We start from the raw sequence: 115343 nt of genomic DNA, 5'->3' as shown, positions 1-115343 counted from the left end.
AAAAAAACCTCGCTAGTTATCCCGTACAAAGAGATCGAACGCTACGGTATCGAGCGGAAAAACTCGCCGCTCTGACCGGAGGAACAACGCATGCTGAAACTGATTAAGAAAATCATCAAAACCGGGGGCGCAACGCTGGAATATCCGGCGAAACCGCTCGATCTGTCCGCCGACTTTCGCGGTAAGCCAGAGTATAACCCGCAGCAATGTATTGCCTGCGGCGCCTGCGCCAATGCCTGCCCGTCGAATGCACTAACCATGACCACGGCTGACGACGGCAATAGCCTGCGCTGGTCGCTGTTTTTGGGCCGCTGTATTTTCTGCGCCCGCTGCGAGGAAGTCTGCCCCACCGCCGCCATCAAACTGTCACAGCAGTTTGAACTGGCGGTATGGCGCAAAGAAGATCTGTTTGAAACCGCCGACTTTGCGGTCTGCCACTGCCAGCAATGTGGTCAGCCCTATGCGCCGCAGAAAGAGATCGACTTTGCGCTGGCCCTGCTGCAGGAGAACCAGGGACTCAGCGCGCAGGAAATGGAAAACCATCGCCGCCAGTATGAAACCTGCCCGGCCTGCAAACAGCAACAGCATTTGACGCCGGCATCACGGATTAATATTGGCCGCCACCTGACCAGCGGGAGCCGGTTATGACTCAGACACTGATTGGCCCGCGCGATGCGAATGGTCTGCCAATACCGATCACGCTCGACCAGAGCATCGCCAAACTGAAAACCACGCTGTTGCAGGATATTCGCCGGTCCGCCTACGTCTATCGCGTTGACTGTGGCGGCTGTAATGGTTGCGAAATTGAAATTTTCGCCGCGATTTCCCCGCTGTTTGATGCCGAACGTTTCGGTATCAAAGTGGTGCCGTCGCCGCGTCATGCCGATATTTTGCTGTTTACCGGCGCCGTTACCCGTGCAATGCGCGTTCCTGCCCTGCGCGCCTGGAACTCCGCCCCGGATCCTAAAATCTGTATCTCTTATGGCGCCTGCGGCAACAGCGGCGGCATCTTCCATGACCTGTACTGCGTCTGGGGCGGTACCGACAAAATTGTCCCGGTTGATGTCTATATTCCCGGCTGTCCGCCAACCCCTGCCGCCACCATTTATGGCTTCGCCATGGCGCTGGGGCTGTTGGATCAAAAAATTAAAGGCCAGCAGCACGATGAGACCGCGGGCGTGGCGGCGGCGCTGTTACATCCACAGATCCCGCAGCCGTTGCGCGTGTTACTCGATCGCGAAGCCCGGCGGATGGCCGGTTACCGCTATGGCCGTCAGATCGCCGATCAGTTTATGCAGTTGCTGGTCGAAGACGACGCGCGGCAAGTCGATAAGCGTGTGGATGATTTCCTCGCCGACCGCGGCGATCTGCGCCTGAATGAAATCGTCGGCAGTTTAATGCACATCTATCAACAGGTGCGCAATGGCGAGGTGCGGTTATGAATGACCAGCGCTACGCCCGCCACCAGCCGCACGCCGGAGACCGCTACTTCGGTAGCGGAAAAGTGGTGTTCTACGCGCTGCACAGCAAATTTGTTGATGAAAAGAGCGTGCAGGCGCAAACATCGCCAAAAGCCCGGGAGGTGGTCTATTACAGCCTGGCGATTGGTCATCATCTTGGGGTGATTGACTGTCTGAAAGCGCAACTGGTCTGCCCGCAGGCAGACTATCAACAGTGGCTGGAAACCTTACCGCTAAACAGCGAGGCGCGCCGTAAGCTGGCTGGCGTACAGCAGTTTGGTGAAATCAACATCGATAACAGCCACACCCACCTGCTGGCCTGCGCCCTCAGCAAAGCGATGCCAGTGATGAATGAACAGCAACAGGGCTGGAGCCAGCAACTGATCGCGCTATTGCAGCAAATCGAAAATGAGCCGGCAGTCTATCTGCTGGTAAGGAAATACGATGCCTGAAAACAAGGTTCTGTTGTGTGTCGGTAACAGCCTGATGGGCGATGACGGCGCCGGTCCACACCTGGCCGGGTTGTGCAGCGCCAGTGCGCTTCCCGGCTGGACGGTCATTGACGGCGGCGTCGCGCCAGAGAACGACGTGCACGTTATTCGTGAGCTGAACCCGGCACAGCTGGTGATTGTCGACGCCACCGAAATGGCGCTGCAACCCGGCGAGATGCGCATCATAGATGAACATGACATCCCCGAAATGTTCATTATGACCACGCATAACATGCCGCTGACTTTTTTGATCGAGCAGCTTCGTCAGAGTATCGACTGTATTACCTTTGTCGGCATTCAGCCGGATGTGGTGGCGTTTTACTATCCGCTCAGCGAAGCGGTGGAGCAGGCGGTGTCACGACTGCATCACCTGCTGCTGCAGGGAGATATTACGGCACAGATCGCCCGTTTCCAGGCGGTGACCGTTGTCTGACTTCGCCTCGTCAGATCTGTCGACAGGGTGTCGATGTCAGCTGTCAGTGACACTTTCTTTTCGTCACTATGGCAGCATCGAAAATAACTCGTTGTTTTTAAATGAGATAAAAAACCAAACGGCCTGGCATGTTTTATGCGTAGCACCCGTCAGAAAGTTATTGCAACGCTGGTCACCGCTGGCGTCAGTCATAGTCAATATCAACAGAACCAGGAGTAGAGGATGAACCGGTTCATTATCGCCGATCCGAAAAAGTGCATCGGCTGCCGTACCTGTGAAATTGCTTGCGTTATGGCGCATAGCGATTCGCAAGATATCTCGCTGCTGAACGCCGCCACATTCGCCCCACGGCTGCATGTGATCAAAGGAGTGAACATCAGCACCCCGGTGTTATGTCGCCAGTGTGAAGACGCACCTTGCGCCAATGTCTGCCCTAATGGCGCCATCAGCCGGAGCAACGATCATGTACAGGTGATGCAGGAACGCTGCATCGGCTGCAAAACCTGTGTCGTCGCCTGCCCTTACGGCGCGATGGAAGTGATCACCAAACCGGTGTTTCGCCAGAACGGCGCCGCCCTGACGACCAGTTCGGACAAGGCGGAGGCGCATAAGTGCGATCTCTGTCAGGGCCGTGAACAGGGTCCGGCCTGCATGGAAATTTGCCCGACCAAGGCGTTGTACGCCATCGACCGTAATCTGTTGCAGGAGATGAACAGCGAGAAGCGCCGCCGCGCCGCGCTGGATAGTACCTCCCCGCTGCTGTTTTAACCTCGGAAAGAGGAAGGAAGATAATGAAAAAAATTACCACTGTCTGCCCATACTGTGGAGCGGGCTGTAAAATGAATCTGGTGGTGGATAACGGCAAGATTATTCGTGCCGAAGCGGAAAATGGCGCAACCAATCAGGGTGAGCTGTGCCTGAAGGGGTATTACGGCTGGGATTTCCTTAACGATACCAAATTGCTTACGCCGCGCCTGACACAACCCCTGATCCGTCGTGAAAAAGGCGGCAAATTTTCCGCCGTCAGCTGGGACGAAGCGATCCGCTATACCGCGCAGCGGCTGAAAGAGATCAAACAAAAATATGGTCCGCGCGCCATTATGCACACCGGCTCTTCACGCGGTACCGGTAATGAAACTAACTATGTCATGCAGAAATTTGCCCGGGCAGTGATCGGCAATAATAATGTCGACTGCTGCGCACGCGTCTGCCATGGTCCATCCGTAGCCGGTTTACAGGCCACGCTGGGTAACGGCGCCATGAGCAACTCTATCGGCGATATCGAAAATTCAAAATGCCTGCTGGTGATCGGCTATAACTGCGCCGATTCACACCCGATTGTCGCCCGTCGGGTGATCAAAGCGAAAGAAAACGGCGCCCGGGTCATCGTCTGCGATCCCCGCCGTATTGAAACCGCACGCATTGCTGACCAGCACCTGCAAATCAAAAACGGCTGCAATATGGCGCTGGTGAATGCATTCGCCTACACGCTAATCGAAGAAAATCTGTATGACCACGATTACGTCGCCAAATACACCGAAGGGTTTGAGGCATACCGTGAGCATCTGGCGAACTACTCACCGGAAGCCGTTGAAGCGCAGACCGGTGTCACCGCCCAGCAAATCCGTCAGGCAATGCGCACCTACGCCAGCGCCCCTTCGGCCACCATTATGTGGGGCATGGGCGTCACCCAGTTTGGTCAGGCGGTAGACGTGGTAAAAGGTCTTGCCAGCCTGGCGCTGCTGACCGGTAACCTTGGCCGGGCTAATGTCGGCGTCGGTCCGGTACGTGGTCAGAACAATGTGCAGGGCGCCTGTGATATGGGCGTACTGCCGAATGAATTCCCGGGCTATCAGTCAGTCACCGATCCGGCGGTGCGCGCCAAATTCGCCAAAGCCTGGGGGATTGATGCGGAGAAAATGGATGCGGAAGTGGGCTACCGCATTACCGAAATCCCGCATCTGGTGCACGAAGGCAAAGTGAAAGCCTACTATATTATGGGTGAAGACCCGTTACAGACGGAGGCCGATCTCGGACTGGTGCGCGGGGCATTTGAAGAGCTGGAGTTTGTGGTGGTGCAGGACATCTTTATGACCAAAACCGCCGAACAAGCCGATGTCATTTTACCGTCCACCTCCTGGGGTGAACATGGCGGGGTATTCTCCTGCGCCGACCGCGGTTTCCAGCGCTTTGAAAAAGCCATTGAGGCGAAATATAATGTGAAACGCGACTGGGAGATCATCAGTCTGCTGGCCACCGAACTGGGTTATCCGATGCACTATAACGATAACCAGCAGATCTGGGACGAGATGCGTGAACTCTGCCCGCTATTTTATGGCGCGACCTATGAAAAAATGGGGCGTCTGGGCCATATCCAGTGGCCATGTCCGACCCTTGATCACCCGGGCACACCGTTCCTGTATCAGGATAACCACTTCACCACGCCGAGCGGCAAAGGTCAGCTGTTTGCGGCTGAATGGCGCGCGCCGGCCGAAGTCCCTGATGAGAGTTACCCGCTGGTGCTGTGTACCGTGCGCGAAGTCGGCCACTACTCCTGTCGTTCCATGACCGGCAACTGCGCCGCATTGCAAACGCTGGCCGATGAGCCAGGCTTTGTGCAGATCAATCCACAAGATGCTGCGGTGCTGGGTATCCATGACCAGCAACTGGTCTGGGTCGCTTCGCGCCGCGGTAAAGTCATTACCCGCATTAACTTTAATGAACGTATTAATGTGGGCGCCGTCTATATGACCTATCAATGGTGGATCGGTGCCTGTAATGAGCTGACCCAGGAGAATCTGGATCCGATCTCCAAAACGCCGGAGACCAAATACTGCGCGGTGAAACTGGAACCTATCGCTGACCAGCGCTGGGCCGAGAACTATGCTCAACAGGCTTACAGCGAGATGAAAGCCCGTCTGCGCAGCGCGGTAGAAGATGTCGGTGTGGCCGGTCTCTGAACGACAACAACCACGGGCGCAGGCTACTGCGCCCCTGCCGGGTCGCTCGCGGCGACAGGCTAAACCATGTGCCATTGGCAGGTGATGAAATTGTCTGGTATGTCAGATTCCGGCTTGCTGGTTCGTGTCAGAGGTAAAGTACAGGGCGTTGGTTTCCGCCCTTTTATCTGGCAACTTGCCCGTCGTTTACAGCTCCAGGGTGAGGTGCACAACGATAATGACGGTGTTGAGATCCGGCTGCTACAGCCGCTAAACGTCGATAATTTTCTGCGTGAGATGCAGCAACAGTGTCCGCCACTGGCGCAGATTGACAGCATCAGCCTGTCCCCTTTTTCCTGGCTCAGCCGTCCGGCTGAGTTTCATATTCTTCACAGCCAGTACGGCACCATGAATACCCAGGTGATACCCGATGCGGCCACCTGCCCGGACTGCTTACGCGAAATGAACGACGCGACTGACAGGCGTTATCACTATGCGTTTCTTAACTGTACCCACTGCGGTCCGCGCTTTACGCTGATCCACCAGATGCCCTACGATCGTGCCGCCACGTCGATGGCCCCCTTTCCCCTGTGCGCAGCCTGCGCCGAAGAGTATCGCGACCCTGCCGACCGGCGATTTCACGCCCAGCCGGTGGCCTGCCCGGATTGCGGGCCGCAACTGTATGCCGCCACGGCCGACGATCGGCTGCTGGCCACGGCCGACGCGGCTCTATTGCTGGCGGTAACAACCTTACGCTCAGGCGGGATTGTGGCCATCAAAGGGGTGGGCGGCTTTCATCTCGCCTGTGATGCCACTTCAGCAGCGGCGGTAGCCCGGTTACGCGCGCGCAAAAGACGCCCCGGCAAACCGCTGGCGGTGATGCTGCCTGACTGTCACTGGCTGGCAGCCTGTACCGATGTCAGCGCGCTTGATCCGCTACGGGCGCTGTTACAGTCCGCGGCCGCACCGATTGTACTGGTTCCTCAGGCGCAGAGTTCCCCCCTGTGTGCCGCGATTGCCCCTGGCCTGCATGAGGTGGGGTTGATGTTGCCCTCCTCTCCACTGCAGCATTTACTGATGCAGCAAATAAACCTGCCGCTGGTGATGACTTCCGGTAATGCGGCAGGTCACGCACCGGCGCTGACTAACGCGCAGGCGCTAAGCCAGTTGCACGATATTGCCGACTTATGGCTACTGCACGATCGGGAAATTGTGCAACGGGCGGATGACTCGGTGGTGAGATTCAGCGTCAGCGGTACGGAAATGTTGCGCCGCGCGCGCGGCTTCGTACCGGATGCTATTGAACTGCCGCCGGGCCTGGTCGCCGCTTCGCCGTTACTGGCGGTGGGCGGCGATCTGAAAAATACCTTTTGTCTGATCGAAGGTCGCCAGGCGCTGCTCAGTCAGCATCTTGGCACCCTGGAGAACAGTGATATTTTCCGGCAGTGGCGGCAGACAGTGGATCACTTTTCCCGTCTGTTTCACTGCGTTCCACAACATCTGGCCTGCGATGCCCATCCGGCCTATCTCAGCCATCAGTGGGCACAGCAGCAGCCGCTGGCCATAACGCAGGTTCTGCACCACCATGCGCATATGGCCGCCTGTCTGGCGGAGCATCACTGGCCGCTGGATGGCGGAGCGGTAATTGGGCTGGCGCTGGATGGCATCGGTTACGGCGCCGACGGCGAGTTGTGGGGGGGAGAATGTTTGCAGCTTGATTACCGGCAATGTGAACGTCTCGGCGGGCTACCGGCGGTGGCGCTGCCGGGCGGCGAACGCGCGGCGCAGCAACCCTGGCGTAATCAGCTGGCGCAGTGGCTGCGCTTTGTCCCCGACTGGCAGCAACGACCTGAAGCCACTACGCTATTAAACCAGCCGTGGCAAACGCTGGCAAAAGCTATCTCGGGCGGCATTAACGCGCCGCTTGCTTCCTCTTGCGGTCGTCTGTTTGATGCGGTTGCCGCCGCATCAGGCTGTGCGCCTGAGACGCTAAGCTGGGAAGGTGAAGCCGCCTGCCATCTGCAGGCGCTGGCGCAACAGGCGCAGGGGCAGCCTCACCCCATCCGGTTTGAACTGCTGTTCAGCGCGCAGGGAATGACGCTCGATCTGGCTGGTTTCTGGCGACAATGGCTCGACTGGCCGGCAACGCGCGCTGCCCGCGCATGGGCATTTCATGACGCGCTGGCGCAAGGACTGGCCGCGATGGCGCATCATGCCGCCCGTCAGCGCGGCCTGAATACCGTAGTACTTGGCGGCGGGGTGATCCATAACGCCTTGCTACTTGACTGCCTGCGCCGCCATTTAGCTCCATTGCAGATCCTGGTACCACGGGCCATTCCGGCCGGTGATGGCGGACTGGCGTTTGGTCAGGCCGTAGTGGCCTGCGCCCGCCTGCAGGCATCAATCTCTTCGCACTCAAATAAGGACTCTCATGCTTAACTCCGCATTTTTCCGCAGCCAGCGGCGCGCCTGCTGGCTGCTGCTCGGACTGGTTACGCTTAATGTTGTCGCGTGGATCTGGGCTTTCGCCCTGTTCAGCCAGCATGCCGGGCTGATCGCCGCCGCCGTGCTGGCTTATGGCTATGGTTTGCGTCATGCCGTGGATGCCGACCATATCGCCGCCATTGACAACGTCACCCGTAAGCTGATGCAGCAGGGGCAGCGCCCGATCGCTATCGGCGCTTATTTCTCTCTCGGCCACTCCAGTATTGTGGTACTGGCCTGTGTGGCTATCGCCGCCACTTCACTGCTGTTCGGCGATAAAATCGACTGGCTGCATCAGTATGGCAGCACCATCGGCACCCTGGTCTCTTCCCTGTTTTTATTGCTAATGGCAATGGTGAATGCGGTGATCCTGCGTGATGTCTGGCGGCGTTTTCAGCAGGTCAAAAGTGGCGCGCCATTCGCTCAGTATGATGATCTGACCATGCATCAGGGTGGCATAATGACCCGGCTGTTCCACTTTGCCTTTAAGCTGGTCAACCGCAGCTGGCAAATGTATCTGGTTGGTTTTCTGTTCGGACTGGGATTTGATACGGCGACCGAGATTGGTCTGCTGGGCATTTCAGCGGCCGGTGCGTCGTCCGGTATGTCGGTGTGGAGTATTATGGTGTTTCCGGTGCTGTTCGCCAGCGGCATGGCGTTAATCGACTCACTCGACAACTTTGTTATGGTCGGCGCCTACGGCTGGGCGTTTGATAAACCGGTGCGTAAGCTCTATTACAATATGACCATCACCGCCACCAGCGTAGCGGTCGCCCTGTTTATCGGCGGGCTGGAGGCGCTGGGTTTGCTGGCGGACAAATTTGACTGGCATCAGGGCCCATGGCTGATTATCGATAGTCTGAACAGCAATATGGCCAGCGTCGGCTATGGCGCCATCGCCGTTTTCATCATTTTCTGGCTAATTTCGCTGCTTAATTACCGGCAAAAAGGCTATGACCAGTTAGGAGGCTGACCGCCATCCGGCATATCGCTGCCAGCGTTACAGTGACTGCGATATGCCGCCCGGCGCGGTTAACCGGCGCAGCGATTAAAAGGGGATTCCCCTTTTAATAGCTTATCGATAATATCCAGCACCGCTTCGTCATTGTTATGCCCCGCCTGATAACGCGCGACCCGTTTGATCTCCTCGCTGGCATTGGCCATGCTGAAACTGTAACCCGCCTGCGCCAGCATCTCGCGATCGTTACCGCTGTCACCGATCGCCACTACCTGCTGGCTGGAAATCCCCCACCTCTGCTGTAGCACTTGCAGTCCGTGCGCTTTATGAGTACCGGGAATAATCAGGTCAACAAAACCAAACCCGCTGGTTACCGGGGTCAACGTGCCATTCAGCGCGCGACTGAGATGTGCTTTGACCTGCGGAATATGATGATCTTCCAGCGTCAGCGCGATTTTAAAAATATCATCGCCAATCTCCTCCATCTGTTGATAACGCTGCAGACGGTGGTAATGCCGCGACATCAACGCCACCACGCTGTCAGGTGCGCTCTGGTGTAACCATGCGGTTTGTTTTCCGCAGACTACAGTATAGAGATCGCGGAACTGCTCAAGTTCCCGCAGGATATTCACCACCTGGCTACGCGGAATATGGCCGCAAAAAACCTGCTGACCTTCGCTGATCACCCAGGCGCCATTTTCCGCCACAAACGAAATTTCCCCGGCAATATCAGGAAAAAAACTCAGTAGTTGGTAATACTGATTGCCACTGGCGACCACAAAGCGTATCCCCTGCTGGCGCATTGACTGGTACTGCTGCTGAAAACGTTGTTTGTTATAGGTTTTATCCTCACTGAGGAAGGTCCCGTCCATATCGACTGCGACTAATTTTACTGACACGCCCGCACCTGTTAGCTGAGTGGAATTAATAGTGATAAAAGTTTACCAGGCAGAAAAAGCTTTAGGATAATTCTATGCAAAAAAGGGGAGCATAACACTATGCAAAAAAGGGGAGCATAACAGGGATGTATCTTACGGAATCGATCCCCTTTTCTCCCCCCTCTGCCCTGCGGCGTGGTAATGGTCAGGCAGTGATGCCCGCCGTCGTAAAGGAACACGCGGGAAGGATAAAACCTGAGAGCAACAGAAAAAGTTAAAGACAGGTCACCGGCGAAAGTGACCCGTCTTTATTACTGCGCTACATTTTACACTACAACTTGCATAACAACGATATTGTGAGTGGCTTGCTCAGAACCATTTCACCGCACTAATTTAGCAGGTTAAAATTATTTATGTCGTCAATGTATTGCTACCGTACTGTAATTCTACTGTAAAAGATTAGCCTGTAAATAGAACGCATAAAAAAACCACCTGATAACAGGTGGTTGAATATTTTTCGCCAGACGATTTCCCCGCGATTTAATAGCCCGGGCTCAGTCTGGGCTATTACCAGGTTTTGCCAATATTAAACTGGAACTGTTCCGCTTTATCATCCTGATATTTTTTAATCGGTAATGCATAGGAGAAAACAAGCGGCCCTAATGGCGACTGCCACTGCAAAGCAAAACCGGCCGAAACGCGGATTGTCATCGGATCACTGTAGTCCGGAATACCCGCGGCGGTGGTTTGCGCGGTGTTTTCCCAGCCGGTATCCCAGACATTACCTGCGTCAATAAACAGAGAAGTACGCAACGCGCTTTCATAACGTTCGCTGATAAACGGCGTTGGAACAATTAATTCAGCACTGGCAATCGCCATGGCGTTACCGCCAACCGCATCGTCAGAGCTTTCCACCGGGCAGGCGCTATAGCTGCTTTCACTGCCATTGCAGCGATAGTAAGCGGCCTTTGGACCCACGGTATTGGTCGAGAAGCCCCGGATCGAACTGGAGCCGCCGGCATTAAAATTATCGTAGAACGGTACTTCATTGCCGCCGAAAGCACCGGCATAGCCGGCCTTAGTCCTGCCCATTAACACCCAACGGTGATCGTCGCTCAGCGGCAGATAGCCGTTAGCCGTAAAGGTACTTTTATAATAACTGTTGGTTGATCCCGGGATGGTTATTTTGGTATTAAAGTTGGCAGTAATACCGGAGGTGGGAAAGAAACCACGATCAAGAGAATTATAACTCCAGCCAAGATTAGTGAACAGATCGTTCGCGGTAAATGTCACATCACTGGAACCATCATCATCGACAGTACGGGTGGTTACCGCTGGATTAACGCCATTAGCCTTAAGGTATTTCCACATTGAAACTTGCGGCGACATATTGCTTAATTTATTATAGACATAATCAAGCCCCAGATTTAAATGGTTGTTCTCATTCACCGGAAAGCTTAAGGTACTGCCAAGACCAAAACTCTTCAGGTTATATTCTGATAAGTCATTATCTTCCGCACTATAATCATTATAAAATATTTTTCCCCCAAGGCTGACGCCATCGACGGTAAAATAGGGTTGAGTGGCGGAGATTTCCACATAACTCTGATAATCATTTTTCGTCCCGGTGAAACTGACAGTATCGCCGGTTCCCAGCCAGTTATCCTGACTGACGCCAACCTGGAAACTGACCCCGCTGTCGGTGCCAAAACCAATACCAAAATTAAACGTACCGGTATTGCGTTCTTTGACTTTATATAGCACGTCAACCTGATCGTCAGAGCCCGCGACGCGCTGAGTATCGATGTCGACCGTTTCAAAGTAGCCCGTCCGGTTTAAGCGCTCTTTACCCTTCTCGACCAAATCGCTTCCCAGCCAGGCCCCTTCCATCTGCCGCATCTCACGGCGCAACACCGAATCTTTGGTGGTATCATTACCGGAGAATCGGATATGGCGCACATAGAAGCGCTTTCCGGCATTGACGTGGAAATTGACCCTGACGGTTTTATCTGCCTCATTGATTTCCGGTTGCGTGTTCACCTGAGGATAAGCATAACCATAGCGGCCCAGTATTTCCTTTATTTGATTCTCTTTTTTAGTTATCACTGCCGCACTGTACAACTCTCCCGGAGCGATGGCGCAGGCGACTTCAATTTCTGCTGCATAACCGGCCATATTGCCGTCGACTTTAACCCCGGAAATCTTATATTTCCCACCCTCAGCAATGCTGATGGTGATATACAGGGATTTTTTATCCGCTGTCATGCTCACCTGTGCCGATTCAACTGTGAAATGGGCATAGCCGCGATTTAAATAAAAGCTTTTAATCGCTTCAATATCTGCCGCCAGCTTCTGTTTCTGATATTTTTGATCGCTGGTTAAATTCCACCACGGAACATCATCACGCAACTGCATTTGCGACAATATTTCCTCTGTAGAGAAATCATTATTGCCAATCAGGTTAATTTGCCTGATCTTTGCGGATACCCCTTCGACAAAGATCAGCTTTAAATCGACACGATTGCGTGGTAAAGGGGTAGTTGTCGCCTGAACTTTAGCCTGGTACTTACCCACACTGTAATAATAGTCCTCCAGACCATTTTCGATCGTCGCCAGCGTTGCGCGGTCTAATGATGCGCCGACAGTGACGCCGGAAGCCTGCAGGTTTTGCCTGAGCTGATCTTCCTTTACGGCTTTATTACCATAAAATGTAATATTAGCGATAGTTGGTCGCTCTTTTACCACCACGGTTAACGTATTCTTATCAGTTAATAACTGAATATCGTCAAAATTCCCGGTCGCATACAGAGAACGAATAATATTGCGCATATCCTCCTCGCTTAGAGTATCGCCCACCCGCACAGGCATACTCAGCAACATTGCCCCCGGAGTCACTTTCTGCAGCCCTTCAAAATGAATGTCTTTTAGCAAAAAATCATCGGCGCCGTAGGTGGCTGTCGCTACGAATAGCAGAAAGGCCAACAAATTTTTCTTCATGGATTAAAACTAGCCCTATAATAAATGGTATTTAGCATGGCTTTATTTTGATAAAACCTGTATCTGGCAGGTTAACTGCCGATGACTTGTGTTTATATTTAAAAATAATCATCTTAAATGACAGTAATAACTTACAAGAATTCATTGGAAAGCATGCTTTTTCCAAATTATTACATTAGCAAGACATAATATTTTCAATTAATTTTCGGCATTAAAACCCGCAACGCCAGGTTAATAGAAACAGATAAACAGTATTTCTTTCACCGCGGACGGCGTTTCTCCGCGGCAAAATCCTGCCCCCTTCCTTACTGGCTTTCCCGCCGCTGCAACCTCAACCACTGCGTTCACTTCAGCTTCATTCCCTGCCACAATCAATCGAAATAAAAGATTTTATCTTTCATTTAACCTTTTATTTGAAAGGTAAATGCTTCATTTTGTGATCCATACGATTTTTTTAGATCCAACTTACGATCTAAATTGTATGCGCAATGAATAACAATCTGTAGCTGCTACCCACGCGAAGGAGTTTCACAATGATTGAAATCATCACACATGGAGCCGAATGGTTTATCGGACTGTTCCAGAAAGGGGGGGAAGTGTTTGTCAGTATGGTCACCGGCATCCTTCCGTTACTTATCAGCCTGCTGGTGATCATGAATGCGTTAATCGTGTTTGTTGGCCAGAAACGCATTGAAGCACTGGCCCAGCGCTGCGCCGGTAACCCCGTCTCACGCTACCTGTTACTGCCAGTCATCGGCACCTTTGTCTTTTGTAACCCGATGACCTTAAGCCTTGGGCGATTTATGCCGGAGAAATACAAGCCCAGCTATTACGCATCGGCGTCATACAGCTGCCACTCCATGAACGGATTGTTCCCGCATATCAACCCCGGAGAACTGTTCGTTTATCTCGGAATTGCCAACGGCCTTACCACCCTGCATCTGCCGCTGGGTCCACTGGCTGTCAGTTATCTGCTGGTCGGGATGGTGACGAACTTTTTCCGCGGCTGGGTAACCGATCTCACTACCTCGATTTTCGAAAGAAAAATGCGTATCCAACTTGACCGTCAGGTTCGTTTATAAGAGCGGAGAACAAAATGACTAACACAGTGGAAGTTCATAAGGGCGAAAGCGGCTGGGGTGGCCCCCTGTTTCTGAACCCGGTGCCAGGCAAAAAAATTATTTATGTCACCGCGGGCACCCGCCCGGCAATTGTTGACCGGCTAAAAGAGCTAACCGGCTGGGAAACCGTTGATGCTTTTAAAGAGGGTGAACCTCCGGCAGAAGAGATCGGCGTCGCCGTTATTGACTGCGGTGGCACACTGCGTTGCGGTTTGTACCCAAAACGCCGCATCCCCACTATCAACATCCATGCCACCGGTAAATCCGGTCCGTTAGCCCAATTTATCACCGAAGATATCTATGTCTCCGGCGTCAGAACCGGCGATATCCGGGCAACCACGGGCGGAACCACCCCGGTAGCGGCAGCACCGCAGGCAGAGAAATCGGCCGCGGCGCCCGCAGCCGTAGAGAGCAAAGGGCGCGATTATGACGCCAGCAAAAAAATTACCGAACAGAGCGACGGACTGCTGGCTAAAGTCGGGATGGGAATGGGCTCGGTGGTCGCAGTATTTTTTCAGGCCGGACGCGAAACCATCGATACGGTACTGAAAACCATTCTGCCGTTTATGGCGTTTGTCTCCGCACTGATCGGCATCATTATCGCGTCCGGTCTGGGTGATTTTATCGCCCATGGCCTGACGCCGCTGGCAAATAGCCCGTTTGGACTGGTGACGCTGGCGCTGATCTGCTCCTTCCCGCTGTTGTCACCTTTTCTCGGCCCGGGTGCGGTCATCGCGCAGGTTATCGGCGTGCTGGTCGGCGTACAGATTGGCCAGGGCACTATCCCGCCACATCTGGCGCTGCCGGCGCTGTTTGCCATCAACTCACAGGCAGCATGCGATTTCATCCCGGTTGGTCTGTCGCTGGCGGAAGCCCGTCAGGAAACCGTACGCGTGGGTGTGCCATCGGTGCTGGTAGGACGTTTTCTGACCGGCGCACCTGCCGTTCTGCTCGCATGGGCCGTATCGGGCCTTATTTATCAGTAAGTGACGGAAAGATTTATGAAAACTGTATATGAATCCACCTTCGTTTCTGTCGGCGATTGTGCCGGTGAAGCGCTTGATGACAACTTCTTCATTACCTTCGCGGAGGGAGCGCCAGCGGATGTCGCCGATTACTGCTTTATCCATCGTCCGCAAAGCCGTGGGGAAGCGCCTTTTCTTGCCGGATCGGTGATCACCATTGGCGACCATAGCTGGCCGGTTACCGCGGTCGGTGAAGTGGCGGCAGTCAATCTACGTGAACTTGGCCATATCACCGTGAAGTTTGACGGGGCCGCAGTTGCAGAGTTTCCAGGCACAGTGCATGTGGCAGGTAGCATCCCTGCCGCCATTGAACCCGGTCAGAAGTTTAGTGTTTTAAGTGAATAACAGGAGAAAGGAATGAGTCAGGTTGCTGTAGTTATCGGTGGTGGTCAGACGCTGGGCGCTTACCTGTGTAAAGGACTCGCCGAAGCGGGTTATCAAGTTGCGGTGGCTGACCTGAATGTTGGCAATGCCAGCGCAGTGGCGGCGGAAATTAACCAGGCTTATGGCCAGAACCAGGCATCAGGCTTCCAGGTTGATGCCACCAGTGAAGAGAGCGTCACGGCGCTGGCACGTGCGGTTGATGAAACCTTTGGCCGCGCCGATCTGCTGGTGTATAGCGCAGGTATTGCGAAAGCGGCCCCCATCACCCAGTTCATGCTTAACGATTTTGACAAGTCACTGCAGGTCAATCTCGTCGGCTATTTTCTCTGTGCGCGGGAATTCTCAAAACTGATGATTCGTGACGGTGCCGGCGGCAGAATCATCCAGATTAATTCAAAATCCGGCAAAGTTGGCAGCAAACATAATTCGGGTTATAGCGCGGCTAAATTTGGTGGCGTGGGGCTGACCCAGTCACTGGCGCTCGATCTGGCAGAGTATGGCATTACCGTTCACTCCCTGATGCTGGGTAACTTGCTTAAGTCACCGATGTTTCAGTCGTTGCTGCCGCAATATGCGGAAAAACTGGGCATTGAACCCGATCAGGTTGAACAGTACTACATCGATAAGGTGCCACTAAAACGCGGTTGCGATTATCAGGACGTGCTGAATATTCTGCTGTTTTATGCAAGTGATAAAGCCGCTTACTGTACCGGTCAGTCAATTAATGTTACCGGCGGGCAGGTGATGTTCTGACATAAGCCCGGCAGCCTACGCTGCCGGGCGCTTAGCGGAGATTTGAAGATGAATTCAGTCAATATGTTGATCTGTCTGGCGGCGGTGGCATGGAGCGGACAAATCGCCCTTGGCTGGCTGCAAATGAAGCGTTTCAACCGTGCGCTGGCGCAGCTCCCCGCCCAGGGACGGATCGGCATCGGCCGCTCAGCCGGACGCTTTATGCCGCGTGTACTGCTGGTGGTGAGTGTCGACAGCCATAACATCATCACCGACACTTTTGTTATGAAGGGCATCACGGTTTTTTCACGCCCGGCCCCCGAAGATAAGCTGCACGGGATGCGTGTTGAGAATATCGTGCCGGCGCAACTTTATCCTGACAATAAACCGATGCGCACCGCGCTGACATTAGCCATTACAAACAAAAGGTGATATCTTTCATTCTGAAAGATTTCTCTTCCCATGTCGATCGTGTTTGTACGAATGTGAAAGGAATCTGTCCGACCTCAGACAGGGAAAACAGGATGAAACCACTACAGCGACAGGCACTGATACTCGAATACCTTCAGGGTAAGGGGCGTACCACGGTTGAAGAGTTGATAGCTCACTTTGGTACTACCGGCACCACCATCCGCAAGGATCTTTCTCACCTGCAACAACAGGGTGCCGTCGTTCGCACTTACGGCGGGGTGATGCTCAACCGCGATGAAGGCGATCAGCCCATCGACCGCAAAACCTTTATCAATACTGAAAAGAAAAAGCAGATTGCACTGCTCGCCGCACAGCTGATCTCCGAAGGCGACTCACTGATATTCGATGCCGGCAGCACCGTTCAGCAGATGGTGCCCCACCTCGCCAAATTTAACAATATCACGGTGATGACGAACAGTCTGACGATCGTCAATGAACTGGTTGAGTTAAATAACGACCAGGTGATTCTGATGCCCGGCGGCACCTATCGCAGTACTTCCGCCTCCTTTCATGGCAGCCTGGCGGAATCGGCTTTCAGCCACTTCAGTTTTGACAAACTATTTATTGGCGCGGATGGTGTTGACCTGAATGCCGGGGTCACCACCTTTAATGAAGTATTCGCCGTTAGTCAGGCAATGTGCCGCGCCACCCAGAAAATAATCCTTCTTGTTGACTCCTCTAAATTCGGCCGCCGAAGTCCGAATGTGGTCTGCAGTCTCGACTCGGTGGATGTGCTGATCACCGACAGCGACATTCCTGACGATATTGCCGCACAACTGCGCGCCCGGGGAATTGACGTTATTATTGCCGGAGTCGAGTCAAACCATGCGTGAATTATTGATTAGCGCCGCCAGAGAGACGCTGCAAACTGAGATTAATGAAATTATCTCTCTGCCGGAAAGGATTGACGATCCTTTCGTTGACGCCTGTAAGCTGATACTGGCATGTCAGGGAAAAGTGATCGTCAGTGGGATCGGCAAATCCGGCCATATTGGCAAGAAAATCGCCGCCACCCTTGCCAGCACCGGAACTCCGGCGTTTTATGTTCATCCGGCCGAAGCCCTGCATGGCGATCTGGGGATGATTGCCGCTGGCGACGTGGTGCTACTGATCTCCTATTCCGGACATGCGGCTGAGTTTCGCCGCATGATGCCGCTATTACGCGCGCTACCGGTAGGCATTATCGCCTTTACCGGCAACCCGGAGTCGCCGCTGGCCTGCTCTGCCGACCACGTGATTAATATTCACGTTACGCGTGAGGCCTGCCCGCTTGGCCTCGCCCCCACCTGTTCCGCCGTCTGCACCCTGATGATGGGCGATGCGCTGGCGATTGCGCTGATGAAAGCGCGGAATTTTAGCGAGCATGATTATGCGCGTACCCATCCGGCAGGCAGCCTCGGCGCCCGCCTGCTCTGTCGCGTCGGCGATATTATGCGTAGTGGCGAGAAGATCCCGCAGGTTAGCCACGATGCCAGTATCACTGATGCCCTGTTTGAGCTGACCCGTACCGGGCTGGGGCTGGTGGCAGTAACCGATAGCCATCAGGCGCTGTGCGGCGTGTTTACCGACGGCGACCTGCGCCGCTGGTTGCTAACCGGCGGCAGCGTTAGCGGTGCGGTAACCGAGGCGATGACGGAGCAATGCCACACGCTGGTGCCGTCACAACTGGCGTCGGAAGCGCTGGCCATTTTTCACGAAAAGAAAATATCCGCAGCGCCGGTGTTGTCACCCGATCGGCGGGTTATTGGCGCCATCGGCACCCATGATATTCATGAAGCAGGGCTTTAATCGCGCGGTCTGAATCGCGGGCCGGTCAGTTCCGGCCCGCTTCGCGACACGCTATCGCAGCGGCGCTGTCAAGCTTTACGCGTCGAAAGCAGAATACTGGTTTCGGTAGTATTAATCCCTTCAATACGCCTGATGCGCCCGAGGATCTGATCAAAGCTTTCGAGGTTATCTGCCCGCAGCTCCACCAGCAGGTCCCACTTGCCATTGGTGGTATGCAGTGTATGCACCGCCGGCTCGCCGCGCAGTTGCTGCACTATCGCCGGGGCCTTCGCCCCCTCCACCGCCACGCTCATCCATGCCCGGATGCGGTTCTTTTCCACACCGGGGCGGATGCGGATGGTATAGCCGGTAATAATCCCGTCAACTTCCAGCGCCTCAATACGTTTCTGTACCGTAGCCCGGGAAATGCGCACTTTTTTCGCGATGTCCGTTATCGACATGCGCGCGTTTTCTCTTAGTAGAGCAAGGATCTGACGGTCGGTATCATTCATAGAAGCAATTTGATCGGCGTAAATAAGCAAAGTGTCAATTATCAGGACATTTTGCCCATATTTGCAACTATCTGAGGTCATTTCGTTTTTTCATACTGTGCATTCTGATGACCATAGTGAGAATTTTATGACAGCTTTTATTGATATGAGTGGTATGCGACGAGGGGTCATCCTCTCTGCGCTGGCTGCCGGGTTAAATCAACTGAGGGATCGCCTTCATCAGCATCGCCATCGCTGCCCGCACAATGGCGACCATTTGCGCAGCAAGCCGGAGTCACTGTAGCGATGCAAACCACCAATACCGTGCTGATGGTCAGGCCAACGGCTTTTACCGCTAATCCTGAAACCATGCGTAGTAACTCTTTTCAAAAACATCTGACCGGGATAACCGATATCGCCGCTAAAGCGCGGCAGGGGTTTGACGGCTACGCCAGCGCCCTCACCGCCGCCGGGATCACCGTCCATGTGGTCGACGATATCCGCGAACAGGCAACGCCTGATTCGCTGTTCCCCAATAACTGGCTTGCCATGACCGGCGACGGCACCATTTATACCTTTCCCATGGAAGCCATTAATCGCCGTCGGGAACGCCGTCAGGACATTATCGCCGATATCGCCAGCGATTTTATCGTGACCCGCCGTATCGATCTCTCGCAGCATGAATCACAGGGCTATTACCTCGAGGGAACCGGTTCGCTGATCCTCGACCATGAAAACAAGCTGGCGTATGCCTGTCGCTCTTCGCGCAGTTCATACGAGGTCGGGCGCGAGTTTGAACGCCTGTCCGGCTACCGCATCCACTGGTTTAACGCCCGTGACCGACAGCGGCAGCCGATTTATCACACCAATGTGATGTTAAGCGTCGGCCGGCGCTTTGCGATGGTCTGCCTGGAGGCGGTGCATGCTCCCGACGAGCGCGAACAACTGCTCGCCAGCCTGGGCGCCAGCGGTAAAACGGTGATAGCGGTGACATATGAACAGATGGCATCCTTCACCTGTAACGTACTGGAACTGTGCGATAGCCAGGGCTCACCGGTATATGCCATGTCCACCCGCGCCTGGCAGGCTTTTACCCCGCCACAGCAGCAGACGATCGCCGATTATGCCCGTCTGGCGCTGGCTCCGATTGATATTATTGAGGATCTTGGCGGCGGCGGCGCACGCTGCATGTTATGTGAAATATTCCTCAGGAAGCGTATGGCCGGCAGCGACGGCAGTGCAACACCACCGGCGGCGCTGAGTCATCGCTAAGCAGCGGAAAGCAGCGGTTGCATAACGTTGCAGCCGCTGCCGGCATAACCGCTATCAGGTGATTAAAATTGCGCGGATATCATTGACATTGGTTAAGGTCGGTCCGGTTTTGATCAGGTCATCCAGCGCGGCAAAAAAACTGTAGCTGTCGTGTTCTGCCAGCATCTGGTTAACGCTAAGGCCTTTTTCCTGTGCTCGTTGCAGGCTATCGGGGCGGACAAATGCGCCTGCGGCATCCTCGGTTCCGTCAATGCCGTCACTGTCTCCGGCCATCGCCCAGATATGCGTCTCCCCGGCCAGTGCAGTTGCCAGGCTGAGCAGAAACTCGGTGTTGCGGCCACCCCGTTTCGCTACGCCCGCGCCAATGGTCACCGTGGTTTCGCCGCCAGATAACAATACTGCCGGCGTGCTAACCGGCAGCCCGTGGTACTTAACCGAACGTGCAATACCTGCCATCATAATGCCGAGCTGGGCACTTTCTCCTTCCAGCGCATCGCCAAGGATCAGTGGCGTAATGCCAAGCCGATGGGCAATAGCGGCAGCAGCCAGCAGCGCTTTCGCCGGGGTCGCCACCATACGGACATCAGGCTGAATGCGCGGGTCAGTCACCGGCTCTCGCCTGCTGGCCAGCACCTGCGCCACTGATTCCGGCACCCCGATGCTATAACGCTTAAGTATCTCCGTTACCTGTTCCGGCGTGCTGTTATCCGGCACCGTCGGCCCGGAAGCAATATCTGCCGGGTTATCGCCCGGTACATCGCTGATCACCAGGGTCACCACCGGCGCCGGAAGCGCAGCGAGCGCCAGCCTTCCCCCTTTGATATCCGACAGATGCTTACGGACGGTATTCATTTCCCTGATGGTAGCCCCGCTGCGTAGCAGAGCCTGGTTGACAGCCTGCTTCTCCGCCAGCGTAATACCAGTGCGCGGCAACGCCATTAAAGAAGATCCGCCCCCGGAAATCAGCGCAATAACCAAATCGTCAGACGTCAGATGGTTAATGGCGTCCAGGATCAACATCGACGCCACTTCACTCATCGCGTCCGAAACCGGATGCGCCGCCTCAATGATGCGGATTTGCCTGGTCGTCACCGCATGACCATAGCGGGTCACCACCACGCCGGATAGCGGTACGTCCGGCCAGGCCGCCTCCAGCGCCGCAGCCATCGCAGCGGACGCCTTACCGGCGCCCACCACCACACAGCGACCGAGCGGTTTTTCCGGCAACGTATCGATTAACGCCGCATGAGGATCGGCGCTTTTAATCGCCGCCTGAAACATTTCGGCCAATGCACTGCGCGCGATGTCATCACTCCACGTCGCCATCTCCGCCCCCTGCGCTTAATGTTTCATGATTGCGGCGATCACCGCGTCAGTCACTTCCCGGGTAGTCGCCTTGCCACCGACATCAGGGGTCTTAATCCCGGCGGCACACACCCCGGCCACCGCCTGCATCAGGCGCTCAGCGGCCTGCTGCTCACCCAAGTGTTCCAGCATCTGGGCAGCGGTCCAGAAACTGGCGACCGGATTCGCAATGCCTTTACCGGTAATATCAAATGCCGAGCCGTGGATAGGTTCAAACATCGACGGGAAGCGGCGCTCAGGATCGATATTGGCGGTCGGCGCCACACCGAGACTACCCGCCAGCGCGCCGGCCAGATCGGAAAGTATGTCAGCGTGCAGGTTAGTGGCAACAATGGTGTCCAGCGATTGCGGATGAAGCGTCATGCGCACGGTCATGGCATCCACTAACATTTTATCCCAGCTGACATCCGGAAACTCTTGCGCCACCTGCGCCGCAATTTCATCCCACATCACCATGCCATGACGTTGTGCATTAGATTTAGTCACTACCGTCAGCAGCTTACGCGGACGTGACTGCGCCAGCTTAAAGGCGTAACGCATAATGCGGCTAACCCCGGCACGGGTAAAAATCGCCACTTCGGTACCCACTTCTTCGGGCAATCCGCGATGGGCGCGTCCACCATGCCCGGAATATTCCCCCTCTGAGTTTTCACGCACAATTACCCAGTCGAGATCGCCGGGACCGGCATTGTGCAGCGGTGACTGAATACCGGCAAGAATTTTCGTTGGGCGTACATTGGCATATTGATCGAAACCCTGGCAAATAGGCAGTCGTAGCCCCCACAGGGTAATATGGTCGGGAACATCCGGCGCGCCAACCGCACCAAAATAAATGGCATCAAATTTTTTCAGGGTTTCCAGACCGTTGGCCGGCATCATAACGCCATGTTTTTTATAATAATCAGAACCCCAGTCAAAATGCTCAATCTGGAATGTTACATCACCGAGACATTTCTGCAGACACTCCAGCACACTGACACCGGCAGCAATCACTTCCGTACCAATACCATCAGCTGGAATAGCAGCGATTTTGTAGTTACGCATGGTAAGACTCCTTATCAGAATATTATTTTCAGAGAAATAAAAATTAAATGCGTGAGCCGGCGACAGCGATAATTAAATAACGCCAGAGTTAATGTACATGTGGTGATAATTTAATATTCGTCACACTTCGTTATATTTCCATTCATATTCCACGCCGGATAACTATCATTATCCACAAAAAGGCATTAGTATCATCCGCATCAGTTTATGCAAAAAAATGATATAATCATTAAGGGGGAAACGTGGAACTGAATCAGCTTCGCTGCTTCATTGCCGTCGCGGACGAACTACACTTTGGTCATGCGGCGCAACGGCTGGATATGCTGCCGTCGGCGCTGGGACGCTATATCAAATTGCTGGAAGCCAGCCTTGGCACCCGGCTTTTATCACGCTCGACCCGCAATGTTTCCCTGACCCTGCATGGCGCATTATTTCTTGAGGAAGCGAGAGAAATTGTTACGCGCGCCGACCAGCTGCAACAACGCTTTCAGAAACTTGCCCGACAAAATGCCGGCCGTCTGCGCATCGGCGCGATTGACAGCGCTGCCGTCAGTTTAATCCCGCATATTCTGCATCTCTTTCGTGAACGCTGGCCGGAGGTGGAAATCCAGGTTATGGAAGACAAGACAACAAAACTGTTACCTAAACTTAAATCAGGCCGGTTGGATCTGATCTTTATTCGCCCGATGGAACAGATGGATAGCGCACTGGAGAACCAGTTTTTGTTTTACGAGGATGTGGTACTGGCAATAGCGGAAAAACATCCGCTGGCGCAATACAGCGAAATACATGTCAACGATCTGGCCGGGATACCGCTGATTGTGCCGGAAAGGAAAGTACGGCCTCATAGCTATGATCTGACGATGAATTTATTTGATCATGCCGGGTTTAAACCGCAGCTGGTGAAAATAGCGGATGAAAAGCAAACCATAATTAATATGGTGGCCGCTGAGTTAGGTGCCGCCATTATGCCGCGCTGGGTAACCAGAATGTCTGCGCTCAAGGTGAAATTTATCCCGCTGGCGGCGGAATACCTGAATATCCGCCGGAAATTGCCGATTTCCGCCGTGTGGGTAAAAGATTCCCGTGATGAGACCCGCGATAAGATGATGGCGATTGTGATGCAGGAACGGGAACTCATCGCCAGACAGTATTAAAGAGCGCCATTGACATGGCGCTCGGTGGATCAGTGTTGACCGCTAACAGAAAGCGCTGAAACACGATTTACCAGACGACCAATCTTACCAATCTCAACTTCGATGGTGTCCCCCTCTTGCATAAACAGCGGCGGCGTGCGTTTTTTTCCTACCCCACCCGGAGAACCGGTGATAATCACATCACCAGCGGCTAACGGACTAAAGCGCGAAATATACTCAATCAATACGGCAACCGAATTAACCATACTGTGAGTAGAATCATGCTGTACACGATGGCCGTTTAACCAGGTTTCAATGGCTAAATCCTGCGGGTCGGTAATTTCATCGCTGGTCACCAGCCAGGGACCAAAGGCGCCGGTCTTGCGCCAGTTTTTGCCGGAGGTAAACCAGGTATACTGCATATCACGTACTGATCCGTCCATAAAACAGCTGTAGCCCGCAACATGCTGCAGTGCGTCTTCCCGTTTTACATTGTCCGTCGTCTTGCCGATCACTACCGCCAGTTCCCCTTCGTAATCAAACTCGTTGCTGCTGTCGGGTTTACACACCGCTTCGCCATGGGCGCAGAGCGAATCAGGAAAACGTACAAACAGGGTGGGCGCATCAATGGTTTGTTCGAACTCGACCCTTTTTTCCATGTAGTTCATACCGACACAGAATATCTTATTAGGCTTTTCAATCACCGGCAAAAAATGGATATCCTGCAGCTGGAAATCCGGCGCGCCGGTTTTCAGCGCAGCCAGCTCAGCCAGCGCATTACCGGCAATCGCCGACTTAAGATCGGGAAAATAAGCCGACAGATGTTTTCCCAAATCATAAACCTGATTGCCCTCAACATGGCCCCACGTTTTGTTACCGGTGCGTGGATTGACGAAACTTAGTAGCTTCATAATTTTTCCTCTGGTGATACCTGAGAAATAGCGATTATTTGATAAACTTAATCTGCTGGTTTATTTCTTCGATAATCGGTAGCTTGCGCGCGTTAAAAGTTTTTTTATTCTCTTCGAACAGGTTATTGCCTTCCGTATCAATAGAGATAATTAACGGTCCAAATTCTTTTACCCGGTTTACCCATAAAGTTTCCGGCATCCCGAGATCGCGCCATTGCGCATCTTCAATTTTTTCGACGCAGGTGGCCGCTAACACGGCGCAACCACCGGGGAAGACCGCATGTACCGCTTTATAGCGGCGGCATCCCTCTTCGGTATTCGGCCCCATTCCGCCCTTGCCGACAATCAGCTTCACACCGGTTTGTTCGATAAACTCTTTTTCAAATTTCTCCATTCGCATACTGGTCGTCGGGCCAATGGAGATCATTTCAAATTGGTTTTCTGCTGTTTCCACCACAATCGGCCCGGCATGAAAAATCGCCAGCCCGTTAAGGTCAACCGGCAGTTCGCGTCCCAATTCAATTAAGCGCCGGTGCGCAACATCACGACAGGTAACCAGCGTACCGGTCAGATAGACAACATCACCGGTTTTCAGTGACAGCAAATCTTCATCTTTAATCGGGGTAGTCAGTATTTTTTTCACAGTGCAGCCCCTTTATGAGACAGAATTTCATAGGAGAGATCGGCGGCAAACCGAATAGCGCCGCGGCGGTGCGCCCAGCATCCGGTCGATACCGCCACCCCAATGGTCGAAGGATGGCGGGCCGAAGACTCAATATTGACCCCCATCACCGAGGCGTTGCCTCCCAGCCCCTGCGGGCCTAACCCCACTTTATTCAGCCCTTCTTCCAGTAACCGTTCCATTTTTGCCGCATCGGCATTCGGGTGTTGTGAGTCAACCGGGCGCAGAATGGCTTTTTTCGACAGACGCGCCGCCGTTTCTACCGAGGTTGAAATACCCACCCCGACCAGCAATGGTGGACAGGCATTAATGCCGTAAGAGGTGATCACATCAAAGACAAACTGATTAACGCCTTCATAGCCCTGACCCGGCATTAATACCTTTGCCGCACCGGGCAATGAACAGCCGCCACCGGCCATATAGACCTCAATGGTGCAGTGATCGTCATCCGGAATAATTTCCCAGTCCAGCCACGGCACCCGGGAACCGGTGTTGGTTCCGGTATTCTTTTCAATAAAGGTTTCTACCGCGTTGTGACGCAGAGGTGCTTTGCTGGTTGCCTCCAGCGTGGCGTTTTTTAATATCTCCTCCAGATTTCCCAGATAAGGGAAACTGGCGCCAGCCGTAATAAAATACTGAATAACACCGGTATCCTGGCAGCAGGGGCGATCCAGCTCATCCGCCTTTTTTTGGTTTTCCGCCATTGAGTCATAAACCACTTTCGCCAGCGGCGCGCTCTCCGCAGCGCGCAGCTGCTCCAGTTTTTTAATCACATCCGCTGGCAACCGTTTACCGATATAACCAGTAAAACGGGTCATTACTTCAGTGAGTAATGCAATCTGCTGTGACTTGCTCACAATAATCTCCATCTTTTCTTATAATTTCAGGCAAGAGAATTTTTCATCTCTTTACGTTTACGATTTATTTCAATTGATAACGTTAATACCGCTGACACCACTAACATTCCGGCGACGCAATACAGCGCCAGCGAAAAGTCGCCGGTGGTTTCTTTTAACCAGCCGATAATTGCCGGACCGGCAAAGCCCCCGAGGTTACCAATTGAGTTAATGGCCGCCAGCCCTGCCGCCGCCGCCGGGCCGCGCAAAAACAGCGACGGAATACTCCACAATGGCGGTTTACAGGACGAGATACCGATATTGGCGATAATCAGCGCCAGAATCGCCAGCGGCAACGAGTGGACGGAACCGGCAAGGATAAAACCAGCGCAGGCAAACAGACAGGCGCTAATCACATGCCAGGTGCGCTCTTTGGTTTTGTCGGAGTGCTTCGCCCACAGGATCATCGCCACCACCGAAAGCGCCGCCGGAATGGCATTAATAAAGCCGATTTGGAACGTGGTTAAACCAAATGACTTAATAAATTGTGGAGACCAGATATTCAGGGAGTACAATCCGGCGGAAGTACCGAAATAGACGACCGCAAGGGTCAGAACGCGAATATCGGTCAGTCCTTTCCAGATGCTGGTTTTTCCCTGACTTCCTTTGTCCTTATTCTCTTCGGCCAGCGTAGTGATTAGCCAGTCGGTCTCTTTTTGGCTTAACCAGCGGTTTTTCTCCGGGCGATCGTTCAGGTAAAAGAAAGTGAAAATGCCCAGCAGAATGGCGGCCAGCGCATCAATCAGGAACATCAGCTGCCAGCCTTTCAAATCAAAGGCACCGTGCAAACTGAGGATCGTGCCGGCAAGGGGCGATCCCAGCATCGATGATATCGGCGCTGCCGCCATAAAAAAGGCGATAACCTGAGCGCGGCGTTTTACCGGAAACCAGGTGCTGAGGTAAAGGATAATCCCGGAAAAGAACCCGGCTTCCGCCACACCGAGGAAAAAGCGCAGAACATAGAATCCGGTGGCGGTTTCCACAAACATCATGCAGGCGGCAATCGCCCCCCAGCTGACCATAATACGTGCCAGCCAGATACGGGGACCTACTTTTTGCAGGATAATATTGGAAGGAACATCCGTCAGGAAATATCCGATAAAAAACATACCCGCACCGATGCCGAATACCGTGGAAGAAAAACCCAGGTCCTGGTTCATCGTGAGTGCGGCAAAGCCGATATTAATCCGGTCAAAAAAAGCAATGAAGTAGGCAAACATCACAAACGGGACGATTCGCCACGTTATTTTTTTCAGGGTAATCTGTTCTGTTGAATGAGTCATGGCATATTTTCCATTATTTTAATTAATAATCATTCGCCTTCTGTCACCGATATAAACAGCATCAGGCCAGCGAACTAAAATATGCGCTACTCAGTTACAGCAATCATCCCGCAGTGATTATATAAAAAAACGCAATACTGATGACTGACCCGGGTAAAGGGCAATAAAACCCTGACCGGATCAAATAAAGGGTTAATATTCCACGCCTGGTAACATTTTTTTAACGAAAATAACCAATCTGCCATACGGATAAAATTATCAGACGGTGGTTATATCTGTGATCATCTTCAAATATCGAACATTTCTTCCCGCCGCAAAAAACCAGCCAACGCTGATAATTTCCCCTTAATGAACCTTGCCGTGGAAAACCCAGAACACCCAGCTGTTATAAGCCAGAGTTAGCGGAATAATAACCGCCAGCCCCCACAGCACAAAATACTGCGTCTCCGGCGAGGCGGCGGCATCGTGCAAGGTCATTACCTGCGGGATGAGCCACGGGTAACTGCCCAGCATCAGCATCGCCAGCCAGCAGGTAATCAGCAGCAGGGTCGCCAGCAAAGGCGCCATCAGCCGTTCACCACGCAGCAAAAACGGCAGCGAGAGGCAGAGCAGCACAGCCGCCAGAACCAGACATTTGCCCGCAGAAAAACGCCAGGCCGCAAGAAAACGCTCGGGCATTAGCAGACAGAAACCGATCATCATGATAATCATGACCACCAGAAACAGGCTGGCGAGCAGGCTGGCCAGTTCGCCCACCTCCCCGCGCAATCTCCAGCGTGCCCAGCAACAGCCCAGCAGCAGATAGCCAGCCATCACCCCGCAGCCAGATAACACCGGCAGCAGGGCAAACCAGGAAAATGCGCCGGCGGGAGTCATCGCGTTCATTACCGTTGCCGGCAGCACTCCCTGAAAAAATGCCGCCAGCGCCGATGCGTAAATCAGCACCTTATCCAGCCACTTTTGAACGCGTAAGGAAGCATGACGACGATATTCAAGGGCGACGGCACGGGCAAATAGCGCCAGCAACATCACAAATAGCGGCAGATAGAGCGCACTGAGCAGCTGACTGTAAGCCAGCGGGAACAGCGCCAGCATCCCGCCCGCCAGCAGAACCAGCCAGGTTTCATTGGCATCCCATACTGGCAGTATCGAATCGGCAAGCCGGCGGCGGTCCTCCCCGGCGGGAAACCAGGCAAACAGCATGCCGACGCCGAGATCGGTGCCATCAAGCAACACATACATCAGCAGGGAAAACGCCAGCGCGGCGGCGGAGAGGTCGACAGGATTAACGCTCACGCCGCACCTCCTGATGATGAAGTGCGGCAACATAATGCAGGAAGTAACGCACCCCCAGCGCAAATGCAGCGAGATAGATAATCAGGATCCCACAGCCAGACGCCATTACCCATGCGGCAGGCTGCGGCGAGAAACTCTGTTCCGTGCGTAACAGTCCCCAGACCGTCCAGGGTTGTCGTCCCATTTCCGTCACCACCCAACCGGCGAGCATGGCGACAATCCCGGCCGGTGACATCAGCACCAGCAATTTAAGCAGTGCGGTTGAGCTATACAGTCGGTTTCGCCACCGGAGGATCAGCGCCGCCACGCAGTGGCCGCAGCTGACACAACTGGATCCGGCGATTTTCTCGCCGCCATCCCAGAGAACGCACGGGTGATCGCTGGTATAATCAATGGTCAGGGTCTCATTGACCTCAAGATTCTGGCATGCTTCCACGCAGCGTCCGCACAGGATGCACTGATCCGGATCACAGGTATAAAAAGGATTACTCAGGTCTTTTTCTGCCGGTTTCGGCTGATAGGGATAGTACTGAATCGGGATATGCATCTCCGCTACGGTATTGTGCAGCGTGCAGTCGCCGCTGTTATGCTCGCAAACCGTACAGTAAAGTTCATGGCGATTCAGTACGCGATCCATCCCCTCCTGCTGTGCTGCCTGCGCTTCGGGGGTTTGACTGGTAATCACCATTCCCTCTTCACTGTATAAACTGCAGCCACGTACTAACTGCCCCTGCTGGATCACCCAGCAGACGTCACAGGTTTGTAGCGGCGGAAGTGACGGGTGATAACAGATATGCGGCAGCTTTTGACCTGCCGCCGTAAGGAAATCAATTAACGGCTGACCGGCCTGACCCGACAGCCGTTCTCCGTTATAGAGAATGGTACAGGTTGTGCTCATTAACTTTCAGCTCCGACATTGCTGACCAGGCATCCCGGCGTTTATCTCATCCCTGTTATGGTATGAATGGGTATTTTCAGCGTAGACCCTGTTGCCTGAGTTGCCACCCCGGACAGTAACAGGAAGCGATCGCCCCCCGGCGTGCGCAAAGAAAAAGGGCGCCCGAAGGCGCCCTTACGCTGACAACAGTGACGCTGTCGCATTAGCTCTGGTGTTCAATTTCCGCAGTACTGTGCTCAATGGCGATTTTGCGTGGTTTTTCACTTTCAGGAATTTCCTGATACAGCTCCACGGACAGAATGCCTTCGGCCAGTTTCGCACTGGTGACTTTCACATGTTCCGGAACAACATAGCTCAGGCGGAAATCTGCGCGGCTGATGCCACGATGTATCCATGCGCCTGCTTCATCACCGGTTTCGCTTTTTTCTTCTTTCTTGCCGGAAATGACTAACTGACCGCCGGTAGTCTCTATCTCCAGTTCATGCTCTTTCCAGCCGGGAACGCTGACGGTCAGCGCGTAGCGGTTATTATCCAGACGGCGGATATCATAAGAAGGCGCTACAGATACCGGCGCATCGCCGGTCAGCTGACTGAACAGCCGGTCGATGCGGTTAAAACGATCAGAAAAAACGCTATCTGCCAGCGCCGGGAAAACGGAAAAGTTACGGATTGACATGGTTATAACCTCCTGAATATCTGTTTATCTATTCAAAAGCTCATAGGGGCAGACTGTCTCCTCATGCCCGTTAATATATTTATGGGCACCAGTGCCTTTTTCAAGGCGTAAATACAATTTTTTTTATCTTCGCGCTACAGTTTGTGGCAAAACAATAATCATCTGACACCGCACAAACGCTAATATATTAATTTTATTAGCACAAAATACCCTGCCAGACAGAATTAACAGAAAATTAACCTAACCACTACCCCGCACGTCCTGCCCGCTTTATCCGCTTAACCCGGTCAACAGCAGCCGACGGCAATTTCAATTTCCAAAATTAACACAAAGTGAATAATCCTCAACGGTTATTATAATCATTTACGTAGTCAGGTCCGGTAATTTTTCATCATCAAAGACAGCACATATAGCCGCTAATAATCTGCTTACAGGAGAGCGAAAATGGCAGATGAAAATAGTAAACTCACCTTCGGCATTGGCGATAGCGACTCTGAAAAGAGCCATGTCGCTTTTAATTATCCGGAAGAGGAGCTCCGCATACAGAAATTCAGTATTAACCTGACGGTCGATAACCTTTCCGACGAAGCCAGGGAGTCCGGCCTTAACTTTTTTGCTTTACAGGTTGATTTCCCCAATGGTACCTGGGCCCATGGCGGACCGCAGAGCCATCAGGTTAACTGGGGAGGGCTGGCTTACCATGGCAATATGACCAGTGATAATTACACTAAACCCGAACCGGAAAAAGATATTCTGTTAATTCAAAATGCGGAGAATGCCATTCGCAACCAGCCTTTTGAGGTACAGGTTAATAAACAGTATACCCTGTCAGTTTTTCGCGGACACCAGAAACATTTCCCGCCCGGCATCTATTCCGTGTCGGAAGATTCAGAAAAAGTCACGGTAGATCATGAAAGAGTACTCTGGCAGTGGTATTTCACTATTGAGCCGGTCGATAATAAAGGCCCCTATGTGCAGTCATACCTGTATAATTCAGCGGAGTATATTCTCTATGGGGTGGTATGGAATGAATGCGGATATGGTTCATGTGGTAAAGGACAGCATACGCTATGGTCTGAACCGGCATATACCAATCTTGCGGGTAAACATTTTCTGCTGACTGACTGGTACCGATTGTAAAAAAGAATCACTTATCTTTAAATCCGCGCCGGAACGGCGTTACCGACCCTGGTTTCATCACAGGGTCTTTTTTTGCTTTTATCCCGTTAGCAGCCTGGCGATAGCTGTTAGCGGAGAATGCCCTGACGGGCTTGCGGCACTCAGCGGGTTCAGCTAATCACAGACCCTTATTACGATCCCTGACCAATCGCATTGAGCCTGTCCAGCATCTCTGCCGGCAGCGTCAGTCGGACGCTGGCAAGATTCTCCTGTAAATGTTGTGGTGATGAGGTGCCCGGGATCAGCATAATATTAGGCGCCCGCTGCAGCAGCCAGGCGAGCGCCACCTGCATCGGCGTCGCTCCGAGCAGTTGTGCAATCTGGTTTAATGCGTCTGACTGTAGCGGAGTGAAGCCACCGAGCGGGAAAAATGGCACCCAGGCGATACCCTGGGCAGCCAGTTGATCGACCAGGGCATCGTCGCGGCGATTCACCAGGTTATAGAGATTCTGCACGCAGGCAATCGGGGTAATTTTTTGCGCATCGCTAATCTGCTTTGCCGTGACATTGCTCAGGCCAATATGGCGAATCAGGCCGCGTGCCTGTAGCTTTAGCAGGGTTTCCAGCGGCGCATCCAGCGATCCTTCTGCCGGCTGATGGGTATCAAACATACTGCGCAAATTCACCACCTCCAGTACCTCCAGCCCGAGGTTGCGCAGGTTATCCTCCACCGCGCGCGTCAGCTCGTCGGCACTGAATGCCGGTAACCAGTTACCCTGCCCGTCACGCCTCGCGCCGATTTTGGTTACGATGCATAAATCATCAGGATAAGGATAGAGAGCCTTTTTAATCAGCTGGTTAGTCACATGCGGCCCATAAAAATCACTGGTGTCGATATGACGTACGCCGGCGGCGATGGCATCACGCAACACCTGAATCGCCCGTGCTTCGTCTGCTGGCGGGCCAAAAACGCCGGGACCGGCCAGCTGCATGGCGCCGAAACCGATACGACCCGGCTGATAGTCGCCGAGCCGATATGTAAGGATGGGTTGAGACATGGGGCACCTCCTGAGTGAGTGAACCCTGATTGTATCAGGCTGAGTGCTGTGCAATTATCTGGCTGAATGACGACAAACTGTACGGAGTACCGGACAATGAAACTGGATATTGCACTGCTTCATGCCGTGGTTGCGGTGGCTAAAGCCGGCGGTTTTCGCGAGGCGGCGCGGGTAACCGGCAGCAATCCTTCGCGTCTGAGCGATGCCGTACGACGGGCAGAGCAGCAGTTGGGCGTGCGTTTGTTTCACCGCACAACGCGCACCGTAGTGCTGACTGAAGTGGGCCGGGGGCTGATGGAACGTCTGCTGCCGGCGATGAACGAAGTGGATGCGGCGCTGGATGCCATCAATCGTTATCGTGATACGCCAGCCGGGACGCTGCGGTTGAATGTCCCGGTCAGTGCTGCGCGCCTGGTGCTTCCCGCCATCGTACCGGCCTTTCTGCAACGCTACCCGGATATTCAGCTGGAAGTGGTGGCGGAAAGCAATGTACAGGATGTGTTCCGTGAGGGCTGCGATGCGGGTATCCGCTATGATGAGTGTCTGGAACAGGATGTGATCGCGCTACCGATTGGGCCGCGACAGCAGCGCTTTGCGGTGGCTGCCGCGCCCGCCTATCTCGACCGCTATGGCCGGCCTGAGCATCCGCGTGAACTGATACAACATCGCTGTATTCGCGGACGTTATGCCAGCGGCGTGATGCCGGAGTGGGAGTTTGAGCAGGCAGGCGAAGTGGTGCGCGTACAGACCAGCGGGCCGCTGGTGGTGAGTATTGGCAGCGCGGTGGATCTCGCGGTGGCAACGGCGATTGCCGGTGGCGGCGTCATCTATCTGTTTGAAGAGTGGCTGCGTCCGGCAATCGACAACGGTCAGCTGGAAGCCATTCTGACCCCCTGGTGGCAATACTTTTCCGGGCCATACCTCTACTACCCCGATCGTCGTCTGATCCCGGCGCCGCTGCGGGCATTTATTGATTTTGTTCGCGAACATCATCCGGGTGGACATAGCGCCGGTTAAGCGCGGGGCTGGCGACTGTACTGTCCGGGTGAACAACCGGTGATGCGTTTAAAAGCCTTACCAAACGCACTTTCGGATTCGTAACCCAGCGAATTGGCGATACGCGGCATTGATTCGCGTGAATTTTTCAGCCGGTCGCAGGCCAGCAGCATGCGCCAGCGAGTCAGGTACTCAATCGGTGAACTGCCCACCGTCTCCCGGAAACGCAGGGCAAAACGCGATCGCGACATACCGCTACGCTGCGCCAGTTTCTGTAACGTCCATTTATGCCCCGGGTCATCATGAATGCAGGCGAGTGCGCGGCTCAGCTGTTTATCCGCCAGCGCAAACAGCCAGCCGACGCCACGGTTCGCGCCATTAGTCAGGTGCAGGCGCAGCGCCTGCACCAGCATCATGCTGGCAAGCTGCCGGGCAATCAAAGAGCTACCCGGCTGCGGGTGACGAACCTCTTCCGCCATGCGTTCGAGGGACCAGCGCATTGCTGCCCGGTCCGACTCCTGGCGAATATGCATAATCGCAGGCAGCGACCCCAGCAGCAGATCGGCATGGTGGCCGCTAAGGATAAAGTGACCGCCGACAAGAAAACAGCCCTCGTTATCTCCGGCGGCAGGCGCAGTGGCCACGCCTTTGCCGGCGCGCAGCACCGCGAAGTCGACCGGCGTTGCCGACAGGTCGGTGGTCAGACAGAACGGCGGCCCCGGCGGCAGCAGGTAGCAGTCACCGGCGCTCAGCAGTAGCGGATCCGCGATGCCCTCCACCGATAGCCAGCACTGGCCTGAGACCACTGCATAGCATTTAATCCCTTCATGTTGCGGCCACTGAATCGCCATCTGGCGGCTTAGCGCCACTCCCCCCGATACGTAGCTGCGGGGTTTCAGCAAAGACAATAAATCTGACAGGGGATCCATCATATCTCCGGACGATCGAACCAGAATCAGGGACTATACCGCATTGTTCGTATCGCCGACAGACTCTACAGTAAGTGTCACCGGACTGTGACCGCAGCCCTAAACCGAGAGAAGGGAGATGTAAATATGCGTATTTTTGTTACCGGCGCTACCGGCTTTATTGGTTCGGTGATTGTTCGCGAACTGATCGCCGCTGGCCATCAGGTACTGGGTCTGACCCGTTCGGAAGCCGGGGCGCGGTCGCTTGCCGCCGCTGGCGCAGAAGCGCACTACGGCAATATTGAGAACCCCGATAGTCTGCAACGTGGCGCCGCCCGGGCCGATGGCGTTATCCATACCGCTTTTAATCACGATTTTTCGCAGTTCGAGCAGAACTGCGAAAATGACAGGCTGGCGATTATGGCTCTGGGGAATGCGCTGCAGGGATCCAACCGCCCGTTGATCATTACCTCCGGCACCGGTATGGGAGCGATGGAGTCCGGGCAACTGGCCAGCGAAGATCTGTTTAATCCTCAGCATGCGAATCCGCGCACTGCCTCAGAATTAGCCGGAGCGGCGCTGACAGATCGCGGTATCAACCTGTCAGTCGTGCGTCTGCCGCAGGTCCACAATACCGTTAAACAGGGCCTGATCAGCCCGTTGATCGAACTGGCGCGCGCACAAGGTGTTTCCGCCTATGTCGGGGATGGCGCTAATCGCTGGCCGGCGGTGCATATCAGTGATGCCGCCCGTCTCTATGTGCTGGCCCTTGAGAAGCAGGCGGCGGGAAGCCGGTACCACGCAGTGGCGGAAGAAGGTATCGCGTTTCATACCATCGCGGAAGTGATTGGTCGCGGTCTGCAGGTCCCGGTGCAACCGATTGCGGCGGCGGATGCCCGCGCCCACTTCGGCTGGCTCAGTGCCTTTGCCGGTTATGATATGCCGGCATCCGGCACGCTGACGCAACAGCGACTGGCATGGCGTCCGCAGGGGCCGGGATTAATCGCCGATCTTGAACAGATGCGCTACTGACCAGCGGTTTTTGCGGATTGCTATTCCTCTGCCGATTCTCTGCTATGCTGCAAGTCCGGTAATAACAGGACTGGAATCAATGATTGTAAACAGCATGGTTTATCGCGCTGGCCGACGCGATGGTGTGGTTGATATTGAGGATATCAGCGAAGTAGTCAGCGACCCGCATGCCTTTATCTGGCTCGGTTTATGGCAACCGGAAGCCGAATTTATGCAAAAAATCCAGCAGGAGTTTGGCCTGCACGATCTGGCGATTGAAGATGCGCTGACCGCCCATCAGCGCACCAAGATTGAGCACTACGGCGATTCGGTTTTTATTGTGGCGAAGACGGCGCGTGAAGCCCAGGATGGCGAGATCAACTTTGGTGAAACACATATTTTTGTCGGTAAAAACTTTCTGATTACCATCCGGCACGGCGCCTCTGACAGCTACGCGCCGATTCGGCAACGCGCTGAAGAAAATCCGGAAATGCTGGCCATGGGGCCTGGCTATGCGCTGTATTGTATTCTGGATTTTATTGTCGATAACTATGCCGGGCTCACCCTGTCGCTGGGTAATAAAATCAGCGAAATCGAAGAGGCGATGTTCCGCAGTGAGTTTGATAAAAATGCCCTGCAGATGGTCTATTCCCTGCGCCGCCATCTGCTGGCGCTACGTAACGCTGCCATGCCGGTCAGTGAAATCTGTTCCCAACTGATCCGGTTGCATGAAGAGGTGATTCCGAAGCCCTTAAAAGCCTATATTCGCGATGTCGAGGATCATGCCAGCCATGTGGTGATTGATGCTGATGATATGCGTGAAATGCTGACCAGCGCCATGCATGTCAATCTGGCACTGGTGACGGTCCAGCAGAACGAAGTGGTCAAAAAGTTAGCCGGCTGGGGCGCCATCCTTGTCGTCCCGACGGTGGTGTTCAGTATGTACGGGATGAATTTTGACCATATGCCCGAACTGCATTCGCAATATGGCTACCCGCTGGCGCTGGCCGGAACGCTGGCAGCCTGCGTCTGGCTCTGGGGAAAACTGCGCCGCACCGGCTGGATATAATGCTGCCCGGTCAGGACGCCCTTCGGTGCGCAACCGCCGTCGGCGACGCAGCAGCATCCCCGTCAGGCTGGCGTAAGTAATATTCAGCGCGCCATCTCAGAAATGCCAGGCGACAAACAGTCCATAATCATACTGGGCGGAACGTTGCGTTATCGGGCTGTCTGCGGCATGTTTTTCCAGTTGTCCGGCGCTGGCTTTCACCCCTGCCATCCACGAGGCGTTAAACTGGTAATCCATTCCCAATTCCATGGCAACTTTTTCCAGACCGGCGCCGGCATCATAGCGTTGCAGACCACTGCGCGCGGCCTGCTCTGCCGTTACGCCGTACTGGGTCTGCATATAATCGCCATCGCCCCAGCTTAACGCCGGACCGGCATACAGGCGGATACTGTCCGAAGGATGCCATTGCAGGTGAGCATAGCTGGTCAGTCGGAATCCCTGATCATTACCGCCAACGTCCTGCGACAGCGTTACCCCGCCGCGAAAGCGCTCATTATGATAACTCCCGGACAAAAAGGCGCGCGGCGTGACATCAATATCCCCCAGCCCGTTTAAATGTGGATCGTCGGACTGCTGGCGCGGAAACAGATCGCTGCCGACGCCAACGGCCAGCGTCCAGTTCTGGTTATCAACAGCGTTCCAGCCAGCTGCGGCGAGATTATCGATACCACCAATAAAAAATGCGCCATATTGCAGCTTTAACACCGGCCGGAAAGCAATGTCACTCTCTTTTGCCCCAGCATAGCTGGGCTTACTCCCTACTCCACCACCCACTAATCCGCTCAGCTCGCTGCTATTATCATCAGCCCAGGCAGAGAAAGAAACCGCAGAAACAATCAGAATGCCGGTCAGGGCTTTTGTTGTGGCGAAACGCATTAAAAAATATCCTCATGGTTACAGGCAGATCCCATTCATCCGGGATCCATTGAAACAGCCCGCTGTAACCACGCCTTTTACTTCAGGTAAAGTTTTGTAACTGAAATGAGAATAATGATTACGCTACTGCGCTGCCACCAGCGGTATGCGCACGCAAAAACCCGCGCCACCCGCACGGCGGTTATAGCTCCATGCGCTGCCGCCGTGGTAAACGGCGATCGATTTGACCAGCGCCAGCCCAAGACCGGTGCCACTCTGCCCCGGATTTAGCCGGTAGAAGGGGGTAAAGATACGTTCCAGCTCGGTCTCAGGAATGCCGACGCCGCGATCGCAGACCTGGAAAAGAAAATAGTCCGCGCTCCCGCCACGCAGGCTGACCGTCACCTCACCGCCGCCATGCCGGAGCGCATTGTCGATCAGATTGCGCATTAAACGGCGCAGCAGGCGTGGATTAACCCAGCCCAAAATATGCCTGGCCGTCAGGCTCACCTCCGCACTGGCGCACTCTTCGGCCGCGATGGCAGTGATATCGCTATAACAAAAATCTTTACTGTCAGCGCTGGCCATCTCAAGGCGGCTCATGGTGAGAATCTCCTCAACCAGCTCATTCAGTTCCGCCACGCTACGCTGCATTTCCCGCCGGGCCGGTGAGTCTTCTGCCGCCAGCAGCGTCGACGCCATCTGGATACGCGCCAGCGGCGAACGTAATTCATGCGATGCATTCGCCAGCATATTTTTATGGGCATACACCAGCGCCTCGATCTGCGCGGCGGAACGGTTAAAACTGGCGGCCAGCTGGCCGACTTCATCATTACCGCTTACCGCGACGCGGGAAGCCAGATTGCCTTTCCCCAGCGAGACCACACTGTTCTGCAACGATTCTAAACGAGCGGTAAGACGGCGGATCACCGGAAATGAGACTAACGCCACGGCACAGGCCAGCACCAACAGCAGCAGAATAAAAAACCACGGCCGTTTCGCCCGATCGGTACTGAACTGCAGCACCAGAACCCGTTTATCCTGTAGCAGCCAGACAAAGCGCGTTTCATACCGGTCATCGAAGTTGCCTCCCGGCACAATCCGCTGAGGATAAGGCAGCGGTGGCGTAAGCGGACGGCTCAGCAACTGCCCGTTAGCATTAAACAGCGCAAAACGGGTCTTGGTCCGCTTCATCCAGTCATCAATAGCGGCTGACTGGACGGGTATTGCGGCGCTGGCGGGCGGCAGGTTTTCTTCCATCATGCTACTAAAGGTGGCCATGGCGCTCAGATGACGCTGATTGCCATCCAGCCAGAACCAGATAATGATCGTGAAAAACACCACCATAAATATCGCGCCGGTGACGGCAAAAAATATCTGCAGATACATCGGAAAATCAGTTATTTTTTTCACGCCCGCCCCCTTGCCGGCGCGGGTTTATTCCTGCGGCAGGCGCGAGAAAACATAACCAATGCCCCTTACGGTAATAATTTGTTTGGGGGTGCGCGGATCGTCTTCGATCGCCTGACGAATACGACCGATATGCACATCAATGGCGCGGTCAAAGCTCTCATAGGCTTCACCGCGTATCGACTGCCACAGTTGATCACGATTGAGTACCCGTCCGGCATTGCGTGCCAGAGTCAGGAGTAAATCAAACTGCAGCGCGGTCAGGGGGCAGTTTTTCTGGCGCAGCGTTACCGTGCGTGCGGCAGTGTTAATCTCTAACGGACCGGAGCGGATCAGCATCCCGCTGCTGTCGGCGGTCTGCTGTTTTACCATGCGGCGCAACACCGCGCGGATACGCGCCAGCAGCTCGCGCGGTTCAAACGGTTTCGGCAGATAATCATCAGCACCGATTTCCAGCCCGATAATTCTGTCGGTGGGATCGCCGCGCCCGGTGACCATAATAATCGCCGGGTCATCCTCGCAACTGGTGCGAATGTAACGGCAGACATCAAGCCCGTCAGCATCGCCCAGCATCAGATCGAGCAGAATAAGATCAAATTTGCGCTTATTTAGCGCGTCTTTCGCATGACGGGCATTCTGGCTGTGCACGATATCGAATCCGTAAGGTGCCAGATAAGGCACAATCATCTGAGCCAGCCTGACATCGTCTTCTACCAGTAGTATTGATGACCCTGAATGGGGGGTTTTAAGCATATCCGACATGTTATTGTGCCATGATCCTGATCAGCGCGACAGACTATGCCTTTTGACACAGAATGTGCGGATACGTTCCGGCTGCTGTCGCAGAAAAGGGATTTATCACCCGCCGCTGGCTTAGTTTGTCAGCGATGGCCGAAAGCGCGCTGCAAAGCAGATAATACATGGCGCGCCGGCGTGCAGAGTGGCGATCGTCGGCAACATCCTGCGCTGAGGTTTGCGGCAGATCGATCTCCTCCGGCTTAAATCTGTCGAGGTAGCGCCGGGGAATGGTAAAAGGATCGTGCGGATGGGTTAGCGACAGTAGCAGCAAAAATGGTTGTTCGTCCGGGCTGCGCGCCGCGTCGTACAGGCGCTGACGCGCCAGAAATAGCGCTTCATCATCAAAATCAGCTGGTTGGTCCGTACGCACTCGCCGGCATCCAGTAAAACGGCGATATTTACAGCTGCGACCATTTTGTCTCACCAGAGCACCGACTGGGTAATATTGTTTCCAGCCCGCCGGACCGGCTGGCGGGCAGCCGGCAGCAACGTCAGTTCAGCGCGCGCAAAGTACCGCATGCGCCGCGCTGTCAGCAGTGCGAGTATCGTTTTGTCTGTCAGGGGGGATGTCCAAAACATCGCATCATCCCCGATGGCAAACATCAGCGAAACTACCTGTGCAGCGGTTATCATGCATTTTTCAGCCACGCCGCACCGTATATGGCGTGGATGGCGCAGCAACTGGCGCAACAGCGGCCACCAGCCGGGGTGATGGCGGTGGCGCCATTTATTGCGGCGCAGCAGCGATAAGCTGATACTCCGGCCTGAGGGTGGCGCCGTCAGGTCGGAGTGTCGCAAAGCCCCGCCGTGGGATCAGAACGAGGTGGTGACACCGGCATAATATGCGCGGCCTGGTTCGTTATAGGTTGAAGCCCCGTCGTTTTCACGGTAGATCCGTTTATCAAGCAGGTTACTGACGCCCAGATTGAAACGTAAGTTTTTATTCACCTGATAGTTAGTACTCAGGCCCAGCACCGAGTAGGCCGCCACTTCGGTATCAGACATACTGCTGGCTTCTTTACGGATCTCTGCGGTAGTACGCGGTTTTTGACGTCCATACAGCGTCCAGCTCAGACTGGTCGACAGTTTATCGGTGACCTGCCAGTCCAGCATGGTATTGACAGTGTATTTCGGGATCAGTGAAAGCGGGTTACCGGTCGATTTATACTTTGAGGTGAACATATAAGTCGCATTGGTACGCCAGTTAAGCCGATCGGTAATCAATGGCACCGTCAGGTTACCTTCCAGCCCCTGGGTCAGCGCTTTACCGCCGTTCTCCCAGCGATAGATATTATAGGTGGAGGAATAATAGCTGCTGGTCACATCCAGCGTGCCGAGTGAATCGGTGCCGGCGACGATTTTATTCTGATAGTCATTGCGGAAGTAAGTCAGTCCGGCCGCATAGTCATTTTTTGCCCATTGCAGGCCAATCTCTTTGTTAACGCTGACTTCCGGATTGAGATCGCTGTTGCCAACCAAATAGCAGCCGCCGCTACTGCCCACCGCACAACCGTTACCGCTACTGGCCAGCAGATAACCTTCGCTGGACTGATAGAGGTTTGGCGCTTTAAACACCCTGGCAATACCGGCCTTCAGGGTAAAGTCATCACCCAGCGCCTGAGAAAAGTTCAGACTCGGACTCCAGTTGCTGCCAAATCTGTCGCTATAATCGAACCGCAGACCAGGGATAATCGTGGTGCCATCAAAGGCATCAATGGTGTCTTCCAGATAGAGACCGCTCAGTTCCTGACTGTTTTTACTGCTGCGCTGTGAAGGATCCCCGGAGACACCGGCGATATCGTAGCCGGTCGCATCGGTATCCTGCATTGAAGCCGGATCGTTCAGCTCTTCGCGGTTCCATTCCGCGCCAACGGTTAAGGTATTATCCACCATCAGGGTAAACGGAATGGTGAATTCATTACTGATGTGATAAGCCTTATAGCGACTGGTCGAGTAGCTGTCATCATCGATCATGCCTTCAACTTTACCGGTGGAGCCTTCCGCCATACGCGTATTGTTGGTCTTCTCATAGCTCAGGTTAAGTTTCGACTGGCCCCAGTCCCAGATACCGTTATGGGTTACCCCCCATGACTGACGATACATACGGTTCGTTTCCTGGCCATACAGCGTCGGAACCAGCGTACTGATATTGCTATTACTGTATTGAGTATCACCGGCATAAATATTGCCCTGACGGCTGTAACTGTAATTGAAATCAAGATACTGCTGCGGATTAATTTTCCACTCCACCATGGCATTAATATCCCGATTTCTTACCCCTTCACGCCCTGCTGCATAGGCGCCATTTTCATCGGTATTAATATTATAGGCATCGGCATCGGTTTTATTGATATTGCCGTACAAGCGCATAGTTAACACATCATCAATCAGCGGGCCACTCAGACTGAAGTTCATGCGCTTCGTGGCACCCTCATCTTTATCTTCCGGCTGATTGGTATAAAGTGACAGCGAACCATGCCAGTCATTGGTCGGGCGTTTAGTCACAATATTCACCACCCCACCCATGGCCCCGGAGCCATAGTGCGCAGCAGCGGGACCGCGCAGCACATCAATATGGTCAACCATTTCCGGCGGAACCCAGTTGGTGTCGCCGCGGGTGTCGCGCTCGCCGGTCCGGCTGTAGCGCACCGCATCACGAGAGGTTACCGGATTACCGTCAATCAGGATCAGGGTATTTTCTGGGCCCATACCGCGAATATCAATTTGACGGTTATTACCGCGACTACCGGTGGCGCTGTTTCCGGTTAAATTAACCCCCGGCATTTTACGGATAATATCGGACAGATCATTTACCGGCGGATTGTTTTCAATATCCTGTTTCGTGATCAGCGAAGCGCCCGGTTGCTGCTTAAGAATATTTTCAGCTTTCGCTGTGACCACCATATCCTCTTCATTGGTCGGATTCTGTGTGGCCGGGGCCTTTGATTGTCCGTGTCTTGCCGACTTCATCGGCGCAATCGCGTCGCTTTTTTTTTCGTGAATCTTCAGAACGTCATTATCCGTTACCGTTTCAGCGGCAAGCGTACTGGTGCTGTAGCTACCCGCAATAACCAGGCCAATTATGCTGGCCAGCGTTGTTTTCCGACAGTCAAAATAAGACATACAGTTACACCCTGTTATTAATAAACACACACATAAATGATATTGATAATAATTATCATAATTAATCTCATTTGTGTTTATTTGGTCTTACTTTGACTTATTCTCTTTGCTTCAATTACATGTATTGTGAGTAATATGACATAAAGCGATCGATTACTTAACGTCGCTTCTGCCCCGCCATCGATGGCGATGCTGACGCTTTATGTTGCTGTGGATAGCGGTTGCATCATAAGAGAGCGGTATTTATTCGCGCGGGAATGTCGGAGAAGCTGCCTGCGCAGACGGCAAAAAGTTCTGCGCAGGCAGCAGGTTAAGCAATGGTCACGTCGCCCTCAAGCTGACAGCTGCACGCCAGAACATATCCCCCGGCGATCTCTGCGGCGCTGAGGGTCATGGTGCTGGTGGTTTGATACTTGCCAGAAATAACCCGCGTTTTACAACTGCCGCATACCCCGGCGCGGCAGGCGGCGGTCACCGGTAACTGGTGCTGTTCCATGGCGGCCAATAATGTAGCCCCCACCGGGACACGATAATTCCCCAGCGGCGTCAGGCGAGTCAGGGTGAGTTCAGCATCCGTGGAAATTGACTCAGCCACCGTCTGGAACTGCTCTTTGATAATGTTTTGCGCTGCCGCACCCAGTTCTGCCGCCCAGTTGCCGGCCAGTGTCATATAGGGTGCCGGGCCACAAATCATCACCCGACGCGCAGAGATATCCGGCACCTGACTTTGCAGAATATCCTGACTCAGGCGTCCGGCGATCTGGCCTGGCTGCGCATGCTGCTCGGCCAGTACCGTCAGCTTAAGCTGCGGATAACGCGCCGCCAGCCGTTGCCATTCCGCAGCAAAAATCACCTCCTGCGGGCTGCGTACACTGTAAAAAACCTGCACACTTTGCTGCGGATGGTGTGCCAGCACATCACGAGCAATCGACATGACCGGCGTAACGCCGCAGCCTGCCGCCAGCAGCAGCAAAGGCGGCTCGCCGCCTGAGGTTTCACAGACAAACTCGCCCTGAGCATCGGAGAGCCAGAGATAATCGCCAGCTTTAACCTGCTGCGTCAGCCAGCCAGAGCCGACGCCATCGCTGATATGACGCACTGTCAGGGTAATAAAACGGCTGATGCCGGGGGTGGAAGAGAGTGTATAAGCACGCAGTACCTCCCCACTCTCGCCAATATTCACCAGCGCAAACTGGCCGGGGCGATAACTGTACAGATCATGATTAATCAGCGATAACGTCCAGACATCAGGCGTTTCGCGTACCACAGAATAGACCTGCATACGGTTGTGACAGAGCGCCACCGGCTGGTCGGGGAACCGAGGAGGAATAGTCATCATTCGCTTACCCCAGCAGCATCGTTTTCAGATCTTGCTCAACCGAAGTGATGGCGCGCAGTCCGAATTTTTCATTCAGAATCGCCAGCAGATTATCGGTGAGGAAGGCAGGAGCGGTCGGGCCGGTCGCGATGTTTTTCACCCCCAGCGACAGGAGCGTCAGCAGGATCACTATGGCTTTTTGCTCAAACCACGATAATACCAGACTCAGCGGTAACTCATTGACGCCGCAACCCAGTTTTTCCGCCAGATTCACCGCCAGCATAATCGCGGAATAGGCATCGTTGCACTGACCCACATCCAGCAGACGCGGCAGACCTTCAAGCGTGCCAAAATCCAGTTTGTTAAAGCGATATTTGCCGCAGGCCAGCGTCATAATCAGGCAATCCTGCGGCACACTGAGCGCCAGGTCGGTGAAGTAGCTGCGCTCGCCGCGACTGCCATCACAACCACCTATCAGGAAGATATGGCGCAGTTTTTTACTTGCCACTAAATCAATCACCGTATCTGCCGCACTGAGTAAGGTCTGACGACCAAATCCAACGGTGATTTCATGTTCTATTTCGCTGTAACGGAAGCCCGGCAGTTGCAACGCCTGAGCGATGATCGGGGCAAAATCATCCCCTGCCAGATGTTGCACGCCCGGCCAGCCCACAATACTGCGGGTCCAGATACGGTCGCCATAATTGCCGACATTCGGGTCGATAATACAGTTGGAGGTCATCACGACCGGACCGGGGAATTTGGCAAACTCCACCTGCTGATTTTGCCAGCCACTGCCGTAATTACCGGCCAGATGCGGAAATTTTTTCAGTTCAGGATAACCATGAGCCGGCAGCATTTCGCCGTGGGTATAGATATTTATGCCGGTGCCGACGGTCTGCTCCAGCAGCATCTGCAAATCTTTCAGATCATGGCCTGAAATCAGGATCGCTTTGCCCGCCAGTGGACGGACATTAACGGCAGTGGGTTGCGGATGGCCATAGGCGTCAGTTTCACCTTTATCCAGAATCGCCATTACCGCAAAGTTCATTTTGCCGATCGCCAGCGCGTTTGCCAGCAACTCAGCCATATCGTCCGGCTGGGTGCCCAGCCATGCCATCAGACGATGGTATTCGGCGTAAATCGCGCTATCCGCCTGACCCAGCACATGTGCATGCTCCATATAGGCCGCAGCGCCTTTCAGCCCATACAGACACAGCATGCGCAGGCCATGAATATCGTCGCCGATCTGCGCTTTATCGCCGTTCAGGGCAAATTGCTGCGCTTGCTGTTGCAGTTCGCTAAGGTTATCGCTGACCAGTTGCAGCGCCGCCAGCGGATGGCTGACGCTGGCTTCCGCATCCAGCAGGCGACAACGCACCGCCAGCGCTTCGCGGTGCATAATGGCTTCACGCGCATAGGCGACAATACGGTTAGAATCGAAATTAACGTTGGTCAGGGTGGAGAAAAAGGCGCGTGGGCTAAAGCTGTCGATCTCTGCATCAACAATGCCGTAACCGCGTGCGGTTAGTGCCCAGGCGGATAATCCCTGTAACACCGCAACCAGTAAGTCCTGTAAATCAGAGGTTTCTGCCGTTTTTCCACACATACCCTGCGCATAAGCGCAGCCATTGCCCGCCGGGGTACGGACTGTCTGTTCACATTGCACACAAAACATAGTCTGATCCTTCCTTTTTAAGTTGCATTTAAAATGCATGTTATGGCCACAGACTATGACTGCCCGAAGCAGAAATGAATCAGTTTTTGACTCTAAGTGAAGCTAAGTTGATTTAGCGCAAGTTTTAGCGCCAGGCGACGGTTGGCAGAAAGCGGGGATCAGGAGGAGCGATAACGGAGTGTTTTGCCTGCCGATCCCGGTATGGCCTGTACGCCATACCGGGGCCCGGAGATTACAGTGCCGCGAGATACAACTGGCGCACCTCTTCCCGGGTTGCGCTACAAGGGTTGCATCCGGCGCAAGGATCATTCAGCGCATTATCAATCCAGCCTTCAATATCTTTCTCGCTGATACCCAGCTGACTGAATCCTGAGGGAATCGCCACCCTGGCAGAGAGCGCCCGTATGGCGTTAATCGCTGCGATACTGGCCTGCTCATCCGTCATTCTGAGGGTATCGACCCCCATTGCCGCAGCAATTCTGGCAAATCGGGGCTGGGCCACCGGCCGGTTAAAGTTTTCGACAATCGGCAACAGGATGGCGTTGCAGACGCCGTGGGGTAAATCGTGCGTTGCGCCGGGCTGGTGGGCAAGCGCATGGACCAGACCTAAACCTGCGCTGTTAAATGCCATACCCGCCAGATATTGACCATACGCCATCATTTCACGAGCTTGTAAATTCTGTCCGTTTGCAACCGCTTCCGGCAACCACTGGCTGATCAGCCGAATCGCCTCAAGGGCGTTTGCATCGGTGAGTGGATGGGCGCCAAGCGAAACATAGGCTTCGACGGCATGGGTCAGTGCATCCATACCGGTAGCGGCGGTGACGCTGGCCGGAATATTCAGCATGACACTGGCATCATCAACCGCAATATCAGGGATAATATTTGAGTCGATAATGACTTCTTTAATATTGCGTTCCGAATCAATAATCACCGCATTACTGGTCATCTCCGCCGCAGTACCGGCGGTGGTATTGATGGCCACCAGATGCACGCCAGGATGGGTCACTTTACCAATGCCAGCGTAATCGGTGGATGGGCCTGGATTTGCCGAAAGAATTTTAATTGCTTTAGCGGTATCAATCGGGCTGCCGCCGCCAAACGCAATAATATAATCACAGTCATTTTCCTTAAATGCGCTAAAACCACGCTGCACCAGCGCCTCTGTCGGATTAGGAAAGACGTGATCAAACAGATGATAATTAATACCACTGCCCTCCAGTGCGGAGAATAAACCATCCAGCAGCCCGAGGCGCACCAGTTGGCCATCTGTCACGATCAGGGCCTTACCCCAGTTTTTCCCTTTTACTATTTTGACCATATCGCCAATCGCACCGGCGCCATGGAGACTGATTTTAGGTAATGCTAATAAAAAGCTCATCTTAAACCCCTTAACTTTTCGCTCTGTGACTTAAAGCAATGGAATATCAAGAGTGCCGCCATCTCTCTGCTGGCGGTGGCGCTTTTGGTCGCTGATATTGGGTATTGAGCAGAGAAAAACGTCCGAAATAACGATTATTTCCGCAGACGCCGTTTCCCGTTACAAATATTAAAAATAAATTTAACAGATCAGAAACCTTTACTTGTCGTCAATCATCTATCGCTTTTGTCATCATCGACAATACGCTATGACAATACAGTGACCTGCGACCGTTATTTGATTTTCCAGCAATGGTATGGCGATAAGTTTATTGGGGCGCAGATGAAAACACCTTCTTTTTACTGACAACCTTTACCGCCAGCTGACCATATAACCAATATCGCCCCACTCTATTTCACAGATTAATTATCTGCTGCGCGTAACGCTATATTCAGGACGGGGTAACAAAACGTGACAAGCGCTGGTTTAACCGGCGATTTTCATTCTTCAGCCGCTCAATTTCCTCCAGCAGGGGCAGCGTGACCGCAATGCCGGGCCAGTCCAGCTCCAGCTCACGCCGCAGCTGCTGGCAACGATGGAAGGTGGAAAGCGCCCGATCGTCAAACAGCCACTCCCCGGCCGCCAGACTGCGCGGCTCTATCACCCCCAGCCCGACAATTTCCGTCAGTTCTTCTGCTGAAACGCCGGTATGCAGACAAAATTCCGTAATGGTAAAGGTTACGGTTAATTCAGCCATTATGCTTTCCCCCAATCCTGGCGCGCATCGAAGGCCGTATGAGCATCAGCCAACTGCTGCCACAATTCCGCAGTGTGTTTATCCGGCGCCGGCGGCATGACCACTTTAAGCACCGCATACAGATCGCCATGTTTACTCTTACTGACCAGTCCTTTCCCCTTAATGCGCATCCGCTGACCGGCCTGACTGCCGGCCGGAATGGTCAGCAGGATGCGGTCCTTCAGGGTCGGAACCGGGACTTTAGCGCCAAGAGCGGCTTCCCATGGCGCCACCGGCACAACCACTTCCAGATCGTGGCCGACAATATCAAATAAAGGATGGGGCGCAATATGCACGACCAGCCAGAGATCGCCGCTGGCGCCGCCGCCGCTCCCGGCAGTGCCCTGACCTTTCAGCCGAATACGCTCACCATCACCAACGCCGGCAGGAATTTTCACATTAAGTGTTTTGGTAATTTCCCGCTCCAGCTGGCCGAACGCGTTATATACCGGCTGACGGTACTGAATCGTTCGGGTTTGCTCTGCCAGCGTTTCTTCAAGAAATACCGCCACATCCAGTTCGATATCCTGGCCGCGTACCGCATGCCGCTGAGCAGAATGCCGCGCGCGTTCGGCAAAGATGGAAGAGAAGATATCGGAGAAGTCTTCAGCAGAGTGGGCATTACCGGTCCGGGCCTGACGGCCAGCGGGCGGATCGTTGCGATGCTGCCAAAGCTGGTCATACTCGGCGCGGCGTTCTGTATCTTTCAGCACCTCATAGGCTTCAGCGACTTCTCTGAACTGCGCCTCGGCGTTGGCCTCACTACTGACATCCGGGTGGTATTTTCGCGCCAGGCGTCGGTAGGCGGTCTTGATCGCTTTGAGGTCATCAGATGGCTTAACCCCTAAAATGGTATAATAATCCTTTAGTTCCATAACGTTATCATCTCATTTTTAATCGTTTTTCTGGGATATGACCGATCGCGTGTTTCGTGAACCTCTATCAATATAGAGCAGCTGCGGGGGATAAACTGGATAAAATGTGTCAACCGGTGAGAAAGATGCGCGAGAAATGCGCCGCTGACGGTGCAGCAGCAGCAAGTATCCGGCAAGAAAACCACCGGCCGGCGATAGTTGCATCAATATGCCCACCGGTGGGTGGGCACGCTAATTATTTACTGTTTTCACTGATAAAATTTTTATAATTTTCCGCAGTGATAACCTGGTACGGTACCCACGTATAGGTTTTCACCTGTTTCTTATCCAGTAACGACCGGGTTACCCGGACAGCACCAATTGCCTGGTTACGGGCATCCTGGAAGATAGTCAGGGCCATTTTACCACTCTGAACAAATCTTAGTCCGTCAGGCGTACCATCAATACCTGCGACTAAAATATCACTTTTGGTTTTCTGACTCAGCGCCTGAATCGCGCCTATCGCCATTTCATCATTGTTAGCCGCAATGGCATTTATTGGTGAACCGTCAAGCAGCCAGTTAGATACCACATCAACCGCTTCATTGCGCTGCCACTTTGCGGTTTGCTTTGAAATGACTTTCATATCTTTGTATTTTGCAATCACCGCCTCGACGGCGCGGGTCCGTTCGCGGGCCTCTTCGGTAGAAAGGGCGCCGATAAGAATGGCAACATTACCTTTATAATTCATCTTTTTGGCCAGCGCCTCCATTTGCATTTTACCGCCCAGCGCTGAATCAGAGCCAACATAGGCCATGTTTTTCCCCAGTGTGACCTCGGGTTTCCGGTTGACAAATACCAGCGGGATCCCGGCCTGACTGGCTGCCTTGATCATCGGCGCCACCCCCTGGGTATCCACCGGGTTGAGAATAATCGCATCAACCCCCTGATTAATAAAATCATCAACTTGCTGTACCTGTAGTGCGACATCGCCTTTAGCATCAACGAACTGCCCTTTCAGGTTTTGCTGGCCCAGCTCTTTTTCCATCTGCGCATGTAAAATTGAAATGAAATTAAGATCAAAATTTGCCAGTGCGATACCTACCTTCATCTCTTTGGCCTGCGCGGAGGCGATTAGTATGGCGAAAAATGCGGATACTATTATTGTGTTGATTAATTTCATATTTTTTACCTGTAGGTTGAGGATGGTTTTCTATCTATTTATAATAACGACGATCACTATGCTGCCTTGCATTGACTTTCCTTTATTCACTACTGATTCCATACCCGCAGGTATAATAAAATCAGCCGCGAGAAATAGTTAATATCGTAATAAAGACAACCTGTTCTTTTTCCGTTAAAGTACGAAACGGCAGCAGCATAAGTCATAAGTCATATCGATAGAAAAACAATTCAGCTGTGGCGGTGAAATTCACATTCTATACGCTGCAGATACGTTACATTCTGAGCACCAGACGACAGAGATGCGTTAACAGGACGCTATTTGCAAACATTCATCAAGTAACACAACACAATTCTGATAAAAAATAGCAATCCTCTGTTCCAGCACCGCGAGGCTGCACTTTTTCACCTCTTCAATCATACTTAAAATCTCATATTTACAGTGCAGCTTATAATTTTTATTTTTCTTCTGCTCTTCCAGCCAGTAAATAAGGCTGGCCTTTTTCTCTGCATCAGTAGCGTAACTATCATTAACTTTAACGTTTTTGATGGTGATGATAAATCTTCGATAAAAAGAGGTGATATCCGCCATTTTTACAAAATTATTCATACAGGAACAACCAGATGTTATTTAACGAGACAGCCAGCAATGCGCTGGCTGTTTTTTTGAAATTAAATGGGTTGCGCAGGCGCCGGCGTATTATCATACCCGCCCCAGACCGACTGATCGTAATTGACCACCGAACCGGTCATCAGCCCGGACTGATCGCTGGCGAGAAACGTCACCGCACGCGCCACCTCAGCAGGATCAATCAGTCGCCCAAAGGGCAACTGCGCAGCGGCTTTTTCAAGCCAGTTATCATCGGCGCCGTGATATTGTTTCATAATACGGTCCTCGCCTTCTGACGACATCCAGCCGATATTCAGGGCGTTGACGCGGATATTATTGCGCAAAGTGGCAAAGGCGGTATTGCGCGTTAACGTCGCCAGCGCCCCTTTTGAAGCACAATAAGCAGAAATGAACGGCTGACCGGCGAGTCCCGACATCGAGCAAATATTCACAATGCTTCCCTTAATACCGTCACGCTTCATCAGTTTGATGGACTCCTGCATCAGGAAAAAAGGACCGCGGACATTGGTGGCAAACATTTTATCGAACAGTTCCGGTTCGGTATCGATAATCGTCCCACGATCGGTCATCGCTCCGGCATTAACAAGAATATCGAGTTTGCCAAAATGCTTATCTGCTGCCCGGATGGCGTTGCGGCAATCTTCAACATTGGTCAGATCGGTCTGAATAAACTGAACATTACAGCTGGCATCCGCCAGCTTTTCAGCCATAGCGATACCCTTTTCGGCATTGCGTCCACACAGGATCAACCCGGCAGCGCCGGCCTGTTTAAACTCGCCGGCAATCGCCGCGCCCAGCCCCTGGGTACCACCGGTAATTACGGCCACTTTTCCATCAAGAAAACCAGTCATTCATCTTCTCCTTCAGTGAGAACATAACCCGCTTGTATCAGCGATTTTTTCAGGCTGGCATAGCCAATTTTTGCATATTCAAGTGGCGGGGCAAGCGCGGGATCCTGTTCGGCTTCCACGACAAACCAGCCCTGATAACCGTTATCAGCCAGCTCACGCGTAATGGCAGCGAAATCGATGCAGCCATCGCCTGGCACGGTATAAACACCTTTGAGCACCGCATCCAGAAATGAATCACGATTCCAGTCAAGCGCGGCCAGAACCTCTGCCCGTACATCTTTGGTATGAACGTGATTGATGCGCTGGCCATGTTTTTTCAGGATGTTCAACGGCTCCACGCCGGCAAACATCAGATGGCCGGAATCAAACAGCAAACCGACCGCCGGACCGGTACTGGCCATCAACAGGTCGATATCGCGCTCATCCTCTATCGCCGTACCAATATGATGGTGGAATGCCAGCGGCACGCCAAAATCAGCGCAATAGCCGGCAAACTCCGTTAATTTTTCCCCGTACTGACGAATTTCAGACGCACTGAGCCGACGGCGGCGACTCAGTGCGATATCCTGACGGTTCTGAATGGTACCGGCCGTCTCTCCATACACCAGGCAGGCGGCGCCGCAGTCCCTGAACAGCTGGAGCTGGGGGGTGACCCGTTTAATTTCGCTGGCAAGGTCATTATCGAGCAGGGTACCTGAATACCAGCCGGAGACCAGTTGGAGATGATATTCCGCAAGCTGCGGGCGCAGTTCGGCGCTGGTTAGCGGAAATTTTCCGCCCGTTTCCACGCCGGAGAATCCCGCCAGCTGGCTTTCAGACAGACAGACTGACAACGGCGTATCGCCGCCGAGTTGCGGCAGGTCATCATTGGACCAGGCGATAGGCGCAATACCGAGTTTGGCTTTCAGAATCATGATGCGATTTCCTGATAGAGTTAAATACCAATACGCTGTTTTTTACGGGCCTCTTCCTGTTCCCGTCTGGCCTTCATCACACTCTCACGGGCGCTGACTTCCGGCACTCCCACATCCCACCATGCATCACCCGGCGTCCATTCATACGGATTGGTATCAATGCAAATCACCGTGGTGCGGTCATTGGATTTAGCCCAGCCGATAGCGGCTTCCAGTTCACTCAAATTGCTGACCTTACGCGCCAGCGCCCCCATCGACTGCGCATGCGCCACAAAGTCGACATGAAACGGCTCTTGAACCCGGCAGTCCTGCAGCAGGTTATTAAACGACGCCCCGCCCTTGGCATTTTGCAAACGGTTAATCACGGCATAACCGCCGTTATCGCAGACCAGCAGAATCATTTTGTGCCCGGACAGCACGCTGGAGTAGACGTCAGAATTCATCATCATGTAGGTTCCGTCGCCGATCATGACGAAAACGTCGCGTTTCTGCTCCAGCATCGCAACGCCCCAACCGGCGGAAATTTCGTAACCCATACAGGAGAAGCCGAACTCACAGTCAAAAGTGCCCGGGTTTTTCACTTTCCAGCCCTTCACCAGTTCGCCGGGTATGCCGCCCGCAGCGCTGATAATGTAATCTTCATTTGCGGCACAGGCATTGACCACGCCGACCACCTGCGCATAAGCCGGGACATCATGCGTCGCGGTGGGCCGTTGCTGTTTCCCGGCAATCAGGCGGTTCCACTCGCTGAAGCGCTCTTTGCCCTGCTGCAGCCATGTCGAATCGGCCTTCCACGCACCAAGCCCCTGATCCAGTTCGCGAATCCCCTCCTGCGCATCGCACACCAGCGGAATGGCAAAATGCTTATGAGCGTCGAAACGAGCCGCATTAATGGCGACGAATTTGGCCTCAGCGGAGAACACCGTCCAGGATCCGGTGACAAAATCCATCAGGCGGGTGCCGACGGCGATAATCACATCCGCTTTGGCCGCCAGCGCATTAGCGGAAGTGGATCCGAGAATGCCAACCGGACCGATATGCACCGGATGGTCGTGAGTAAAAGTCCCTTTACCGGCAATGGTCTCAACCACCGGGATACCACGCTCTTTGGCCAGTTTTTCCAGTGCCGCTTCGGCGCGCGAATAACGCACTCCGCCACCGGAAATAATCAGCGGATATTTTGCCTGTTGTAGCAAATCGATAGCCTGCGCCAGCAGCTGCTGATCGGGACGCGGGCGCGGAATAACATGCACGCGGCGGGCGAAGAAAGCTTCCGGGAAATCCCATGCCATCTCCTGAACATCCTGACATAAGCCAATAAACGCGGGCCCGCATTCCGCAGGATCAAGCATAGTCGCCACTGCCTGCGGTAAAGAAGAGATGATTTGCTCCGGCCAGGTAATACGATCCCAGTAACGGGTAACGGCTTTAAACGCATCATTTACCGTCCGGGTAGGATCGTTGAAATGTTCAACCTGCTGCATCACCGGATCCGGATGGCGCCCTGCAAATGCATCACCGCAAAGCATTAAAAACGGTAGCCGGCTGACATGGGCCACCCCGGCGGCGGTCAGCAGGTTAGTCGTACCCGGTCCGATTGACGCGGTGACCACCATAATCTGCTGACGCAGGCGCGCTTTGGCGAAACCGACGGCAGCGAATCCCATGGATTGCTCGTTCTGACCGCGCCAGGTCGGCAACACATCCTGAACACTTTCCAGCGCTTCACCCATGCAAGTCACATTGCCATGCCCGAAAATGGCGAACACCCCCGGAAACAGTGGAACTTGCTGGCCGTCCACGTCAATAAACTGGTTGCTGAGATAACGCACAACAGCCTGCGCAGTGGTACAACGATACGTCGACATATTATCTACCTGTTGTAGGGCCTGCCGATAAGGAACAGGCGGATTTATCGGAATTAATTTTGCACAATAAAAATAAATGCAACTTATGTTGCAAAAAAAAGGAAAACTTTTCCCTGCAGGAAAGCCCCCACACGAAGTGACGCGCAGACCGTTATTTATTGACGGCTTTTTTGTGTTCTTCTGCCCGCAGGGTGCGTTCAGTCAGTGTTTCAATTCGTGGCTGCTCTTCTTCCGGATGCAGTGCGGCGGCGAGAGAAAGCGCCATACACTGCACCAGGCACACCGGCGCCGCCAGTGAACGCGAGAAACTGTACTCTTCTTCCGGTATGGTGAATAACACTGTCGCATTTTTTGCCAGCGGCGACAGTACGCTGTCGGTGATGGCGATTACCGGTACCGATTTCGCCTCCGCAATATCCGCTATATTCATCACTTCCTGCGCATAGTGGCGGAAAGAGACAGCAATCAGCGCATCTTGTTTCGTCATATTCATTGCCATATGAGGCGCAAGTCCACCGGCCATATCAAGCAATACCACTTTGCGGTTCAGCATGGTCAACAGGTAGCGCATCAGAATCGCTACCGGCTCAGAACGTAACTGGCCGGCAATAAAAATGGTGTCAGCCTTTTTCAGATATCCGGCACATTTATCGAGGTCGCTGGCTTTGATGCTCTCCAGCATCCCCTGAAGCGTGGCAATGTCCCTGACCACCAAATTCTGCAGAAACCCAAGGCTTCCCTGTTTCTGATTTTTCTGTAAATCACTTTCCAGCGCGACAATTCTTTCATTGTAGCCCGGGGCTGATGTCGCCAGCCGGGTCTGAAATACCGATTGCATCTGTTTAAAACCGCTGTAACCCAGATTTTGCGCAAAGCGCACCAGCGTGGAAGGATGTAGCCCACACTTCTGGGCGATGGCATTAATCGACTCCAGCGCCACTACATTGGGGTTTTGCATGATAAAACGTGCGACCTGCTGAAAACGCTCGGATAAATCCGGGTAACGCGCAGTGATGTCATTCACCACCTGCTCATAATTTTTGTGCGGTGGCAGCTGAGATTTCTTTTCAGCCTCGCTACGACTAACCATGCTGTTATGCCCTCAAATACAACCAAAAAAGTAATTTTAAACGGAGAGTTAACCAGATGACTCCGTAAAAGCGCGCCCGTATCGGCTATCACAACGACTGATCACAGTCTCAAGTTATAGCAACTAAAATTGCATTTCAATTTAACTTGCAATTAACTTTTCCATAAATGTGATCTCATTCAGAATTTACACAGTTTTTTTCGCCGTTTCGGTCGGTAAAACGGCATGCTGCAGCAAAAATTGCAACCTCCCTGTCAAAAATAAAAGTTTTAAATCAACAAGTTAAATTATTGACATTAATATTCCATCACCTCGCCTCGCTAAAATTTTCGTTTTGCAATTTTTATTGCGATGAACTAAATATTGCAATTAGATTATCCAGATGTAACGGCGAGCGGAGTCTCAACTCCCGATAACTTCATTTCACCGGCGCTGCAAAAAGCGGCCGCAGAAAAGACAGGAAGTGTGTATGTATAAAGACTTTGGGCAGTTCATCAATGGTAGCTGGCGTGCAGGCCGGGGTTCCCGTTCTATTCATGTTACCGATCCCGGGCGTGATGAAAAACTGGGGGAAATAGCGGGTGCCTCAGAGCAGGATACGCTTGATGCCATTACCAGCGCTGAATCTGCGTTGCCGATCTGGAAACAGACACCGGCATGGGAACGGGCAGAAAGCTTACATCGCATTGCACAGGAAATGGAGAAAGCCCGCGAGCAGGCCGCAAAGGTCATCTCTCTCGAGAGTGGTAAGCCACTGGCGCAGGCCAGCCGTGAGTGGACCCTCTCTATCGATCAGTTTACCTGGTATGCCGAAGAGGCGCGGCGCATCTACGGCCGGATTGTCGAAAGCCGGGTTGCCGGCGGACGTTGTGAGGTCAGCCATGAGCCGGTTGGCGTCGTCGCGGCCTTTACCGCCTGGAATTTTCCGGTGGTGTTAATCGCGCGCAAAGTGGCTCCGGCGCTTGCCGCCGGTTGCACGGTAGTGTTACGCCCCTCATCTGAAGTCCCCGGCTCGGCGATGATGATTATGCAATGCATTAAGCAAGCCGGCATTCCATCCGGGGTGGTGAATATGGTGGTTGGTGAGACCGATAATACCTACCGGCCATTGATCAATTCCCCCGTCGTCAGGAAGGTCACCCTGACCGGTTCAACCGCGATTGGCCAGCAAATGATACGCGATGCTGCCGCAACCGTTAAACGCCTGAGCATGGAGCTTGGCGGCAACGCGCCGATGATTGTTTTTGCTGATGCGGATGTGGAAAAAGCGCTGGATCTGGCAGTACCAACCAAGTTTGCCAACTGTGGACAGGTCTGCGTCACGCCGGATCGTTTCTATGTGCATGAATCGATAGCCGCAGAGTTCACCGAAGGATTTGCCCGGCGCGCAGCAAAGATAAAAGTCGGCTATGGCCAGGACGAAGGCACGGAAATGGGGCCGCTGATCAATCAACGTCGGCTGCAGGCGATCGAAAAAATTGTGGCGGATGCGCGTCAGAAAGGCGCACGCATCGTGACTGGCGGACATCGCATTCAGGATAAACCGGGCTTCTATTATGCGCCGACGGTGATTGCTGATACTCCCGATGATGCGCTGGCGATTTGTGAAGAAAACTTTGGCCCGATTGCTGCCATCACCACCTTCCGCGATGAATACGAGGTTATTGAACGCGTTAACCGCTCTGAATTCGCCCTTTCCGCCTATGCCTTTACACGCGATGCGGCGCGTATCCGACGTGTTTCAGCGGCCTTACAGGCCGGTATGGTCGGTATTAACAGCTTTGCGCTGGCGGCTGCCGAAGTTCCGTTTGGCGGTATTAAATCCAGCGGGATGGGTAGCGAAGGCGGCTGCGAGGGGATCCTCGAATATATGAATGTCAAACTGACTCAGGTGGTTCTGTAAGGAAAACGCGATGGTGATTAATAACATAAAGCAGTTGTGGGAAAAGGAACAACCGGTCCTTAATGGATGGCTATCCGTGGCCAGCCCCTTCACCGCCGAGATAATGGCAGCGCAGGGATATGATTCTGTCACCATTGATATCCAGCACGGCTTTGTCGGTTATGAGACTGCGGCAGTGATGCTGCAGGCGATGCGGGCCAGCGGTGTAACACCAATGGTGCGCGTGCCATGGCTTTCGCCTGGTGACATCATGAAGGCTCTTGATGCCGGAGCCTATGGCATTATCTGCCCGATGATTAATAATGCCCGGGAAGCGCAGCAGCTGGTGTCCTGCGTACGTTATCCCCCCGCGGGTTCGCGCAGTTTCGGTCCAACGCGCGTCACCTTTGCCGCTGGCCAGGATTATGGTCAGCATGCGGATCAGGAAATGCTCTGTTTCGCGATGATCGAAACAGCGGAAGCTTTCCGCAACATTGATGAAATCGTCGCGACTCCGGGTCTGGACGGGGTTTATATTGGCCCGGCGGATTTGACTCTCGGGCTAAGCGGCAAAAAATACCGTACCGGTTTTGATCGCGAAGAAGCCGAAATGGTTGGCGCGATTAAATATATTCTTGAGCGCGCGCACGCTGCAGGCATTCGAGCCGGTTTGCATAATGGTACGCCGGAATATGCGGCAAAAGCGGTTGGCTGGGGATTTGACCTTGTCACCGTCGCCAATGATGTCCAGTTACTGCGTGGCGCCGCGGCTGCCAGTGTCAGCCAGTATCGTCTTCTTACTGGTAAAGAAACTTCACCTGATGCTGCAGCCAATAAAGGAGGTTACTAATATGCCTCATGTGCTTATCGCCGGCAAAATTCACGATGCCGGACTGGATATTCTGAAAAATGCCCCGGGTTTTACCTATGATCTGATCCATGAAGTGAGTGTCTCCAGTTATGCGCCTTTTATACACAATGCCGATGCGCTTTTGCTAAGAACGCAACCGCTTACACGCACTGAAATTGAAAAAGCGGGGAAACTGAAAATTGTTTCACGTCATGGCGTAGGTTATGACGCGGTAGAACTATCGCCATTAAATGAGAAAGGTATTCCTCTGACGGTGGTCGGCGATGTAAATTCGCTGTCTGTTGCCGAGCATACTATTTCAATGCTAATGACGATAGCGAAACACTTACATGTTTATGACGGCAAGATACGCTCAGGCAACTGGAACTGTCGAAACAATTATGACGCGATTGAACTGGCAGGCAGGACGCTGTTTATTATTGGCTTTGGTCGTATCGGTCGGGAAGTGGCGCGTATGGCGCGCTGCTTTAATATGAAGGTGGTCGCCTATGATCCCTTTGTTGCCGCCAGGGTTTTTGACGATTTGGCAGTGGAACGCGTTGAAGCGCTTGAAAAGGGGCTGACCAGCGCTGATGCGGTAACCGTGCATCTGCCGTTGCAGGATGATAAACCATTAATTGGGCAGGCGGAAATTGCCATGCTCAAACCCGGCGCCATTGTGATCAATACCGCACGCGGCGGTATTGTTGATGAAAGCGCCCTGATTGAGGCATTAAAAAATGGTCATATTCGCGGCGCCGGTATTGATGTATTAACCCAGGAGCCGCCAGATATTAATTCGCCATTACTTCATGCCTCATATCACTTGCTGCTGAGTCCCCATACCGCCGGACTGACCCAGGAAGCGGCGATGCGAATGTCAGTATCGGCAGTAAATAATATTATTAATTATTTCAACGGCACGCTTGATGAAACGCTTATTGTTAATAAGCGTGAAATAAGCCCTGCAATTAATATTTAATTATTTTATATGGCCGACTGCTTCGCTGCCTGCAGGAATTAATTATCATCAAAATTGCTGTATCAGGTGCGAATCGCATCGGGAATATCCATGCGTCAAAATTGAAGTGTAAATCTGAACTGAGAGAGAAAGCATGAAAAAGATCGGTATTGGTATTATTGGCACCGGATTTATGGGTTTATCCCATGCTCTGGCATACCGTGCTGCAGCAGGCATTTTTCCCGATGAGATTTCACCAGAATTAATCTGTGTGGCGGATATCGACAAGGCGGCGGCAGAAAAAGCCTGCCAGCGCTTTGGCTTCCGGCGCTATACCGATAACTGGCAGGCGCTGATCGATGATCCCGAAGTGGATATTGTCTCGATTACCACGCCTAACCGTTTTCATCCGGAACAGGCGCTGGCAGCCATTAAGGCAGGAAAGCATGTGCATTGCGAAAAGCCGATTGCCCCCGGCAGCAAAGACGCCGCGATAATGACGCAGGCGGCGGAAGCCAAAGGCGTGATAACCCAGGTTGGCTTCAATTACCTGAAAAATCCGCTGATTAAGCTGGCCCGGGAGATGATTGCAGACGGAGAGCTGGGCGAGATCATTAGCTTCCGTGGCATCCATGCGGAGGATTTTATGGCGTCACCCTCCACCCCATGGTCGTGGCGCCTCGACCCTACCGGCGGAGCGGGAGCGATTGCCGATCTCGGCAGCCATATCGTGGCCATGGCGAGATTTTTGCTTGGCCCCGTGGTGGCGGTGCAGGCCGATCTTGAAACCGTCATCCACCAGCGGCCGGTATCCGCTGGCGCGACGGAACTGCGTCAGGTTGCAGTGGATGATATCGCCAGGCTGACGGTGGAGTTCGCACGCGGTTGCAAAGGGAGTATTGAAGCAAACTGGGTGGCGACCGGGCGTAAGATGCAGCTGGCTTTCGAAATCTATGGCTGCCGTGGTTCGCTGCATTTCAGCCAGGAGCGCTTTAATGAACTGCATTTCTATCGTACCGACGGTCAGGGTGGTCACTACGGTTACCAGAAAATTGAAGCCGGACCGCAACACCTGCCTTACGGCGCTTTTTGTCCGGCGCCAGGCCATCAGCTTGGCTTCAATGACCTGAAGACCATTGAAATCGCAGAATTCCTGCGCGCGATCGCCGGTCAAAAGGTCAGCGGGCCAGATTTCCGCGAGGCGTGGGAAATACAAAAAGTCATTGATGGCGCGATTGCCTCCGCGCGTGAGAAATGCCGGGTCAATATTTAAACCGCGGGCTTCCTGCCGCTGCAGGAGGCCATGCCTGATGACTTCCGACTTTTTTCGCCTGCTTGGTCGCTTCAGGAGTTAACAATATGCATAAACTGCTCCCGACAACCGAGAGCACCGCCGCTAACGATGCCCTGCTCAGGCAGTTCCGGCTAATTGCCAGAATGGAAGGCGTATCCCAACAGGATATGCAGCGGCGTCTGATGGCTCGTTATGTCAACAGCTGGCTCACTGAAAATTTACGCTACCAGGTTGTCAGTGAAGTTACGCCGGACAGTAATCTTTCGCGGCAAAACCTCTGTTTTAATATTTCCGTGCAGGTGATCGGTCTGGAATTGACCACCTCATGCTGTCCGGTGTCATTTGACCTGCCGGCGGTCAGCCTGCCATACGAGGCCTGGCGGGTGTATGCGCACGGTCCGCCCCTGCGGTCCGGGCAATTAATCCCGGCAACCGATCACGTTGCGGGGAAAAAACATCTGCTATGGCAGGGGCGCTGTTTCATTTTCGATCCGCAGCTAAGAACGGAAATAACCTTCCGGGCCACGCAAAGAGAACTACAACAGAAACTGGAACAGAATGTTCATCGCGGAATTCAGCAGTGGGCAAATCACTGTCGCCAGCAAGCCCGCGACTGCCGCGATCCGCGCTGAAGAGCGGGGAGATCCCGGCAGCATAGCAATAACCGATCTCCCGCCCGCCGCCTGCGGCCTGACGCTCAGATTAACCCTGACGGTTTTTCCAGACGGTCTGAATATTGCAAAACTCATACAAACCGAACTCAGACAGCTCACGTCCGTAGCCACTTTTCTTCACGCCGCCGAAAGCCACACGCGGATCGCTGGCGCTGTAGCCGTTGATAAACACGCCGCCGCACTCCAGCCGCGCAGCCATCTTATCCGCTTGTGCCGCGTCACCGCTGTAGAGGGTCGCACTCAGGCCAAAATCACTGTCATTAGCCAGTTCGATGGCATGATCGGCGTCGCGCGCCACACTGATGGCCGCGACCGGGCCAAACAGCTCCTGGCGGAAAGCGGTCATATGCGGCTGGACATTTCCCAGTACCGTCGGGGCATAAAAGTTACCCGCACCGGCCAGCTTATGGCCGCCGGTCATTAACACCGCACCTTCCGCCAGGGTAGCTTCTACCTGGGCATGCAGTTCATCACGCAGATCGAAACGCGCCATCGGACCGATGTAATTATCCGGATTATCCGGCGCACCGATCTGCAATGCCTCAACGGCAGCGACAAACCGGGCGGTAAATTGTCCGGCAATCGCCTCTTCGATAATAAATCGCTTGGCTGCCGCACACACCTGTCCACTGTTCTGATAACGGCCGGCAACCGCTGCATTAACCGCCTGCTGCAGATCAGCATCTTTCAGCACGATAAACGGATCGGATCCACCCAGTTCCAGCACCGATTTCTTCAGTGCCGCACCAGCCTGCGCGCCAATCGCGCTACCCGCCCTGACACTACCGGTGAAAGTGACAGCCGCCACCCGCGCATCATTAATTGCCTGACTGACGCCATCATTGCTGGCATTGATTACGGCGAAAACCCCCGGCGCCACACCGGCGGATGCCACTATGCGTTGAATAAGCCAGGCACAGCCCATCACGTTAGGTGCGTGTTTCAGCAGGTAGCTATTACCGGCAAGCAGAACCGGCACCGCGCTGCGCATCACCTGCCATAGCGGAAAGTTCCACGGCATCACGCCGAGGATGGTTCCCAGTGGACGAAACTCGATCACCGCCTGATTGTTCGGTACCTGCGTCGGTTTCGCCGCCAGCAGCGCCGGGCCATGTTCAGCATACCAGTCGCAGAGACTGGCGCTTTTTTTCACCTCCGCCCGCGCCTGCAGAATCGGCTTACCCATTTCCGCGCTGATAAGCCCGGCCAGCGCTTCGCTGTTTTCACGCAGCGCATCGCCAATAGCGCGCAGCTTTGCCGCACGCTGCGCAATGCCCAGCGCACGCCATCGTTTCCCCGCCTGATAACATTCGGCAATGGTTTTATCTATCTGTCCGTGACTGTCAAAAGGATATTCAGCCAGGGTTTGCGCGTTGGCCGGATTTACCGAGACTGCGTGGGTAAGCTTAGTGAGGGTCATTGTTCCTTCCATTTCGTTTTTTGCGATGCCGCTATCCTGACCTTGTTAAGCCTGTTTAAAAAGTGAATAATTATGTTTTAACCTTTCACAAAATGAGAATGGTATGAACCTTTCACAGCTTGAGATGTTCTCAGCCGTGGCGGAAACCGGCACTATTTCGCAGGCAGCCAGAAAGGTGCATCGGGTACCGTCAAATGTCACCACCCGCGTCCGCCAGCTTGAAGCCGATTTGGGTGTCGAGTTGTTTATTCGGGAAAACCAGCGACTGCGGCTTTCTCCCGCCGGGCACAGTTTATTGCAGTACAGTCAGCAGATTTTGAGTCTGGTGGCGGAGGCACGTCAGGTGGTTACCGGCCAGCAACCGCAGGGGATTTTTACGCTCGGCTCGCTGGAGAGCACTGCTGCGGTGCGTATTCCCGGCATACTCGGCCAGTACCACCAGCGTTACCCGATGATTCAGCTGGATCTGAGCACCGGACCTTCCGGAAATATGCTGAATGCGGTGCTGGCGGGCGAGCTGTCAGCGGCTTTTATTGATGGACCGGTTATGCACCCGGTGATTGAAGGGATGCCCGTATTCCGCGAAGAGATGGTGATCATTGTCGCGGCCGGTTATCCGGAAATTAAGCGCGCGCAGGCTGTCAGTGGCCATAATATTTATGCCTTCCGGGAAAACTGCTCCTACCGCCGGCACTTTGAGAACTGGTTCCTCGACGATCAGGCCACACCCGGCAAGATCTACGAAATGGAGTCTTACCACGGCATGCTGGCCTGCGTGATCGCCGGGGCCGGGCTGGCGATGCTGCCGCGCAGTATGCTGGAGAGTATGCCAGGGCATGAGCAGGTCAGGGTATCTATTCCTGATGAGAACTGGCGCTGGCTGAATACCTGGCTAATCTGGCGGCGCGGGGCTAAAACGCCACAGCTTGAGGCATTAATCCGGCTGTTACCAGCGGATAACAAACCGATCCCGGCTAGCGATGCAGCTCCGCCACTGTCATGGTAAATACCACGTCGTCGCTACTGTCGCTGGCGTACTGGTGTGCGACATCGGTTTTCGCCACCGCTGAACAGCCTTCGGGAACCGTCAGTTCGCTATCGCCAATTTTTACCTTCAGCACCCCCTGCTCGACATGAAACAGTTCGAAAGTTCCCTGCGGATGGCCGGCGGAAGTGAACAATTCGCCGGGGAACATCTGCCAGCGCCATAACTCAATCATATCAGGTCCGCTGGTCCCGGCCAGCAGACGCGCGGAGCCCCCTTTTTCACCGGTCCATAAAGTTGGGATATGCTGGCTTTCAATCAGATGTGCGGCGGGCGCACTGGTCACATTGACAATATCAGCAACCGACAGGCCCAGAGCCGCAGCTATTTTACACAGGATGGCGATACTGGGGTTAGCCGCGCCTTTCTCAACTTCCACCAGCATACCTTTGCTGACGCCAGCACGGCGTGACAGCTCGTCCAGCGAGAGCTTTTGCTGTTTACGCTGTTGTTTAATACTGCGTGATACCGCTTCGCTGACAATCTGAATGTCGGCGCCAGAATCGGTCGATATATTGACTTTTTTGGTCATTGGTCATTAGTATGAAATAAATTAGTCACTGAAGGATTATCCGATGCTTGCCGTTGTTCCGTCAATCGATCCCGCTATTGCCAGTCTGGCGCCCGGTTTCAGAGCGCTGAGTATTGTGGTGGAAGCGGCTGCCATTACCGATGCCAGCGTGGCCGGACGGGCGCTGCAGCGTGCCTGCAACGCGGTTGCCGCCGGTGAAGCACCATGGGCTGAGGCCCATCTGGCAGCCTGGGCTGAGGTATTTAAACAGTTCGGCGCGAAACCCAAACGCACTCCCTGCTCTGCGGAGGCGCTACGTAAACGCGTTTTGCGCGATGGCACCATGCCGGGGATCGATCCGCTGGTGGATCTTTATAATGCCATCAGTATCCAGTACGCCATTCCGGTCGGCGGAGAAAATATCGCGGCTTACCTCGGTGAACCGAGGCTGACCCTGGCGGACGGCACGGAACGGTTTGACACCCTCAAACAGGGCCAGCTGGCGGAGGAGTCGCCGGAAGCGGGTGAAGTCATCTGGCGTGATGATCACGGCGTCACCTGTCGTCGCTGGAACTGGCGACAGGGGGTCCGGACAAGGTTGAGTGCAGAAGCCAGCCAGATGTGGTTTATTCTGGAATCACTGCCAGAGATGCCCATAGAGAAGCTCTATGAAGCGGGCGATGCACTGATTGACGGCCTGCAACAGATGATGCCAGGGGCGATATGCAGCCAGAAACTGATCGGTTGCGCGCTGGAGGAAACCCGCTAACCCGCGCAATCAAGATGCGGCGTGAAGCTCGCCGGGCCAGGGTAGTAGCGGCCCCGGCGAGATCCCTCCACACCCGTGTTCAGCTAATCTGATGCAGCACATCGCCCACCGCGTTAAACAAACGATCTAAATCATCCGGCTGGGTAGTAAACATCGGACCAAACTGCAGGGTATCGCCACCAAAACGCACGTAGAAACCCGCCTTCCACAGCGCCATACCCGCCTCAAACGGCCGCACCACCGCATCGCCATCACGTGCGGCCAGCTGAATCGCGCCGACCAGACCACAGTTACGGATATCCAGCACGTTCGGGCAATTTTTCACTCCATGCAAGGCGCGTTCAAAGTGCGGCGCCAGCGCAGCTGACTGCTCGATCAGATTCTCTTTTTCCAGCAGTTCCAGCGTCGCCAGACCCGCGGCACAGGCCACCGGATGGCCGGAGTAGGTATAACCATGGCCAAACTCAACCACATGCTCCGGCAGCGATTGCGACATAAAAGTGTGATAAATTTCGCTGCTGGCGACCACCCCGCCCAGTGGAATGGCGCCGTTGGTGATCTGTTTGGCGAAATTCAGGATATCAGGGGTGACGCCAAAATATTCAGAACCGGTCCAGCGGCCCATGCGCCCAAAGCCGGTGATCACTTCATCGAAAATCAGCAGGATCTGGTGTTGATCGCAAATTTCACGTAACCGCTGCAGATAGCCCTGTGGCGGAATAATCGCCCCCGCCGAGCCGGAAAGCGGTTCGACAATCAGCGCGGCAATATTCGAGGCGTCGTGCAATTCGATTAATTTCAGCATCTCATTAGCCAGCTCAACACCACCGCTGGCCGCCATGCCCGGGGTAAACGCCATCCCCGCCTGCAGGGTATGCGGCAAATGATCGACATCCATAAATTGGCCAAACATTTTCCGGTTACCACCAATCCCGCCGAGGCTGGTGCCGGCAATATTGACGCCATGATAACCCCGCGCGCGGCCAATCAATTTGGTTTTGGCTGGCTGGCCTTTAACGCGCCAGTAAGCGCGCGCCATTTTGACGGCGGTATCGGCAGATTCAGAGCCCGAACCGGTATAAAAGACATGATTAAGATCGCCGGGCATCAGATTAGCAATTTTATCCGCCAGTCGGAACGAGAGCGGATGTCCGTACTGAAAACCCGGGGAGTAGTCCAGCGTACTCAGCTGATGACTTACCGCCTGCTGAATTTCTGTGCGGCAGTGTCCGGCGCCGCAGGTCCAGAGCGCTGAGAGGCTGTCATAGATGCGACGGCCTTTATCATCAATCAGCCACTGACCTTCTGCCGCCACAATAAAACGCGGGTCGCGCTGAAAATTACGGTTGGCACTGAATGGCATCCAGTGCGCCTTCAGGTTTAAACATTCTGTTGCGTGGTTCTCGGGCATAGTAATACTCCTCACTCAGGGATAACCATCCATTTCGCAATCATTAGCGCGTCACATGCACCGCCGGCAGAGTGTGATTGATAAAACCACCGCCAAGCGCCCTCTCCATTTGCGCCGCCAGTTGTAACAATAGCCCGTCATTTCCCTGCCGGGTCTGGAAATGCATCCCCAGCGGCAAACCTGACTGCTGCCAGGCCAGCGGTACTGAGATCCCGGCGGTGCCGGTCAGACTGGCTAACGGGGTGTAAGAGAAAATTTCCCATAGTTGATAGAACCAGCTGAGAACATCCGGGTTATCACTCAGAGTCAGATATTTTTTTTCCCCGAGCAGCGGCGTCGGTTTGGCAAACGTCGGGGTAAGAATAACATCCCATTGTTGATAGAATTCCCCCAGACGTCGCGAGGTGGTATTAAAGACATCCTGCATTTTCCAGCGTTCGCTGTAGGACATATCAATGCCTTTTTGCCAGATCCTGATATTTATCGGTTCAACCTGATCCTCAGGAGGTGCGGAAAGCCCTTTTTTCTCCAGTAAACGCTGAATAAACTGTGCAAAATTGCTGATGTAACACGTGGTCTGAGCGCTGAAAGCCTGGTCAAAGTCGATATCAGGCACCAGCCATTCTACCTGGTGACCGAGCTCCGCCAGAAAGCGGGCGGTACGTTCCAGTTCCGCGATAAAGTGCGGATCGGCCTGGTACTGCCCCCACTGGTGTGAAACCGCAATGCGCAACGGCGCCGGATCCCTTTTAATCATTTCGCTGTAGGGCCGATCGCTGTGCCAGTACGGCATAAACTCCCCGGGCGCCGCGCCGCGACAACTGTCGACAAAACCGGCGGTATCTCTGACGGAACGGCTTACACAGCCCTGGGTCGACACATAGCCGCTGATATCGGACAAGGCGGGAGCAATAGAAAACACCCCGCGGGAACTTTTAAGCCCGATCAGCCCATGAGACCCGGCAGGAATACGGATCGATCCGCCACCGTCAGTGGCATGCGCAACAGGAACAATGCCGGCGGCGACCGAAGCGGCGGCACCGGCTGAGGAGCCGAAGGTAGTGTATTCCGGGTTCCACGGATTACGGGTGATATAAATTTCCGGGTTTTCTGCCGAGCCACAGACGCCAAATTCTGGCGCCGTGCTGCGCCCGATGATATTCAGCCCCGCCTGCCTGATTTTGGCAGTGAGAAAGGCGTCTTCAGTCGAACGGTTACCCTGAAGAAATTTAGAGCCCTGCTCCTGCAGACGACCTTTAACACCGGGGCCGAGATCCTTCATCAGAAAAGGCACGCCGCGAAACGCCCCATCCAGACAGGTACCATCAGTTTCCGGGGCGGCAATGGCATCGTCAAATAGCTCCACGACCGAATGAATCTTCGGGTTGATGCGCGCCGTCGCCGCCGCCGCCTGTTGCGCCAGCTCAGCCGCCGAGACATCACCTTTACTGACCAGCTCTGCCAGCGCAGTCGCATCGCATGCGGCCCATTCATCCCAACTCATTACGCTCTTCATCGGTGCGGTATCCTGTTAGTTTTTAATACTGATGGTTCAATTCAACAGCTTCTGCTTAACCTGCCGCCGCCTCAGGTTTTCACTGCCACCTGCGCGCGCAGGCTGTTTCTTTCTTTTAAAACCGCGATAGAAATCAGGCAAAGAATGTTGGCCGCAATCAGGTAGTAGCCCGGCGATACCGGGTTGCCGGTCGATTTAATCAGCCAGGAGAAGACGATCTGGGCGGTACCGCCAAACAGAGTGATGCCAAACGCATAGGCGATGGAGAAGCCGGTTGAGCGGATGTATTTCGGGAAGTTTTCACACAACACCACCAGTACGCCGGAACCACTGATGCACTGCAGGGCGGCAAAGATGGCGATTACGCTGAAGAATACCGTGTCGCTGCGGACGGTATTAATCAGTTCCAGACCCGGCAGCAGTAATAACAGCAGGATCAACCGGGGGACAATAATGGTGACTTTCCTGCCAAAGCGATCGGCCATCCATCCCCCCACCAGCGAGAAAATCACCACACAGATACCGATCAGTATGGTTGAGACCATCGCCGTGCCCGGAGCAAAGTGCAGCTCATTAAGGGCGTATGTCGTCATATAGTTGAGGAAATATTGCGTGATGGTACTGCCGGAAAGCATGAAAATACCGATAATTACCAGCCCACGGTAGTTTTTAAACACCTCGTTAAGCAGGCCGCCGGTTGTTTTTTGCGCCAGATTCTCGCCGGTCTGAAAGGTTTCATGCAGGTTGCGTCGCAGATAGATGGCAATCGGCAGGATAAGTAAGCCAAAAGCAAACGGGATGCGCCATCCCCAGCTTGATAACTGCTCAGGCGATAAGACAACGGTCAGTGAGTAGCCAATCAGGCCGGCGGTAATCCCCGCCATGCCCTGCGCGACGATCTGCCAGCTGGCATAGAATGCACGTTTACCCTGCGGTGCGGCTTCCATAATAAAAGTGGTTGCCGGGCCCGCTTCGCCGCCCCATGCCAGTCCCTGCATCATCCGCACGACCACCAGTAGGATCGGCGCCGCAATACCTATGGTTTCGTATCCGGGCAGCATCACCAGCCCGCCGGTTCCGATGGTCATTAGCACCATGGTCAATAGCATCGCGGGCTTACGTCCCACCCGATCCGCATAACTGCCAATAAATATCGCGCCTAAAGGTCGCACAACAAAACCGATACCAAATACCGACACTGATAATAACAGGCTCATAAATGGACTGTTCGAGGGAAAGAAGGCATTCCCAATCATGACGGCAAAAGTTGCATAAGCACTGAAGTCAAAAAACTCAACCGCCGCGCCAAGAACGACGGCCAGCACTTCTTTGCGTGAAGCTTTCGGCCCTTGCCTGCTATGGCTTATTTCACTCGACATTTAAGGTCTTCCTCAATGTGTTCATGCGAACGACAGAATTCTTCTTCACCGGAACCGTTTCGTTGCGAAGAAGAGCTGATTATTTTTTCACTACCGGTGCGGCCAGTTGCCAAAAGCGGCGATATTCACCCCGCAGAAGTGGTGGCGGGAGATCAGAGATATAGCAAACCACTCGCCAGGCCTCTATCACAAATCAGCTGGCTCAGTGTCTATAAAATGTGTGCACTTAAACAGCCGACAGCAAATAAGAAAACCCTATACATAAATATAACCAATTGAATTATATTAATTATTAGGGTTTAAGTTATTTAACAGCCAGTGATGCCATGGCGGTAAAGGGGAACTTATGCACTCAAAATGTGCGCCCTCCTGCTGTTTAACCGGCTGGCTGGCACTCAGGGTACTCAGCCAACACAATGAATAGTAAGCGGTTTTTTTTAGCGCCCTCGCGCAGCGAAAAAGAGGCGCGCACGGCGGCACACAAATGGATCCTGCTGCCTCGTAACGGGGCAATCGGCTTAACGCACCGGCTAAATCAGCCGGCATAGCCTGATGGCGGAAATTGCCACAGAGTGGCGCGAAAATTGCCGGGTTGATGTACTAAGCCGGTAGTCTTTTGATTTTAAGGGGGAAATTATGCAGTTACGTGCCCTGAGATACTTCAGTCAGGTGGCTAAATCCGGCTCGCTACGCGAAGCCGCCGATAAACTGTTTGTCACCCCTACTGCGGTAACACGTCAGATTGAGATACTTGAACACTTCTATGGTGCAGCGCTGATTGAACGCAGCCCGCGCGGGATAAAACTGACCCGCGAAGGCGAGTATCTGGCGCAGGCAGTCGAGGCCACATTACGTGAACTGGACCTGGTGAAAGAAAAGATATCAACGTCCCAGAGCATCGTTTCCGGCGCGATCAGGATCTGTTCGGCGGAGAGTCTGATCTCTTCTTTTATTGCGCCGGTGATAACTGAATTCAGGCAGGCTCACCCGCGGGTGACATTTGAAATAGAAATAGGCAGCGCACCCCATATCGCGCAGGAACTGATTTCGGGGAAAGCAGATGTGGCGCTGACATTCTATATGCCGGTAAGTGCTGAGCTACAGGTGACCAATTCCTGCGAACTGATGCATAAGGTACTGATGTCGATTAACCATCCCCTGTCCGGCAAAAGTTTTCTGACGCTGAGGGATGTCGCGCAACACCCGCTAGCCATCCCGCCATCGAACTATTCCGTCCGGCAGCTGCTGGAATCCGCCGCCAGACGGGAGAATCTGACCTTTGATATGCGCTTTATCACCAGCTCACTGGATATGCAGCAAAAGCTGGCCGTACTTGGGCAGGCGCTGATTATTCTGCCGCAGCTTAATGTCGATGACACGGCTGAACATGAGAAACTGATCGCCATCTCTCTGGCCGATCCGGTGATGGGAGTGGTTAAAGTCGATCTCTGTTTACCGCGACAGCGAACCCTCTCCATGGCGACCCGGATCTTCCATGACATGCTGTCGAAAAGAATCGATAAGCAAAATGGGTAGCTTGTTTTATTACTCTTCATTTTATCCAGATAATTGTAAACAGTATAACCTGTTACCCTGGGAGCGTTGGCCGCTATCTCAACGCCAGAATGCACAATAAACCCCTTTTTGTTGCTGAGAGCTTTATGGATCTACATATCAATACCCCCCTCATCGAATCACGCTCTATTAATGCCGCTCTCAGGGCTGGCCATACGGTGGAGCTGGCCACTATCAGCAGCGTTGCCAGCTCGCTGGGAGCCAAACGCGTCAGCGAACAGGCTTTGCGTTGTGCTGAGCAGCATCCGGTTCACAGTCTGTTAGTATCGGATCAGGAAGCTGTCGCCGCATGCAACCGCTTCCTTGATGACCATCGGGTGCTAACCGAGCCGGCCTGCGGAGCCAGTCTCGCCTGCGTCTATGAGCGCAAAGCGGTGCCTGAACCCTACAAAAAGCCTCTGGTTATCGTCTGTGGCGGCGCCACCACTACCGCAGAACAATTACGTTTGCTCCAGTGCCGCTGAGTATGTGCCATTCTGAATGTGTGTTATCTGTTGGTGGCTGGCGCTATCCGCCGCCTGAATTTTAATCAACCATCCCTGAGGGGACGATAAAATGAAGGAACAAGCAAATGCCGTCGGTTAAAGAGTTGGGTTTAGCGCAAGCAAACAGGCTTTCTGTAGCCATTAATCTGGGTAACCCGGTGCTGGCAACCACCGAAGCCGATGGTCAGCCCGGGGGCATTACTGTTGCCCTGGCGCGGAAAATAGCGGCGGCGCTGGAGGTTGAACTGACCCTTTTCCCCTACTCTACCGCCGGGAAAGTGGTGGATGACGCCGCAGAGAAGCGCTGGGATCTGGCCTTCCTGGCAATCGATCCCAAACGTGCTGAAGTCCTGAGCTTTACCGAGCCCTATATGACCATCGAGGGGACGCTGATGGTCAAAGCAGCCTCTGAGTGGCAGAGCGTTGGGCAAATGGATAAGCCTGGCGTGGTGATCAATGTGGGTAAAGGCGCCGCTTACGATCTCTATCTGAGCCGGACATTAACTCAGGCCACACTGCATCGTTTACCTTCTTCTCAGCATGCTATTGCCGCCTTTGTTGCTGGTGAAGGCGATATGGCCGCCGGGGTGCGGCAACCGCTGGAACTGGTGGCACGACAAAACCCCGATTTTCGCGTACTGCGAGACAGTTTTACCCGGATTAACCAGGCTATATGTGTGCCGGTGGAAAAAACCGCGCTCTACGCCGCAGTGTGCTCACTGCTGGCGCAATGGCAACAGGATGGCAGCGTTGCCGCCATCATTGCTGCCAATACGCCGCAAGATTAATCTTGCGGCGCCACCGGCGCGGGTTCAGTCATGCAGGGCATTTAGCGCATCAGGTAAAGTGGCATAAAACTCCAGCCGACCCGGTACGGGGTTTACCTGTGCCCTGGCAAGAGTTTTTAATGGCTGAAACGGGATATCGGTAATGACCAGAGTTTTTCCTGGCGGAAGCAATTCGGCAAAACGCAGAAAGGCATTCAACCCACCGGCATCAAGCAGAGGAACCGCATCCCACTGCAGGATAAGTTTCTGCTGATCGCCATTCACCTCAGCAAGCAGCTGGGTGAATACCCGCTCCGCCGCGGCAAAGAAAAGCGGACCATTGATCCTGATAACCACAATATTCGCCGGCCACGTTCCCGAAAGAGTGGAGAAACTGGTCATCCCGGCTATCTGGCGCATAAACAACAGCGATGCCAGCACAATGCCAATGGAGATGGCGATGGTCATATCAAACAGCACGGTAAGGCTGAGGCAGATCAGCATGACGACGATATCGTCCCCTGGCGCGCGCCTGAGCAAATAGATTACCTTATGCGCTTCACTCATATTCCAGGCAACGATCAGCAGCAAGGCCGCCATTGCCGCCAGCGGCAAATAAGACAATAGCGGAGCAAGCACCAGCAGCGAGAGAATCACCATTAATGAATGGATCACGGCGGCAACCGGCGAACTGGCGCCAGCGCGTACGTTGGCTGCGGAACGCGCGATGGCAGCCGTAGCGGTAATTCCGCCAAAGAACGGCGCCAGGATATTGCCTAGCCCCTGACCGATCAGTTCATTATTGGATCGGTGTTTGGTTCCCGTCATGCCATCAAGCACCACGGCGCACAGCAGTGACTCAATCGCACCCAGCATCGCCATCGAAAATGCCGCCGGCAGCAGTGCCTGGATCATTGACCAGTCCAGTGTATGGACGACGCCGTCGGTGCCGGGCAGATTCCACGGCAGTACCCATTCTGGCAGGATCGGCGGAATACCCGTCCCCTGCGATCCGTCCTGCAGCAGATAGTGAAACTGCGAGCCGATGGTCGCTACAGAATAACCGGCGGCGGACATCGCCAGCATAACCAGCGTACCGGCGATCAGTGCCGGTAAATGCGCAGGGAAACGGATCCCGAACTTCGGCCAGCTGATAAGCACCAACAAAGTCACCAGGCCAGTCAATGTATCAGCCAGATTGAGAGTTGGCAGCGCCTGCAACAACGCGAAGAGTTTCTGATGGTAGTGCTCCGGCATCACAGTGACAGTCAGGCCAAACAGATCTTTCAGCTGCATGGTGGCGATAGTAATGGCGATGCCGGAAGTAAAGCCGAGGGTGACGGGCAACGGAATATATTCGATCAGGCGGCCAAGTTTCGCGACCCCCATCAATATCAGCAGGATCCCCGACATCAGCGTGGCAATCAGTAAGCCCGCTAAACCAAACTGCTGAGAAACCGGGTACAGGATAACCACAAAGGCGGCGGTTGGGCCGGAAACACTGAAACGGGAGCCACCCGCCAGCGCAATAACAATACCGGCGATGGCCGAGGTGTAAAGTCCGTGCTGAGGCGGCACGCCACTGGCGATGGCCAGAGCCATTGCCAGTGGGATGGCAATAATCCCGACAGTGATGCCGGCGATCAAATCCCGGCTGAAACGTGGAAGTGTGTATTTCTCTTTCCTGCAGGACTCAATTATGGCGCCCGCCAGTATTGGTTCCACAGGTTTGCGGTTTTTCATAGGTGGCCTGAATGTAAGAATATAAAGAACGTATTGCGCATAGGCTCGCGAAGCGATTACTGCTAAGAATACTCCCGCGCTAAGCGAAGCGGCAATCTTTTTGCTTATCACTCAAACACATCTGCCGTTATTACGCAGCAAAACAGCAGAAAAGACCCGTTCTGCGCCCGTTTCCGGACAGGATGACGATAAGCATGATGCTCGGGCCGCGGGCAAAGTTTACGCCCTAAGCCCTATTCTACTCCTGCCGGTATGGTTTCAATCAGCAGAACTCGCATACTTTTCAGCACCCTTTTTACTGTCTGTCCTGCGATCCGTCTTAGCCGGCCGCTTTCATATTGGCCAGACCAACACCGGCCAGAATGGTGAAAATACCGGCCAGATGAAACAGATGCAGCGGCTCGCCTAAAAAAATCAGCGACAATGTTACGCCAAATACCGGGATAAGATGGATGCTTAACCCCGCCCGCGCGGCGCCAATGGCTTCCACACAGCGGCCGTAAAGCAGATAAGAGAGGAAAGAGGGAAAAATACCGAGAAACAGCACCGCGGAAAAGGTGGTTCTGTTCCAGTTAGCCGCCACATCCGCATGCGATTGCCCTATCCAGAGTGGAAACACGGCAATCAGCGTGATAATCACCTGTACACCCAGCAATCCCATACGGTTAATGTCCGCCGGGATTTTTCTCAGCCAGAGAGTGTAAAGGGCAAAACTGGCCATTGCGCACAGCAGCATCAGATCGCCGGAGGAGAATGCCAGTTGCAATACCCCACGCGGATCGCCTTTAAAGATAATCGTCAGCACACCACCGCAGGAGATCAGTAGCCCGCTCAGTTGTTTGCCAGTGAGTCGGTTACCAAAAAAAATAGCGGAGAACAGCATGATCAGTACCGGCACGCAGGAATTCAGCAACAGAGCATTGGTTCCGGAGGTGTGATGCAGGCCAAAATACACCAGCAGGCTGAAGGCGGCGACACCACTGAGCGAAACGGCAATAATGCGCCCGGCATATTGCCGATAACGGCGAAAATCACGCCGGATATGGGACCAGGCAAAAGGCATTATTACCAGTAGTGCCACAGCCCAGCGCGCCAGCGTCAGTGTTACCGGCGGAACATCATCGCGAATGGCGCGCCCGACGATGTAATTTCCCGCCCAGAGCAGAGGCGGAATGATAAACATGAAAAAAACCAGTACTGTGGATTGAGCACGAGGTAAAGACGCGGTTTCAGTTTTCGGCACGTACACAACTCCTCTGTTATCGGCCTTGATGTTTGCTGAGCAGGGTATGGTCAGAAATTGCGCTGAACGAGGGGAAGTATGGCTGACGCCCCCCGGCCTTCCAGCAAGACCGGGAGAGTATCACCTGAACACTTAACGCAGAATACCCTGCTGCATTCAGGCCTGCGAGGAAAACGTTAAGCGCACAGAGAGGATAAGCGATTAACTGACGCGCGAAACGTGCAAGGCTGCCGCCTCGTTAGCTTTTTCCACCGCGTGTTCTAAAGGGATGTGATTGATTAACGATGTACATAGCACTCCCATAAAACAGTCGCCCGCACCGTGGGTACTGACTAATTTTACCTTAACCGCCGGCAGATTGTGTACCGCCTGTCCGCTTTGGCAAAATGCGACACCATGCTCGCCGGCAGTGACTATCACTTTGGCAAAACGCTGCGCCAGAGTTTGCGCCGCCAGGCTGGCGGAGCGCAGATCCTTCACCTCAACCTGACACATATCTCGTGCTTCAACGGCATTAACCACTAAAACATCGATACAGTTTTGCAGTGCGGGACTGATATCGCGTACTGGCGCAGCATTAATGCTGACCGATATGCCACGCTGCTTCGCCTGCTGCGCCGCGCTGAGGTTTACTGCTTCCGGCACTTCATTTTGCAACACCAGCATGTCCACGTCCTGCCAGAAAGCCTCCTGACTGAAAGTCGACAAATCAATGTGTTGATTTGCGTTGGACACCACCACTGCGCCATAATCGCCTTCCGCGTCGCTGATCGCCACGCTCATGCCGGACGGTTGCCCCTTGAGCACGGAAACATAACCGGTATACACGGAGTGCTTTTGCAACGTTTGTAACAGAAATTGCCCCGGTTGATCATCGCCAACTGAGCCGGCAAAACAGACTTCAGCTCCGGCAACCGCGGCGGCAATCGCCTGGTTACCGCCTTTACCGCCAAATTTATAAGCACATCCGGTTCCCATCACCGTTTCGCCCTTTTCTGGCCGATGATGGGCACTTAACATGATGTCGTAATGGAGACTGCCGACAACAACGATTTTGCCCATAGCTAATATTCCCGAAGGTCCTGAACCGCACGTTGAGTTTTCATCAGGTTCTTTTCCGCTTGCTTAAGATCTTTCTTGGCAATAGCCACAAACAGAGCATCCAGAATATTAAGCTGGGCAATGCGTGACGCAGCGTTTTCCCCTAACAAATGCGATCCCTGAGAGGTTGAATTGAGAACCACATGCGCATTACGCGCAATAGGCGACTCGGCATAATTGGTAATCGCAATCACTTTGGCGCCATTGCGCACGGCCAGTTTTACCGGATCGTTCACCGCACGGGTGGCGCCGGAATGGCTTATTGCAATTACCACATCATCGTCCGATAACACCGCCGCCGACATCAGCATGATATGCGCGTCATCATAAGCCGTAGATTTAATGCCGATCTTTAGCAACTTATGGGAAAGATCCCGTGCTACGGTGGCCGATCCGCCTACGGCATACAAATCAATATGGCGCGCTCTAAACATGATGTCTGCCGCGCGGTTGAATTCAGAGATATCCAGAATCGAAATAGTTTCTTCGATAGCCTGGATAGAGGTTCTGAATACTTTTGCCAGCAGTTGTTCCGACGAGTCTTCCGGCTCAATTTCCGCATGCAAGCTTGCCACTTCGGATTCGTTGTAATAAATCAGACTGCTTCTGAAATTTCTGAATCCTAAAAAGTTCAGCTTTTTGGCTATTTTTACGATCATTGCTTCAGAGACATTATTTTCCTGAGCAATCTCTTTTAATGAGGTTTGCTCAGTGATATCTGTTCTGCTGGTAATCGCTTCCACAACCCGACGTTCTAAAGGCGTCAGTTGTGGTAATCGCATACGTATTTGAGCGCCAATGGCTCGCGGATCCTGCTTCATTACCTGCCTCTTGTCGCCCGGTCAATCAACATTGCTATGATAATAATTAGCCCGGTGGCAAGCAATTGGTAAAAGGCCTGAATATTTAATAAAGTGAGGCCGTTACGTAACGCGCCAAGAATGATTGCACCAATAATTGTCCCGACCACACTACCCTTCCCCCCCATCAGTGAGGCGCCGCCAATCGCCGCAGCAGCAATTGCGTCCAGCTCCCAGAGATTGCCAATGGTGGGTTCTGCCGCCCCGAGCCGACCAATCAGGATCAACGATGCTAACGATGCCAGCGTACCTGAAATAATAAATACGGTAACTTTGGTCCTTTTTACCGGTACCCCGGCCACACGTGCGGCCTCCTCATTCCCGCCAACCGCCAGAATATATTCTCCCAATGGGGTTTTATTCATCACGGTCCACAGCACCAGGGCAATTACCGCCACAATAACGATCGGGGTTGGAATGCCGAAAAGCGTGCTGTTTATCAAACTGCGAAATTCCATCGGGATCCCGAATACCGGACTTCCGCCGGTATAAATCAGGGCAATGGCGCGGAATAACGACAAACCACCCAGCGTCACAATAAACGGCTGTAACCCAGCATAGGCGACCAGTACGCCACTGAAGACGCCGCATACCGCACCGATACCCAGCGTCGCCATAATCGCCAGAGGTACCGGCACACCAGCCACCATCATGGTGGCGCCCAGTACGGCAGAAAGCGCGGCGGTTGGTCCAACCGAAAGATCAATGCCGCCGGAGATAATCACCAGCGTCATACCCAGCGCAATCAGGCCATTAATCGAGGACTGCTGCAAAATATTCAGTAAGTTGGGTATGGTAAAAAATACCGGTGATAAAAATGAAAAGGTAATAACGATAATCAGCAAACCGATTAATGTTCCTGCATCACGCAGATTCAATTTAAACAGCGCCGAAACCTGGCCTACGGGCCGGGTATTACTTTGAGTCATCATAGTTATGGCCTTTATAATAAATGCAGGATAAGCGTTAAACAACAGCGTCCAGATCGTTAATCGCAAAGCGCGCAATGTTATCTTCCGTAATGGCGTCGCCCTGAAGTTCCCTGGTGATTTTTCCTTCTCGCATCACCAATACGCGGTCGGATATTCGTATAATTTCGGTCATTTCCGATGAGACCACGATAATGGCTTTTCCTGCCTGGGCCAGTTTTTCAATGAGATTATAAATCTCAGACTTGGCGCCGATATCAATTCCCCGGGTTGGCTCGTCAAACAAAAAAACTTGTGCGTCAGCGGCTACCCAGCGGCCAATAATCACTTTTTGCTGGTTGCCGCCACTTAAGGTACCGATGGTTTTATCAATACTGAGAGGACGCAGTTTCAGATCGCCCATGACCTCCAGCGCCACCTGGTTAAGTTTCGCCTTACGGATCATGCCGCCAAATGTGAAGTTACGCATCGAAGGCAGCGCCATATTCATCTTGACCGCGCGCTCTTTGATAATGCCCTCTTTTTTACGGTCTTCCGGCACCAGACCAATACCCGCGCGAATCGCTGCGCTGACGTTGTGATTGCGAACAGGTTGGTCGTTAACAAAAACCTCCCCGCTACTGCGTTTATCAATACCAGCGATCAACTTAAGCAGCTCCGTACGACCAGCGCCGACCAGACCGGCGATACCGAGAACTTCACCGGCATGCACACGAAAAGAGGCCGACTGTACATATTTGCCACGCGACAGCTTATCCACCCGCAGAACTTCGCGCTCGCTGGCCCAGGAGTTATGCTCAAGCTTGTCGATTTTGCGTCCGACCATTTTCGCCACAATGCTCTCTTCGGTTTCATCGGCAATATTCACCACGCCGACCTGCCGCCCATCACGCATGATGGTTGCGCGGTCACACACTTTGAAGATTTCATTCATTTTATGTGATACGTAGATCAGCGAGACGCCAATTGATTTCAGATCCGCAATCAGTTCAGCCAGGCGATCAAATTCGCGCGGCGTCAGGCTGGATGTGGGTTCATCCATCGCAATAATTTTCGCGTCATCCAGCATGGCTCGGGCAATTTCAACAATTTGCTGCTGCGAGACTTTCAGGTTTTTGATCGGCTCGTTGGGATCGATAGTCGGATCGAGCTGATTCAATATTAATTTTGCTCGCGCCAGCTGTGCTTTCTTATTTACCCACAATCCACTGGCTTGCGTCAGCGGGCGCCCCAGAAACATATTCTGTGCGACGGAGAGCTCCGGAACATGCTGCAATTCCTGATGGATCATAGCGATACCAGCATGGCGTGCGCTGAGCGGATTTTTCATCTGCACCGGCTGTCCATTGACGCTGATCTCGCCGCTGTCAGCTGCCCGTACCCCCGACAGAATATTCAGCAATGTGGACTTACCTGCTCCGTTCTCACCGATAAGGGCATGGACCTCACCAGGTTTCACAGAAAAATCCACATCCTGTAACGCGGCGGCGTTGCCGTAAGTTTTGCTAATGCCGCGCATCGTTAAGCGATACTGTTCCATACACCCTCCGCCAGGATTATTGCTGTGCCAACAATTGACGCAGCTTGTCGTTGTCTTTGGTTGAGAAGGCGTCAGCATTCTCTTTAGTGATTAACGCCTGCGGTGTTGAAATCACACGAGAAAGTTTCTGACCATTAATCAGACGAAGCATCACCTCTGTTGCCACCTCACCGGTCAGGATCGGGAAGCTATCTACCGTACCGGTCAGTTCGCCACGCTTGATCGACGCATAAGCATCGGAAATACCATCGGTACCAAATACTGCCGTCTGACCCGATTTACCCAGCGAGCGAACGGCTTCCACCACCCCGAGGGCCATCGTGTCATTGTTGGCATAAAAACCGATCAAATCGGGATGCTGTTGCAAGATGGTAGAGGCTGCATTGAACGCCTGCTCACGACTCCAGTTCGCCGGTACGCTGGCGACGATGTTGAACTTGCCATTGGTTTGCAGCGTTTCTTTAAAACCACGGGTGCGTTGACCAGCCGCATAGACGCCGGGCTGCCCTTCAATCACTGCCACTTTGCCGCCATTCGGATGGTGCTGGATAAACCATTTGGCTACGCGTACGCCATTATCTTTTTGCACATTGCCCACGTAATACTGCGCACTTGGCACGACCGCATCATTAACATTCACCACCGGAATGCCTTTGCTACTCGCGCTTTCCAGCGCAGGTTCCAGATTGATATCGGTTTGTGGTGACACCAGTAGTCCATTAAAGCCTTGCGAAATAAGAGTTTCAGCGATGGAAAGCTGGCCAAGCTGATCGTCTTCATTTGCTGCTGCCTGATATGCCACCGTGAAGCCGTATTTCTTCGCTACGTTTTGATAGCCTTCACCCAGTGAACGCCAGTATTCATTGGTTAATGTCTTGGATACGCCCCCAATTTTAAGCTTACTGTCAACTTTCGGCATCGGACCGTATTTGCTGGTTAATTGTGTCCAGTCAGTACGATCCGGCTCGGTATCTGATTGTAAAGGCGCCAGCGTGGCCGCATATACCGTCGAGCAGAACAGGGTTGATGTCAGTACGGAGAGTAATAATTTTTTCATTTTCCAGACCTTTTATTATCATCTTGTGGGGTACAGCGTTTTCAGCCAGTCACCATGCGCTATCTGGCAAACATAATATCGTTGACGATTTGCTGCGAGGCGACAGCATCCTGACGACTGATCGCCTGATGTAATTCTTCGTTATCATTAAGCTTGTCGCACAATTTCAGCAATCGGGTGACGGTGGCAATATTGATTTCCGCCTCGCGGATAGGATCGAGACCGCTGGCGTCCGGGAAGGTATCGAAGTAGTAAGCTCCCTGATAACCATCACGTTGCATTTGCCACAGGAATTCAAGCGTGGCACGCGGGTTCACTGAGCCCGCCATCAGACCGTCATCACGTTTGCCCCAGCCGTCATTAAGATCCAACCCCAGCAGGCGTGAACGGCGTGCCACCATTGCCGCTGCAAAAGCGGGGATTTCATTCGCAAACAGGACATGGGCAAAATCCAGCGTAATCCCCAGGTTCGGGCAGCCAGCTTCCGCAACAGCCAGCAGACAGGTGGTTACATTCGGGAAAATACTGTAAGCGCGCGGCTCATTCGGTTTGTATTCGATGCTGATATCAATATCCGGGGCATATTCCGCCACTTCACGAACAGCACCTACCGCGTCTTCCCAGATTTTTTTGTAATCCGCCTGGAAACAGTAATCGAAACCATCCTGCCCCATCCACAGCGTCATCAGGCGTGAGCCAAATTCACGACCGGCGTCAATGCCACGTTTCGTCAGTTCAATGGCTTCACGGCGAATGGCCGGATTGGGGTTGGTGAAGGCGCCAATCTTGAATTGCGGGGCATCCCAACGCATCTGCATGCCATTGACCGCCAGACCTGCGTCCTCAATAGCCAGGCGCATAGTTTGAATATCGGTAGTGAGATGCTGCGGATAATTGAGGTCGAGATGGGTTAACCCGTTAACTTTTCCCGCTCGTGCAATCATCTGCAACACTGAGGGTTTTCCCTGGAGTTCCGGCCAGTAGAGGTGTGCTCCGGAGGCGAAAGAGTTCAGTCTTGTGGCAAATTTCAATTCTGACATGGAAAAGGATCCTTCAATAACCGTTTGTGATGTACTTTCCTTCTTCACGATTTATTGTGAAGTTGTTTTATAATCTACACCGCAATTTTTACCTGGCAAGCCCAATGGTTTACAAAATGAACTATTTGAGAACTATTTCACAAAATTTTGTTTGATTGCGCCCAGGACAACACCTAAACAGCGGAGTTCATCATCAGGGGCTGACAAAGCTGAATCCTGAGGTCTGATGTGATGCGAATCAGCAGTGAGGAGAAGCAAGTGAAATGAGGGAAAATAATAATGAATTCAGTGGATTACTGGGAAGTGAATAGCTTATGGCGGGCGACCAGTTTCCCGGCAGCCTGCCACCATCGGTTACCTGTCAGGCCATCGGCTCATCTAAAGATCGTAAATGATCTGTTTTATTCAGCGTCAGCAGCGCCGGAATACTCACCGCCGCGGTGACCATAACGTACCACGCAGGAATATCCAGATTACCGGTCTGTTTAATAAGACCAGTAATAATCAGTCCCGCACAGCCCGAGAAGATGGCATTTGACAGCGAATAGGCCAGCCCCAGCCCCGTATAGCGAACCCGTGTCGGAAACATTTCTGACAGCATCGCCGGCCCCGGTCCAGCCAGCAGTCCGACGATCCCACCAGCAACCAACACCACCAGTGCCTTAATCAGCAATGTTGACGATTCTGCCTGCAGGATTTTTAGCAACGGGAATGCCAGCATCAGCAACAGACAGGCAGCCAGAACCATCACATTGCGACGGCCGATTCTGTCGCTCAATATCCCGGCCGGAATAATAGTCGCCGCGAAGCCGAGGTTTGAAATGACCGCAATCAGCAATGCCTGATTAAAGCCAGTGTGTAACGATGACTGCAGGTAAGTCGGCATAATCACCAGGTAGGTATAACCGGCGGCAGACCACACCATCACGCGACTGATTGCCAGCAGAATGATTTTCAGCGTTGCCGCCAGACTGGCTGCTGCCAGCGCTGGCCGGTTCGCTTGCTGCGCTTTCTGTTGCTGAATAAAGCTGGGGGTCTCTTCCATGCTGTAGCGCAACCACAGCGCCGCGCCCCCCAACGGCAGCGCCAGGAAGAATGGAATACGCCAGCCCCAGCTGTGCATAGCTTCCTCGTTGAGCATGGCAGAGAGCAGCGCTACCACGCCTGCGCCGGCAAGCAGCCCCAGTGCGACAGTGAATGACTGCCAGGCGCCATAACGGCCACGCTTAGCGCGCGGGGCGAATTCTGTCATCAGAGAAACCGCGCCGCCGTATTCGCCGCCGGCGAACAACCCCTGCAGGATGCGCAGCCCGGTGATAATCAGTGGTGCCGCCACGCCAATGCTGGCATAGGTGGGTACAAAACCAATGGCGGTGGTGACCAGCGTCATCATAATCAACACGAAAATCAGCGCGGGTTTACGCCCGATCCGATCCCCCATTCGGCCAAAGAAGATAGCCCCCAGCGGTCTGAAGAAGAAGGCGATAGCGAACGACGCATAGGTCAGGATGATGCCGGTCAGTTCCGCTTCACCCTCCAGACGGAAAAAGTTCCGGGCGATAATCGTGGCGAGAAAGCCATAAACGGCAAACTCATACCACTCAATAAAGTTACCCACAGAACCGGCTATCAGCGCGCGCTTTTGTGCCGCCGTGGTTGGTTGAAGATTCGGCATTACGGGGTCTCCGGTTCGCTGGTCAGAAGCGGGATGCTTCAGGCATCCTGGCGAGTCAGACGTCATTAACATATCAACCTGTATAGCATCACAATCGCAAACAGGGAAAAAGTGCGGCGGTTAGGGTTAGCCACGCGCGGTGGTTACCGTTCGGCGGGTTATTTATGCAAATTACCCCTGAGCTGCCGGAGACCAGCGATCGGTTGTGCAAATGTCAGGGGCGTCGACCAGCTGAAAAACCGATCCCGATAAGGGGTAGAAATCTGGCGGATGGCGCGATCGGTGTTATGCATCGCCAGTTGATATCAACGCAGTGGCAAATTTTATTGTCAGCTTACGCGTTGCTGAGCAAAAAGAAGAGCGGTCTGGCTGTCTTCAATAAATTTCACTAAATCGTGTATTTTCACCGCTGCTTCGGCGCCAACTTCTGTCAAATTATATTCGACATGCGGTGGAATGGTATTCATCGAATGCCTGGCAATCATTCCGTCCGCTTCCAGCGTCTGCAGCGTCTGTGAAAGCATTCTCTCGCTAATCCCTTCGATTTTTCTGCGCAGGCTACTGAACCGTTGCGTACCCGGCAACAATGCCACAAGGATTAACATCCCCCAGCGGCTGGTCAGGTGTTGCAAAACCTTGCGCGAAGGGCAGTCGGCAGCCATCACATCGCAACGTAAGAAAGCTCCGGTCAGGTTGTCCGGGGAGTTATCTTCTGTGGAGTTCATATTTTGCTAACCTTTATGCCGGTACTGACTAAATTTTTTTAGCTTTATAGCGCTTTTGATTGCCACAGACAACTTAAACGGATGGTTTTCATTCTGCTCGCTGCAACGTTTGCGATCCTTTCTGACAGGCTCCCGCGAAACCAGGAGCCTGTCTGCGAAGTTAGGCGAGAGCGCTCTTCACGCTACCTTTCAGCGAGGTAGTCGGACGGCCAATCAGTGTCGAAAGTTGGTGACCGTCGTCGAACAGAGCATTCTGCGATGCGCCGACGTCCCAGGAGGCGATGGCATCAGCAAAACCGTCCGGCAGGCCCGCCTGCTTCAGCGCAGCAGCATAGTCTGCTTGCGGAATATTGCGGTAAGGAATCTCCTTTCCGGCCTGTGCGCTGACTTCAGCGGCAAGATCGCTCAGCGTCCAGGCAGTATCCCCGGCCAGTTCATAAGTCTTGCCATCATGGCCTTCGCTGGTCAGAACCACCACGGCGGCTTCAGCATAGTCAGCGCGCGCGGCGGAGGATATTTTGCCCTCGCCGGCACTGCCGTAGAAAGCGCCAAGACCCAGAGCCGGGGCAATCGAACCGGTGTAGTTTTCTGTATACCAGCCGTTACGCAGGATGGTCCAGGCAATACCGGAAGCTTTCAGATCGCTCTCGGTCTGGACATGCTCAGGCGCCAGGTTCAGCGGAGAGCTGTCGGCACGCAGCAGACTGGTATAAACGATACGTTTAACACCCGACTTTTTAGCAGCAGCAATAACGTTAGCATGTTGGGTGGCACGCTGGCCGATCTCATTACCGGAAATCAGCAATAGCGTATCAACACCACGCAGTGCCGATTCCAGAGTTTCCGGCTTGGTGTAATCAGCTTCGCGCGCAGTCACGCCGAGGCTCGCCGCCCTGGCCGGTGTTCTGACCAGAGCAACAATATCGCTGGCAGCCACTTTGCTTTTCAGTTTTTCCACCACCAGTTGGCCTAGCTGGCCAGTCGCGCCGGTAATTGCAATCGTCATGATCATGTTCCTTTTTTCAGTTACGTTGAATTCTGGAAACAGACTATAAGACCAAAAATTACTTTTAGTAAGTACTTACAGAAATGTTAGTGTCAAAAAAATTTTTGCGCAGTGAGTATAGTAAACATAACGGTGATTGCCGCTGCATGGCGGTGGGTGGTCGAGAAGGGAATCGCGCGCAATGGAGGAGAGTAACGCATATTGATGATCCTCTCGTCACGACCACTCTTATTGACGATATCTTCCAGCATTAAGTACTGTCTTAATCAATCAAACTATCGTACGGATAATTACCCATTTTATTTACAAACATGCTGCCGGCCGGCGTTTCTGTTCCGCTATTTCTGCAATAATTATCAGTAAATCCTCCTATTTCAGCGCAATGGCCTCACGTATCAGCCGGAATGCCCTATGTGACGCACTCAGGCGTTGGAAAATGGCGCATCTGAAAAGCCAATTCAAAAGGAAACAGCTATCAAATCTGTAGGTTAATACAGGTATGCCTTATTAAAGCAGAGGATTATGGTAGTAACGGCCTATTAACAGGAGCATAAACATGAGCACGCCAACTGATAAACACAATGCCTTATCAGCAGGAGAATGTCCTTTTCACCAGCAAAACGTTAATCGAAGCGCTGGCGGCGGCACTAACAATCGTGACTGGTGGCCTAATCAGTTACGCGTGGACCTGCTGAACCAACACTCCAGTCGCTCAAACCCGCTGGGTGACGATTTTGACTACCGCAAAGAATTCAGCAAGTTAGATTACCCCGCGCTCAAAGCCGACCTTAAGGCAGTGCTGACTGACTCTCAGCCATGGTGGCCCGCTGACTGGGGCAGTTATATCGGCCTTTTCATCCGCATGGCATGGCACAGTGCAGGCACCTATCGATCTGTCGATGGTCGCGGTGGCTCCGGACGCGGTCAGCAGCGCTTCGCACCATTAAATTCATGGCCGGACAACGTCAGCCTTGATAAGGCTCGCCGCCTGCTGTGGCCGGTTAAACAAAAGTATGGTCAAAAAATATCATGGGCCGATCTGTTTATTCTGGCCGGTAACGTTGCGCTGGAAAACGCCGGGTTTCGTACCTTTGGTTTTGCTGCCGGGCGTGAAGATGTCTGGGAACCCGATCTTGATGTGAACTGGGGCGAGGAGAAAGCCTGGCTGGAACATCGTCATCCGGAGTCTCTGGCTCAGTCCCCCACCAGCGCAACCGAGATGGGTCTGATCTATGTCAACCCTGAAGGCCCGAATAACAGTGGCGATCCGGCCTCGGCGGCACCGGCGATTCGCGCGACGTTCGGCAATATGGGGATGAATGATGAGGAAACCGTTGCGTTAATTGCGGGTGGTCATACGCTGGGAAAAACCCATGGCGCAGGAGCAGCCAGCCATGTTGGCGTTGATCCCGAAGCCGCGCCAATCGAAGCTCAGGGCTTTGGCTGGGTCAGCACTCATGGCAGCGGGTCTGGTGCCGATGCCATTACCTCGGGCCTGGAAGTGGTCTGGTCGCAAACGCCCACCCAGTGGAGTAATTATTTCTTTGAAAACCTGTTCAAATATGAATGGGTGCAGACACGAAGCCCTGCCGGCGCTATTCAGTATGAAGCTGTTGACGCGCCGGAAATTATTCCTGACCCGTTCGATCCTTTAAAGAAACGTAAGCCAACCATGCTGGTCACCGATCTGACCCTTCGGTTTGATGCGGAATTTGAGAAAATATCACGGCGTTTCCTCAATGATCCGCAGGCATTTAACGATGCTTTCGCCCGTGCCTGGTTCAAACTGACCCACAGGGACATGGGCCCCAAAGCGCGTTACATTGGACCGGAAGTGCCGAAAGAAGATTTGATCTGGCAGGACCCACTGCCATTGCCGGTTTATTATCCAACCGCTGCTGATATCGACAGTCTCAAAGCAGAGATTGCCCATTCTGGTCTTTCCGTCAGTGAACTGATTTCAGTTGCCTGGGCTTCAGCTTCAACCTTCCGCGGCGGCGACAAGCGTGGCGGCGCTAATGGCGCCCGTCTGGCGCTGGCGCCGCAGAGAGACTGGGAAGTTAATGCCATTGCTGCCCGGGTGCTGCCAAAACTGGAAGCGATTCAGCATGCGTCCGGTAAAGCCTCACTGGCTGACATTATCGTATTAGCGGGGGTGGTGGGTGTTGAGCAGGCGGCCAAAGCGGCTAATGTGGAAGTGACGGTTCCCTTCAGCCCGGGTCGTGTCGACGCCCGTCAGGATCAGACCGATATTCAGCTATTCGAGCTGCTTAAACCGGCCGCCGATGGCTTCCGTAATTATCGCGGGATAAACAATGGCACCTCCTCTGAGACATTGCTAATCGACAAAGCACAACAGTTAACCCTGACGGTACCAGAGCTGGTGGTATTGCTCGGTGGCCTGCGTGTACTTGGCTGCAATTTCGATGGCAGTCAGCACGGCGTTTTCACCGATCAGGTGGGTGTACTCAGTAATGACTTTTTTGCCAACCTGCTGGATATGCGCACCGAGTGGAAAGCCATCGATGCTTCTGCTGAGCTGTTTGAAGGACGCGACCGTCTTAGCGGATCGGTAAAATTCATTGCCAGCCGGGCAGACCTGGTGTGTGGTTCGAATGCGATATTGCGTTCCGTGGCGGAGGTATACGCCAGTAACGATGCGGGCGAGAAGTTGGTTAAAGATTTTGTTGCGGCATGGACTAAGGTGATGAATCTGGACCGATTCGATCTGCGTTAAGTTTATTGCAGGGGAAGGAGTAAAATTCTTCCCCTGCCCTACAGGCATAATGGCGCTTGTCGGATAATGTTAAGCGTTTTTTTAAGCGGTGTGACGTTATGGCCAGTCGAAGAGAGTCTTTAACTCGATCCCCAGACTTAAGGCAAGCGTATTGATAACGGCCAGCGTTGGATTACGGACTCCGCGCTCAATACCGCTGATATAAGTACGATCAAGCCCACACTTGTCGGCAAAAGCTTCCTGTGACATGCCCGACTGTGTGCGAAGCGATCTGATGCGCTCGCCAAAACGAGCCTGAATGGTTTCCCTGTTATGCATTCATCTAACATGACTTAATGATGTTTATGAGTCCACGGACTATGAGTCACATAAAATCTGTGTTAGTGTATACAGTGTGACTTATAAGCTACAGATGGAGAGCAACTATGGATGGTAAAAAGCTTAATCCTGCCAGAGTTTGGCCAGCGATGAACACCGTTTGCAGAACGGCGAGCCGCCCCTTTTTTTCCCCCAATGCCAGAACTGCGAGGTGCTGGCGATAAGCTGAATAACTGATTCTTTGTCCAGCACTAAGGGGTTTTAATAAAAAAATATTAACCGACACTAAAAAAGTCTTACCAAACAGAACTACAGTTTACGCCAGCCTCGTTTACGCGACATGCCGGCGTATTTTTTGTGAAGTAATCTACTGATTAGACAGAAATTCTGCACTGACTGCTTAATACCCCCTAAGACCCTAAGATAAATAATTCACATACCCGAGCTTTTGGCGACCTTTATCCCGGCGAGAACGCAAATACCCGGATTGATTCAGCAAAGCCGCGCCATCCGCCTGCCGACGGTTGTCATGCTACCTGGAACACAAAATCCTGCCCCCCTGGTTGCCAGCAGCTCAGACTGCCATTATCGTATTTGCCATTATCGCCACAGGGATGGAGGATGGATAATATGGAGAATGATGATTGCTTTGAAAACGGGCTCTCACACCATCAGGCTGCAAACGTCCGTTTAACTTACTCCGAAATCATTGAGCAGACGCTTTCAGATATGAATAGCGTGCTGGAGCCATTTGATTTAACCACCGGAAAACTGACGCCTCATGACGAACAATGGATTTTCGCTAACCGCCATCGCTTAACGCTGTTATGGCAAAAAACGATGCTGAATTACGATGACGCCCTTCTGGTAGATCCTGAAAAAAAAGGTTTCGATTTTGCTTTTAAGCTGTGTACAGCACAGAGTAAACCTGCAGGTATATGCGCATGTTTTTTTAATCCGCATACCAATTCCGTCGAGATCCCAGGCTTTGAAAATTTCACCAGAGACGAGCCTGAGCATCCCCTTAATGGTCGCATGTTCAGGTATATCCTCTATACCCTTTATCTCTACAGTCTCGCTTTAATTGAGCACTGCAACGCAGCAGAAGACACACTGAAAATTCGTGTCTGCCACGCAATTAGTGATGAAGTGTTGCACCGCTATCTTGAGCACGCGGGCCTGGTCCATATCCACGGCACCATGGACTGTGAGACATCATTCAGTGCTCTGGAGCAGTACATTGAAACCGTGGCCGGCCATTTGGCATCGGAGACGGCGGCAGTATGATTTGCTGAAATTTCGTACACAAACAGAGGAGCTGGATGATGAATAAAACTAAACTGACTCCCGACGAGCGCAGGCAGCGAGCGATAAACCACATCTCGCGCCTGATAGCTGCGGACCACACCGATTATTCCTGTGTTGGCCTGCCTGAGGCCGCAGGTCCTGTCGCTGCCAATCTCCACTGCAAGGCACCGCCGGAAGGGGTGTCCGCCGTGTCTGCCAGCGCGGGCACTGAACATAAGTGCATTTGATTTCAGTCGCAACCTGCGGTTCTCAGGTTAACCATGTGAGATTTAAACCGCCTGATACTCTTCATCAGGCGGTTTTAGCTGCCGGGATACCAAAAGTCAGCCAAACACGGGGATTCCGGGCTGGCGAGTTTAGCGACGAAGCAGACTCAGCTCTTCTTCCGCCAGACCGGTTATTTTCATGACATTTGCTGGCTCCAGCCCGGCAGAAAGCATTTTACGCGCCACTTCCAGGATCCCTTCTTTGCGACCCTGTTCCAGACCTTGTACAAGACCTTGTTCCAGACCTTGTTCCAGACCTTGTTCCAGACCCTTCTCCATCCCTTTTCGCTCAAGCTTTTCTGCAGCTGTCATCATCAGTTCCTCATGTCGACCCGCACGCTCCGCCAGTGCATATATAAATGATTTCGGATCAGCTGTTTCACCCACCTGCAGCATATAGTTCACCGCCGCAATCAGCTGTTCCCTTGTAGTGTAACCGCTGTTTATCAGCGTTGCCAGCGGCTCCAGCATCAGCTTCAGATCGCGCTGGCGGCAGTGTTTCTGCAGGTATTCCAGCAGCGCCATGCTCCGGTGCTGCATAATTTCATCGTCGGGGATCACCGTGATATCTACCAGCGGAAAATCAGCGCCATAAACTCGCGCGGCCCGTTGCGGGTCAGCAAAAGCCTGCAGCCAGTTCATGGAATAAGGATAAGGGCTGACCGTGCCATGGTAAAACAAGACCGGTATCACCAGCGGCAGACGCTCATGCCCGGCATCAAGATGACGCTGCATCGCCGCGATGGCATAACGCATCAGCCGGAAGGTCATATGTTTGTCCGGTGAACTCTGATGCTCAATCAGACAATATACATAGCCTTCATCGCTGTCGGTCTGCAGTGAATACAGCACGTCCGAGTAGAATGCCCGCAACTCCTCTTCAACAAAACTACATGGCTCCAGACGCAGGGTGTCGAGTTTGCAGCCCTGCAACAGTAGCGGCGACAGATGGATTTGCAGGAAGTCTCTGGCGATGTCAGGGGAAGTAAGAAACTGTTTAAAGACCGCATCATGCGGTGTGGGAGTGGTACCCATATCCATGGCTCCTGTCATCCGTATTGACATGCGCGGACTCTACCATCACTGACGGAAGATTAAAATATAACCATCCGCACTCCTTTGCGCAGGCGTGCAGATTAGCTCTCCGATCACCTTTTAGCTGCCGGGATGGATCACTTTTGCATAATTAATAAGAGGTTGTGCAAACAAAGCGCGTATCAGAAAAAGTAGTTTCGCCGGCGGAGGTTCAGATATCCGCTGCTGACCGGGAGCGGCAAATCGGGTAATGACAACAGTGATCACACATCGCTGTTGTCATTGTTTCCCCAGTTAAAGAGGCGGAATAACACCCGCTGCGATCTGTGTTTCAATTGCCGCAATCAGGGCCTTCGCCGGGTCGCAGGTTTCGGTAAATCCGGCAAGTTGTATTTTGGTGATGTCCGAGATGACATCAAAGTCCGCGCCAAACACGAAATCACCAAACTGCCAGTTAACCGCACGTGCATAGTCAGGCTGGAGCAGGCCAGATGAGATGCGCTGCCAGACCGGCGCCAGCGCCGGCATATGGGTCGCCAGTGAAAACGGGACAGGAGTTCCGGTCTCCAGACTGAAGCGTGCGGCCACCTTCTGCCAAATCCGGTTCCAGCGGAAGGGTGGACTGACACAGTTAAACGCCTCCCCCCGCGCTTTATCACTAAGGGCCGCCCACAGACTGGCACGGGCCAGTACGCGTGCATCGGTAAACTGCGCCAGGCGGCGTTGATAAACGTCCGCGGAACCGGGAAAGCGAAAGGCCGCGCCATCGGCCCGGCCGGACCATGGAAAGAGCCGTCTGGTCATCCACCGACACGGCCAGTGCAGGCAGCGTAGTGGCAAGCAACAGAATGGCTAAAACTGTACGCATAATATTTCCTCAGGATGCGATAGTTCCGCCGCCATCCACCGTCACGGTGGAGCCAGTGGCAAAGGGGTTAGTGGCTACGAACAGAATGGCTGACGCGATATCCTGCGGTTTTCCTGGCCGCCGGGCAGGAAGACGTGCCGCTGCCCGCTCAAACATAGCCTGACGGTCGTCCGGGCTCATCCCGGCATAGAGCGGCGTGTCTACCAGACCGGGGGAGACCGTATTAACACGCACCGGAGCTTTTTCAAGCGCCAGTCCACGAGCCAGCGCCTCGAGAGCCGCGTTAATGGCTCCCTGCAACACGGAAGCCGGGCTGGGACGCTGCGACAGAAAACCAGACACAAAGGTCAGCGAACCGCCCTGATTAATCTGCACAATTTTCGCCACACGATATGCGCCAAAGAACTTACTGTTCATCGCCGCCTGGGCGTCCTCCAGAGCAAGGCCGGCTACCGTGCCGGTACGGGTCTGCGCAGCGGCGATCACCACGTGGTCAAAAGCGTCAGCACCGGCAAACCACGCCGCCACAGAGGCATCATCGGTAAAGTCAAGCTCACCTCGGGACGGGCGAAAAACCTCTGCGCCAGCCGCGGCGAAAGCATCCGCCGCCGCGTTGCCGATACCGCCCGAAGCACCAATCACCAGAACACGGGCGCCAGTGAGATCAATGTTCATAACGTAACTCCTTAAAAATTGACGACAGGTTCAGGCGGGACAACCAGCGGATCTGCCCGGTTTTACCGGCGATTAAATTGTCCCTCCTGTTGATGTATTCAGCGTATCATCATCCCCGGGGAAGATAATGACGTCCTCAATAGATTGAATATCAACTGGAGGTTTAGAATGCTGGATGACCTGAATGAGCTGAAAACGTTTGAGCGCATCGCCGCACGGGGTTCCCTGACTGCGGCAGCCCGCGATCTGGGGCTAAGTCTGGCAGTCGTCAGTAAGCGCCTGGCGACACTTGAGCAGCGGGCTGGTCTGCGCCTGATGAACCGTACTACGCGAAGTCTTAACCTGACCGAAGAAGGAAACCGGCTTCTCGCCGAAGTCAGCGTGGCGCTGGAGGCGTTGAGGCAGGCAGAGGAAATGCTGATAACCGGGCGTAATGAGCCCGTCGGGCTGTTGCGGGTGACCTCGCCGATCTCTTTCGGACAACGTTACGTGGTGCCGGTTCTGGCGCGGCTCACGGCTGAATATCCTCAGTTGTCCATCGCCCTTTCACTTAGCGACAGGCTTATCGACGTTATGGGCGGCGACATGGACCTTGCTATCCGCATCGGTACTGGTTTCTCCAATCAGGGCGCCATTATACGAAGGCTGGCTGACAACACCCGTGTTGTCGTGGCATCACCTGATTATCTCCGGCGTCGTGGCACACCCGCCAGTCCGGCGGATCTGACCGATCACGAGCTGCTGCGTTACGGTGATGATATCGCGCCCTGGCGGCTTTACGGACCGGACAGTAAGATCGAGCTGGTGCCGGCCACAGCACGTCTGCGTGCCAATAGCGGCGATGCCATTCACGCATGGTGTCTGTCCGGTTATGGCATCATGCTGAGGTCTGAAGTTGACGTGTCTGCCGATCTGGCTGCCGGTACGCTTAAGCGCATCCTGCCGCTGTGGAACGGCGGGGATCTGCCGATCGTCGCCCTGCTGCCGTCACGTACGGGCCGCCTGCCACACAAGACGCGCGTTTTTATTGAGATGCTATCGCGTGAGTTGCAATGAATATTTGACATAGATTTTGAAACCGGTAACTCTCAACCGCGTAAAGGTTGCCCTTGCTAATCAATCTGCCCCTGTCAGCCAACCAGATGCAAAATCGGCAACCATTGTGCCGCCCTCTGTCGCGAAAAAGCCCTCGTTTTTGCGTTTTATTGATGAACTGGACCAGTATGTCACTGCCGCAGAGAAAACACAGACTGCTATGGCCGGCGTTAAGCAGGCAATTTCAACCCAACGCATCTACTTAGAATTTCTGGTAAGTGAAACCGAACGCGAACAAAAAATCCGCCAGATGCCTGCTGAAGAGCGAAAAATCGTTGAGCAACGCTTAGCTGATATTATCAGTCGCACAACAACGCCCACAATAATATATACATGGGAAGAAATTCCTGCCCCCTTCGTCGCTGACGATCGGCAAATACAGAAAAGAATCGATGCGGAATATAAAAATGCAATGGATGAGCACCATCAATATTTTGATGAAATAAAGCAGCGGTGTGTAAAAGACCGTTCATTCACCCAGCTTCTTTACCCCAAACTGATAAAGGCTAATTTCCCTAAAGAAAAGATATATAAGATCGTCCCCACCAACCAGCTATTTATGGTGCTGTCTGACGTTATCCTGGCAAAGGCCGATACCGTTAATTAACTGCCGACACCACCGGCCAGTTTTCAGCTAATTAGCGTATTTTCAGCTGTCAGTGGCCGGACGGGTGGTTGCCGTCATCTGTCCAGACTGACAGCGTATTGCTAATACCCGGCCTTCCGGGTTAATTGTTATCCACTATAGTTATAACTTGCTTACACTGAAAATCACCGGCCCTGCGCTGTGGTAAGTCGCGACTGAGACATGTGAACACCATGCCAGAATCTGATCAGCCAGCAATGGCGAATCCGTTACAACGTTTTGCTCTACCGATACAACAATGGTTTAGCGCTGTCTTCCACGCGCCGACACCCGTGCAACAGGCAGCATGGACGGCGATTGCCTCAGGTAAACACAGTCTGGTTATTGCTCCCACCGGTTCTGGTAAAACCCTTGCCGCTTTTCTGCATGCCATTGACGCACTGTTCGTGGAGCGTTCGCAACAGCGTGAGCAGAGCGCGTTGAAACCTGCGGCAGCCACAAAAACGCGTATTCTGTATATCTCGCCGGTTAAAGCGCTGGCTGCCGATGTCCAGCGCAATCTGCAACTGCCTCTCGCCGGCGTGGTGGCAAAGTGCCGCGAACTGGCTATACCGGAGGTCACGATTACGGTTGGCATGCGTTCAGGCGACACGCCCGCCGCCGAACGGGCGAAACTATTACGTCACCCGCCGGATATTCTGATTACCACCCCGGAATCGCTATTTTTAATGCTGACCTCACGCGCCAGGGAAACACTACGCAGCATTACCAGCGTGATCCTTGATGAAGTGCATGCGGTGGCGGGTAGTAAGCGTGGTTCGCAGCTCGCCCTCAGCCTGGAACGACTGGATCAACTGCTGGCTGAACCCGCTCAGCGGATTGGCCTGTCAGCGACCGTGCGTCCGGAGGAACGTTTGGCCAGTTTCCTCGGCGGCTCGCAGCCCGCAACCATCGTTCATCCTCCGTCATCGCGGGCGCTGGAGATGCGGATTGTGGTGCCGGTTGAGGATATGACGGATATTCCCGGTCGCCCTGATAAATCCGCTAATCTGGAAAATGCCGGATCGCCCGGATCCATCTGGCCCCATGTCGAAGCCAGCATTCTCGATCAGGTACTGGCTCGCCACTCCACCATTGTCTTCACCAATTCCCGCGGGCTGGCCGAAAAACTGACGGCCCGGCTCAACGAGTTGTATGCCGCACGTTATAGCGCGGCGCCGCCCACCGCCGGGGAAGCTATCCATTATGGTTCGTTTAGCGGCGGTACAGGTAAACGCACTGAAGGCGCGGCGCCACAGATTGCCCGTTCCCATCATGGATCGGTATCGAAAGAGCAACGCGCGGAAATTGAATCGGCACTGAAAGCCGGCGAGTTGCGCTGCGTGGTCGCTACCTCCAGCCTGGAACTGGGTATTGATATGGGACTGGTCGATTTGGTTATTCAGGTGGGCGCCCCGCCGTCGGTCGCCAGCGCGTTGCAACGAGTGGGACGCGCCGGCCATCAGGTAGATGGCACCTCTTGCGGGATAGTCTATCCGCGCACCCGGCGCGACCTGGTGGATACCACAGTAACGGTGCAATGCATGCTGAGCGGCCAGCTGGAAGCGATCGAACCACCGCGTAATCCGCTGGATGTGCTGGCGCAACAGACAGTGGCTGCGGTCGCCATGGACGCCCTGCAGGTTGATAGCTGGTTTGCCATGGTGCGTCGCGCGGATCCGTTCAGAACGCTGCCACGTAGCGCTTTTGACGCCACGCTGGATATGCTGGCGGGGAAATATCCCGCTGATGAGTTTGCGCAATTTCGTCCCCGTCTGGTCTGGGATCGCACGAGCGGCATTCTTACACCGCGTCCCGGCGCCCAGCATTTGGCGGTTACCAGTGGCGGCACCATTCCCGATAGAGGAATGTTTAGCGTGATGCTGCCGGAAGGTGAGGAACAGTCTGGTTCCCGTCGAGTGGGTGAACTGGATGAGGAGATGGTTTATGAATCGCGCGTGAACGATATTATCACCCTCGGCGCCACTTCGTGGCGTATCCGGCAAATCACTAATGATCAGGTGGTAGTCGTGCCCGCACCTGGCCGCTCCGCCCGCCTGCCCTTCTGGCACGGTGATGGTCCCGGCCGCTCTGCGCAACTGGGCAAATTGATCGGTGTGTTTCTGCGCGAAGTCGATGAGCTAATCACTACCCGGACGCAGCAACCTCAGGGTTTAGCCACGGCGAAACAACAACTGACAGCCGCCGGTCTTGATGACAACGCCGTGCATAATATTGTGGCGCTGATCGATGAACAGCGGGAAGCGACCGGCGTGGTGCCGAACGATCGGACGTTAATGATTGAACGCTGTCGCGATGAAAGCGGCGACTGGCGCATTATTCTCCATTCTCCTTACGGCCAGAGAGTGCATGCCCCATGGGCGCTGGCGATTGCCGAACGGATCAGCCGGCATATGGGGCTCGATCCTTCAGTGGTGGCCAGCGACGATGGCATTATCGCCAGATTCCCCGATAGCGAGGCGCGGGTGCCGGGCGCTGAGTTATTTCTGTTTGATGCCGACCAGCTACAGCGGGTAGTGGCGGATGCTGTCAGTGGCTCCGCACTCTTTGCCGCCAGGTTTCGCGAATGCGCTTCCCGTGCTCTGCTGCTGCCGCGCCGCAATCCCGGCAAGCGTATGCCATTATGGCAGCAACGCCTGCGCGCCGGGCAACTGCTGGAAGTCGCGCGTGAATATACTGATTTTCCTATCCTGATTGAAACCGCGCGCGAATGTCTGCAGGACGTTTATGATCTACCCGCCTTATATACGCTGATGACAAGTCTGCAGCGCGGGGAGATTCAGTTTGCTGAGGTCAATACTGAGGTTCCATCGCCCTTTGCCGCACCACTGCTGTTTGGCTATGTGGCCGAATTTATGTATGCCAGCGACGTGCCGCTAGCCGAACGGCGCGCTTCACTGTTATCGCTGGATAGCAACCTGCTGGGCGAACTGCTCGGCCAGGTGGATATGACGGAACTGCTGGCGCCGGAGATTGTCAGCCGGGTCGGTGAGGAACTACAGCGTACAGCGCCCGGTTATCAGGCCACCAGCATGGAAGCAGTGGCCGATATGCTGCGTGAACTGGGTCCGCTTTCGCTGGCGGAAATCGAGGCGCGTTATATTGCCGACGAGGGTCCTGCGCTGCAAAGCCTGCAAACGTTGCACCAAGCCCGGCGCGCCATCCGGGTGACGATCGCCGGTGAGCCTCGCTGGGCGGCCATTGAAGATGCCGCCCGTTTGCGCGATGCGCTTGGCACCTCCCTGTCGCCAGATATCCCCGCTGCATTTCTGCACCCGGCGGCACACCCGCTAAGGGATTTAATCAGCCGGTATGCGCGCACGCATACGCTGTTTACCAGCCGGCAGGTGGCGCAACGTTTCGGTCTGGGTATCGCCGTTGCCAGTGAACAACTGACGCGCCTGCGTGAACAGAATAAGGTTATTAGCGGTAATTTTGGGCTGGTCGCGGAGTTGCCGGACGAGGCCAGCCAGGGTGCTGAGGCGGTAATCAGCGCCGGGCAATGGGTGGCGTCCGCGGTGTTTAAACGCCTCAGGGTTCGCTCACTACAGGCCGCCCGCGAAGCCACCCGACCGGTGTCGCCGTCGGCTTACGTGACGCTTTTGCTGGAACGTCATGGCCTGCTGGCGGAAAACGCAGGCCATATCGCTACGCCAGCGGCCACTGATTTAGCGGGTGCCTATGAGGGGCTCAACGGCGTGGCGCGGGTGATTGAACAACTGGCGGGCGTCACGCTTCCCGCCTCACTGTGGGAGTCGCAAATTCTGCCGTCCAGAGTGCATGATTATCAACCCGCCATGCTCGACGAGTTGCTGGCCAGTGGGGAGGTAATATGGTCAGGGCACCGGCCACTGGGCGTCAGTGACGGCCTGGTCTCACTGCACCTGAGTGAATTCGCGGATGAAACCCTTCCGGCTGGCGCGGGCGAGCCGTCGATTGCCGCCGCAGATTGGTCGCCGCTACACCACGCCATCCTGGCGGTACTGGCGGACGGCGGCGCCTGGCTTGTCCGTCAGATCCTTCCTCAACTGGCGATGCGCCTTGCGCAGCAGGGTAACTCAATACACCGGACACTGGTGGAACCGGAGCCTGCTGAGGTATACCGCGTGCTGTGGCAACTGGCCTGGGCCGGTTATGTCACCACCGATACCTGGGCAGCGGTTCGGGCTTATACCGGTTCTGCCGCCGTACACCGCGCCCATCCTGCCCGCACATCCCGCAGCCGCCACCGTCGCGTCAGCAGCATGTCCGCTTACAGCACCCGGCCAGCGCCGGCAGCCCATACCATGGCGGGACGCTGGTCACTGCTGCAGCGCGAACCGGCAACAGCCGAAAGTCTGGCGCTGGCGCTGGCGGAAAATATGCTCGACCGTTATGGCGTTATCACCCGGGGGGCGGCAGTGGCGGAACAGGTACCCGGCGGTTTTCCCGCATTGCAACAGGTATTACGCAGTCTGGAGGATGCAGGCCGGATCCTGCGGGGTCGCTTTGTCGATGGTCTTGGCGCCGCCCAGTTTGCAGAAAACCTGACGATTGAACGCTTGCGCCTGCTGGCGACACAGCAGGCGCGGTCAACACCTGCTGTTGCCGTATCCGCCATGGATCCCGCCAGCCCGTTTGGCGCCACGCTGGGCTGGCCGCCCCATGCGCATGGCGCCCGGCCCGCCCGCCGTAATGGCGCACTGGTGGTGATCTGGCGCGGGGAACTGGTCATTTACCTGCCGCAGGGCGGCAAAGAATTGCTGACTTTTGCCGCTATTGACTCTGCAGACTGGCTCCAGCCTGCGGTTAACGCGCTGGCAAGCGCACTGCGACGGGAAAAGCATCTGCGCTTTACGCTGGAAACCATTGATGGACAGCCCGCCGCCAGCTCAGGGCTTATCACCGCGCTACGCGCGGCCGGTTTCTCCCGCGTGCCGCGGGGGTACAGCTGGTATGGTTAACCATGGCGTTGACCTCCCTCTCTGCCCCGCACTCAGCCAGCGACAATCCAGAGGATCGGTCAATCCGGCTGGTGGCCAATAACCTGGCGGATACGCTGTGCAATGTAAGCGGTGTGTGTTTCAAGGGCAAAGTGCCCGCTATCAATCAGCTCAATGACGGCGCCAGGATTGTCACGGCGGTAAGCCGCGGCACCCGGCGGAATAAAGAACGGATCGTTTTTACCCCAGATAACCAGTGTGGGCAGCTGCTGCTGACGGAAAAACGCCTGAAACTGCGGATAAAGTTCAAGATTACTGGCGTAATCAAGGAATAGCGCCAGCTGAATATCTTTATTTCCCGGGCGCTCCATCAACAGGCTATCCAGCGTGTAAGTTTCTGGCGCCACGCCGTCAGGATGACTCACACCATGCAGATACTGCCATTTAATCCCGGCAAAACTCAAAATAGCATCACGGATAACCTGACCATTTTTTTCTGAGGCATCAGCCCAGTAGGCGCGGACCGGTGCCCATGCCTCACCCAACCCATCGAGATAAGCATTTCCGTTCTGTGAAATCAGCCCGGTGACGCGCTCAGGAAAAGCCAGTGCCAGACGCATTCCGACAGGCGCACCATAGTCAAACACATACATAGCATAGCGCTGCAGGCCCAGAGCCTCCACGAAGGCGCTCAGCGTCTTGCCCAGGGCATCGAACGACCAGCAATAACCGCGGTTTTCTGGTACCTGGGTAAAACCAAAGCCGGGTAAATCAGGCGCAATAAGATGAAATTTATCAGCCAGCAACGGGATCAACTCACGGAACTGGTGAGAGGAAGTTGGAAAGCCGTGCAGCAGTAACAGCGTCGGGTTTTCCGGCGCACCAGCCTCACGATAAAAAACGCGTACGCCATCTGCTTCCACAAATTGATAACGAACCGGGAATGATTTTGTAAAGGGCATCGTCTGACTCCATTCGTAACTGTTAAAGTTGATTTTAATGGTTACTAACGCGATCAGTATGCGTGAAGTAAGTAACCTGTCAACACCAACTTTAAGGGTTACAGAGAAGTTTAAAGACTTTATTGCGAAATTCCACTGCGCATATGAAATGATAAATTTCTTTATATTCATGCAGATAAAATATCTTATTGACCTGCAATTTATAGCGGAAAAATTTCGCCCTTTTTCTGTAACTATTCATATCTACTTTTATAGGTTACGCTTAGCGCGTAATGTTGATAAGTGAGGTTTTTTGTGCTGCCCGATTCTCGTACGCAACCTGCTAATGGCCCGTGGTTTCTGGCCGATCATCCGGCGCTGGATTTTATTAATACCACCGCACAGATCGACGGTCATGAGCATGATTTCTGGCAATCTGACGACGACGTTGAAGCCTGGCTTAATCAGGCAGGGCTGCGGGTTGCCCCCGAGACTGAACCGCCAGCCGAACCCGGCGCGCTGCTGCAAGAAGCTCGGCGGTTACGTAACATTATTAAGCAAGTAGTGGTGCAGAAAAAACGGGGAACTCAGGTCGACACGCAGGGTATTAATCATTATCTGGTTGCGGCCGCTACGCATGATGAACTGGTCAATGCTGCAGACGGTGCTCTACAGATAAAACGTATTTATGCAAACCGCACTCCGCTGCAAAGACTGGCGCCGGTGGCGGAGCAGGCGGCATCACTACTCGCTGAGCACAATTTTGCGCTGGTGCGGGAATGTGAACATCCGGAGTGCAGCCTGTGGTTTTACGATCGTACCAAGGCGCACCGTCGTCGCTGGTGCAGCATGGCGCTTTGCGGTAACCGGGCAAAAGTGTCCAGGTTCAGGCAGCAGAAGAAATAACGTAGCGCGGTTCCCGGCTGCCCACCCGCCATCAATGCAGCTGAGCCCATCAGCGGTCAAAATGAATAGGTCACGGCGGCAGCGACTGTCGTCTGATTACGCTGGAACACAATCGGGCTGTTCGCCGCATGATCACCCAGCCAGCTATAGCCAACGCTGAGCGCCGTTCCCCAGTTCGGGCTAAACTGATGGCCCCAGATAAGAGTGCTATCCATTCCATAAAACCCTCCGGCAGCCTGGTAACGGCGGTAGCCGGAACGCTCGCTTTGTCCGTTATTCACACCATAAAACGTATTCATATAACGCCGGTCGCCAAACAGTGCAGAGACTTGTAGCGAGATATTGTCGTTGTTGTTTTGTAGCGGGATGAGGGTAACCGACGTTCGGTACTGTACACCCTGCCCATCGCTGAGCGGTAAAGTCGCACGTCCCTCAAGCGACAGCCATGGCGTAGCCATCCACCCCGCGGCGATTGAGGTATTGACCGTCGCATCAATATTACCCATGCCTTTCAGTTTGTCGGACCCATCGCGCCAGTCTGAATCACGCTCTGAGCGTCCCAGCCCATAGCCGAGTGACTGCTCAATGTAGAGGCCATCCGCACTCTGCAGATCGTATCCAATTCCTTTCAGCGAATCGAAGAAAAATGCGCCATCGCGCGCCTGCACCAACGGGAGCACTTGCGTACGTCGTTTGTCGGAACCACTGTAGACCGGTGCGTTTTGCGCGCCCAGGCCAATGGTGAGGCTCTGCTGCGCGTCACTGCCGCTATCCGCATTCGCTCCCGCTGCGGTGACGGAAATCCCCACACAGAACATATTGAATATTAACTTTCTGGTTAGCATCATAAACCTCTGCGCCGTATCATCCCCTGGCCATGTCAAATGTGCACGGCCGTGTAACAAGTGCGTATTATGAAGAGGCAGTGTCAATAAACTGTCGGGGTTTTATGAAGAAACGGTCAAGGTTGCTTAAATGAATGCAAAACGTGTACTGGTGATAGAAGACGATGCCGATGCCGCCGATGTCCTTGAGGCGTATCTTCGTCGTGAAAATTATGATGTCGCCGTCGCTGGCGACGGTCTCAGGGGGTTGAGCATGGTGCAAAGCTGGAAACCCGATCTGATCCTGCTTGACGTTATGCTACCCGGTATGAATGGTACCGAAGTGCTTGCCGCCATTCGCCGTGCCGGCGATATACCGGTAATCATGGTTACTGCGATGGGGGATATCTACGATAAAATCGGCGCCCTGCGTTACGGCGCTGATGATTATGTCGTCAAACCCTATAATCCGGGTGAGGTGATCGCGCGCGTGCAGGCAGTTTTACGCCGCGCCGCGCCCATCAGGGTGCAAGGCAAACAGCTGCGCTGGGAAGGGTTAGACGTTGACGAAGAGTCAATGACCGTCACGGTGACAGACTCATCAGGGCAGCAGTCAAAACCAGATCTGACGCCTACTGAGTTTATTCTGCTGACGACGCTAATGCACTCACCGACCAGACCGCTTTCACGCCAGCATTTGCTTGAACGCTGCCTTCCCGACAGTGAAGCACTTGAGCGGGTTGTGGATACACATATCTACAATTTACGCAAAAAACTGGAAACGGCGGGTATTAGCAATATTCTGCTAAATGTTCGGGGTATCGGATACAGGTTCAGAAAGCCATGAAAAAATCACCAAGCGACTCTCTCTGGCGTTGGATCTGCGTCCGTATTCTGACGCTGGCGATCGGTTCGGTTATTGCGATTGCTTTCTGCATGTGGCTTCGTTTCAATATTCAGAATCTGTGGATCATTTATCACATGCCGCAAGAGGTGAAAGAGGCGTTTTTACCGCTGATTGAACATCCTGAACGTAACCCGGCACTGTTTCATCAGGTTATGGACCAGCGCTGGGGGATTGGCTACTCAGCGCCTTCGATCATGTCAGCAGACTGGATTATGGTCGGCGTACTGGTTCTGGTGATCATTCCTTTTATCGTTATTATCGGTCTCCGCTCTGCCCGCCCCCTGTCGGCACAGTTTATAACCCTTGCCACCGCGGCGAGAGCCGTGTCACGCGGTGAGTTTAGGGTTCGTGCCCGGTTGGTAAAAAACGCCCCTGAAGAACTGGCTCAGTTTACTGAAGATTTCAACACCATGACGCAGCAACTGGAGCGTTATGAAAAGGAGTTACACGCCTCGCATGTGGCGATGGCGCATGAGCTTCGATCGCCGCTGACGGCCGCGATCGGCCGGATACAGGGAATGCTTGATGGGGTGTTTAATCTGGAACCGCAGCAACTGACGATGGTGATGAAACAGCTCAAACTCCTCAGCCGGTTGACCGATGATCTGCATTTATTGTCTCTCGCCGAAGCGGGTCAACTGACCCTCAGCAAGAACACCCTGAACCTCACTGAGGTGTTGAAAGAACGGGCGGCCTGGTTGAAACCTCAGGCAGAAGCATGCGGTATGTTAATTACGGTAAAATCACACACTCAGGCGTTATATACCGGCGATGTTTTCCGACTGGGACAGGTATTTACCATTATCATGGAGAATGCGCTGCGTTATGCGGCAGACGGAGGCAACCTGAGTATCGGCGTCAACCGTAAAGGGAGCGGATTCGATATCACTTTTCAGGATAAGGGGCCGGGTGTCTCTGCCGAATTTTTACCGGCAATGTTTGAACGTTTTACCCGAGCCGAAACGTCCCGGGGAAGACATTCAGGCGGCAGTGGACTGGGGTTATCAATTGCACAAGCCATTTGCGTTGCACATGGCGGTAACATTATTGCAGCCCTTCCCCCGGAAGGCGGCCTGTTGCTGACGGTACATCTGCCCGGCCAGTAATCAACAAGTACAACATATTTTGAGTCTTGACCATTCCTTGATGAAATGTAAAGAGAATCTGGACAAAACCTGGATTGAATAGCGCTATCTCAGTTCAGGAATACCGCCATGACCCATCTCTTCACCCACTGCGCTAAACAGGCGTTACATCATATCGGAGGGACAGACAGGCTGAAGCCCGCTCTGTTCATCATTCCTCCTTTGCTGTTTTTGTTATCTGCGGTCTTGTTACTTTCGGGCTGCGGCGATAAAAATCAGCAACAAACTATTGCCCCCCGGCCGGTGCGCTACATTGTCGCCCCGCCACCTGCCTCAGGCATTCCCGCTATCCAGACCGGTGAAATTCGTGCCCATGATGAGGTCGCACTGGGGTTCCGCCTGGATGGTCGCATGCTCGACCGAATGGTGGATGTCGGCGACCATGTGCAAGCCGGACAGATTATTGCCACTCTGGACAGTGACACCAGCCAGAATCAGCTTCTCAGCGCCCGGGCCGATTTGGATAGCGCGCGGGCTGCCGAACACACCGCCGCACTTAACCTGCAACGGATGAAACAGCTAATGCCTCTGGGGGCGATAGCACGCGCCCAGTATGATACCGCGCAGTCTGACTGGCAGGCCGCCGCATCGCATCGCCAGAGCAGTGAAGCGGCATTTAAAAATGCCAGGGATACCCTTTCCTGGACCCGTCTGGCAGCCCCGTTATCCGGGGTAGTCATTAGCGTCAGCGCCTCGCCGGGTCAGGTAGTCAGTAGCGGGCAGACAGTCGTCACCCTTGCCGCCAGCGGCGCACGCGATGCGGTATTTGACCTCGCCGATCCTCAGCGGGTAGCCGGTAATAATGACACTCCGTTTACGCTATCGCTGCTTTCGCAACCCTCAATACGTACCACCGGGCACCTTCGCGATATCAGCCCGCAAGCCGATCCACAGACACGTACCTGGCGGGTACGCATCACGCTGGACACCCCGCCGGATGCCATGGCGCTGGGAGCCACCGTGCAGGGCGAAATGGGGCAGACCGGCCAGGCCGTGATCAGGCTGCCCGCGACAGCCCTGACGCGCCAGGGAAATAAGCCGGCGGTGTTTGTCGTCGACCGCACCAGTCTGAAATTACAGCTTCGCCCGGTAAACCTGGCGCACTTCACAAACGCAGCCATCTTCATCGCCGAAGGCATAAGTCCCGGAGAAACAGTCGTCACAGCAGGAGTTAGTCAATTACGTCAGGGAGAGAAAGTCTCGCTCGCAGAGGATAAACCATGAAACATCGCTCTGCTCAACGCACGTTTAATCTCTCGGCATGGGCATTAAAAAATCAGCAACTGATGGTTTTCTTTATGCTATTGATTATGGCGGCGGGAATAATCAGCTACGAAAGTCTGCCGCGCAATGAGGACCCGGCTTTTACCATTAAAACCGCGATTGTTTCCGCGCAGTGGCATGGCGCAAACGTGCAGGATACGATAAATCTGCTCACCGACCCGCTGGAGAAGAAGCTGCAGGAAACGCCTTACCTCGATTACGTCGAGAGTCAGACCCGGGCCGGGCAGTCGATAATTTACGTTAACCTGCGTGACGATACGCCCCCTGCACAGGTGCCCAATATCTGGTATCAGGTCAGGAAGAAGATGCAGGATATCGCGGCATCATTACCGGATGGCGTTCAGGGACCGGCGGTCGATGATGACTTCGACGACACATTTGGCACGATTTACGGTTTTACCGCCGAAGGCTATACCCCACGGGAACTTCGGGACAAGGTGGACGATATCCGCCGCGACCTGATGTCTCTGCCCGACATGGGGAAAATATCGCTGCTGGGTGAGCAGGAAGAGCAGATGGTGATCGCGTTTTCACCACGCAAACTCGCCGGCATGGGATTGGATCTGCAGCAGGTCAGCGCTGCGCTCAAAGCGCAGAATAGCGTGGTATCCGCCGGAGTATTAAGAAGCCGACAGGACAATATCGCCTTACGGGTAAGCGGCGCGCTGGATTCTGATCAAAGCCTTCAGTCCATTACGTTACATATTGACGGGCGCTATATCCCACTAACCGATATTGCGACCATAAGTCGAAAGCCCGCCGAGCCACCAACCCCGACATTCAGAGTCAACGGCCAGCCAGCCATTGGCCTGGCGATTTCGATGGCGCCGACCGGCAATATGTTAAAATTCGGCCAGGCAATCACCCGTCAAATGACTGATATTCAGTCCCGCCTTCCCCATGGGATTGAAATGATTAAGATTGCAGACCAGTCCGCCGTGGTCAAAGAGGCTGTCAGTGGATTCGTCCACGTCCTGCTGGAAGCGATCGTTATTGTTCTGGCCGTCTCCTTTATCTCACTTGGCACCCGTGCAGGCCTGGTCGTGGCAGCCGCCATTCCTCTGGTGCTGGCAATGACGTTTGCCGGCATGATGTTGTTCGGCATCGGGCTGCAGCGAATCTCGCTCGGCGCGCTAATCATTGCGCTTGGCCTGCTGGTAGACGATGCCATGATCAGCGTAGAAGCGATGGTGGCCAGACTTGAGGCCGGTGACAGCCGCTGGCGTGCCGCCACATATGCTTTCGAAACCACAGCGTTTCCTATGCTCACCGGCACGCTGGTGATGATTGCCGGTTTCATTCCGGTGGGCTTTGCTGCGTCAGGCGCCGGCGAATATTGCTTCTCGCTATTTGCCGTGGTGATGATTTCTCTGCTTTGCTCCTGGGTTGTTGCCATTCTGTTTACGCCGCTGATGGGCACATGGCTGTTATCCCTGCCACCAGACCATCATAACGCCGTACCGGGAAAGCTGGTGCTGTGCTATCAGAAACTGCTCAGGGTGATATTACGCCACCGGTGGCTGACATTAAGTGCGGCAACAGGCATGCTGGTCATTGCTGCCTGGGGATCAACCTTCATGCAGGGAGAGTTTTTCCCGGCATCCGATCGCCCTGAATTGCTGGTCAGTCTGACGTTACCGGCAAACGCCTCTCAGGAAGAAACAACACGCCAGACAAAACGTCTGGAACAGTCCCTACAGGGTAATAAGAATATCGACCATTTCACCAGCTATATCGGCGGCGGCGCCATACGCTTCTATCTGCCGATGGACGTATTGTCCGACAATGAAAATACCGCACAGATGGTGGTGGTAGCCCGGGATTTGGATGCCAGAGACCGTCTCCGAAATCAGTTAGACACGATCCTTGCCAAAAACTTTAGTGACCTGACAACGCGCGTTTCGCCTCTGGAACTGGGCCCCCCGGTCGGCTGGCCGCTCAGGTATCGCGTCATTGGGCCTGATTATGAAAAAGTGCAGAAAATTTCCCGCCAGCTGGCCGCCACCCTGGGAGACAGCCCTGCTTCCAGCGAGGTGAACCTCACAGCCGGTGAGCCAGAGCGGGTGATCACCCTGAATATTAATCAGACAGCGGCACGCGCCGCTGGGGTCTCTTCGGAAAGTCTGGCTAACTCGCTGAACACCGTTTATTCAGGAAGTGTTATTACTTCAGCACGCGACGGCAATCGCGTGATTGATGTGGTATTACGCGGTACCGATGAGGAACGTCAGGACACGGCGATCCTTTCCGGATTGATGATAACCACGGCTAACGGGGAAAAAATACCGCTTAGTCAGGTTGCCACCCCCGTCTGGGGAATTGAAGATCCTCTTATCTACCGGCGTAACCGACTGCCGTTCATCACGGTTCAGACCGACGTTGCGCCGGGCATGGGGGCGTCTGAGGTATCAGCCAGGTTAGCGCCACGAATACAACAGTTACGCGCAACGCTGCCTGCTGGTTATCATATCCGGGAAGATGGAGCGGTCGCCGAATCAGAGAAGGGTAACAGTTCGGTATTTGCCGTACTGCCAGTGACGATCCTGATTATGCTGGTACTGCTTATGGTGCAGTTGCGGAACATCTCATATATGTTGCTCGCGCTTTTAATGGCGCCGTTTGGATTAATTGGTGTGGTATTGGCGATGTTGCCAGCGGGTATTCCGATGGGATTTGTCTCGCTGCTGGGTATTATCGCCCTGGCAGGCATGATTATCCGTAACGCGGTGATCCTGATAAGCGAAGTGGATAGCAATACCCAAACCGGCATGTCAGCGGAAGATGCCATCATCGCAGCCGCACAGCACCGGTCACGTCCTATCTTTCTGACCGCCTGTGCAGCGATCCTTGGGATGCTGCCGATCTCACGGCAGGTGTTCTGGGGGCCAATGGCTTTTGCGATCATCGGAGGCTTATTTATTGCGACAATGATTACACTGACCGTTCTCCCGGCCGCGATGAGTTTTGTCATACGGGCAGAAACTAAAGGAACCCCCCCCCCCTAAATAGCGAGTGTACAACCACTCCATCACGGCAAAAAACCTGTAAGATATGGTGAAACCCGCGGATACGGGTTTCACCTGATTAAGCCGATTTAACTTCATCATCCGCCGATCTACCTGTCGTTTGCCAATCCGGCACGATAAGTAAGGCGATAACAGGCTATAGATAAAAAGCGCATATTAATGGACTGCATGCCATAAACTGAGGCCGTTCATATATCGCCGTTTTAGGCTGAGATAACCGGCCCTGCGCCGACCAGTAATTTCCCTTCTGGCGTATCGGTATAGTGAGCAAAGTTATCAATGAATTTTTGCGCGAGCTTCGTCGCTTTTTCATGCCATTCGTCATCACTACTATAACTGCGACGCGGATCCAGCAATGCAGCATCGATGCCGTTAATATTCCGCGGAACCCCGATGCCAAACACCGGCAGTTTATCCGTCGGCTGATCATCAAGCTCACCGTTTAAAATCGCATTAATAATTTTACGCGTAAGCGCAAGCGGCATCCTTTTACCGCTGCCATTCCAGCCAGTGTTCACAAGATAGGCTTTTGCGCCTGCGCTACGCATACGATGACACAATACTTCAGCGTATCGGGTGGGGTGAAGGGAAAGAAACGCCGCGCCAAAACAGGCGGAAAACGTCGGAGTGGGTTCGGTTATCCCACGCTCGGTACCGGCAAGCTTGGCGGTAAATCCCGACAGAAAATGATACTGCGCTTGCCGGTCGCTCAGTACGGAAACCGGTGGTAACACCCCGAAAGCATCAGCGGTCAGGAAAATCACACGTGACGCATGCCCCGCCTGAGATGCTGGCCGAACGATATTATCAATGTGGTAAAGAGGATAAGAGACACGAGTATTTTCGGTCCTTGAGGCATCAGCATAATCGACTTCACCATTAGCTAACACCTTAACGTTTTCCAGAAGAGCATCGCGGCGGATAGCGGCGTAAACTTCCGGCTCGGCGCTGGCGGAAAGATTGATGGTTTTCGCATAGCAACCGCCTTCGAAGTTAAACACTCCATCATCATCCCAGCCGTGTTCATCATCCCCAATAAGACTACGATTCGCATCGGTGGATAAGGTGGTTTTACCGGTACCGGATAAACCGAAAAACAGCGCAACATCCCCTTTTTTACCCACGTTTGCTGAACAGTGCATAGACGCAATGCCCTGCAAGGGCAAGAGATAGTTCATTACTGAAAATATCCCTTTTTTCATTTCTCCGCCATACCAGCTACCGCCAATCAGCTGCATGCGTTCTGTGTAATTGAAGGCAATGAAATTTTTTGAATTCAGCCCCTGCTCTTTCCAGTGCGGATTCGAACATTTTGCCCCATTGAGAACGACAAAATCCGGCACAAAACCTTCAAGTTCTGACTGTTCGGGACGAATAAACATGTTTTTCACAAAATGAGCCTGCCAGGCGACCTCGGTAATAAACCGGACCCGCAGACGACTGGCGGAGTTTGCTCCGCAATAAGCGTCGATAATAAATAACCGTTTTCCGGACAGTTGCGCACTCACTTGCTTTTTCAGACTCTGCCACACGGCGCCGCTGATGGGTTTATTGTCATTTTTTGCTGCCGATTCATCAGCCCACCAAAAGTTATCGCTAGTTGCTTCATCTCTTACAATATATTTATCACGAGGTGAACGGCCGGTGAATATACCCGTATCGACACAAACCGCACCGCTTCGCGTGACGGAAGCCATTTCATAGCCGGTCAATGTAGGGCGGATTTCCTCTGCAAATAATTGATTATAGCTGGGGTTGTATATTATCTCACTGACATTTTCAATCCCGTAATCAGCAAGATGTTTAGCAATGGTGTTTCTTTCTTTAAACGCAGGCATTTGTATTATCCTTTCTGATTTATAAGTATAAACTCAACATTCATCGGCTTATTGCGATCATTACAGGAGGGTGATACAACCTGTGTTATAGCATGCAGCGCCCTCTTACCATGATAATTTTAATTACTTTATTATTAGTTAACTTTCTTAAATCCAACCTGTAATGCCCCTCACATATCAGACACCGGACCGTCAAAGATGACTTTTTAAGATCTGAAAGACATGCTAGGTTAGCAGTGATGTTAAAATGACAGTGCGTTTACCACCGATAAAAATAAACTTATTATCCTACTTACTTCTTTATTAACCATAATATTTAGTTAAAACACCCTATAAAATAACCAGCCTGTTATTTCCCTTATTCCAGGCTTCTCTCGCAGGTGAATGATGAACAATAATCATATAAAGCCCCAACTCTCCCGCACAAGCATCGCCGACCAGTGGCTACGCATAGCTGGCCAGCATGAAGTGGGAGCCGTTCCTCTGTTCCTTTTTATTAGTATCGCCACCATTGTGGCAATATCCTCATGGGCGGGGATCCTGCCCAAAAACATGATTGGTGGTTTGGGTATTATAATGACGCTGGGCTTCGCGTTCGCGCAGATTGGCAGAAAAACGCCATTGTTAAAAGATATCGGCGGCCCGGCTATCCTGTGTCTGCTGGTTCCTTCTGTTCTGGTCTATTTTGACATCTTCCGCGCCGATACCCTTGATACGGTAAAACTGCTGATGAAAGAGGCCAATCTGTTGTATTTTGTTATTGCCTGTCTGGTCGTAGGCAGCATTCTTGGTATGAACCGTTTTATCCTTGTCCAGGGGATGATCAGAATGTTTGTGCCTTTAGTCATCGGCACAATTACGGCGGTGGTCACCGGGCTGTTGGTGGGTAAACTATTCGGCTATAGTTTTTACCACACGTTCTTTTTTATCGTCGTGCCGATTATTGGCGGGGGGATCGGGGAAGGAATTCTGCCGTTATCTCTGGCCTATTCGGCAATCCTCGGTAGCGCCCCCGATGTATATGTCGCACAACTTGCGCCGGCAGCCGTGGTAGGCAATATTTTTGCTATTGTCTGCGCCGGGCTACTGACGCGGGTTGGGAACAGCCGTCCGGCCCTCAGTGGTGACGGTATGCTGATCCGCTGCAAAGAAGATAACATCAGGTTTACCCGGAGCGAGGAACCACAACAAACAGATTTCCAGTTAATGGGTGGTGGTCTTCTGATGATTTGCGCCTTCTTTATCGTTGGCGGCCTGTTCGAAAGATTAGTGCATATCCCCGGTCCAGTGCTGATGATCCTGATTGCCGTATTGTGTAAATATACCAAAATCATCCCGCAGAAAATGGAACTGGGGGCGTATAGCTGTTACAAATTCGTCTCTGCTGCGCTGGTATGGCCGCTTATGATTGGGCTCGGTATGCTGTATGTTCCGCTGGAAAGCGTCGTTTCTGTATTCTCGGTGGGGTATGTAGTGGTATGCGGTTCGGTGGTGTTGTCGATGGCGGCTATTAGCTTTTTTATTGCACCTGCTCTGAATATGTACCCGGTTGAAGCGTCTATTGTCACCACTTGTCATAGTGGTCTGGGAGGAACCGGCGATGTGGCCATTCTTTCCGCTTCCGGTCGTATGTCGCTGATGCCGTTTGCACAAATCGCAACGCGCATTGGCGGCGCAGCCACCGTTATTGGCGCGACCTTGTTGCTGGGCTGGATTGTTTGATGCTCTAAGCACGGATATGGTTTGATATTACCCTGCCACAAAGATAATGGTAAACAGGCAGACAGCCAGCAATTGCCTGGCTGTCTGCCTGGTGTATTACCCTATCAAATTACAAAATAGTTAAATACAATCATTAACTCAGGATTAATTATTTTTACAGCAAAGGATAAATAGCTTTCCTGACGTCACGGTATCCCATAATTTATACGGAAAATATAGTATCTGAGGTTTGAATGGCAAGTGTTTCAGGCAACCGGTTAGCATCTGCCTTCGCAGGACTCCCTCCATCTATCAAACCATCAGTATCCGCCGCTAGATAAAGTGCCTTACTAATAGCTACGCTGTGTTCCCCGCAAGGTAATTAATCCCCCGCGAAGCGAAGGAACTGGAATGGGGTAATCTCATAATCGACACGGCTATGATGATATAATTGCTTATTTCCTGGTGATGTCCGGCGCATGGGTGAGTTGACATTATGTTGCTACGCGCCAGGATATCCCGGCCCGGACATCCTGTATTGACAGATTGTCGAAGCCGGGTGAAGGGTGACAAACGACTATAAAGAAGAACGTTTATAAGGGGGATATTCTGCCTGCCAGAACACCGCATCCAGAGCATCGTTCAGGCTTGTATCACTCATTAGTGGCGCAACATTATCCTGATGAGCTGCACGGGCAACGGCAAAACCAATAGCCCGGGAAAGGTCCTGGATCCCCGTTAACGGTGGTAAAAGCGCCCCTGAGCCATTCACCGCGAGGGGCGAGTGAAGGGCAAGCGTCTGGCTTGCGGCCAGCAGCATACCGTCGGTGACACGTTCAGCCCGGGAAGCCAGAATACCTAATCCCAACCCCGGGAAAATATAGGCATTATTACATTGCGCCACTTCGTAGTGTCGATCCCGGTAAAATACAGGTGCAAACGGACTACCCGTGGCCACCAACGCCGCCCCTTCCGTCCAGGCGATTAAATCCTGCGGGCAGGCCTCCGCACAAGAGGTTGGATTAGACAGAGGCATAATCACGGGACGCGGACAGTGGCGGTGCATCTCTTTCACGACTTCTTCGCTAAATAACCCTGGCTGGCCGGAAACCCCAATCAAAACGGTAGGATGTACATGCCGAACGACATCCAGCAGGGAAATAGCATGGAAGTCGACATCCCAGTGATCAATAAGCGCTCTGCGAGTAACCAGACCCCGTTGAAAATCAAGCAGATTGGGCATTTCATCCGTTAACAAACCAAACCGGTCCACCATGAATATCCGATCGCGCGCTTCTGCTTCGGTAGCCCCTTCGGCAATCATTTGTGCGACGATTTTTTCAGCGATCCCGCAACCTGCCGAGCCCGAGCCGAGAAATACCACCCGCTGATCGCGGAGACGGGTTCCCGCCGCATTGCCCGACGCAATCAGTGTTCCCAGCGCCACGGCAGCGGTACCCTGAATATCATCGTTAAAGCAACAGAGCTGGTCGCGGTAGCGGTTCAGTAACTGAGTAGCGTTTTTTTGGGCGAAATCTTCAAACTGCAACAATACTTTGGGCCAGCATCTTTTTACCGCACTGATAAACATATCCATAAACTCCAGATACTCACCATCAGTAATACGGGGATGCCGCCAGCCCATATATAACGGGTCATCGAGACGCTGGGCATTATTAGTACCAACATCCAGCATGACTGGCAGAGTAGCTGATGGCGCAATTCCCCCACAAGCGGTATACAGCGATAGTTTGCCAATAGGAATGCCCATCCCGCCGATCCCCTGGTCACCCAGCCCCAAAATACGTTCACCGTCGGTCACGACAATAACTTTAATGTCGTTTTTAGAAAAACTTTGCAGCATATCATCGATATGATGGCGATCGGGCCAGGCGATAAATAACCCTCTGGCGCGGCGGTAAATATCAGAAAAATGTTCGCATGCCTCACCGACTGTCGGGGTATAAATAATCGGAAGCATCTCGTCAAGATGTGCACGGAGCAAGTTATAAAACAGAGTTTCGTTGGTATCCTGGATATTACGAAGATAAATATGTTTGGATATGTCCCGTTTAAAATCTGAGAATTGTGACCAGGCTCGTGCTGTCTGATCATTGATATCTTCGACCTGATTTGGCAACAGGCCAGTCAGATTAAATTCCAGGCGTTCCTTGTGGGTAAAAGCCAGTCCTTTGTTTAAAAGCGGATTTTCCAGTAATACCGCGCCGGTATATGGCGTATAATAAGACGCTTGCTTTGACATTATGACTCCAGTCTGGCTGCCTGCAGTAAAGTATGCACGTCAGAACTTTTTTCCATCCATCACTGAGGTAGCCGGTGTAGTTAGGGAGGTTATTAGAATTATTTGCCATCCGATTGTAGCGACTATTAAACGTCTGAAGCATTTACTTAAACTACATAATGATTTAAATAGTTTCGTGATTGGTTATAGATTTAATTTCAGATTGTTAGCGATAACAGGCTGCAGAAATCCGGGAAAATAAATGTGATCAGCATCTCAAAATAACCCACTACGGCCTGATAAAAAATATCTCAACCTACTTATAAACATGATGTACTGCGCTGAAATATATCCAGACATTGCCGCTGCTGCCACCACCCGCGACAGATTTATATTCGGCAAAAATTAAGCTTTCAGATTGCCTATGTAACAATCCGTCATTACAGCATCTGGTCTGAGCTGACCGTAATATCCATTGCGGTAATAGCCAGCTATGGCACGCCTGGCTGATAAAACACGGCAAATTGCGGGCGGTAGGATCTGCGCAACTTACCGGAGCGGTAGCGGATAACACACCGTGCAGTTTTTGCCGGCAACTGAGCGGGCCGACCGGCAAGCGTTGACACCGAAGCGTCAATAGTCAAAATATCAGCACAGGGTGAACTTGTTGCTTATGTTGCTGATAAACAGATCGGGCGCATCAGGGTAGCAGGTCACCTGACTCACCCTGCCTGTTGTGTCTGCTGGTATGGCAATGACAGAATGGGTGCTGTCGAATACCGTAACCATAAAATACAGAAAGTAGAGATACCGCTATGCAGCACATTATTGAAGGTTTCCTGAACTTCCAGAAAGAGATTTTCCCGCACCAAAAAGAGTTGTTCCGTAGCCTGGCTTCCAGCCAGAATCCTAAGGCTCTGTTTATCTCCTGTTCTGACAGTCGCCTGGTGCCAGAATTGGTGACGCAGCAGGAACCCGGACAGCTGTTTGTTATTCGCAATGCAGGCAATATCGTGCCTTCCTTCGGCCCGGAGCCGGGTGGCGTATCTGCCACTATCGAGTATGCCGTCGTTGCACTGGGTGTGAGTGATATCGTGATTTGCGGCCACTCAAACTGCGGCGCGATGAAAGCGATTGCTTCCTGCCAATGCCTGGATCCGATGCCTGCGGTGGCTCACTGGCTGCGTTATTCTGATGCGGCCAAAGCGGTGGTTGAGAAGAAAAGTTACAGTAGCGAAGATGAGAAAGTGAATGCCATGGTACAGGAAAATGTCATTGCACAATTGAACAATATCAAAACCCACCCTTCCGTTGCCGTCGGCCTGCGTAATAGCACGCTGCGTCTGCATGGCTGGGTGTATGACATTGAAAGCGGCGTTATCCGTGCCCTGGAGAAAAATAGCCAGCAGTTTGTCTCACTGTCCGAGAATCCAGAGGTCTATTTCGAGTAAACGCCCGGGAAAGCAGAGCTGCTGCGAGAGAGAGTAGGATAATTGCCAACCGGATACCGGTTCTCTTTCTTAAACTAACGCCCTAATTTACTCACTTAAGACCCTTCTCACCGGGCCTGGCTGGGGAATGGCGGATCGGTGCAGGGCCTTTCGCCCTGATAAAAACCAACCGGATACCCCATCTGGCCCGATTTTCTTTAACTTAACTCAGTAAAGTTTTTGATGCGCAAATCGGGCTGTCGTCCCTCTCCCCCTGCCCCTTGCGCGAGTTCCTGCATATCGTGGTTTCCATCACGTAACTTCAATCAGGACAGACGGTATATGTATCCAGTCTACATTCCGCGGAGATGTCAGAAAGAAGACAAACCGGACGCTTCTGTTTCTTTAACCGAAAATAGTGTGACGCAGATCGCACTATTAGTTAAGACGCTAATAGTAACCAGGGTTATTATCACTTCATCGAAGGCACACAGCCTTCCGCCAAAAACCTGAAAGGATTTTAACCATGAAAATTATCAAAACGCTGTCTGTTGCCGCTGTTACCGCCCTGTCACTGATGTCATTCGCCAGCTTTGCCCAGAGCATCTCCGTCAACTCTTCCACCCTTGAAGGTGCCGAAGCGAAAGTGGCCGCACAGGCTCAGCAGCAGGGTGCGCAGTACAAAATTGTAGAAGCCAACACCAACAACCGTGTACATATGACCGCCGAAATCTATAAATAACGGATGGTTGCAAAAGGAAGTGCCAGAAGAGGCCGCCCACCGGGCGGCCT

The 115343-nt window shown here is 53.4% G+C and carries 99 protein-coding genes and 3 pseudogenes (1 of these 102 running past the window's edge); 47 read left to right on the top strand and 55 right to left on the bottom strand.

Features of this window, described 5'->3' with window-relative positions:
- The 9 genes from JWF83_RS09345 to JWF83_RS09305 all read left to right on the top strand — a co-directional run.
- Positions 1 to 75: the final stretch of an NADH-quinone oxidoreductase subunit C gene (locus JWF83_RS09345; RefSeq protein WP_413649928.1), read on the top strand. The gene continues 1650 nt to the left of window position 1, outside the view; the window shows 75 of its 1725 coding nt (coding positions 1651-1725); its start codon lies off the left edge, out of view; the stop codon is at positions 73 to 75.
- A 15-nt stretch (positions 76 to 90) separates the two neighbouring features.
- Positions 91 to 648: a formate hydrogenlyase complex iron-sulfur subunit gene (locus tag JWF83_RS09340; RefSeq protein WP_413649927.1), complete on the top strand. Its 558-nt coding sequence runs from the start codon at positions 91 to 93 to the stop codon at positions 646 to 648.
- Positions 645 to 1442 carry an NADH-quinone oxidoreductase subunit B family protein gene (locus JWF83_RS09335; protein WP_413649926.1) on the top strand — a complete coding sequence of 266 codons (798 nt, stop codon included), beginning with the start codon at positions 645 to 647 and terminating at the stop codon, positions 1440 to 1442. The genes JWF83_RS09340 and JWF83_RS09335 overlap by 4 nt, the downstream gene beginning before the upstream one ends.
- Positions 1439 to 1912 carry a formate hydrogenlyase maturation HycH family protein gene (locus tag JWF83_RS09330; RefSeq protein ID WP_413649925.1) on the top strand — a complete coding sequence of 158 codons (474 nt, stop codon included), beginning with the start codon at positions 1439 to 1441 and terminating at the stop codon, positions 1910 to 1912. Before JWF83_RS09335 ends, JWF83_RS09330 begins: the two co-directional genes overlap by 4 nt.
- Positions 1905 to 2384: a hydrogenase maturation peptidase HycI gene (gene hycI / locus JWF83_RS09325; RefSeq protein ID WP_413649924.1), complete on the top strand. Its 480-nt coding sequence runs from the start codon at positions 1905 to 1907 to the stop codon at positions 2382 to 2384. Before JWF83_RS09330 ends, hycI begins: the two co-directional genes overlap by 8 nt.
- A gap of 222 nt (positions 2385 to 2606) precedes the next feature.
- Positions 2607 to 3152 (top strand): electron transport protein HydN, encoded by a 546-nt coding sequence (gene hydN / locus JWF83_RS09320; RefSeq protein ID WP_413649923.1) that lies wholly within the window; start codon positions 2607 to 2609, stop codon positions 3150 to 3152.
- 23 nt (positions 3153 to 3175) lie between these two features.
- Complete coding sequence (gene fdhF, locus JWF83_RS09315) at positions 3176 to 5344, top strand: formate dehydrogenase subunit alpha (protein ID WP_413649922.1); 2169 nt, start codon at positions 3176 to 3178, stop codon at positions 5342 to 5344.
- 99 nt (positions 5345 to 5443) lie between these two features.
- Positions 5444 to 7762, top strand: coding sequence for a carbamoyltransferase HypF (gene hypF, locus JWF83_RS09310; protein WP_413649963.1), 2319 nt, complete (start codon positions 5444 to 5446; stop codon positions 7760 to 7762).
- Positions 7755 to 8780: a HoxN/HupN/NixA family nickel/cobalt transporter gene (locus JWF83_RS09305; protein WP_413649921.1), complete on the top strand. Its 1026-nt coding sequence runs from the start codon at positions 7755 to 7757 to the stop codon at positions 8778 to 8780. The genes hypF and JWF83_RS09305 overlap by 8 nt, the downstream gene beginning before the upstream one ends.
- A gap of 59 nt (positions 8781 to 8839) precedes the next feature.
- On the opposite strand, the gene JWF83_RS09300 is transcribed toward JWF83_RS09305, so the two are convergent.
- Both JWF83_RS09300 and bamA read right to left on the bottom strand, forming a co-directional pair.
- Positions 8840 to 9664 (bottom strand): Cof-type HAD-IIB family hydrolase, encoded by an 825-nt coding sequence (locus tag JWF83_RS09300; RefSeq protein ID WP_413649920.1) that lies wholly within the window; start codon positions 9662 to 9664, stop codon positions 8840 to 8842.
- Between the two features lie 546 nt (positions 9665 to 10210).
- Positions 10211 to 12640 (bottom strand): outer membrane protein assembly factor BamA, encoded by a 2430-nt coding sequence (gene bamA / locus JWF83_RS09295; protein WP_413649919.1) that lies wholly within the window; start codon positions 12638 to 12640, stop codon positions 10211 to 10213.
- A 533-nt stretch (positions 12641 to 13173) separates the two neighbouring features.
- On the opposite strand from bamA, the gene JWF83_RS09290 reads away from it, so the two are divergent.
- From JWF83_RS09290 to JWF83_RS09260, 7 genes are all read left to right on the top strand, one after another.
- Positions 13174 to 13722: a PTS glucitol/sorbitol transporter subunit IIC gene (locus JWF83_RS09290; protein ID WP_413649918.1), complete on the top strand. Its 549-nt coding sequence runs from the start codon at positions 13174 to 13176 to the stop codon at positions 13720 to 13722.
- A 14-nt stretch (positions 13723 to 13736) separates the two neighbouring features.
- Complete coding sequence (locus JWF83_RS09285; protein ID WP_413649917.1) at positions 13737 to 14747, top strand: PTS glucitol/sorbitol transporter subunit IIB; 1011 nt, start codon at positions 13737 to 13739, stop codon at positions 14745 to 14747.
- A gap of 15 nt (positions 14748 to 14762) precedes the next feature.
- Positions 14763 to 15131, top strand: a complete 369-nt coding sequence (locus JWF83_RS09280; protein ID WP_413649916.1) for a PTS glucitol/sorbitol transporter subunit IIA — start codon at positions 14763 to 14765, stop codon at positions 15129 to 15131.
- Between the two features lie 12 nt (positions 15132 to 15143).
- Entirely contained in the window at positions 15144 to 15923 is a 780-nt protein-coding gene (srlD, locus tag JWF83_RS09275) for a sorbitol-6-phosphate dehydrogenase (protein WP_413649915.1), read from the top strand.
- Positions 15924 to 15971: 48 nt separating this feature from the next.
- Positions 15972 to 16334, top strand: a complete 363-nt coding sequence (locus JWF83_RS09270) for a transcriptional regulator GutM (protein WP_413649914.1) — start codon at positions 15972 to 15974, stop codon at positions 16332 to 16334.
- A 92-nt stretch (positions 16335 to 16426) separates the two neighbouring features.
- On the top strand, positions 16427 to 17206 hold the full coding sequence (gene srlR / locus JWF83_RS09265) for a glucitol operon DNA-binding transcriptional repressor SrlR (RefSeq protein WP_413649913.1): 780 nt from the start codon (positions 16427 to 16429) through the stop codon (positions 17204 to 17206).
- On the top strand, positions 17199 to 18161 hold the full coding sequence (locus tag JWF83_RS09260; protein ID WP_413649912.1) for a KpsF/GutQ family sugar-phosphate isomerase: 963 nt from the start codon (positions 17199 to 17201) through the stop codon (positions 18159 to 18161). The genes srlR and JWF83_RS09260 overlap by 8 nt, the downstream gene beginning before the upstream one ends.
- Before the next feature lie 68 nt (positions 18162 to 18229).
- Here JWF83_RS09260 and JWF83_RS09255 read toward each other — a convergent pair whose 3' ends face one another.
- Positions 18230 to 18652: an Lrp/AsnC family transcriptional regulator gene (locus tag JWF83_RS09255; protein ID WP_413649911.1), complete on the bottom strand. Its 423-nt coding sequence runs from the start codon at positions 18650 to 18652 to the stop codon at positions 18230 to 18232.
- Between the two features lie 127 nt (positions 18653 to 18779).
- Here JWF83_RS09255 and JWF83_RS09250 point away from each other — a divergent pair, with 127 nt between their 5' ends.
- Both JWF83_RS09250 and ctlX read left to right on the top strand, forming a co-directional pair.
- Positions 18780 to 18935 (top strand): hypothetical protein, encoded by a 156-nt coding sequence (locus JWF83_RS09250; RefSeq protein ID WP_413649910.1) that lies wholly within the window; start codon positions 18780 to 18782, stop codon positions 18933 to 18935.
- Between the two features lie 2 nt (positions 18936 to 18937).
- Positions 18938 to 19903, top strand: coding sequence for a citrulline utilization hydrolase CtlX (gene ctlX, locus JWF83_RS09245; RefSeq protein ID WP_413649909.1), 966 nt, complete (start codon positions 18938 to 18940; stop codon positions 19901 to 19903).
- A gap of 54 nt (positions 19904 to 19957) precedes the next feature.
- On the opposite strand, the gene JWF83_RS09240 is transcribed toward ctlX, so the two are convergent.
- Both JWF83_RS09240 and JWF83_RS09235 read right to left on the bottom strand, forming a co-directional pair.
- The gene (locus JWF83_RS09240) at positions 19958 to 21229 is read right to left on the bottom strand and encodes a glycerate kinase (protein WP_413649908.1); all 1272 of its coding nucleotides are present in this window, start codon (positions 21227 to 21229) and stop codon (positions 19958 to 19960) included.
- Between the two features lie 15 nt (positions 21230 to 21244).
- Positions 21245 to 22312: a tartrate dehydrogenase gene (locus tag JWF83_RS09235; protein WP_413649907.1), complete on the bottom strand. Its 1068-nt coding sequence runs from the start codon at positions 22310 to 22312 to the stop codon at positions 21245 to 21247.
- A gap of 242 nt (positions 22313 to 22554) precedes the next feature.
- On the opposite strand from JWF83_RS09235, the gene JWF83_RS09230 reads away from it, so the two are divergent.
- On the top strand, positions 22555 to 23469 hold the full coding sequence (locus JWF83_RS09230) for a LysR family transcriptional regulator (RefSeq protein WP_413649906.1): 915 nt from the start codon (positions 22555 to 22557) through the stop codon (positions 23467 to 23469).
- A 29-nt stretch (positions 23470 to 23498) separates the two neighbouring features.
- Here the strand turns inward: JWF83_RS09230 and JWF83_RS09225 are convergent, their stop codons facing one another.
- The 8 genes and pseudogenes from JWF83_RS09225 to JWF83_RS09190 all read right to left on the bottom strand — a co-directional run bounded on the left by JWF83_RS09225 (position 23499) and on the right by JWF83_RS09190 (position 30090).
- Complete coding sequence (locus JWF83_RS09225) at positions 23499 to 24359, bottom strand: fumarylacetoacetate hydrolase family protein (RefSeq protein WP_413649905.1); 861 nt, start codon at positions 24357 to 24359, stop codon at positions 23499 to 23501.
- 34 nt (positions 24360 to 24393) lie between these two features.
- On the bottom strand, positions 24394 to 25002 hold the full coding sequence (gene ttdB, locus JWF83_RS09220; protein ID WP_413649904.1) for a L(+)-tartrate dehydratase subunit beta: 609 nt from the start codon (positions 25000 to 25002) through the stop codon (positions 24394 to 24396).
- Complete coding sequence (gene ttdA / locus JWF83_RS09215) at positions 24999 to 25898, bottom strand: L(+)-tartrate dehydratase subunit alpha (protein WP_413649903.1); 900 nt, start codon at positions 25896 to 25898, stop codon at positions 24999 to 25001. Before ttdA ends, ttdB begins: the two co-directional genes overlap by 4 nt.
- Positions 25899 to 25924: 26 nt before the next feature.
- The gene (locus JWF83_RS09210) at positions 25925 to 27220 is read right to left on the bottom strand and encodes an MFS transporter (protein WP_413649902.1); all 1296 of its coding nucleotides are present in this window, start codon (positions 27218 to 27220) and stop codon (positions 25925 to 25927) included.
- A gap of 345 nt (positions 27221 to 27565) precedes the next feature.
- The gene (locus JWF83_RS09205; protein WP_413649901.1) at positions 27566 to 28516 is read right to left on the bottom strand and encodes a cytochrome d ubiquinol oxidase subunit II; all 951 of its coding nucleotides are present in this window, start codon (positions 28514 to 28516) and stop codon (positions 27566 to 27568) included.
- A pseudogene (locus JWF83_RS09200) lies at positions 28506 to 28814 on the bottom strand (cytochrome ubiquinol oxidase subunit I); the annotation flags it as partial. The gene JWF83_RS09205 and the pseudogene JWF83_RS09200, both read right to left, overlap by 11 nt.
- A 6-nt stretch (positions 28815 to 28820) precedes the next feature.
- Positions 28821 to 29414: pseudogene (locus JWF83_RS09195) on the bottom strand (2Fe-2S iron-sulfur cluster-binding protein); the annotation flags it as partial.
- Between the two features lie 202 nt (positions 29415 to 29616).
- Positions 29617 to 30090: an Hsp20 family protein gene (locus JWF83_RS09190; RefSeq protein ID WP_413649900.1), complete on the bottom strand. Its 474-nt coding sequence runs from the start codon at positions 30088 to 30090 to the stop codon at positions 29617 to 29619.
- Between the two features lie 444 nt (positions 30091 to 30534).
- Between JWF83_RS09190 and JWF83_RS09185 the strand changes: the two genes are divergently transcribed.
- Complete coding sequence (locus JWF83_RS09185) at positions 30535 to 31230, top strand: hypothetical protein (protein WP_413649899.1); 696 nt, start codon at positions 30535 to 30537, stop codon at positions 31228 to 31230.
- Positions 31231 to 31400: 170 nt separating this feature from the next.
- On the opposite strand, the gene JWF83_RS09180 is transcribed toward JWF83_RS09185, so the two are convergent.
- Positions 31401 to 32267, bottom strand: coding sequence for an oxidoreductase (locus JWF83_RS09180; RefSeq protein ID WP_413649898.1), 867 nt, complete (start codon positions 32265 to 32267; stop codon positions 31401 to 31403).
- Between the two features lie 96 nt (positions 32268 to 32363).
- Here JWF83_RS09180 and JWF83_RS09175 point away from each other — a divergent pair, with 96 nt between their 5' ends.
- Positions 32364 to 33284, top strand: a complete 921-nt coding sequence (locus JWF83_RS09175) for a LysR family transcriptional regulator (RefSeq protein WP_413649897.1) — start codon at positions 32364 to 32366, stop codon at positions 33282 to 33284.
- On the opposite strand, the gene JWF83_RS09170 is transcribed toward JWF83_RS09175, so the two are convergent.
- The gene (locus tag JWF83_RS09170; protein WP_413649962.1) at positions 33281 to 34192 is read right to left on the bottom strand and encodes an AraC family transcriptional regulator; all 912 of its coding nucleotides are present in this window, start codon (positions 34190 to 34192) and stop codon (positions 33281 to 33283) included. The two genes, JWF83_RS09175 and JWF83_RS09170, sit on opposite strands and share 4 nt — an antisense overlap.
- A 126-nt stretch (positions 34193 to 34318) precedes the next feature.
- Here JWF83_RS09170 and JWF83_RS09165 point away from each other — a divergent pair, with 126 nt between their 5' ends.
- Complete coding sequence (locus tag JWF83_RS09165) at positions 34319 to 35203, top strand: SDR family oxidoreductase (protein ID WP_413649896.1); 885 nt, start codon at positions 34319 to 34321, stop codon at positions 35201 to 35203.
- Positions 35204 to 35282: 79 nt separating this feature from the next.
- On the top strand, positions 35283 to 36251 hold the full coding sequence (gene corA, locus JWF83_RS09160; RefSeq protein WP_413649895.1) for a magnesium/cobalt transporter CorA: 969 nt from the start codon (positions 35283 to 35285) through the stop codon (positions 36249 to 36251).
- 96 nt (positions 36252 to 36347) lie between these two features.
- Here the strand turns inward: corA and JWF83_RS09155 are convergent, their stop codons facing one another.
- The 4 genes from JWF83_RS09155 to JWF83_RS09140 all read right to left on the bottom strand — a co-directional run bounded on the left by JWF83_RS09155 (position 36348) and on the right by JWF83_RS09140 (position 39684).
- Positions 36348 to 37127 carry a MipA/OmpV family protein gene (locus JWF83_RS09155; protein WP_413649894.1) on the bottom strand — a complete coding sequence of 260 codons (780 nt, stop codon included), beginning with the start codon at positions 37125 to 37127 and terminating at the stop codon, positions 36348 to 36350.
- 123 nt (positions 37128 to 37250) lie between these two features.
- The gene (locus tag JWF83_RS09150) at positions 37251 to 38519 is read right to left on the bottom strand and encodes an ATP-binding protein (protein WP_413649893.1); all 1269 of its coding nucleotides are present in this window, start codon (positions 38517 to 38519) and stop codon (positions 37251 to 37253) included.
- Positions 38520 to 38543: 24 nt separating this feature from the next.
- Positions 38544 to 39278, bottom strand: a complete 735-nt coding sequence (locus tag JWF83_RS09145) for a response regulator (RefSeq protein ID WP_413649892.1) — start codon at positions 39276 to 39278, stop codon at positions 38544 to 38546.
- Between the two features lie 34 nt (positions 39279 to 39312).
- Positions 39313 to 39684, bottom strand: a complete 372-nt coding sequence (locus JWF83_RS09140) for a hypothetical protein (protein WP_413649891.1) — start codon at positions 39682 to 39684, stop codon at positions 39313 to 39315.
- A 26-nt stretch (positions 39685 to 39710) separates the two neighbouring features.
- Between JWF83_RS09140 and JWF83_RS09135 the strand changes: the two are divergent.
- Positions 39711 to 39923: pseudogene (locus JWF83_RS09135) on the top strand (SPASM domain-containing protein); the annotation flags it as partial.
- Between the two features lie 204 nt (positions 39924 to 40127).
- Here JWF83_RS09135 and JWF83_RS09130 read toward each other — a convergent pair.
- The 12 genes from JWF83_RS09130 to JWF83_RS09075 form a co-directional block, all read right to left on the bottom strand.
- The gene (locus JWF83_RS09130; protein WP_413649961.1) at positions 40128 to 42284 is read right to left on the bottom strand and encodes a FepA family TonB-dependent siderophore receptor; all 2157 of its coding nucleotides are present in this window, start codon (positions 42282 to 42284) and stop codon (positions 40128 to 40130) included.
- 463 nt (positions 42285 to 42747) lie between these two features.
- A complete protein-coding gene (gene hcr, locus JWF83_RS09125; protein WP_413649890.1) occupies positions 42748 to 43776 on the bottom strand; it encodes an NADH oxidoreductase in 1029 nt (342 codons plus the stop codon).
- Between the two features lie 4 nt (positions 43777 to 43780).
- Entirely contained in the window at positions 43781 to 45433 is a 1653-nt protein-coding gene (gene hcp / locus JWF83_RS09120) for a hydroxylamine reductase (RefSeq protein WP_413649889.1), read from the bottom strand.
- Between the two features lie 232 nt (positions 45434 to 45665).
- Positions 45666 to 46814 carry a lactaldehyde reductase gene (gene fucO / locus JWF83_RS09115; RefSeq protein WP_413649888.1) on the bottom strand — a complete coding sequence of 383 codons (1149 nt, stop codon included), beginning with the start codon at positions 46812 to 46814 and terminating at the stop codon, positions 45666 to 45668.
- Between the two features lie 430 nt (positions 46815 to 47244).
- Positions 47245 to 47550 (bottom strand): chaperone modulator CbpM, encoded by a 306-nt coding sequence (cbpM, locus tag JWF83_RS09110; RefSeq protein ID WP_413649887.1) that lies wholly within the window; start codon positions 47548 to 47550, stop codon positions 47245 to 47247.
- The gene (cbpA, locus tag JWF83_RS09105) at positions 47550 to 48464 is read right to left on the bottom strand and encodes a curved DNA-binding protein (RefSeq protein ID WP_413649886.1); all 915 of its coding nucleotides are present in this window, start codon (positions 48462 to 48464) and stop codon (positions 47550 to 47552) included. The genes cbpM and cbpA overlap by 1 nt, the downstream gene beginning before the upstream one ends.
- A 235-nt stretch (positions 48465 to 48699) precedes the next feature.
- A complete protein-coding gene (locus JWF83_RS09100) occupies positions 48700 to 49626 on the bottom strand; it encodes a substrate-binding domain-containing protein (RefSeq protein WP_413649885.1) in 927 nt (308 codons plus the stop codon).
- Positions 49627 to 49932: 306 nt separating this feature from the next.
- Positions 49933 to 50235, bottom strand: coding sequence for a hypothetical protein (locus JWF83_RS09095; protein ID WP_413649884.1), 303 nt, complete (start codon positions 50233 to 50235; stop codon positions 49933 to 49935).
- A gap of 62 nt (positions 50236 to 50297) precedes the next feature.
- Positions 50298 to 51107, bottom strand: coding sequence for an SDR family oxidoreductase (locus JWF83_RS09090; RefSeq protein ID WP_413649883.1), 810 nt, complete (start codon positions 51105 to 51107; stop codon positions 50298 to 50300).
- A complete protein-coding gene (iolE, locus tag JWF83_RS09085; protein ID WP_413649960.1) occupies positions 51104 to 52015 on the bottom strand; it encodes a myo-inosose-2 dehydratase in 912 nt (303 codons plus the stop codon). Before iolE ends, JWF83_RS09090 begins: the two co-directional genes overlap by 4 nt.
- A 26-nt stretch (positions 52016 to 52041) precedes the next feature.
- Positions 52042 to 53889, bottom strand: coding sequence for a 3D-(3,5/4)-trihydroxycyclohexane-1,2-dione acylhydrolase (decyclizing) (iolD, locus tag JWF83_RS09080; RefSeq protein ID WP_413649882.1), 1848 nt, complete (start codon positions 53887 to 53889; stop codon positions 52042 to 52044).
- 151 nt (positions 53890 to 54040) lie between these two features.
- Positions 54041 to 54979 (bottom strand): MurR/RpiR family transcriptional regulator, encoded by a 939-nt coding sequence (locus JWF83_RS09075; protein ID WP_413649881.1) that lies wholly within the window; start codon positions 54977 to 54979, stop codon positions 54041 to 54043.
- A gap of 469 nt (positions 54980 to 55448) precedes the next feature.
- Between JWF83_RS09075 and JWF83_RS09070 the strand changes: the two genes are divergently transcribed.
- From JWF83_RS09070 to JWF83_RS09050, 5 genes are all read left to right on the top strand, one after another.
- Entirely contained in the window at positions 55449 to 56882 is a 1434-nt protein-coding gene (locus tag JWF83_RS09070; protein WP_413649880.1) for an NAD-dependent succinate-semialdehyde dehydrogenase, read from the top strand.
- Between the two features lie 10 nt (positions 56883 to 56892).
- Complete coding sequence (locus tag JWF83_RS09065; RefSeq protein WP_413649879.1) at positions 56893 to 57711, top strand: HpcH/HpaI aldolase family protein; 819 nt, start codon at positions 56893 to 56895, stop codon at positions 57709 to 57711.
- A 1-nt stretch (position 57712) separates the two neighbouring features.
- Entirely contained in the window at positions 57713 to 58693 is a 981-nt protein-coding gene (locus JWF83_RS09060; RefSeq protein WP_413649878.1) for a hydroxyacid dehydrogenase, read from the top strand.
- Positions 58694 to 58826: 133 nt separating this feature from the next.
- Positions 58827 to 59945, top strand: a complete 1119-nt coding sequence (locus JWF83_RS09055) for a Gfo/Idh/MocA family protein (protein WP_413649877.1) — start codon at positions 58827 to 58829, stop codon at positions 59943 to 59945.
- An 86-nt stretch (positions 59946 to 60031) separates the two neighbouring features.
- Complete coding sequence (locus JWF83_RS09050; RefSeq protein WP_413649876.1) at positions 60032 to 60598, top strand: hypothetical protein; 567 nt, start codon at positions 60032 to 60034, stop codon at positions 60596 to 60598.
- A 70-nt stretch (positions 60599 to 60668) separates the two neighbouring features.
- On the opposite strand, the gene JWF83_RS09045 is transcribed toward JWF83_RS09050, so the two are convergent.
- Complete coding sequence (locus JWF83_RS09045; RefSeq protein ID WP_413649875.1) at positions 60669 to 62060, bottom strand: aldehyde dehydrogenase family protein; 1392 nt, start codon at positions 62058 to 62060, stop codon at positions 60669 to 60671.
- 103 nt (positions 62061 to 62163) lie between these two features.
- On the opposite strand from JWF83_RS09045, the gene ptrR reads away from it, so the two are divergent.
- Positions 62164 to 63066 (top strand): putrescine utilization regulator PtrR, encoded by a 903-nt coding sequence (gene ptrR, locus JWF83_RS09040; protein WP_413649874.1) that lies wholly within the window; start codon positions 62164 to 62166, stop codon positions 63064 to 63066.
- Here the strand turns inward: ptrR and JWF83_RS09035 are convergent.
- Entirely contained in the window at positions 63035 to 63637 is a 603-nt protein-coding gene (locus JWF83_RS09035) for an XRE family transcriptional regulator (RefSeq protein WP_413649873.1), read from the bottom strand. The two genes, ptrR and JWF83_RS09035, sit on opposite strands and share 32 nt — an antisense overlap.
- A 43-nt stretch (positions 63638 to 63680) precedes the next feature.
- Between JWF83_RS09035 and JWF83_RS09030 the strand changes: the two genes are divergently transcribed.
- Positions 63681 to 64385, top strand: coding sequence for a B3/4 domain-containing protein (locus JWF83_RS09030; protein WP_413649872.1), 705 nt, complete (start codon positions 63681 to 63683; stop codon positions 64383 to 64385).
- Positions 64386 to 64464: 79 nt separating this feature from the next.
- Here the strand turns inward: JWF83_RS09030 and JWF83_RS09025 are convergent, their stop codons facing one another.
- From JWF83_RS09025 to JWF83_RS09015, 3 genes are all read right to left on the bottom strand, one after another.
- Positions 64465 to 65796 (bottom strand): aspartate aminotransferase family protein, encoded by a 1332-nt coding sequence (locus tag JWF83_RS09025; RefSeq protein ID WP_413649871.1) that lies wholly within the window; start codon positions 65794 to 65796, stop codon positions 64465 to 64467.
- A gap of 43 nt (positions 65797 to 65839) precedes the next feature.
- Entirely contained in the window at positions 65840 to 67312 is a 1473-nt protein-coding gene (locus tag JWF83_RS09020) for an amidase (protein WP_413649870.1), read from the bottom strand.
- A 71-nt stretch (positions 67313 to 67383) separates the two neighbouring features.
- Entirely contained in the window at positions 67384 to 68691 is a 1308-nt protein-coding gene (locus JWF83_RS09015; protein WP_413649869.1) for an MFS transporter, read from the bottom strand.
- Between the two features lie 636 nt (positions 68692 to 69327).
- On the opposite strand from JWF83_RS09015, the gene JWF83_RS09010 reads away from it, so the two are divergent.
- The 3 genes from JWF83_RS09010 (at position 69328) to JWF83_RS09000 (ending at position 71539) form a co-directional block, all read left to right on the top strand.
- On the top strand, positions 69328 to 70227 hold the full coding sequence (locus tag JWF83_RS09010; RefSeq protein ID WP_413649868.1) for a LysR family transcriptional regulator: 900 nt from the start codon (positions 69328 to 69330) through the stop codon (positions 70225 to 70227).
- Positions 70228 to 70352: 125 nt separating this feature from the next.
- A complete protein-coding gene (locus tag JWF83_RS09005) occupies positions 70353 to 70730 on the top strand; it encodes a pyridoxal-phosphate dependent enzyme (protein WP_413649867.1) in 378 nt (125 codons plus the stop codon).
- Between the two features lie 107 nt (positions 70731 to 70837).
- Complete coding sequence (locus JWF83_RS09000) at positions 70838 to 71539, top strand: transporter substrate-binding domain-containing protein (RefSeq protein WP_413649866.1); 702 nt, start codon at positions 70838 to 70840, stop codon at positions 71537 to 71539.
- Between the two features lie 24 nt (positions 71540 to 71563).
- Here the strand turns inward: JWF83_RS09000 and dauA are convergent, their stop codons facing one another.
- The 11 genes from dauA to JWF83_RS08945 all read right to left on the bottom strand — a co-directional run bounded on the left by dauA (position 71564) and on the right by JWF83_RS08945 (position 84437).
- Positions 71564 to 73261, bottom strand: coding sequence for a C4-dicarboxylic acid transporter DauA (gene dauA / locus JWF83_RS08995; protein WP_413649865.1), 1698 nt, complete (start codon positions 73259 to 73261; stop codon positions 71564 to 71566).
- Between the two features lie 319 nt (positions 73262 to 73580).
- On the bottom strand, positions 73581 to 74444 hold the full coding sequence (locus tag JWF83_RS08990; protein ID WP_413649864.1) for a DMT family transporter: 864 nt from the start codon (positions 74442 to 74444) through the stop codon (positions 73581 to 73583).
- A 261-nt stretch (positions 74445 to 74705) separates the two neighbouring features.
- The gene (locus tag JWF83_RS08985; RefSeq protein WP_413649863.1) at positions 74706 to 75566 is read right to left on the bottom strand and encodes a ribokinase; all 861 of its coding nucleotides are present in this window, start codon (positions 75564 to 75566) and stop codon (positions 74706 to 74708) included.
- A 2-nt stretch (positions 75567 to 75568) separates the two neighbouring features.
- Positions 75569 to 76426, bottom strand: coding sequence for a MurR/RpiR family transcriptional regulator (locus JWF83_RS08980; protein WP_413649862.1), 858 nt, complete (start codon positions 76424 to 76426; stop codon positions 75569 to 75571).
- Positions 76426 to 77397, bottom strand: a complete 972-nt coding sequence (locus tag JWF83_RS08975; RefSeq protein WP_413649861.1) for an ABC transporter permease — start codon at positions 77395 to 77397, stop codon at positions 76426 to 76428. Before JWF83_RS08975 ends, JWF83_RS08980 begins: the two co-directional genes overlap by 1 nt.
- A gap of 34 nt (positions 77398 to 77431) precedes the next feature.
- Complete coding sequence (locus JWF83_RS08970; protein ID WP_413649860.1) at positions 77432 to 78934, bottom strand: sugar ABC transporter ATP-binding protein; 1503 nt, start codon at positions 78932 to 78934, stop codon at positions 77432 to 77434.
- A gap of 16 nt (positions 78935 to 78950) precedes the next feature.
- Positions 78951 to 79991, bottom strand: coding sequence for a substrate-binding domain-containing protein (locus JWF83_RS08965; protein WP_413649859.1), 1041 nt, complete (start codon positions 79989 to 79991; stop codon positions 78951 to 78953).
- 59 nt (positions 79992 to 80050) lie between these two features.
- A complete protein-coding gene (locus tag JWF83_RS08960; protein ID WP_413649858.1) occupies positions 80051 to 81031 on the bottom strand; it encodes a TIM barrel protein in 981 nt (326 codons plus the stop codon).
- Positions 81032 to 81392: 361 nt separating this feature from the next.
- Entirely contained in the window at positions 81393 to 82706 is a 1314-nt protein-coding gene (locus JWF83_RS08955) for an MFS transporter (RefSeq protein ID WP_413649857.1), read from the bottom strand.
- A gap of 329 nt (positions 82707 to 83035) precedes the next feature.
- The gene (locus JWF83_RS08950; RefSeq protein WP_413649856.1) at positions 83036 to 83431 is read right to left on the bottom strand and encodes a winged helix-turn-helix transcriptional regulator; all 396 of its coding nucleotides are present in this window, start codon (positions 83429 to 83431) and stop codon (positions 83036 to 83038) included.
- A gap of 160 nt (positions 83432 to 83591) precedes the next feature.
- Positions 83592 to 84437 (bottom strand): SDR family oxidoreductase, encoded by an 846-nt coding sequence (locus JWF83_RS08945; protein WP_413649855.1) that lies wholly within the window; start codon positions 84435 to 84437, stop codon positions 83592 to 83594.
- A 556-nt stretch (positions 84438 to 84993) separates the two neighbouring features.
- Here JWF83_RS08945 and katG point away from each other — a divergent pair.
- Entirely contained in the window at positions 84994 to 87174 is a 2181-nt protein-coding gene (katG, locus tag JWF83_RS08940) for a catalase/peroxidase HPI (RefSeq protein WP_413649854.1), read from the top strand.
- Positions 87175 to 87270: 96 nt separating this feature from the next.
- Here katG and JWF83_RS08935 read toward each other — a convergent pair whose 3' ends face one another.
- Positions 87271 to 87423, bottom strand: a complete 153-nt coding sequence (locus tag JWF83_RS08935; RefSeq protein ID WP_413649959.1) for a helix-turn-helix domain-containing protein — start codon at positions 87421 to 87423, stop codon at positions 87271 to 87273.
- Between the two features lie 699 nt (positions 87424 to 88122).
- Between JWF83_RS08935 and JWF83_RS08930 the strand changes: the two genes are divergently transcribed.
- Entirely contained in the window at positions 88123 to 88779 is a 657-nt protein-coding gene (locus tag JWF83_RS08930) for a hypothetical protein (protein ID WP_413649853.1), read from the top strand.
- A gap of 377 nt (positions 88780 to 89156) precedes the next feature.
- Here JWF83_RS08930 and JWF83_RS08925 read toward each other — a convergent pair whose 3' ends face one another.
- The 3 genes from JWF83_RS08925 to JWF83_RS08915 all read right to left on the bottom strand — a co-directional run bounded on the left by JWF83_RS08925 (position 89157) and on the right by JWF83_RS08915 (position 91644).
- Positions 89157 to 90107 (bottom strand): Rpn family recombination-promoting nuclease/putative transposase, encoded by a 951-nt coding sequence (locus JWF83_RS08925; RefSeq protein ID WP_413649852.1) that lies wholly within the window; start codon positions 90105 to 90107, stop codon positions 89157 to 89159.
- A 288-nt stretch (positions 90108 to 90395) separates the two neighbouring features.
- A complete protein-coding gene (locus JWF83_RS08920; protein WP_413649851.1) occupies positions 90396 to 90905 on the bottom strand; it encodes a hypothetical protein in 510 nt (169 codons plus the stop codon).
- A gap of 73 nt (positions 90906 to 90978) precedes the next feature.
- Positions 90979 to 91644, bottom strand: a complete 666-nt coding sequence (locus JWF83_RS08915; protein ID WP_413649850.1) for an SDR family oxidoreductase — start codon at positions 91642 to 91644, stop codon at positions 90979 to 90981.
- Positions 91645 to 91812: 168 nt separating this feature from the next.
- On the opposite strand from JWF83_RS08915, the gene JWF83_RS08910 reads away from it, so the two are divergent.
- The 3 genes from JWF83_RS08910 to JWF83_RS08900 all read left to right on the top strand — a co-directional run bounded on the left by JWF83_RS08910 (position 91813) and on the right by JWF83_RS08900 (position 98328).
- Positions 91813 to 92700 carry a LysR family transcriptional regulator gene (locus tag JWF83_RS08910; RefSeq protein ID WP_413649849.1) on the top strand — a complete coding sequence of 296 codons (888 nt, stop codon included), beginning with the start codon at positions 91813 to 91815 and terminating at the stop codon, positions 92698 to 92700.
- Between the two features lie 16 nt (positions 92701 to 92716).
- Positions 92717 to 93346, top strand: coding sequence for a hypothetical protein (locus JWF83_RS08905; protein WP_413649848.1), 630 nt, complete (start codon positions 92717 to 92719; stop codon positions 93344 to 93346).
- A 212-nt stretch (positions 93347 to 93558) separates the two neighbouring features.
- Positions 93559 to 98328 carry an ATP-dependent helicase gene (locus tag JWF83_RS08900; RefSeq protein WP_413649847.1) on the top strand — a complete coding sequence of 1590 codons (4770 nt, stop codon included), beginning with the start codon at positions 93559 to 93561 and terminating at the stop codon, positions 98326 to 98328.
- 59 nt (positions 98329 to 98387) lie between these two features.
- Here JWF83_RS08900 and JWF83_RS08895 read toward each other — a convergent pair whose 3' ends face one another.
- Positions 98388 to 99269 (bottom strand): alpha/beta fold hydrolase, encoded by an 882-nt coding sequence (locus JWF83_RS08895; RefSeq protein WP_413649846.1) that lies wholly within the window; start codon positions 99267 to 99269, stop codon positions 98388 to 98390.
- A gap of 297 nt (positions 99270 to 99566) precedes the next feature.
- Between JWF83_RS08895 and JWF83_RS08890 the strand changes: the two genes are divergently transcribed.
- Positions 99567 to 100154, top strand: coding sequence for a CGNR zinc finger domain-containing protein (locus JWF83_RS08890; protein ID WP_413649958.1), 588 nt, complete (start codon positions 99567 to 99569; stop codon positions 100152 to 100154).
- 56 nt (positions 100155 to 100210) lie between these two features.
- On the opposite strand, the gene JWF83_RS08885 is transcribed toward JWF83_RS08890, so the two are convergent.
- Positions 100211 to 100999 carry a MipA/OmpV family protein gene (locus JWF83_RS08885; protein ID WP_413649957.1) on the bottom strand — a complete coding sequence of 263 codons (789 nt, stop codon included), beginning with the start codon at positions 100997 to 100999 and terminating at the stop codon, positions 100211 to 100213.
- 130 nt (positions 101000 to 101129) lie between these two features.
- Between JWF83_RS08885 and JWF83_RS08880 the strand changes: the two genes are divergently transcribed.
- From JWF83_RS08880 to JWF83_RS08865, 4 genes are all read left to right on the top strand, one after another.
- The gene (locus tag JWF83_RS08880; protein WP_413649845.1) at positions 101130 to 101825 is read left to right on the top strand and encodes a response regulator; all 696 of its coding nucleotides are present in this window, start codon (positions 101130 to 101132) and stop codon (positions 101823 to 101825) included.
- Complete coding sequence (locus tag JWF83_RS08875) at positions 101822 to 102991, top strand: ATP-binding protein (protein WP_413649844.1); 1170 nt, start codon at positions 101822 to 101824, stop codon at positions 102989 to 102991. The genes JWF83_RS08880 and JWF83_RS08875 overlap by 4 nt, the downstream gene beginning before the upstream one ends.
- A gap of 108 nt (positions 102992 to 103099) precedes the next feature.
- Positions 103100 to 104254 carry an efflux RND transporter periplasmic adaptor subunit gene (locus JWF83_RS08870; protein WP_413649843.1) on the top strand — a complete coding sequence of 385 codons (1155 nt, stop codon included), beginning with the start codon at positions 103100 to 103102 and terminating at the stop codon, positions 104252 to 104254.
- Positions 104251 to 107319 (top strand): efflux RND transporter permease subunit, encoded by a 3069-nt coding sequence (locus JWF83_RS08865; protein WP_413649842.1) that lies wholly within the window; start codon positions 104251 to 104253, stop codon positions 107317 to 107319. The genes JWF83_RS08870 and JWF83_RS08865 overlap by 4 nt, the downstream gene beginning before the upstream one ends.
- Positions 107320 to 107543: 224 nt before the next feature.
- On the opposite strand, the gene pckA is transcribed toward JWF83_RS08865, so the two are convergent.
- Positions 107544 to 109178 (bottom strand): phosphoenolpyruvate carboxykinase (ATP), encoded by a 1635-nt coding sequence (gene pckA / locus JWF83_RS08860; RefSeq protein WP_413649841.1) that lies wholly within the window; start codon positions 109176 to 109178, stop codon positions 107544 to 107546.
- Between the two features lie 384 nt (positions 109179 to 109562).
- On the opposite strand from pckA, the gene JWF83_RS08855 reads away from it, so the two are divergent.
- Complete coding sequence (locus JWF83_RS08855) at positions 109563 to 110900, top strand: 2-hydroxycarboxylate transporter family protein (RefSeq protein WP_413649840.1); 1338 nt, start codon at positions 109563 to 109565, stop codon at positions 110898 to 110900.
- 556 nt (positions 110901 to 111456) lie between these two features.
- Here the strand turns inward: JWF83_RS08855 and JWF83_RS08850 are convergent.
- Positions 111457 to 113142, bottom strand: coding sequence for an NAD-dependent malic enzyme (locus JWF83_RS08850; protein WP_413649839.1), 1686 nt, complete (start codon positions 113140 to 113142; stop codon positions 111457 to 111459).
- 794 nt (positions 113143 to 113936) lie between these two features.
- On the opposite strand from JWF83_RS08850, the gene JWF83_RS08845 reads away from it, so the two are divergent.
- Both JWF83_RS08845 and JWF83_RS08840 read left to right on the top strand, forming a co-directional pair.
- Positions 113937 to 114572 carry a carbonic anhydrase gene (locus JWF83_RS08845; protein WP_413649838.1) on the top strand — a complete coding sequence of 212 codons (636 nt, stop codon included), beginning with the start codon at positions 113937 to 113939 and terminating at the stop codon, positions 114570 to 114572.
- 505 nt (positions 114573 to 115077) lie between these two features.
- Positions 115078 to 115293: a YdgH/BhsA/McbA-like domain containing protein gene (locus tag JWF83_RS08840; RefSeq protein ID WP_413649810.1), complete on the top strand. Its 216-nt coding sequence runs from the start codon at positions 115078 to 115080 to the stop codon at positions 115291 to 115293.
- Positions 115294 to 115343: the final 50 nt, after the last annotated feature.

This window comes from Pantoea sp. B65, from assembly GCF_047308185.1.
GTDB lineage: Bacteria > Pseudomonadota > Gammaproteobacteria > Enterobacterales > Enterobacteriaceae > Erwinia.
This window is presented reverse-complemented; position numbering and strand designations above follow the sequence as displayed.

What these genes read in the sequence shown, in the direction of transcription:
- JWF83_RS09340 (WP_413649927.1), top strand. Translation starts at nt 91, where the DNA reads ATGCTGAAACTGATTAAGAAAATCATCAAAACCGGGGGCGCAACGCTG.
- JWF83_RS09335 (WP_413649926.1), top strand. Translation starts at nt 645, where the DNA reads ATGACTCAGACACTGATTGGCCCGCGCGATGCGAATGGTCTGCCAATA.
- JWF83_RS09330 (WP_413649925.1), top strand. Translation starts at nt 1,439, where the DNA reads ATGAATGACCAGCGCTACGCCCGCCACCAGCCGCACGCCGGAGACCGC.
- hycI (WP_413649924.1), top strand. Translation starts at nt 1,905, where the DNA reads ATGCCTGAAAACAAGGTTCTGTTGTGTGTCGGTAACAGCCTGATGGGC.
- hydN (WP_413649923.1), top strand. Translation starts at nt 2,607, where the DNA reads ATGAACCGGTTCATTATCGCCGATCCGAAAAAGTGCATCGGCTGCCGT.
- fdhF (WP_413649922.1), top strand. Translation starts at nt 3,176, where the DNA reads ATGAAAAAAATTACCACTGTCTGCCCATACTGTGGAGCGGGCTGTAAA.
- hypF (WP_413649963.1), top strand. Translation starts at nt 5,444, where the DNA reads ATGTCAGATTCCGGCTTGCTGGTTCGTGTCAGAGGTAAAGTACAGGGC.
- JWF83_RS09305 (WP_413649921.1), top strand. Translation starts at nt 7,755, where the DNA reads ATGCTTAACTCCGCATTTTTCCGCAGCCAGCGGCGCGCCTGCTGGCTG.
- bamA (WP_413649919.1), bottom strand. Translation starts at nt 12,640, where the DNA reads ATGAAGAAAAATTTGTTGGCCTTTCTGCTATTCGTAGCGACAGCCACC.
- JWF83_RS09290 (WP_413649918.1), top strand. Translation starts at nt 13,174, where the DNA reads ATGATTGAAATCATCACACATGGAGCCGAATGGTTTATCGGACTGTTC.
- JWF83_RS09285 (WP_413649917.1), top strand. Translation starts at nt 13,737, where the DNA reads ATGACTAACACAGTGGAAGTTCATAAGGGCGAAAGCGGCTGGGGTGGC.
- JWF83_RS09280 (WP_413649916.1), top strand. Translation starts at nt 14,763, where the DNA reads ATGAAAACTGTATATGAATCCACCTTCGTTTCTGTCGGCGATTGTGCC.
- srlD (WP_413649915.1), top strand. Translation starts at nt 15,144, where the DNA reads ATGAGTCAGGTTGCTGTAGTTATCGGTGGTGGTCAGACGCTGGGCGCT.
- JWF83_RS09270 (WP_413649914.1), top strand. Translation starts at nt 15,972, where the DNA reads ATGAATTCAGTCAATATGTTGATCTGTCTGGCGGCGGTGGCATGGAGC.
- srlR (WP_413649913.1), top strand. Translation starts at nt 16,427, where the DNA reads ATGAAACCACTACAGCGACAGGCACTGATACTCGAATACCTTCAGGGT.
- JWF83_RS09260 (WP_413649912.1), top strand. Translation starts at nt 17,199, where the DNA reads ATGCGTGAATTATTGATTAGCGCCGCCAGAGAGACGCTGCAAACTGAG.
- JWF83_RS09255 (WP_413649911.1), bottom strand. Translation starts at nt 18,652, where the DNA reads ATGAATGATACCGACCGTCAGATCCTTGCTCTACTAAGAGAAAACGCG.
- JWF83_RS09250 (WP_413649910.1), top strand. Translation starts at nt 18,780, where the DNA reads ATGACAGCTTTTATTGATATGAGTGGTATGCGACGAGGGGTCATCCTC.
- ctlX (WP_413649909.1), top strand. Translation starts at nt 18,938, where the DNA reads ATGCAAACCACCAATACCGTGCTGATGGTCAGGCCAACGGCTTTTACC.
- JWF83_RS09240 (WP_413649908.1), bottom strand. Translation starts at nt 21,229, where the DNA reads ATGGCGACGTGGAGTGATGACATCGCGCGCAGTGCATTGGCCGAAATG.
- JWF83_RS09235 (WP_413649907.1), bottom strand. Translation starts at nt 22,312, where the DNA reads ATGCGTAACTACAAAATCGCTGCTATTCCAGCTGATGGTATTGGTACG.
- JWF83_RS09225 (WP_413649905.1), bottom strand. Translation starts at nt 24,359, where the DNA reads ATGAAGCTACTAAGTTTCGTCAATCCACGCACCGGTAACAAAACGTGG.
- JWF83_RS09210 (WP_413649902.1), bottom strand. Translation starts at nt 27,220, where the DNA reads ATGACTCATTCAACAGAACAGATTACCCTGAAAAAAATAACGTGGCGA.
- JWF83_RS09190 (WP_413649900.1), bottom strand. Translation starts at nt 30,090, where the DNA reads ATGTCAATCCGTAACTTTTCCGTTTTCCCGGCGCTGGCAGATAGCGTT.
- JWF83_RS09185 (WP_413649899.1), top strand. Translation starts at nt 30,535, where the DNA reads ATGGCAGATGAAAATAGTAAACTCACCTTCGGCATTGGCGATAGCGAC.
- JWF83_RS09180 (WP_413649898.1), bottom strand. Translation starts at nt 32,267, where the DNA reads ATGTCTCAACCCATCCTTACATATCGGCTCGGCGACTATCAGCCGGGT.
- JWF83_RS09175 (WP_413649897.1), top strand. Translation starts at nt 32,364, where the DNA reads ATGAAACTGGATATTGCACTGCTTCATGCCGTGGTTGCGGTGGCTAAA.
- JWF83_RS09170 (WP_413649962.1), bottom strand. Translation starts at nt 34,192, where the DNA reads ATGGATCCCCTGTCAGATTTATTGTCTTTGCTGAAACCCCGCAGCTAC.
- JWF83_RS09165 (WP_413649896.1), top strand. Translation starts at nt 34,319, where the DNA reads ATGCGTATTTTTGTTACCGGCGCTACCGGCTTTATTGGTTCGGTGATT.
- corA (WP_413649895.1), top strand. Translation starts at nt 35,283, where the DNA reads ATGATTGTAAACAGCATGGTTTATCGCGCTGGCCGACGCGATGGTGTG.
- JWF83_RS09155 (WP_413649894.1), bottom strand. Translation starts at nt 37,127, where the DNA reads ATGCGTTTCGCCACAACAAAAGCCCTGACCGGCATTCTGATTGTTTCT.
- JWF83_RS09145 (WP_413649892.1), bottom strand. Translation starts at nt 39,278, where the DNA reads ATGTCGGATATGCTTAAAACCCCCCATTCAGGGTCATCAATACTACTG.
- JWF83_RS09130 (WP_413649961.1), bottom strand. Translation starts at nt 42,284, where the DNA reads ATGAAGTCGGCAAGACACGGACAATCAAAGGCCCCGGCCACACAGAAT.
- hcr (WP_413649890.1), bottom strand. Translation starts at nt 43,776, where the DNA reads ATGATGACTATTCCTCCTCGGTTCCCCGACCAGCCGGTGGCGCTCTGT.
- hcp (WP_413649889.1), bottom strand. Translation starts at nt 45,433, where the DNA reads ATGTTTTGTGTGCAATGTGAACAGACAGTCCGTACCCCGGCGGGCAAT.
- fucO (WP_413649888.1), bottom strand. Translation starts at nt 46,814, where the DNA reads ATGAGCTTTTTATTAGCATTACCTAAAATCAGTCTCCATGGCGCCGGT.
- cbpM (WP_413649887.1), bottom strand. Translation starts at nt 47,550, where the DNA reads ATGGCTGAATTAACCGTAACCTTTACCATTACGGAATTTTGTCTGCAT.
- cbpA (WP_413649886.1), bottom strand. Translation starts at nt 48,464, where the DNA reads ATGGAACTAAAGGATTATTATACCATTTTAGGGGTTAAGCCATCTGAT.
- JWF83_RS09100 (WP_413649885.1), bottom strand. Translation starts at nt 49,626, where the DNA reads ATGAAATTAATCAACACAATAATAGTATCCGCATTTTTCGCCATACTA.
- JWF83_RS09095 (WP_413649884.1), bottom strand. Translation starts at nt 50,235, where the DNA reads ATGAATAATTTTGTAAAAATGGCGGATATCACCTCTTTTTATCGAAGA.
- JWF83_RS09090 (WP_413649883.1), bottom strand. Translation starts at nt 51,107, where the DNA reads ATGACTGGTTTTCTTGATGGAAAAGTGGCCGTAATTACCGGTGGTACC.
- iolD (WP_413649882.1), bottom strand. Translation starts at nt 53,889, where the DNA reads ATGTCGACGTATCGTTGTACCACTGCGCAGGCTGTTGTGCGTTATCTC.
- JWF83_RS09075 (WP_413649881.1), bottom strand. Translation starts at nt 54,979, where the DNA reads ATGGTTAGTCGTAGCGAGGCTGAAAAGAAATCTCAGCTGCCACCGCAC.
- JWF83_RS09070 (WP_413649880.1), top strand. Translation starts at nt 55,449, where the DNA reads ATGTATAAAGACTTTGGGCAGTTCATCAATGGTAGCTGGCGTGCAGGC.
- JWF83_RS09065 (WP_413649879.1), top strand. Translation starts at nt 56,893, where the DNA reads ATGGTGATTAATAACATAAAGCAGTTGTGGGAAAAGGAACAACCGGTC.
- JWF83_RS09060 (WP_413649878.1), top strand. Translation starts at nt 57,713, where the DNA reads ATGCCTCATGTGCTTATCGCCGGCAAAATTCACGATGCCGGACTGGAT.
- JWF83_RS09055 (WP_413649877.1), top strand. Translation starts at nt 58,827, where the DNA reads ATGAAAAAGATCGGTATTGGTATTATTGGCACCGGATTTATGGGTTTA.
- JWF83_RS09050 (WP_413649876.1), top strand. Translation starts at nt 60,032, where the DNA reads ATGCATAAACTGCTCCCGACAACCGAGAGCACCGCCGCTAACGATGCC.
- JWF83_RS09045 (WP_413649875.1), bottom strand. Translation starts at nt 62,060, where the DNA reads ATGACCCTCACTAAGCTTACCCACGCAGTCTCGGTAAATCCGGCCAAC.
- ptrR (WP_413649874.1), top strand. Translation starts at nt 62,164, where the DNA reads ATGAACCTTTCACAGCTTGAGATGTTCTCAGCCGTGGCGGAAACCGGC.
- JWF83_RS09035 (WP_413649873.1), bottom strand. Translation starts at nt 63,637, where the DNA reads ATGACCAAAAAAGTCAATATATCGACCGATTCTGGCGCCGACATTCAG.
- JWF83_RS09030 (WP_413649872.1), top strand. Translation starts at nt 63,681, where the DNA reads ATGCTTGCCGTTGTTCCGTCAATCGATCCCGCTATTGCCAGTCTGGCG.
- JWF83_RS09025 (WP_413649871.1), bottom strand. Translation starts at nt 65,796, where the DNA reads ATGCCCGAGAACCACGCAACAGAATGTTTAAACCTGAAGGCGCACTGG.
- JWF83_RS09020 (WP_413649870.1), bottom strand. Translation starts at nt 67,312, where the DNA reads ATGAAGAGCGTAATGAGTTGGGATGAATGGGCCGCATGCGATGCGACT.
- JWF83_RS09015 (WP_413649869.1), bottom strand. Translation starts at nt 68,691, where the DNA reads ATGTCGAGTGAAATAAGCCATAGCAGGCAAGGGCCGAAAGCTTCACGC.
- JWF83_RS09010 (WP_413649868.1), top strand. Translation starts at nt 69,328, where the DNA reads ATGCAGTTACGTGCCCTGAGATACTTCAGTCAGGTGGCTAAATCCGGC.
- JWF83_RS09005 (WP_413649867.1), top strand. Translation starts at nt 70,353, where the DNA reads ATGGATCTACATATCAATACCCCCCTCATCGAATCACGCTCTATTAAT.
- JWF83_RS09000 (WP_413649866.1), top strand. Translation starts at nt 70,838, where the DNA reads ATGCCGTCGGTTAAAGAGTTGGGTTTAGCGCAAGCAAACAGGCTTTCT.
- dauA (WP_413649865.1), bottom strand. Translation starts at nt 73,261, where the DNA reads ATGAAAAACCGCAAACCTGTGGAACCAATACTGGCGGGCGCCATAATT.
- JWF83_RS08990 (WP_413649864.1), bottom strand. Translation starts at nt 74,444, where the DNA reads ATGTTTATCATTCCGCCTCTGCTCTGGGCGGGAAATTACATCGTCGGG.
- JWF83_RS08985 (WP_413649863.1), bottom strand. Translation starts at nt 75,566, where the DNA reads ATGGGCAAAATCGTTGTTGTCGGCAGTCTCCATTACGACATCATGTTA.
- JWF83_RS08980 (WP_413649862.1), bottom strand. Translation starts at nt 76,426, where the DNA reads ATGAAGCAGGATCCGCGAGCCATTGGCGCTCAAATACGTATGCGATTA.
- JWF83_RS08975 (WP_413649861.1), bottom strand. Translation starts at nt 77,397, where the DNA reads ATGATGACTCAAAGTAATACCCGGCCCGTAGGCCAGGTTTCGGCGCTG.
- JWF83_RS08970 (WP_413649860.1), bottom strand. Translation starts at nt 78,934, where the DNA reads ATGGAACAGTATCGCTTAACGATGCGCGGCATTAGCAAAACTTACGGC.
- JWF83_RS08965 (WP_413649859.1), bottom strand. Translation starts at nt 79,991, where the DNA reads ATGAAAAAATTATTACTCTCCGTACTGACATCAACCCTGTTCTGCTCG.
- JWF83_RS08960 (WP_413649858.1), bottom strand. Translation starts at nt 81,031, where the DNA reads ATGTCAGAATTGAAATTTGCCACAAGACTGAACTCTTTCGCCTCCGGA.
- JWF83_RS08955 (WP_413649857.1), bottom strand. Translation starts at nt 82,706, where the DNA reads ATGCCGAATCTTCAACCAACCACGGCGGCACAAAAGCGCGCGCTGATA.
- JWF83_RS08950 (WP_413649856.1), bottom strand. Translation starts at nt 83,431, where the DNA reads ATGAACTCCACAGAAGATAACTCCCCGGACAACCTGACCGGAGCTTTC.
- JWF83_RS08945 (WP_413649855.1), bottom strand. Translation starts at nt 84,437, where the DNA reads ATGACGATTGCAATTACCGGCGCGACTGGCCAGCTAGGCCAACTGGTG.
- katG (WP_413649854.1), top strand. Translation starts at nt 84,994, where the DNA reads ATGAGCACGCCAACTGATAAACACAATGCCTTATCAGCAGGAGAATGT.
- JWF83_RS08935 (WP_413649959.1), bottom strand. Translation starts at nt 87,423, where the DNA reads ATGTCACAGGAAGCTTTTGCCGACAAGTGTGGGCTTGATCGTACTTAT.
- JWF83_RS08930 (WP_413649853.1), top strand. Translation starts at nt 88,123, where the DNA reads ATGGAGAATGATGATTGCTTTGAAAACGGGCTCTCACACCATCAGGCT.
- JWF83_RS08925 (WP_413649852.1), bottom strand. Translation starts at nt 90,107, where the DNA reads ATGGATATGGGTACCACTCCCACACCGCATGATGCGGTCTTTAAACAG.
- JWF83_RS08920 (WP_413649851.1), bottom strand. Translation starts at nt 90,905, where the DNA reads ATGACCAGACGGCTCTTTCCATGGTCCGGCCGGGCCGATGGCGCGGCC.
- JWF83_RS08915 (WP_413649850.1), bottom strand. Translation starts at nt 91,644, where the DNA reads ATGAACATTGATCTCACTGGCGCCCGTGTTCTGGTGATTGGTGCTTCG.
- JWF83_RS08910 (WP_413649849.1), top strand. Translation starts at nt 91,813, where the DNA reads ATGCTGGATGACCTGAATGAGCTGAAAACGTTTGAGCGCATCGCCGCA.
- JWF83_RS08900 (WP_413649847.1), top strand. Translation starts at nt 93,559, where the DNA reads ATGCCAGAATCTGATCAGCCAGCAATGGCGAATCCGTTACAACGTTTT.
- JWF83_RS08895 (WP_413649846.1), bottom strand. Translation starts at nt 99,269, where the DNA reads ATGCCCTTTACAAAATCATTCCCGGTTCGTTATCAATTTGTGGAAGCA.
- JWF83_RS08885 (WP_413649957.1), bottom strand. Translation starts at nt 100,999, where the DNA reads ATGCTAACCAGAAAGTTAATATTCAATATGTTCTGTGTGGGGATTTCC.
- JWF83_RS08880 (WP_413649845.1), top strand. Translation starts at nt 101,130, where the DNA reads ATGAATGCAAAACGTGTACTGGTGATAGAAGACGATGCCGATGCCGCC.
- JWF83_RS08875 (WP_413649844.1), top strand. Translation starts at nt 101,822, where the DNA reads ATGAAAAAATCACCAAGCGACTCTCTCTGGCGTTGGATCTGCGTCCGT.
- JWF83_RS08870 (WP_413649843.1), top strand. Translation starts at nt 103,100, where the DNA reads ATGACCCATCTCTTCACCCACTGCGCTAAACAGGCGTTACATCATATC.
- JWF83_RS08865 (WP_413649842.1), top strand. Translation starts at nt 104,251, where the DNA reads ATGAAACATCGCTCTGCTCAACGCACGTTTAATCTCTCGGCATGGGCA.
- pckA (WP_413649841.1), bottom strand. Translation starts at nt 109,178, where the DNA reads ATGCCTGCGTTTAAAGAAAGAAACACCATTGCTAAACATCTTGCTGAT.
- JWF83_RS08855 (WP_413649840.1), top strand. Translation starts at nt 109,563, where the DNA reads ATGATGAACAATAATCATATAAAGCCCCAACTCTCCCGCACAAGCATC.
- JWF83_RS08850 (WP_413649839.1), bottom strand. Translation starts at nt 113,142, where the DNA reads ATGTCAAAGCAAGCGTCTTATTATACGCCATATACCGGCGCGGTATTA.
- JWF83_RS08845 (WP_413649838.1), top strand. Translation starts at nt 113,937, where the DNA reads ATGCAGCACATTATTGAAGGTTTCCTGAACTTCCAGAAAGAGATTTTC.
- JWF83_RS08840 (WP_413649810.1), top strand. Translation starts at nt 115,078, where the DNA reads ATGAAAATTATCAAAACGCTGTCTGTTGCCGCTGTTACCGCCCTGTCA.